The sequence below is a fragment of the Bradyrhizobium sp. 17 genome (assembly GCF_023073515.1).
Lineage (GTDB): Bacteria > Pseudomonadota > Alphaproteobacteria > Rhizobiales > Xanthobacteraceae > Bradyrhizobium > Bradyrhizobium canariense_D.
On record NZ_JADPJQ010000119.1, the window covers coordinates 240,724 to 330,380 of the forward strand.

General features: G+C 64.1%; 84 protein-coding genes and 2 pseudogenes (1 of these 86 running past the window's edge). 37 read left to right on the forward strand and 49 right to left on the reverse strand.

Annotated elements, in window-relative coordinates; all coding sequences use genetic code 11:
- Together IVB13_RS28695 and IVB13_RS28700 are read left to right on the forward strand one after the other, a co-directional pair.
- Positions 1 to 346, forward strand: partial view of an NAD(P)H-quinone oxidoreductase gene (locus IVB13_RS28695; protein WP_018454625.1) — the final stretch only. It extends 653 nt beyond the left edge of the window; only the last 346 of its 999 coding nucleotides appear in the window; its start codon lies off the left edge, out of view; the stop codon is at positions 344 to 346.
- Positions 347 to 500: 154 nt separating this feature from the next.
- Positions 501 to 3,377, forward strand: coding sequence for an EAL domain-containing protein (locus IVB13_RS28700; RefSeq protein WP_026232774.1), 2,877 nt, complete (start codon positions 501 to 503; stop codon positions 3,375 to 3,377).
- 13 nt (positions 3,378 to 3,390) lie between these two features.
- On the opposite strand, the gene IVB13_RS28705 is transcribed toward IVB13_RS28700, so the two are convergent.
- The gene (locus IVB13_RS28705; protein ID WP_018454627.1) at positions 3,391 to 3,660 is read right to left on the reverse strand and encodes a hypothetical protein; all 270 of its coding nucleotides are present in this window, start codon (positions 3,658 to 3,660) and stop codon (positions 3,391 to 3,393) included.
- Between the two features lie 144 nt (positions 3,661 to 3,804).
- Here IVB13_RS28705 and IVB13_RS28710 point away from each other — a divergent pair, with 144 nt between their 5' ends.
- Positions 3,805 to 5,301 carry a diguanylate cyclase gene (locus IVB13_RS28710; RefSeq protein ID WP_247294148.1) on the forward strand — a complete coding sequence of 499 codons (1,497 nt, stop codon included), beginning with the start codon at positions 3,805 to 3,807 and terminating at the stop codon, positions 5,299 to 5,301.
- Positions 5,302 to 5,407: 106 nt separating this feature from the next.
- Here the strand turns inward: IVB13_RS28710 and IVB13_RS28715 are convergent, their stop codons facing one another.
- Positions 5,408 to 6,283, reverse strand: a complete 876-nt coding sequence (locus IVB13_RS28715) for a UTP--glucose-1-phosphate uridylyltransferase (RefSeq protein ID WP_026232775.1) — start codon at positions 6,281 to 6,283, stop codon at positions 5,408 to 5,410.
- 203 nt (positions 6,284 to 6,486) lie between these two features.
- Here IVB13_RS28715 and IVB13_RS28720 point away from each other — a divergent pair, with 203 nt between their 5' ends.
- Together IVB13_RS28720 and IVB13_RS28725 are read left to right on the forward strand one after the other, a co-directional pair.
- Positions 6,487 to 7,884, forward strand: coding sequence for a lytic murein transglycosylase (locus IVB13_RS28720; RefSeq protein ID WP_198293349.1), 1,398 nt, complete (start codon positions 6,487 to 6,489; stop codon positions 7,882 to 7,884).
- Between the two features lie 215 nt (positions 7,885 to 8,099).
- On the forward strand, positions 8,100 to 9,788 hold the full coding sequence (locus IVB13_RS28725; protein WP_018454631.1) for an SGNH family hydrolase: 1,689 nt from the start codon (positions 8,100 to 8,102) through the stop codon (positions 9,786 to 9,788).
- Positions 9,789 to 9,962: 174 nt separating this feature from the next.
- Here IVB13_RS28725 and IVB13_RS28730 read toward each other — a convergent pair whose 3' ends face one another.
- Both IVB13_RS28730 and IVB13_RS28735 read right to left on the reverse strand, forming a co-directional pair.
- A complete protein-coding gene (locus IVB13_RS28730; protein WP_018454632.1) occupies positions 9,963 to 10,331 on the reverse strand; it encodes a CsbD family protein in 369 nt (122 codons plus the stop codon).
- A 73-nt stretch (positions 10,332 to 10,404) separates the two neighbouring features.
- Positions 10,405 to 11,142, reverse strand: a complete 738-nt coding sequence (locus tag IVB13_RS28735; RefSeq protein WP_018454633.1) for an SDR family oxidoreductase — start codon at positions 11,140 to 11,142, stop codon at positions 10,405 to 10,407.
- Between the two features lie 99 nt (positions 11,143 to 11,241).
- On the opposite strand from IVB13_RS28735, the gene IVB13_RS28740 reads away from it, so the two are divergent.
- Complete coding sequence (locus IVB13_RS28740; protein ID WP_018454634.1) at positions 11,242 to 12,021, forward strand: SDR family NAD(P)-dependent oxidoreductase; 780 nt, start codon at positions 11,242 to 11,244, stop codon at positions 12,019 to 12,021.
- A 201-nt stretch (positions 12,022 to 12,222) separates the two neighbouring features.
- On the forward strand, positions 12,223 to 13,110 hold the full coding sequence (locus IVB13_RS28745; protein ID WP_018454635.1) for a TauD/TfdA family dioxygenase: 888 nt from the start codon (positions 12,223 to 12,225) through the stop codon (positions 13,108 to 13,110).
- A gap of 157 nt (positions 13,111 to 13,267) precedes the next feature.
- Here the strand turns inward: IVB13_RS28745 and IVB13_RS28750 are convergent, their stop codons facing one another.
- Positions 13,268 to 13,912 (reverse strand): YqgE/AlgH family protein, encoded by a 645-nt coding sequence (locus IVB13_RS28750; RefSeq protein ID WP_018454636.1) that lies wholly within the window; start codon positions 13,910 to 13,912, stop codon positions 13,268 to 13,270.
- 142 nt (positions 13,913 to 14,054) lie between these two features.
- Here IVB13_RS28750 and IVB13_RS28755 point away from each other — a divergent pair, with 142 nt between their 5' ends.
- The 3 genes from IVB13_RS28755 (at position 14,055) to IVB13_RS28765 (ending at position 17,411) form a co-directional block, all read left to right on the forward strand.
- Positions 14,055 to 14,894: a protein-disulfide reductase DsbD domain-containing protein gene (locus IVB13_RS28755; protein ID WP_018454637.1), complete on the forward strand. Its 840-nt coding sequence runs from the start codon at positions 14,055 to 14,057 to the stop codon at positions 14,892 to 14,894.
- Between the two features lie 138 nt (positions 14,895 to 15,032).
- The gene (locus IVB13_RS28760) at positions 15,033 to 16,391 is read left to right on the forward strand and encodes a flippase (RefSeq protein ID WP_018454638.1); all 1,359 of its coding nucleotides are present in this window, start codon (positions 15,033 to 15,035) and stop codon (positions 16,389 to 16,391) included.
- 195 nt (positions 16,392 to 16,586) lie between these two features.
- Positions 16,587 to 17,411, forward strand: a complete 825-nt coding sequence (locus tag IVB13_RS28765; protein WP_247491006.1) for a sulfite exporter TauE/SafE family protein — start codon at positions 16,587 to 16,589, stop codon at positions 17,409 to 17,411.
- A 47-nt stretch (positions 17,412 to 17,458) separates the two neighbouring features.
- Here the strand turns inward: IVB13_RS28765 and IVB13_RS28770 are convergent, their stop codons facing one another.
- The 12 genes from IVB13_RS28770 to cysG form a co-directional block, all read right to left on the reverse strand.
- Positions 17,459 to 18,247 (reverse strand): 3-hydroxybutyrate dehydrogenase, encoded by a 789-nt coding sequence (locus tag IVB13_RS28770; protein WP_018454640.1) that lies wholly within the window; start codon positions 18,245 to 18,247, stop codon positions 17,459 to 17,461.
- A 1-nt stretch (position 18,248) separates the two neighbouring features.
- Positions 18,249 to 19,424 (reverse strand): patatin-like phospholipase family protein, encoded by a 1,176-nt coding sequence (locus IVB13_RS28775; protein ID WP_018454641.1) that lies wholly within the window; start codon positions 19,422 to 19,424, stop codon positions 18,249 to 18,251.
- Positions 19,425 to 19,502: 78 nt separating this feature from the next.
- Entirely contained in the window at positions 19,503 to 20,006 is a 504-nt protein-coding gene (locus IVB13_RS28780; RefSeq protein ID WP_026232777.1) for a CAP domain-containing protein, read from the reverse strand.
- Between the two features lie 90 nt (positions 20,007 to 20,096).
- On the reverse strand, positions 20,097 to 21,134 hold the full coding sequence (locus IVB13_RS28785; RefSeq protein WP_026232778.1) for a sulfate ABC transporter ATP-binding protein: 1,038 nt from the start codon (positions 21,132 to 21,134) through the stop codon (positions 20,097 to 20,099).
- The gene (gene cysW, locus IVB13_RS28790; RefSeq protein ID WP_247491008.1) at positions 21,124 to 22,035 is read right to left on the reverse strand and encodes a sulfate ABC transporter permease subunit CysW; all 912 of its coding nucleotides are present in this window, start codon (positions 22,033 to 22,035) and stop codon (positions 21,124 to 21,126) included. The genes IVB13_RS28785 and cysW overlap by 11 nt, the downstream gene beginning before the upstream one ends.
- Before the next feature lie 10 nt (positions 22,036 to 22,045).
- Positions 22,046 to 22,882 (reverse strand): sulfate ABC transporter permease subunit CysT, encoded by an 837-nt coding sequence (gene cysT / locus IVB13_RS28795; protein WP_083926373.1) that lies wholly within the window; start codon positions 22,880 to 22,882, stop codon positions 22,046 to 22,048.
- A gap of 36 nt (positions 22,883 to 22,918) precedes the next feature.
- Positions 22,919 to 23,932 (reverse strand): sulfate ABC transporter substrate-binding protein, encoded by a 1,014-nt coding sequence (locus tag IVB13_RS28800; RefSeq protein WP_018454646.1) that lies wholly within the window; start codon positions 23,930 to 23,932, stop codon positions 22,919 to 22,921.
- A gap of 108 nt (positions 23,933 to 24,040) precedes the next feature.
- Positions 24,041 to 24,772: a phosphoadenylyl-sulfate reductase gene (locus IVB13_RS28805; protein WP_018454647.1), complete on the reverse strand. Its 732-nt coding sequence runs from the start codon at positions 24,770 to 24,772 to the stop codon at positions 24,041 to 24,043.
- Complete coding sequence (locus tag IVB13_RS28810; RefSeq protein WP_018454648.1) at positions 24,769 to 25,284, reverse strand: DUF934 domain-containing protein; 516 nt, start codon at positions 25,282 to 25,284, stop codon at positions 24,769 to 24,771. Before IVB13_RS28810 ends, IVB13_RS28805 begins: the two co-directional genes overlap by 4 nt.
- Positions 25,271 to 26,926, reverse strand: coding sequence for a nitrite/sulfite reductase (locus tag IVB13_RS28815; RefSeq protein WP_018454649.1), 1,656 nt, complete (start codon positions 26,924 to 26,926; stop codon positions 25,271 to 25,273). The genes IVB13_RS28810 and IVB13_RS28815 overlap by 14 nt, the downstream gene beginning before the upstream one ends.
- An 11-nt stretch (positions 26,927 to 26,937) precedes the next feature.
- Complete coding sequence (locus tag IVB13_RS28820; RefSeq protein WP_007599842.1) at positions 26,938 to 27,255, reverse strand: DUF2849 domain-containing protein; 318 nt, start codon at positions 27,253 to 27,255, stop codon at positions 26,938 to 26,940.
- Entirely contained in the window at positions 27,252 to 28,676 is a 1,425-nt protein-coding gene (gene cysG, locus IVB13_RS28825) for a siroheme synthase CysG (RefSeq protein WP_018454650.1), read from the reverse strand. The genes IVB13_RS28820 and cysG overlap by 4 nt, the downstream gene beginning before the upstream one ends.
- Before the next feature lie 245 nt (positions 28,677 to 28,921).
- On the opposite strand from cysG, the gene cysD reads away from it, so the two are divergent.
- From cysD to IVB13_RS28840, 3 genes are all read left to right on the forward strand, one after another.
- The gene (cysD, locus tag IVB13_RS28830; RefSeq protein ID WP_026232781.1) at positions 28,922 to 29,716 is read left to right on the forward strand and encodes a sulfate adenylyltransferase subunit CysD; all 795 of its coding nucleotides are present in this window, start codon (positions 28,922 to 28,924) and stop codon (positions 29,714 to 29,716) included.
- Between the two features lie 19 nt (positions 29,717 to 29,735).
- Positions 29,736 to 31,652 (forward strand): adenylyl-sulfate kinase, encoded by a 1,917-nt coding sequence (gene cysC / locus IVB13_RS28835; RefSeq protein WP_018454652.1) that lies wholly within the window; start codon positions 29,736 to 29,738, stop codon positions 31,650 to 31,652.
- A gap of 294 nt (positions 31,653 to 31,946) precedes the next feature.
- Positions 31,947 to 34,112 (forward strand): malate synthase G, encoded by a 2,166-nt coding sequence (locus tag IVB13_RS28840; RefSeq protein WP_247491009.1) that lies wholly within the window; start codon positions 31,947 to 31,949, stop codon positions 34,110 to 34,112.
- 98 nt (positions 34,113 to 34,210) lie between these two features.
- On the opposite strand, the gene IVB13_RS28845 is transcribed toward IVB13_RS28840, so the two are convergent.
- On the reverse strand, positions 34,211 to 34,366 hold the full coding sequence (locus IVB13_RS28845) for a Thivi_2564 family membrane protein (protein WP_007599832.1): 156 nt from the start codon (positions 34,364 to 34,366) through the stop codon (positions 34,211 to 34,213).
- A 273-nt stretch (positions 34,367 to 34,639) separates the two neighbouring features.
- On the opposite strand from IVB13_RS28845, the pseudogene IVB13_RS40320 reads away from it, so the two are divergent.
- Positions 34,640 to 36,731: pseudogene (locus IVB13_RS40320) on the forward strand (methyl-accepting chemotaxis protein).
- Positions 36,732 to 36,779: 48 nt separating this feature from the next.
- Here IVB13_RS40320 and IVB13_RS28865 read toward each other — a convergent pair.
- Positions 36,780 to 37,433, reverse strand: coding sequence for a DUF2865 domain-containing protein (locus IVB13_RS28865; protein WP_018454654.1), 654 nt, complete (start codon positions 37,431 to 37,433; stop codon positions 36,780 to 36,782).
- A gap of 17 nt (positions 37,434 to 37,450) precedes the next feature.
- Positions 37,451 to 38,269: a L,D-transpeptidase gene (locus tag IVB13_RS28870; RefSeq protein ID WP_204513289.1), complete on the reverse strand. Its 819-nt coding sequence runs from the start codon at positions 38,267 to 38,269 to the stop codon at positions 37,451 to 37,453.
- A gap of 210 nt (positions 38,270 to 38,479) precedes the next feature.
- On the opposite strand from IVB13_RS28870, the gene IVB13_RS28875 reads away from it, so the two are divergent.
- From IVB13_RS28875 to IVB13_RS28895, 5 genes are all read left to right on the forward strand, one after another.
- Positions 38,480 to 39,592, forward strand: coding sequence for an AI-2E family transporter (locus IVB13_RS28875; protein ID WP_026232782.1), 1,113 nt, complete (start codon positions 38,480 to 38,482; stop codon positions 39,590 to 39,592).
- Between the two features lie 78 nt (positions 39,593 to 39,670).
- Complete coding sequence (locus IVB13_RS28880) at positions 39,671 to 40,042, forward strand: DUF883 family protein (protein ID WP_026232783.1); 372 nt, start codon at positions 39,671 to 39,673, stop codon at positions 40,040 to 40,042.
- Positions 40,043 to 40,118: 76 nt separating this feature from the next.
- Positions 40,119 to 40,574 carry a hypothetical protein gene (locus tag IVB13_RS28885; RefSeq protein ID WP_247491013.1) on the forward strand — a complete coding sequence of 152 codons (456 nt, stop codon included), beginning with the start codon at positions 40,119 to 40,121 and terminating at the stop codon, positions 40,572 to 40,574.
- Between the two features lie 176 nt (positions 40,575 to 40,750).
- Positions 40,751 to 41,893, forward strand: a complete 1,143-nt coding sequence (locus tag IVB13_RS28890; RefSeq protein WP_018454659.1) for an OpgC domain-containing protein — start codon at positions 40,751 to 40,753, stop codon at positions 41,891 to 41,893.
- A 67-nt stretch (positions 41,894 to 41,960) separates the two neighbouring features.
- A complete protein-coding gene (locus IVB13_RS28895; protein WP_026232784.1) occupies positions 41,961 to 42,590 on the forward strand; it encodes a TetR/AcrR family transcriptional regulator in 630 nt (209 codons plus the stop codon).
- 7 nt (positions 42,591 to 42,597) lie between these two features.
- Here IVB13_RS28895 and IVB13_RS28900 read toward each other — a convergent pair whose 3' ends face one another.
- From IVB13_RS28900 to urtA, 15 genes are all read right to left on the reverse strand, one after another.
- Positions 42,598 to 44,256 carry an HWE histidine kinase domain-containing protein gene (locus IVB13_RS28900; protein ID WP_018454661.1) on the reverse strand — a complete coding sequence of 553 codons (1,659 nt, stop codon included), beginning with the start codon at positions 44,254 to 44,256 and terminating at the stop codon, positions 42,598 to 42,600.
- A 296-nt stretch (positions 44,257 to 44,552) separates the two neighbouring features.
- Positions 44,553 to 45,176 carry an urease accessory protein UreG gene (gene ureG / locus IVB13_RS28905; protein ID WP_026232785.1) on the reverse strand — a complete coding sequence of 208 codons (624 nt, stop codon included), beginning with the start codon at positions 45,174 to 45,176 and terminating at the stop codon, positions 44,553 to 44,555.
- 158 nt (positions 45,177 to 45,334) lie between these two features.
- Complete coding sequence (locus IVB13_RS28910; protein ID WP_018454663.1) at positions 45,335 to 46,063, reverse strand: urease accessory protein UreF; 729 nt, start codon at positions 46,061 to 46,063, stop codon at positions 45,335 to 45,337.
- Positions 46,044 to 46,661, reverse strand: coding sequence for an urease accessory protein UreE (locus IVB13_RS28915; RefSeq protein ID WP_018454664.1), 618 nt, complete (start codon positions 46,659 to 46,661; stop codon positions 46,044 to 46,046). Before IVB13_RS28915 ends, IVB13_RS28910 begins: the two co-directional genes overlap by 20 nt.
- Before the next feature lie 14 nt (positions 46,662 to 46,675).
- Positions 46,676 to 46,975: a putative quinol monooxygenase gene (locus tag IVB13_RS28920; protein WP_007599815.1), complete on the reverse strand. Its 300-nt coding sequence runs from the start codon at positions 46,973 to 46,975 to the stop codon at positions 46,676 to 46,678.
- A 142-nt stretch (positions 46,976 to 47,117) separates the two neighbouring features.
- A complete protein-coding gene (gene ureC / locus IVB13_RS28925) occupies positions 47,118 to 48,833 on the reverse strand; it encodes an urease subunit alpha (RefSeq protein ID WP_018454665.1) in 1,716 nt (571 codons plus the stop codon).
- Between the two features lie 37 nt (positions 48,834 to 48,870).
- Complete coding sequence (locus IVB13_RS28930) at positions 48,871 to 49,410, reverse strand: HD domain-containing protein (protein WP_026232787.1); 540 nt, start codon at positions 49,408 to 49,410, stop codon at positions 48,871 to 48,873.
- A 57-nt stretch (positions 49,411 to 49,467) separates the two neighbouring features.
- On the reverse strand, positions 49,468 to 49,773 hold the full coding sequence (locus IVB13_RS28935; protein WP_007599812.1) for an urease subunit beta: 306 nt from the start codon (positions 49,771 to 49,773) through the stop codon (positions 49,468 to 49,470).
- A gap of 9 nt (positions 49,774 to 49,782) precedes the next feature.
- A complete protein-coding gene (locus IVB13_RS28940; RefSeq protein WP_018454667.1) occupies positions 49,783 to 50,085 on the reverse strand; it encodes an urease subunit gamma in 303 nt (100 codons plus the stop codon).
- A 24-nt stretch (positions 50,086 to 50,109) separates the two neighbouring features.
- The gene (locus tag IVB13_RS28945) at positions 50,110 to 50,940 is read right to left on the reverse strand and encodes an urease accessory protein UreD (RefSeq protein ID WP_018454668.1); all 831 of its coding nucleotides are present in this window, start codon (positions 50,938 to 50,940) and stop codon (positions 50,110 to 50,112) included.
- 30 nt (positions 50,941 to 50,970) lie between these two features.
- Positions 50,971 to 51,666, reverse strand: coding sequence for an urea ABC transporter ATP-binding subunit UrtE (gene urtE / locus IVB13_RS28950; protein ID WP_247491015.1), 696 nt, complete (start codon positions 51,664 to 51,666; stop codon positions 50,971 to 50,973).
- A 3-nt stretch (positions 51,667 to 51,669) separates the two neighbouring features.
- Positions 51,670 to 52,431: an urea ABC transporter ATP-binding protein UrtD gene (urtD, locus tag IVB13_RS28955; protein ID WP_018454669.1), complete on the reverse strand. Its 762-nt coding sequence runs from the start codon at positions 52,429 to 52,431 to the stop codon at positions 51,670 to 51,672.
- Positions 52,428 to 53,606, reverse strand: a complete 1,179-nt coding sequence (gene urtC / locus IVB13_RS28960; RefSeq protein ID WP_026232788.1) for an urea ABC transporter permease subunit UrtC — start codon at positions 53,604 to 53,606, stop codon at positions 52,428 to 52,430. The genes urtD and urtC overlap by 4 nt, the downstream gene beginning before the upstream one ends.
- Entirely contained in the window at positions 53,603 to 55,210 is a 1,608-nt protein-coding gene (gene urtB / locus IVB13_RS28965) for an urea ABC transporter permease subunit UrtB (RefSeq protein ID WP_018454671.1), read from the reverse strand. Before urtB ends, urtC begins: the two co-directional genes overlap by 4 nt.
- An 84-nt stretch (positions 55,211 to 55,294) precedes the next feature.
- A complete protein-coding gene (urtA, locus tag IVB13_RS28970; protein WP_026232789.1) occupies positions 55,295 to 56,617 on the reverse strand; it encodes an urea ABC transporter substrate-binding protein in 1,323 nt (440 codons plus the stop codon).
- 479 nt (positions 56,618 to 57,096) lie between these two features.
- Between urtA and IVB13_RS28975 the strand changes: the two genes are divergently transcribed.
- From IVB13_RS28975 to IVB13_RS28985, 3 genes are all read left to right on the forward strand, one after another.
- The gene (locus tag IVB13_RS28975; RefSeq protein ID WP_051112971.1) at positions 57,097 to 58,638 is read left to right on the forward strand and encodes a DEAD/DEAH box helicase; all 1,542 of its coding nucleotides are present in this window, start codon (positions 57,097 to 57,099) and stop codon (positions 58,636 to 58,638) included.
- Between the two features lie 23 nt (positions 58,639 to 58,661).
- Complete coding sequence (gene infA / locus IVB13_RS28980; RefSeq protein ID WP_007599789.1) at positions 58,662 to 58,949, forward strand: translation initiation factor IF-1; 288 nt, start codon at positions 58,662 to 58,664, stop codon at positions 58,947 to 58,949.
- Positions 58,950 to 59,218: 269 nt separating this feature from the next.
- Positions 59,219 to 59,431 (forward strand): cold-shock protein, encoded by a 213-nt coding sequence (locus IVB13_RS28985; RefSeq protein ID WP_007599788.1) that lies wholly within the window; start codon positions 59,219 to 59,221, stop codon positions 59,429 to 59,431.
- 101 nt (positions 59,432 to 59,532) lie between these two features.
- Here IVB13_RS28985 and IVB13_RS28990 read toward each other — a convergent pair whose 3' ends face one another.
- The 4 genes from IVB13_RS28990 to IVB13_RS29005 form a co-directional block, all read right to left on the reverse strand.
- Positions 59,533 to 60,153 (reverse strand): TadE/TadG family type IV pilus assembly protein, encoded by a 621-nt coding sequence (locus IVB13_RS28990; protein WP_039799130.1) that lies wholly within the window; start codon positions 60,151 to 60,153, stop codon positions 59,533 to 59,535.
- A 23-nt stretch (positions 60,154 to 60,176) separates the two neighbouring features.
- Positions 60,177 to 60,749 carry a TadE/TadG family type IV pilus assembly protein gene (locus IVB13_RS28995; protein ID WP_026232791.1) on the reverse strand — a complete coding sequence of 191 codons (573 nt, stop codon included), beginning with the start codon at positions 60,747 to 60,749 and terminating at the stop codon, positions 60,177 to 60,179.
- A 270-nt stretch (positions 60,750 to 61,019) separates the two neighbouring features.
- Positions 61,020 to 61,514: a pilus assembly protein N-terminal domain-containing protein gene (locus IVB13_RS29000; RefSeq protein ID WP_018454676.1), complete on the reverse strand. Its 495-nt coding sequence runs from the start codon at positions 61,512 to 61,514 to the stop codon at positions 61,020 to 61,022.
- Between the two features lie 152 nt (positions 61,515 to 61,666).
- On the reverse strand, positions 61,667 to 62,494 hold the full coding sequence (locus tag IVB13_RS29005) for a sterol desaturase family protein (RefSeq protein WP_018454677.1): 828 nt from the start codon (positions 62,492 to 62,494) through the stop codon (positions 61,667 to 61,669).
- Positions 62,495 to 62,755: 261 nt separating this feature from the next.
- On the opposite strand from IVB13_RS29005, the gene IVB13_RS29010 reads away from it, so the two are divergent.
- The 10 genes from IVB13_RS29010 to IVB13_RS29055 all read left to right on the forward strand — a co-directional run bounded on the left by IVB13_RS29010 (position 62,756) and on the right by IVB13_RS29055 (position 71,676).
- Positions 62,756 to 62,920, forward strand: coding sequence for a Flp family type IVb pilin (locus IVB13_RS29010; protein ID WP_007599783.1), 165 nt, complete (start codon positions 62,756 to 62,758; stop codon positions 62,918 to 62,920).
- Positions 62,921 to 62,993: 73 nt separating this feature from the next.
- The gene (locus IVB13_RS29015; RefSeq protein ID WP_162496356.1) at positions 62,994 to 63,134 is read left to right on the forward strand and encodes a hypothetical protein; all 141 of its coding nucleotides are present in this window, start codon (positions 62,994 to 62,996) and stop codon (positions 63,132 to 63,134) included.
- Positions 63,135 to 63,256: 122 nt separating this feature from the next.
- The gene (locus IVB13_RS29020) at positions 63,257 to 63,781 is read left to right on the forward strand and encodes a prepilin peptidase (RefSeq protein ID WP_018454679.1); all 525 of its coding nucleotides are present in this window, start codon (positions 63,257 to 63,259) and stop codon (positions 63,779 to 63,781) included.
- A 127-nt stretch (positions 63,782 to 63,908) separates the two neighbouring features.
- Complete coding sequence (cpaB, locus tag IVB13_RS29025; RefSeq protein WP_018454680.1) at positions 63,909 to 64,706, forward strand: Flp pilus assembly protein CpaB; 798 nt, start codon at positions 63,909 to 63,911, stop codon at positions 64,704 to 64,706.
- A gap of 11 nt (positions 64,707 to 64,717) precedes the next feature.
- Positions 64,718 to 66,193: a type II and III secretion system protein family protein gene (locus tag IVB13_RS29030; RefSeq protein ID WP_026232792.1), complete on the forward strand. Its 1,476-nt coding sequence runs from the start codon at positions 64,718 to 64,720 to the stop codon at positions 66,191 to 66,193.
- A gap of 17 nt (positions 66,194 to 66,210) precedes the next feature.
- Complete coding sequence (locus IVB13_RS29035; RefSeq protein ID WP_018454682.1) at positions 66,211 to 66,948, forward strand: CpaD family pilus assembly protein; 738 nt, start codon at positions 66,211 to 66,213, stop codon at positions 66,946 to 66,948.
- Positions 66,945 to 68,213: an AAA family ATPase gene (locus IVB13_RS29040; RefSeq protein WP_018454683.1), complete on the forward strand. Its 1,269-nt coding sequence runs from the start codon at positions 66,945 to 66,947 to the stop codon at positions 68,211 to 68,213. The genes IVB13_RS29035 and IVB13_RS29040 overlap by 4 nt, the downstream gene beginning before the upstream one ends.
- Positions 68,214 to 68,234: 21 nt before the next feature.
- A complete protein-coding gene (locus IVB13_RS29045) occupies positions 68,235 to 69,698 on the forward strand; it encodes a CpaF family protein (RefSeq protein WP_026232793.1) in 1,464 nt (487 codons plus the stop codon).
- A 16-nt stretch (positions 69,699 to 69,714) separates the two neighbouring features.
- Positions 69,715 to 70,692: a type II secretion system F family protein gene (locus IVB13_RS29050; protein ID WP_026232794.1), complete on the forward strand. Its 978-nt coding sequence runs from the start codon at positions 69,715 to 69,717 to the stop codon at positions 70,690 to 70,692.
- A gap of 9 nt (positions 70,693 to 70,701) precedes the next feature.
- Positions 70,702 to 71,676, forward strand: coding sequence for a type II secretion system F family protein (locus tag IVB13_RS29055; protein ID WP_018454686.1), 975 nt, complete (start codon positions 70,702 to 70,704; stop codon positions 71,674 to 71,676).
- Positions 71,677 to 71,750: 74 nt separating this feature from the next.
- On the opposite strand, the gene IVB13_RS29060 is transcribed toward IVB13_RS29055, so the two are convergent.
- The 3 genes from IVB13_RS29060 to IVB13_RS29070 all read right to left on the reverse strand — a co-directional run bounded on the left by IVB13_RS29060 (position 71,751) and on the right by IVB13_RS29070 (position 74,666).
- A complete protein-coding gene (locus tag IVB13_RS29060) occupies positions 71,751 to 72,578 on the reverse strand; it encodes a tetratricopeptide repeat protein (protein WP_026232795.1) in 828 nt (275 codons plus the stop codon).
- Between the two features lie 94 nt (positions 72,579 to 72,672).
- Positions 72,673 to 74,181 carry a metallophosphoesterase gene (locus IVB13_RS29065; RefSeq protein ID WP_085361622.1) on the reverse strand — a complete coding sequence of 503 codons (1,509 nt, stop codon included), beginning with the start codon at positions 74,179 to 74,181 and terminating at the stop codon, positions 72,673 to 72,675.
- Positions 74,182 to 74,462: 281 nt separating this feature from the next.
- Entirely contained in the window at positions 74,463 to 74,666 is a 204-nt protein-coding gene (locus IVB13_RS29070) for a hypothetical protein (RefSeq protein ID WP_018454690.1), read from the reverse strand.
- Between the two features lie 202 nt (positions 74,667 to 74,868).
- On the opposite strand from IVB13_RS29070, the gene IVB13_RS29075 reads away from it, so the two are divergent.
- Positions 74,869 to 76,242 carry a leucyl aminopeptidase family protein gene (locus tag IVB13_RS29075; protein ID WP_085361623.1) on the forward strand — a complete coding sequence of 458 codons (1,374 nt, stop codon included), beginning with the start codon at positions 74,869 to 74,871 and terminating at the stop codon, positions 76,240 to 76,242.
- Positions 76,235 to 77,125: an NlpC/P60 family protein gene (locus IVB13_RS29080; RefSeq protein WP_018454692.1), complete on the forward strand. Its 891-nt coding sequence runs from the start codon at positions 76,235 to 76,237 to the stop codon at positions 77,123 to 77,125. The genes IVB13_RS29075 and IVB13_RS29080 overlap by 8 nt, the downstream gene beginning before the upstream one ends.
- A gap of 6 nt (positions 77,126 to 77,131) precedes the next feature.
- On the opposite strand, the gene IVB13_RS29085 is transcribed toward IVB13_RS29080, so the two are convergent.
- The 6 genes from IVB13_RS29085 to IVB13_RS29110 form a co-directional block, all read right to left on the reverse strand.
- On the reverse strand, positions 77,132 to 78,769 hold the full coding sequence (locus IVB13_RS29085; RefSeq protein ID WP_018454693.1) for an ABC transporter ATP-binding protein: 1,638 nt from the start codon (positions 78,767 to 78,769) through the stop codon (positions 77,132 to 77,134).
- Between the two features lie 4 nt (positions 78,770 to 78,773).
- Complete coding sequence (locus IVB13_RS29090; RefSeq protein WP_018454694.1) at positions 78,774 to 79,955, reverse strand: ABC transporter permease; 1,182 nt, start codon at positions 79,953 to 79,955, stop codon at positions 78,774 to 78,776.
- Complete coding sequence (locus IVB13_RS29095; RefSeq protein WP_018454695.1) at positions 79,955 to 81,064, reverse strand: microcin C ABC transporter permease YejB; 1,110 nt, start codon at positions 81,062 to 81,064, stop codon at positions 79,955 to 79,957. The genes IVB13_RS29090 and IVB13_RS29095 overlap by 1 nt, the downstream gene beginning before the upstream one ends.
- Entirely contained in the window at positions 81,061 to 82,941 is a 1,881-nt protein-coding gene (locus IVB13_RS29100) for an extracellular solute-binding protein (protein ID WP_018454696.1), read from the reverse strand. The genes IVB13_RS29095 and IVB13_RS29100 overlap by 4 nt, the downstream gene beginning before the upstream one ends.
- Before the next feature lie 14 nt (positions 82,942 to 82,955).
- The gene (locus IVB13_RS29105; RefSeq protein WP_026232797.1) at positions 82,956 to 84,857 is read right to left on the reverse strand and encodes an extracellular solute-binding protein; all 1,902 of its coding nucleotides are present in this window, start codon (positions 84,855 to 84,857) and stop codon (positions 82,956 to 82,958) included.
- Between the two features lie 209 nt (positions 84,858 to 85,066).
- Complete coding sequence (locus IVB13_RS29110; protein ID WP_018454698.1) at positions 85,067 to 85,621, reverse strand: cytochrome c family protein; 555 nt, start codon at positions 85,619 to 85,621, stop codon at positions 85,067 to 85,069.
- Positions 85,622 to 85,840: 219 nt separating this feature from the next.
- Between IVB13_RS29110 and IVB13_RS29115 the strand changes: the two genes are divergently transcribed.
- Both IVB13_RS29115 and IVB13_RS29120 read left to right on the forward strand, forming a co-directional pair.
- Positions 85,841 to 86,581 (forward strand): 3-deoxy-manno-octulosonate cytidylyltransferase, encoded by a 741-nt coding sequence (locus IVB13_RS29115; RefSeq protein ID WP_018454699.1) that lies wholly within the window; start codon positions 85,841 to 85,843, stop codon positions 86,579 to 86,581.
- Between the two features lie 21 nt (positions 86,582 to 86,602).
- Complete coding sequence (locus IVB13_RS29120) at positions 86,603 to 87,448, forward strand: prephenate dehydratase (RefSeq protein WP_018454700.1); 846 nt, start codon at positions 86,603 to 86,605, stop codon at positions 87,446 to 87,448.
- A 45-nt stretch (positions 87,449 to 87,493) separates the two neighbouring features.
- Here the strand turns inward: IVB13_RS29120 and IVB13_RS29125 are convergent, their stop codons facing one another.
- A complete protein-coding gene (locus IVB13_RS29125) occupies positions 87,494 to 88,507 on the reverse strand; it encodes an LLM class flavin-dependent oxidoreductase (protein ID WP_018454701.1) in 1,014 nt (337 codons plus the stop codon).
- Between the two features lie 462 nt (positions 88,508 to 88,969).
- Here IVB13_RS29125 and IVB13_RS29130 point away from each other — a divergent pair.
- Positions 88,970 to 89,657: pseudogene (locus tag IVB13_RS29130) on the forward strand (methylenetetrahydrofolate reductase); the annotation flags it as partial.

The following is an 89,657-nucleotide window of genomic DNA, read 5'->3' on the forward strand; positions in this document are numbered from 1 at the left end:
GATCCTCGACATGGTCGCCGGCGACTATGTCGATCGCAACTATGACGCCGCAGCGCTCGACGGCCGCATCGTGCAGATCGCGACCCTCAACGGGCCCAAGGTCACCGTCAACATCGCCAAGGTGATGGTGAAGCGCCTGACCCATACCGGCTCGACGCTGCGCCCCCGTAGTAATGCGGACAAGGCGGCGATGGTGGCCGCGATCGAGGCGAAAGTGATGCCGCTTTTGCGCGAAGGCCGCGTCAAGCCGCTGATGGACAGCACTTTCCCGCTGGAAAAGGCATCCGACGCGCACCGGCGGATGGAAACCTCGGCACATATTGGCAAAATTGTGTTGGAGGTCTAGGCCAACGGCCCACAGGGCAAGCCGGAAACCCTTTGATTTTCCTTGCTTTCGTGGCATCTATCGCGACGCACCGAACCACCTTGTTCCGTTCGGAAAACGCCGTGCACCGAAGAGCCTGCACCGAAGAGTTTGCGTCGAACGCGGAGAACTGACCTTGCGTCTGATCAGGTGCCTCGCGCCCATAGCGCTGGGCCTCATGATTCTCGTCTGCGCGTTCCCGGCGCGCGCGCTGGACGCTGTCAGCGTCCGCGGTGACGCGCCCGCGATCGACCTCACCGGCGTGCTCGAGCATCAGCGCAGCGACGCCGACCGCATCCAGGTCTCGACCGCGCCCGGCACCGACGGCATCGTCCGCCGCATCGAGGTGCGCGCCCGCGAAGGCGGCCAGAACTGGGTGGTGTTCGCGCTCGCCAACAACACCGACGACCAGCTCGACCGCCTGATCGTCGCTCCGCATTACCGTATCGTCTCCTCGGGGCTGCTGTGGCCCGACCTCGGGCTGTCGCGCATCGCGACCATCACGCCCTCGACCGGCGACCGGCCGGAGCGGCAGGAGAGCCCGACCGCCGACGTCTTCCGCGTCACCCTCGATCCCGGCGCGGTCGTCACCTTCGTCGCGGAGCTGCGCACCGACAAGCTGCCGCAGCTCTATCTGTGGGAGCCGGAATCCTACAAGGACAAGGTCAACTCGTTCACGCTGTACCAGGGCATCGTGATCGGCATCTCCGGCTTGCTGGCGCTGGTGCTGACAATCCTGTTCGTGGTCAAGGGCAGCATCATGTTCCCGGCCGCCGCGGCGCTGGCTTGGGCGGTGTTGGTCTATATCGGCGTCGATTTCGGCTTCTGGGGCAAGGTGCTCGACATGTCGAACAACGCCGAGCGCATCTGGCGCGCGGCGGGTGAGGCGATCCTGGCGGCGACGCTGCTGGTGTTCCTGTTCGCCTATCTCAATCTCAGTCGATGGCACGTGCGCTATTCCCACATCACCGTGGGCTGGCTCGCGTTCCTGGGATCACTGGTGGCGCTGGCCCTGTTCGACCCTGCGGTGGCCTCCGGCATCGCGCGCATATCGCTGGTGCTGATTGCCTTCGCCGGCTTCGCGCTGATCGTCTATCTCTCCACCCACGGCTTCGACCGCGCTGTGCTGCTGATCCCGACCTGGTTCCTGCTGGTGGTCTGGGTGGTCGCGGCCGGCATGACGGTCGCAGGCTCCGTCACCAACGACATCGTCGGCCCTGCGCTGCTCGGCGGCCTCGTGCTGATCGTGATGCTGATCGGCTTCACGGTGATGCAGCATGCGTTCGCCGGCGGCGGCGCCACCACCGGCGTCGTCTCCGACATCGAGCGCCGCGCGCTGGCGCTGGCCGGTTCCGGCGATTTGATCTGGGACTGGGACGTGTCCGCCGACAAGGTCTTTACCAGCCCTGAGACCGAGGCCCTGCTCGGCCTCAAGCGCGGCACGCTGGAAGGCCCGGCCGCCTCCTGGCTCGAAGTGCTGCACCCGCTCGACCAGGACCGTTTCCGCGCCGCGCTCGACAGCGTGCTCGACCAGCGCCGCGGCCGCTTGGTGCAGGATTTCCGCCTGCGCACGCCGGACGGTCACTTCATGTGGTTCGCGCTGAAGGCGCGCCCGGTGGTCGGCTCCGACGGCGAGGTCTCGCGCGTGGTCGGCACCCTCACCGACGTCACCGAGCTGCGCAACGCCGAGGAGCGCCTGCTGCACGATTCGGTGCATGACAATCTCACCGGCCTGCCCAACCGCAAGCTGTTCATGGACCGGCTCGGCGCCGTCGCGCATTTCGCCAAGACCATGCCGACGCTGCGGCCGACGCTGATGGTGATCGACCTCGACCGCTTCAAGCAGGTCAACGATTCCGTCGGCATCGCGGTCGGCGATTCCATCCTGCTGACGCTGGCCCGCCGCCTCACCCGCATCCTGAAGCCGCAGGATACGCTGGCGCGGCTCGCGGGCGACCAGTTCGGCTTGATCCTGCTCTCGGAGCAGGACCCCGCCCGCATCACCGCCTTCGCCGAGACCATCCGCAAGACCATCCGCGCGCCGATCGCCTTCAACGAACGCGAAATCTTTCTCACGGCCTCGATCGGCCTCGCCTTGTCCGATCCGCAAGTTCAGCTCACGGACGAGATCATCAAGGACGCCGAGCTCGCGATGTATCACTCCAAGCGCATCGGCGGCGACCGCATCGACGTCTACAAGTCCGCGATGCGCGCGCGAAAAACCGACCGGCTGACGCTGGAGAGCGAACTGCGCCGCGCCATCGAGCGGCAGGAGCTCACGATCCTGTACCAGCCGATCGTGCGGCTTGAAGACCGTTCGGTCGCCGGCTTCGAGGCGCTGGTGCGCTGGGATCATCCCAAGCTCGGACGCATGGCGCCCTCGGAATTCATCACCATCGCGGAAGAGACCGGCCTGATCATCGACCTCGGCATGTTCGTGCTCGACCAGACCGCCAAGCAGCTCTCGATCTGGCAGCGCGCGATGCGCTCGCGCGAGCCGATCTTCGCATCGGTCAACGTCTCCTCGCGCCAATTGCTGCGCCACGATCTGATCCACGACATCCGCACCGTGCTGTCGCGCTCCTCGGTCGCGCGCGGCACGCTGAAGCTGGAGCTGACGGAATCGCTGGTGATGGAGAATCCGGAGCACGCGGCGCAGATGCTGACGCGCATCCGCGAACTCGGCACCGGGCTGTCGCTCGACGATTTCGGCACCGGCCATTCGTCGCTGGCCTATCTGCAGCGCTTCCCGTTCGACACCATCAAGATCGACCAGTCCTTCGTGCGCACCACCAACCGCGGCACCCGCCCGGTGATCCTGAAGTCCATCATCGCGCTCGCGCACGACCTCGGCATGGACGTGGTCGCCGAAGGTGCCGAGACCGATTCCGACGCGGTCGAGCTCTACCAGATGGGCTGCGAATACGCGCAAGGGTTTGCCTTTGGCGAACCCATGGATGCCGACGCCGCAATGCGCCTGCTCACGGAAGTGCGCCTGGAAGCGGCGAGCTGACTTTCCCTTCGCCTCACCCAGGCCTGCGCCGGTCACTCTTCAGCTTGGTGAACCGCACGCTCGCACCGTCCGGCATCCGCATCGCCTTGAAACCCGCGGCGAGGCAGGCTTCGCGTTGCGGCATCTGGATATCCGGGCTGCGCAGGCTGTCCCACCATGAGGCACGATTCGCCGCGCGCGGCAGGGCCGCGCCGATAATCTCTTCGATCTGTTCATAGGTCAGCACGAATTCCGCCTGCTTCTGCCGCATCAGATAATCGCGCAACGCGTCGTAGTCGTTCACCGCTGTCCTCTTCGCTGGTCGAAGCTCCGCTTTGCCCAAAAACGTGAGCCGCGGAAACCAATTTTTAACTCATTCCGGCAGCGCCGTCCCGGCTTAAACACTACTCAAGCTTTCGGGCGCATTCACTGGTGTCGGGAGCAAACGATGTTGTCTCGATGGCGCGACGTCACGGCCCGCCGGCCATGGCGGCTTTCGGCGAAGCTGCTGATCATCTCGTCCGTGGTGACGGTGATCGGCTTTTCCGCCATTTGCGTCAACGTCATGCTGGACATGCGCCGCGGCGAGGAGGCGCTCGCCCGCCAGACGCTGGAAAACCTGGCGACGACCATCGAGTCCGACGTCAGCCGCAACATCGAGATCTACGATCTGGCCCTTAAGGCGGTCGCCAGCAACATGCTGCTGCCGGAAATCGCCACGGTCTCGAAGCCGATCCGTCACCTCATCCTGTTCGACCATTCGACCACGGCGAGGCATTTCGGCGCGATCCAGGTGTTCGACGCCGACGGCCGGTTGACCATTGACGCCTCGACGCTCGATCCCGTTGTCGTGAACCGGGGCGACGAGGATTACTTCAAGGCCCATCGGGACAATCCGCAAGCCGGGCTCTTCATCAGCCGTCCCATGCTGTTCCGCGGCGCTTATTCGATCGTGCTGAGCCGGCGCATCAGCGATACCGACGGCGGCTTTCTCGGCGTCGTCGCCGGATCGATCCGCTTCAGCTATTTCCACGAATTGTTCGAGCGGCTGAGCCTCGATCCCGACGATACCATCACCGTGCTCAGGCGCGACCGTACCGTCATGATGCGGCGGCCGTTTGATCTCGACGTGATCGGCACGAATCTGGCCGACCGGCCGGTCTGGAAGGCCGAAAATCTGAAGGTCGGCAGCGCATTCGCCGGACAGGGGCCGATCGACGGCACGCCGCGGCTCTATGTCCGCAGCGGTGGGACCAGCCCGCTATTCGTGGTGGCAGGTAAGCCACTGAACACCGTGTTCGAGCTCTGGCAGAGGGAAGCCTACCGCATCGGCGCCGTGGTCGTGGCGCTCAGCCTGTTCATGCTGGCATCGACGCTGGTGCTCGCGCGCGAGATCGGCCGGCGCGCCGAGGCCGAGCGCAAGCTCGAGGAGATGGCGACGACCGACGCGCTCACCGGCCTGAAGAACCGCCGCAAGTTCGACCAGGTGATCGACGTCGAATGGCGCCGCGCGATGCGGCAGCAGACGCCGATCGCGCTCTTGATGATCGATGCCGATCACTTCAAGGCCTACAACGACACGTTCGGCCACCAGGCCGGCGACCAGGTGCTGGTCGGCATCGCCATCTGCATTTCCGATTCGGTGAGCCGCGCCGGCGACTGCGCCGCGCGCTATGGCGGTGAGGAATTCGCCGTGCTGCTGCCGGGCACCTCGGTCACGGACGCCCTCCTGGTGGCCGAGACGATCCGCGCCAAGGTGCAGGGATGGTCCGACGACCACACGAGCTCGACGGTGTCCTGCGGCATCGCGAGCCTCGTTCCCACCACCGGCATGGACTGGCCGATCCTGGTCGCCGCCGCCGACAAGGCGCTCTACGCCGCAAAAGCCGGCGGCCGCAACCAGTCGGTGGTCGCAAGCTTGCCGAAGCTGTCGCTGGTGGCGTGAGGGTTTCGTTCCGTCATTGCGAGCGAAGCGAAGCAATCCAGACTGTCTCCGCGAAGACAGCCTGGATTGCTTCGTCGCTTCGCTCCTCGCAATGACGAGCGGAGCGCTACTGCCCCAAATACTTCTTCATTTCCGCAATGAGCCCGTCACGCAGCTCCGGCCGCTTCAGGCCGTAGGCGATGTTGGCGCGGAGGAAGCCGGGCTTGGAGCCGCAATCATGGCGCTCGCCCTCGAACTCGACGCCGTAGAAGCTTTGCGATCTGGCGAGGCCGATCATGGCATCGGTGAGCTGGATCTCTCCGCCGGCGCCGCGCTCCTGGGTCTCCAGGATCTTGAAGATCTCCGGCTGCAGGATGTAGCGGCCGGTGATCGAGAGGTTGGAGGGCGCGGTGCCCTTGGCCGGCTTCTCGACCATGCCGTCGACCTCGAACATCTTGCCGGTGCGTTTGCCGACGCCGCAGATGCCGTATTGATGGGTCAGATGGTCGGGCACCGCCTCGACCGCGATGACATTGGATTTTTCGCCGAGCTTGCTGGCGGTGTCGATCATCTGCTTCAGGCAGCCGGGCGAATTGAGCACGAGCTCGTCCGGCAGCACGACCGCGAACGGCTCGTTGCCGACGATGTCGCGTGCGCACCAGACCGCGTGACCGAGGCCGAGCGGCGCCTGCTGGCGGGTGAAGCTGACGGCGCCGGCCTCCGGCTGGTTCTGCGCCAGAACGTCCTGCTCGGTCTTCTTGCCGCGCGCGGCCAGCGTCGCATCGAGCTCGAACATCCGGTCGAAATGATCTTCGATGACACTTTTGTTGCGGCCGGTGACAAAGATGAAGTGCTCGATGCCGGCTTCCCGGGCCTCGTCATAGACGTACTGGATCAGCGGCTTGTCGACGATCGTCAGCATTTCCTTCGGCATCGCCTTGGTGGCGGGCAGGACGCGGGTGCCGAGGCCGGCAACGGGAAATACGGCTTTGCGGATTTTCATGGGATTGATCGAATACCTGAGGAACACGTGAAGGGAGCAATGGCATCTTGCTAGCTTGTTTGCAGCCGCCAACAAAGGCGGATGTGGGGCCTCATCCTCACAGAGTTAAGAAAAAGGCCACCATCAAAATTTCACCTTTGTTAAGCTGTTGGCAACCGTAACCAGGCCTCCTGATGGCGGATTTTGGCCGGACAGGTGTGGACATGATGCAATCAATGGCAGGGCTGGCAAAACGGGGCGGGTCCGTGACCGGTGCGACGATGATTGCGACCGCCCTGCTGTTCCCACTTCCCGCCAGCGCGCAGGCTCAGAACGGTTTGTCCAATCTGTTCGGCGGTATTTTCTCCGGCCCGAACCAGGCGCCTTCGCCAGCAGCGCCCGGGCCCAGCGGCGCTCAAACGGGAGTTCAACCTTGGACCGGCGAGGATGGCGCCTCCGGGCATCCGCTGATGACAGCCGCCGCGATCCGAGAGGCCGCGGGTAACTTCAACAATTGCGTCGCAGGCATGTGGCCCGATGCCGCACGGCGCAACATCACGCAGGAAAATTTCCAGCGCTTCACTGAAGGCCTCGCGCCCGATCTGCGCATCATGGACCTGATGGATTCGCAGCCCGAGTTCACCAAGTCGATTTGGGATTATCTCGACATCCTCGTGAACGACAACCGCCTCGCCAAGGGCCGCGAGGTCCTGGCCAAATACAAGGCGCAGTTCGAGGCCACCGAAAAAGCCACCGGCGTCGATCGTTATGTCATCGCCTCGATCTGGGGCATCGAGTCCAACTACTCGACGCAGATGGGCGACCGCAGCGTGCTGCAATCGACCGCGACGCTCGCCTGCATCGGCCGCCGCCAGGCTTACTTCAAGGACGAATTCCTCTCCGCGCTGGAGATCCTCAACCGCGGCGATCTCAGGCCCGAACAATTGCGCGGCTCCTGGGCCGGCGCCTTCGGCCCGACCCAGTTCATGCCGACCGCGTTCAAGCGCTTTGCCGTGGACGGCGACGGCGACGGCCGGCGTGACGTCGTCGACAATCCCTCCGACCTGATTGCGTCGACCGCCAACAATCTGAAGAAGGACGGCTGGCAGGCCGGCCAGACCTGGGGCTACGAGGTCGTGGTGCCCCAAGGCTTCAACTACATGCTGGCCGACCGCGCCAAGGCGATGACGGTAGCGCAGTGGGAGAAGCTCGGCCTCAAGCGCCCGACCAACCAGCCCTTCCCGCATCCAGCCGAGAAGGCCTATCTGCTGGCGCCGGCCGGTGCCCAAGGGCCCGGCTTCCTGATGCTGCAGAACTTCCGGGTCATCATGAAGTACAACCCGGCCGAGGCCTATGCGCTGGCGATTGGCCATTTCGCCGATCGCCTCCGCGGCGGCCAGCCGTTCGTTCAGCCCTGGCCGCGGCAGGAACGGGAGCTGTCCCGGACCGAGCGGCTGGAACTCCAGCAGCTGCTGGCCCAGCGCGGCTTCTACAGGGGCACCCCCGACGGCCAGTTCGGCGGCCAGACCCGGGAAGCCCTGCGCAACTTCCAGGCCTCGATCGGGGTCCCCGCGGATGGATTTGCCTCCTCCGACGCGCTGAATCGGCTGCGGGGGCAGTAAAATCGCGCCGAAAGTAACCCTGAACAGGGATTTTGGCCGGCAGTCTTGACCGGGGCGGCGGTTCGCCGTGTATGGGCCAATAATTCTGGGCCGAGAATCTGGGCCCAGAATCTCAAGGATCTGAAGAGAATCTGAAAGAGAATCTGCCCGTTTGGCGCCCGATTCCGTTATTATATCGAGCCTGTCCTGATCCCTATTGCACGTGCCGAGATCGCATGTCGAAGAAGTCCCTGTTCAAGGTGCTGACCGAGACCGGCCCGCTGATCGCGCTGGGGACGGCGCTTGCGATTCTGGTGTCGGTCGCGGGACCCGCCTCGGCGCAGTTCTTCAACTTCCCCGGCTTCGGCGGCCCGCCGCAGCGCTCGGCTCCGCCGCCGCCGCGCAACGGCGGAGGCGGAGGCGGCGGATGGTTCGGCGGCGACTTCTTCGCGCCGTTCCAGCAGCAACAGCCGCAAGCGCCGCGCCAGGATTTTTCGCGCGCACCGGCGCCGGCCAAGCGCGACACCATTCCCGACAGGAACGTGCTGGTGATCGGCGACGCCATGGCTGACTGGCTCGCCTACGGCCTGGAGGACGCCTACACCGAGCAGCCCGACATGGGCGTGATCCGCAAGCACAAGACCACGTCGGGCCTAATCAAGTACCAGCCCAAGGGCGAGCCCTCGGACTGGACCGCTGCTGCGAAAGGCATTCTCGAGACCGAGAAGCCCGACGTGATCGTGGTGATGCTCGGCCTCAACGACCGCATCGCGATCCGCGAGGCGGCAGCACCCGATAAATCGGACAAGGCGACGGACAAGGACAAGAAGAACGACAAGGGCGCGCGCGGCAAACCACCGGCCAAGCCTGGCGATGCCAAGCCCGGCGACACCGCCGCGAAGCCGGATGACAAGCCGGCCGATGCCGACCTGCCGCAGGATGATGCCGACAACGCTGACGCACCGGCGGTCGCCGCGCCCGAGAAGACCGCGCGCAACCCGAACGGCCTCTACGAATTCCGCGACGAGCGCTGGGTCGAGCTCTACGGCAAGAAGATCGAGGAGCTCGCCAACGTCCTCAAGTCCAAGGGCGTGCCGGTGCTCTGGGTCGGCCTGCCCGCCATCCGTGGCCCCAAGGGCACCGCGGACATGCTGTTCCTGGATTCGCTCTATCGCGAAGGCGCGGCCAAGGCCGGCATCACCTATGTCGACGTCTGGGACGGCTTTGTCGACGAAGCCGGCCGCTTCTTGCAGAAGGGCCCGGACTTCGAAGGCCAGATCCGTCAGCTCCGCAGCGGTGACGGCGTCTATTTCACGAAACCCGGCGCGCGCAAGCTCGCCCACTATGTCGAGCGCGAGATCACCCGCCTGCTCGCCGGGCGCTCCGGCCCGATCGCGCTGCCGAGCGAACCGGCGACCCCCGACACCAGTGCCGAACCCGGCAAGCCCGCGCCGCGGCCGCTGGCCGGTCCGATCGTGCCGCTGGTTGCGGCCTCGATCTCGACCGATCAATTGCTGGGTGGGCCGGGCTCACGTCCTGCCGCCGTCGATGCGCTCGCTGCGAAGACGATGGTGAAGGGCGAGCCACTGGCTGCGCCCGCCGGCCGCGCCGACGATTATGCCTGGCCGCGCCGCGAAGTCGGCCGCGAGCAGGCCAAGGGCGATACGCCGGTCGCCACGACGACACCCGATGGCGGTACGCCGGGTGCGGCCGCGGCGATCGCCCCGCCAAAGCTTGCGCCGAAGAAGCCACCGGCGCCGCAGCAACCGGCACAGGCAGCGCCATCGATGCGCGATTTCTTCGGCTTTGGCTCGCCGCCGCCCCCGCCGCGTCAATTGGCGCCGGCGCCGCGCAATCCGAATCCCAACCCTGCGATCCCGCGTCCGCCTGGCAACGTCGGGCGATCGGCGGAAGTGTTCCGATAATTTTCTAAGCTGAGCTCTCGTGTCCCGGACGCGCTGCAGCGGGAAACGCTGCTGCGCAGAGCCGGGACCCAGCTCGTCCGACAGTCACAAAAAGAATGGGCCCCGGCTCGGCAACGCGGCGTACGCGCCGCGCTGCGTCCGGGGCCCTGATGCTTATCGCGCGTTGGCTTTAGCCTAGTAGCGCCAGCGCGGCGGCGGGCGGCGCGAAGGCCGCGCCATCAGCAGTGCCAGTGCAAAGCCGATGCCGCCGGCGACCAGCAGCGCGCCCATCGGGTTGTCCTGCACCTTCTGGGCAATCGCCTGCGAGCCGTCACGCAAGGTTTCGGCCGGCTTGTCGTAGGCGTCCTTGGCATAGCTTGCCGCGGTGTCCGTGGCGTCACGTACGGCATCCTTGGCCTGGCCGTAAAGATTCTGCACACTGCCGGCGGCTTCGCGTGCCTTGCCGGACGCCTGTGTCTGCGTATCGCTAGCCAAATCTCCGATAGCGCCTTCCGCGCGTCCGGCGAATTCCTTGGCCGATCCGACAATCCGATCCTTATCCATGATGCTCCTCCTCGGGGGTCAGCCCAAGTAACCGATCAGGAGCGGCGCAGTTCCATCTGACTTGAAATTGGACTCAGAGAATCAGCCCGCCGTCGACGACCAATGTCTGGCCGATGATGTAGGACGACAGCGGCGATGCCAGGAACAGCGCCGCGCCCGCCATGTCAGCCGGGGTGCCCAATCGCCGCAGCGGAATGCGTGAAAGTGCACCTTCGAGCCGCTTGGGATTGTCGGTCGTCACCTTCGTCATCTTGGTGTCGACCAGACCGGGCGCGATGCCGTTGACGCGGATGTCATCTTCGGCCCAGGCCTCGCCCAGCGTCCGCGTTAGTCCGACCGCGCCGGTCTTCGACGCGTTGTAAGCGGGATTGCCCATTGTGGAATGATAGGCCGCGGTCGAGGACACCATAATCAGCGATCCCCGCGCGTCCCGCAACATGGGATGGAAGCGCGTGGCGCAGGCCATCAGGCTCATCAAATTGACCTCGACGACCTTGCGAAAGCCCGCCATCTCGAACTCGCCGCGGCGATAGAGCACCGCGCCCTGTGCGAGCACCAGGATATCGAGCCGATCGAACGACGGCTTGAACGCTTCGACCGCTCCGGCATTGCCGACGTCGAGCTGCGCATAGGAAAGACCGGTGAGATCCGAGCCTTCAGCTTGCGAATATTCCTTCGCGTGAGCACGCGTGCCGCAGACCGCAACCTGCGCGCCCCTGACGCGAAAGGCTTGCGCAATGCCGTTGCCGATGCCGCTGGATCCGCCGACAACCAGCACCTGCTTGCCTGAGAAATCGAGCTCGTTCGTCATCGCTGGCCTCCCTCATTGTCTTGCTTGTTTGACCTGTCTGCGGATCGATGACAGCCTTGTCAATCACAACAAGAACAAGCAGGGCTCAGAGGAAACAGCATGGCCGATTTCAAACAACTCAGCCGGTCCGTGAAGGGCCTGACCGTTCTCGTTACCGGCGCGGCCAGCGGCATGGGACGCGCGACGGCGCGCGTGTTTGCCACTGAGGGCGCGAACGTTGCCGTCACCGATTATGACGAGCAGGGCGCGCTGGCCGTCGCGAAGGAGATCGTGGCAAGCGGCGGCGCCGCGAAAGCCTGGAAGCTCGACGTTGCCGACGGCGATAAGATCAAGCGCGTGGTCGGCGACGTCGCTGCACATTTCGGTGGACTCGACATCATCGTCAACAATGCCGGCATCTCCGTGCGCGTCGCGATCGACGACGACGCCTATGAGGAAGCCTGGGCCAAGGGCCTCGCGGTGATGCTGACGGCGCATCCGCGCATCATCCGCGCCGCGCTGCCTCACTTGCGCAAGTCGAAGAGCCCGCGCATCGTCAACATCGCCTCGACCGAGGCGCTCGGCGCCACCGCATTGCACGGCCCCTATTCGGCGGCGAAGGGCGGCGTCGCCAGCCTCACCCGCTCGCTCGCGGTGGAGCTTGGCCGCGAGGGCATCACCGTCAACTGCATTTGCCCGGGGCCGATCCGCACCGCCATCACCGACCGGATCTCGGAAGAGCACAAGACCATCTACGCCAAGCGCCGCACGGCACTCGGCCGCTACGGTGATCCGGAAGAGGTCGCGCACATGACGCTGAGCCTGTGCCTGCCGGCAGCGTCCTTCCTCACCGGCGCGGTCATCCCTGTCGACGGCGGCCTGATGGCGCGCAACGCGTAAGCGGCACCAAAGGTGCGTAGCCTGGATGGAGCGCAGCGCAATCCGGGGTTCTCACATCGCAGGAAGACTCCCCGGATTACGCTTCGCTCCATCCGGGCTACGGGCAGCTATGCGCGCCCAGCGTTGACATCGCTTGTTACGGGAGTAACTTTTTCCTCGACAGAGCGGGACCAACCGCTCGCGGTTCGCGGGAGAAACGTCATGACGATCGCCATCCGGCAGCTTCACAAACATTTTGTCGGCGAGGTCTCGGGCCTCGACCTGCGGCAACCTCTCACCGAGGCCGAGGCGCGCGAGATCGAAGCCGCCATGGACAAATATGCAGTGCTGGTGTTCCACGACCAGGACATCACCGACGAACAGCAGATGGCCTTTGCGCTAAACTTCGGCCAGCGCGAGGACGCGCGCGGCGGCACGGTCACGAAGGAGAAGGACTACCGGCTCCAATCGGGCCTGAACGACGTTTCCAATCTCGGCAAGGACGGCAAGCCGCTGGCAAAGGACAGCCGCGCGCACCTGTTCAACCTCGGCAATTGCTTGTGGCATTCCGACAGCTCGTTCCGCCCTATCCCGGCAAAATTCTCGCTGCTGTCGGCCCGCGTGCTCAACCCGAAGGGCGGCAATACCGAATTCGCCGACATGCGGGCGGCCTATGACGCGCTCGACGACGAGACCAAGGCGGAGATCGAGGATCTCGTCTGCGAGCACTCGCTGATGTATTCGCGGGGATCGCTGGGCTTCACAGAATACACCGACGAGGAGAAGGAGATGTTCAAGCCGGTGATGCAACGTCTCGTGCGCACCCACCCGGTCCATCGCCGCAAGTCGCTCTATCTCTCATCGCATGCCGGCAAGATTGTCGGCATGAGCGTCCCCGAGGGAAGGCTGCTGCTGCGCGATCTCAACGAGCACGCCACACAAAGCGAGTTCGTCTACGTCCACAAATGGAAGCTGCATGACCTCGTGATGTGGGACAACCGCCAGACCATGCACCGCGTCCGCCGCTACGACCAGTCGCAGCCCCGTGACATGCGCCGCGCGACGGTGGCGGGCACGGAGCCAACGGTGCAGCAGCAGGCGGCGGAGTAGTTCTCCAGTCGTCCTGGACCAGCGAGCGAAGCAGCGCCGATCCAGGACCCATTACCACCGATGTCCAGTTCGGCGAAGGCTGGTGGTTGCCAGCCTGCTTCAACAATTGCAGCCTGGGGTAATGGGTCCTGACCTTCGCCAGGACGACACTGAGGCGCTACGCGTGCCCCGCCTCGTTCGAGAGCATGCCAGGATCGATGCCGATCTTACGCAGCGCGCGTCCGTATTTTTCGTCGACGTCGTCGCCGAAGATCAAATCCGAATCCGCGTCGCAATGCAGCCAGCCATTGCTCTGGATCTCGGTCTCGAGCTGGCCCGGCGCCCAGCCGGCATAGCCGAGCGCCAGGATGGCGTGCTTGGGGCCGGAGCCGTTGGCGATCGCGCGCAGGATGTCGACGGTCGCGGTGAGGCAGACGCCGTCGTCGATCCGGAGCGTCGCATTCTCGATGTAGAAATCGCTGGAATGCAGCACGAAGCCGCGGCCGGTATCGACCGGACCGCCGCGCAGCACCTTCATGCTTTCGGCATTCTCCGGCAGCTTGATGTGCTCGCCCTTGTTGATGATGCCGAGCTGCTGCAACAGCTCGGGGAAGTCGATGCTGCCGGCCGGATGGTTGACGATGATGCCCATCGCGCCTTCGGCGGAGTGGGCGCAGAGATAGATCACCGAGCGCTCGAAGCGCTCGTCGCCCATCACGGGCATGGCGATCAACAGCTGGCCGTCGAGGTAGCCCGCCGAACTCGGGAGCGCGGGGGCTGGCTTGCGGGTGCTTTCGCCCGTCCTCTTGCCTGTGGGAGCCATCGGTGAAGCACTCCGGTTTCAATTCCTATCCTGATGTCGGGCCGGGCCGCTGTCAAATCAAGGCTTTCAGGGACTTGATTCAAGTGCATCCATCACAAGCAATTCAATGGTTTGCCGCCGGGCGACCCTGTAAAGACGTACCATGCTGACAAGAGTTCCCCGGCGTGCGGCGATTGGCGTCGCGACAACCCTGCTCGCGTCCTCGCTGGCGCTTGCGGCCCATGCCGACGACGCATCGCCGTGGCAGCGCGACGGACATTCCGCGGTGCGGTTGCTGGCAGGATCGCGCAGCGGCGCCGTCCTGCTCGGCGGTATCGCCTTCCAGATCCAGCCCGGCTGGAAAACCTATTGGCGCATGCCGGGCGATTCCGGCGTTCCGCCGCGCTTCGATTTCTCGAAGTCCGACAATGTCGAAGCGGTGACGGTGATGTGGCCGGCCCCGCAGAAATTCGACGACGGCGCGGGCGGCCATTCGATCGGCTATCACGACCAGATCGTGCTGCCCCTGCGCATCATCGCCAAGGCGGCCGACAAGCCGGTGACGTTGCGCGCCGAGATCAATTATGCGGTGTGCGAAAAGCTTTGCATTCCCGTCGAGGCCCGCGCCGAGCTTGGCTTCAACAGCGTCGCCTCGACCGAGGACGCCAATTTGCGTGCAGCGCTCGACACCGTGCCCAAACCTGCCGCCATCGGCGATCCCAATCCGCTCACCATCCGCGACGTGAAGCGTGATGGGCCCAAGAATGTGGTGGTCGACGTGGTCGTTCCGGATGCGCGCACCGTCAGTCTGTTCGTGGAAGGTCCGACGCCCGATTGGGCGCTGCCCATCCCGGCGCCGGTCGAGCCCAGCCCACCGGGCGTGAAGCGATTTTCTTTCGAACTCGACGGCCTGCCGCCGGGCGCCCAGCCCGGCGGCGCAGCGCTGAAGTTCACGCTGGTCGGACCGGAGAAGTCGTACGAGTTCAATACCAATCTGGAGTGAGTGGTCGTCCTGGCGTTCGCCCGGACGACATCTTTGATCCAACCGAATCTTAACGAATGGTTGCTAATCCCCAGGGCTACTGCGGCAAGTCTGCCGCAGCATTCGTGTGCGCCTCGGGGATCCTTCGAATTGGCCGTGATGGATGCAGAACCCGCAACGACCGGACCTGCCGGCCTCATCGCGCGGCTGCGCGACAAATTGACGGGCGGGTCGAGCGAAGCGTCGCTGACGCGGCGGCTGGCAGGCACCATCTTCCTCATCCGCGTGATCAGCGCCGGCCTTGCATATTTCTCGCAGGTCCTGCTCGCGCGCTGGATGGGGACGTCGGACTACGGCGTCTATGTCTATGTCTGGACCTGGGTGCTGCTGCTCGGCAGCATGATGGACTTTGGCATCTCGGCCTCCGCGCAAAAGATCATTCCGGAATACCGCAGCCGTGGCGAGCATGCGCTGCTGCGCGGCTTTCTCTCGGGCAGCCGCTGGCTGACCTTTTGCGCCTCCACGCTGGTCTCGCTCGGCCTCGCGGGCATCGTCAAATTGCTCTCGCCCTGGATCGATCCCGCCGAAGTGCTGCCGCTCTACATCGGCTGCATGACGCTGCCCGCTTTCGTCGTCGCCAACACCCAGGACGGCATCGCCCGTTCGCATGACTGGATGCAACTCGGCCTGATGCCGCAATTCATCATCCGCCAGACACTAATCATCGGCATCACGGCTTGCGCCTTCCTGCTCGGCTATCATCTCGGCGCGGTTGCCGCGATGATCGCGAGCGCAGGCGCGGTGTGGATCGCGATGACCGGGCAGATGGTGGTGCTGAACCGCAAGCTCGCCGATCACATCGAGGCGGGCCCCAAGGCCTACGACGTCGGCGGCTGGCTCGCCGTGTCGCTGCCGATCCTGCTGGTCGAAAGCTTCTATTTGCTGCTGTCCTATACCGACGTGCTGGTGCTTCAGCAATTCCGCCCCTCCGACGAGGTCGGCGTCTATTTCGCCGTGGTGAAGACGCTGGCGCTGGTCTCCTTCATCCACTACGCGATGTCGGCGACGACCGCGCATCGCTTCGCCGAATACAACGCGGCTGGCGACAAGGCGCGGCTGTCGGCTTACGTGGCGCATGCCATCAACTGGACGTTCTGGCCGTCGCTGGCGGCGACCATCGTGCTGCTCGCGCTCGGCAAGCCCCTGCTCTGGCTGTTCGGGCCGCAATTCGTGATCGGCTACGACATCATGTTCGTCGCCGCGATTGGCCTCGTGGTCCGTGCCGCGATCGGCCCGGTCGAACGGCTGCTCAACATGCTCGGCCAGCAGAAGATCTGCGCGCTGGCCTATGCGCTGGCCTTTGCGATGAACCTGGTGCTCTGCATCGCGTTGGTGCCGCGCTTCGGCGGCCATGGCGCGGCGGCCGCGACCTCGATCTCGCTCAGTTTCGAGACGGTGCTGCTGTTCTGGATCGTGCGACAGCGGCTCGGCCTGCACGTGCTGGCGTTTGGGAAATAGACTTCCGACTGCCTTCGCGTGCTGCTCTCGGGGAACGGCTGCTTCGAAGCATGCCCGGGAACAACGCGAAACACCTATTTATTGCCAAGGGCACAGCACGATTTTTCTTATTTGGCCCAAGCGGTTGCACCGCAGGGAAAGTTTATTCTACGTCGTATTGCCCAACTGACGAGATAAACCTAAGATTCCCTGGACATGATCGATCCACTCTACGTCGCCTCTGGTTTCGGCGTCGGCCTGCTGGTCGGGATGACCGGCGTCGGCGGCGGTTCGCTGATGACGCCGCTGCTGATCCTCCTGTTCGGGATTCATCCATCGACCGCGGTCGGCACCGACCTGCTCTATGCTGCCGCCACCAAGACCGGCGGCAGCGTGGTGCATGGCTGGTCGCGCAGCGTGCACTGGCCGGCGGTGCTGCGGCTCGCCTGCGGCAGCCTTCCGGCGAGCGCGCTGACGCTGCTGGTGCTCTGGAAGCTCGACCTCAAGAGCGATTCCGAGCGCAATCTCGTCAACCTCGTGCTCTGCTTCGCGCTGCTGCTGACAGCGACCTCGCTGATCTTCCGCAGATCGATCATGGAGCGCTATCGCCGGCGCCTGGAGCAGGTCGATGACCGCGCCACGGCGATCGCGACGGTCGTCACCGGGATCGTGCTCGGTGGGCTGGTCTCGATTTCATCGGTCGGCGCCGGCGCGGTCGGCGTCACCGTTCTGCTGCTGCTCTATCCGCGCCTGCCGGTGGCGACCATCGTCGGGTCCGACATCGCCCATGCGGTCCCGCTGACGCTGATCGCCGGAATGGGGCACTGGGCGCTTGGCGACGTGGATTGGGCGCTGATGGGCGTGCTGCTGTTGGGCTCGCTGCCCGGCATCGTCGTCGGCAGCTTTAGCGCGACGCGCGTGCCCGAGACGGTGCTGCGCCTCACACTCGCCAGCGTGCTGTTCGTGGTCGCCGGCAAGATCATGTTCGCGGAGCTGCACCTGTCCTCGGCATTCGAGACGGCGCTGGCCTGGACGCACTGAACGAAAATGGCGGAGCTCGGCTTCCGCCATTCGCCAGCGATCGCGGTCTACTCCGCGGTCCAGCCGCCGTCGATCGACAGATTCGTGCCGGTGATCTGCGCGGCATCGTCGCCGCACAGGAACAGCGCGAGGGCTGCGACCTGCTCGGAGGTGACGAACTCCTTGGTCGGCTGCGCGTCGAGCAGCACGTCGTTGATGACCTGGTCGCGCGTGAGGTTACGGGCCTTCATGGTGTCGGGGATCTGCTTCTCCACCAGCGGCGTCCAGACATAGCCGGGGCTGATGCAGTTGCAGGTGATCTTGCTGGTCGCGACCTCGAGCGCCACGGTCTTGGTCAGGCCGGCGATGCCGTGCTTGGCCGAGACATAGGCCGACTTGAAGGGCGAGGCGACCAGCGAATGCGCGGAAGCGGTATTGATGATGCGGCCCCAGCCCTTCTTCTTCATGCCCGGGACGGCGGCGCGAATGGCATGGAACGCCGAGGACAGGTTGATCGCGATGATCTGATCCCATTTCTCCGGCGGGAATTCCTCGATCGGCGAGACGAACTGGATGCCCGCATTGTTGACGAGAATATCGACCGAACCAAAGCTCTTCTCGCCGAGCGCGACCATCCCGGCGATCTCGGCCGGCTTGGTCATGTCGGCCGGCGAATAGACCGCCTTCACGCCGAAATCGGACTCGATCTTGGCGCGCTCCTTCTCGATGTCCTCCGGCGAGCCGAACCCGTTGATGACGACATTGGCGCCGGCGGCGGCGAAGGCGCGCGCATAGGCAAGTCCGATGCCGCTGGTCGACCCGGTCACGACGGCGTTCTTGCCTGACAGACTACCCATATTATTCGCTCCTTCTTGGCGGGGGCGCAGTGACGTCCCCCGTGAGATCGTAGGTCACCATGGTCTCGCCGGATTGCGGCCGCTCGAGCCAATCCTTGTGGCGCATCGACAGATGCACGTCACGCACGCCGGCTTCCCAATGCTCGACCATGGCGACATGCGAGAAATCGTAATCCTTGGACGAGGATTCGTAGTTCTTGCTGCGGTAGATCAGGTGCACCACAGTCACGGTGCTTTCGCGCGATACCTTGGCAAGGAATTCCACGGAAGGGTCGTTCTTGAGATAATCGGGCAATTTGGAAATCAGGTCGCGCACGGCCCTGCGGGCGTTGTGCACCTGCTTGTTCTTGTCGGTGTTCATCCGCGTGCGGCTCGAGAAGCGGATGTCCTTCTCGCGCTCGGTCGCCTCGAGTAGCGAGGTCGGCAGATCGCCGCGGGCGCTGAACAGGTCGATCTGGAAGATCAGGAGATCGCGGTCGGTCTCGGCGTCCAGCACGTAGTCGAGCGGCGTGTTGGAGGCAATGCCGCCGTCCCAATAATGCTCGCCGTCGATCACGATGGACGGAAAGCCGGGCGGCAGCGCGCCGGAGGCCATGATGTGCTCGGGTCCGATTTTCTTGCCGAGCTTCCTGAACTCGAAATTGTCGAAATATTTGAAGTTGCCGGAGGTAACGCCGACTGCACCGACCGACAGCCGCGTCTTCAGATCGTTGATGCGGTCGAAATCGACCAGACGCTCCAACGTCTTCTTCAGGGGTGCAGTATCGTAATAGCTCTCGGCCTGGGGGCTGCCGGGCGGCCAGAGCGGCGCGGGCGGCATGCGCGGAACGAAGAAGCCGGGCACGCCGAAGGTCGCGATCAATGCGGCGCTGGTCGAATTGAACAGTTCGCGGCTGTGCTCGCTTTTGCCGATCGGCTTCCACGGCACCGGCGCGGAGACCATCTCCCAGAATTCCTTGAGCCGCTTGACGCGCGTCTGCCCTTCGTTACCGGCGATGATCGCGGCGTTGACCGCGCCGATCGAGATGCCGGCGACCCAGTCCGGCTCGAAGCCGGCATGGCAGAGCGACTGATAGGCGCCGGCCTGATAGGAGCCGAGCGCGCCGCCGCCCTGGAGGACCAGGACACGTTGCGCGTTCGCGGGGATAGTTGCGACTTCCGGGCTATGATCGGTCATGCGGGAACAGTAGCAGATGGCGAGCGACCGTGGCGACAGTCTGCCGCGGCGTCAATGCATCCCGTGATCAAGTCTGGCTTATCGGGAGTCCGTCGAGGCCAGGATCATGGTCCAGAACACCTTGTATTTGGTGCCGGGAGCATAGCCCGCCGCAATGCCCAATTTTGTGACACCGCTCTTGAGCATGTTCGCGCGGTGCGGGGGCGAGTCGCGCCAGCCGGAAAACGCTTCCGCCAGCGTATGATAGCCGGCCGAGACGTTCTCGACCGCAACGGTCGCCGGATAGCCGCCGGCGCTGAGGCGCTTGGCCAGCGGCGCGCGGACGTCATGGTCCATCTTGTTGGCGGCAGCCATGGCCTGGGACTGAGATTCGGCGAGCCGCATCAGTTCGGGGTCGATCACGAGGGTGCCGAGCCCGTTGTTCTGGCGGTATTGCGAGATCATGATCGCTGCGGCCTGCGCGTCGAGCTTTGCGCCCGGGACAGCCATATCGGCATACATCGAGGGCTGCTGGACCGATGCTTCGTTGCCGGCGCAGCCGGCGAGCAGCAAAAGGATTGATATCGCGGCCGCGACGCGCATGAACAGGAGCCCCCAAATCAGGCGCCGTTGTTGCATACCAACCGTGGCTGAAAGGTGAATATTGAGGAAAAATTGACCGGTTGACCCCGCTCAGGCGCCCCCAAATATCCGGTAGCGGCGGGGCTCCAGGCCGATCGTGTCGCCGGCGCGCAGTTCCCTGTCCCGCGGAGCGTCGATCTCGATGGTCTCTCCGCCTGATAATGCCACCTCGGCCCGCTGCACGGGACCGAAATTCCGGACGTGCTGCACGGCGCCCTCGAAGGCACCGCTGCCGGGCGGGCCAACGAGCATGTCGTGCCGCCGCACGAACAGTCTTGACGCGCCAGGCGCAAGCCCATCTGCCGCGAGCTGAAGCGGCCGGTCGCCAAGCCTGATGACGCCGTCGGCGATCAGGACCGGAAGCTCGATGGATTCGCCGATGAAGCTGTGGACGAAGGCGGTCGCCGGGCTCTCATAGACGTCATCGGGCGAGCCGATCTGCTCGATCTTGCCCTTGTCCATCACCACGACGCGGTTGGCGACTTCGAGCGCCTCCTCCTGGTCATGGGTGACGAAGATCGAGGTGACGTTGATCTCGTGGTGCAGCGAGCGCAGCCATTTACGCAGCTCCTTGCGCACCTTGGCATCAAGCGCACCGAAGGGTTCGTCGAGCAGCAGGATACGTGGCTCGATCGCGAGCGCGCGGGCCAGCGCGATGCGCTGGCGCTGGCCGCCGGAGAGCTGGCTCGGGTAGCGGTCGGCGAGCCAATCGAGCTGCACGAGATCGAGTAGCTCCTTGACGCGCGCACGGATGGTCGCTTCGTCCTTGCGGATCGCGCGCGGCTGCACGCGGAGGCCAAAGGCGACGTTCTCGAACACCGTCATGTGGCGGAACAGCGCGTAGTGCTGGAATACGAATCCGACGTGCCGCTCGCGCGCGCCCTGCGCCAGCGCGTCCTCGCCGTTGAAAGATACCTCCCCGGAATCGGGCCAGTCCAGCCCCGCGATGATCCGCAGCAGCGTGGTCTTGCCGGAGCCAGACGGACCGAGCAGCGCGAGCAGCTCGCCGTCATTGACCTTGAGGTCGACGCCGTCGAGAGCTTTGAAGCTGCCGAACTTCTTGACGAGATTCCTGACTTCAATGCTCACTTGCGTCATGTCCTTCGTCGAGATGATTTTCGAGAACGGTTTTCGCGACCAGCGTGATCAGCGCCAGCATCGCGAGCAGCGAGGCGATCGCGAACGCCGCGACGAACTGATATTCATTGTAGAGAATCTCGACCAGGAGCGGCATCGTGTTGGTCTCGCCGCGGATATGGCCGGAAACGACGGAGACCGCGCCAAACTCGCCCATCGCGCGCGCGTTGCAGAGCAGGACGCCGTACAGCACGCCCCATTTGATATTGGGCAGCGTGACGCGGAAGAAGGTCTGCAGGCCCGAGGCGCCGAGCGAGATCGCGGCCTCCTCCTCCTGCGTGCCCTGCTCCTGCATCAGCGGGATCAACGCCCGCGCCACGAAGGGGAAGGTCACGAAGGTGGTCGCAAGCGCGATGCCCGACACCGCGAACAGGATCTGGATGTCGTGATCGCGCAGCCAGCCGCCGAAATAGCCCTGCGCGCCGAACAGCAGCACGAAGACGAGGCCCGAAATCACCGGGCTGACCGAGAACGGCAAATCGATCAGCGCGATCAGGAAGGTCTTGCCCGAGAATTCGAATTTTGCAATCGCCCAAGCCGCGACCAGGCCGAAGACGAGATTGAGGCCGACGGAAATTGCAGCAACCAACAGCGTCAACTTGATCGCGGACAGCGCCTCCGGGTCGGTCAGCGCGGCGAAATAAGCGCCAATTCCCTTCGAGAAGGCCTGCGCGAACACCACGACCAGCGGCAACACGACGAAGACTGATAGAAAGGTCATCGCCAGCGCGATGATGACGATGCGGACCGCGCGCGGTTCGGTGCGAAGGTTGTTCCGCGCGGCGGCTGCGTACGCGCGTGCCTTGGCGTCGGAGGCCGGGAGTGGGACGGAATCTGCGATCTGCATCGTCATGGCCCCGTCCTCACCGCACCGGAATCCGGCTCTGCGCCCAGCGCTGGAGCCGGTTGACCGCGAAGATAATGACGAAGGACACGACCAGCATGACAACCGCGATGGCGGTCGCATCGGCATAGCGGAATTCGGAGAGCCGGATCACGATCAGCAGCGGCGCGATCTCGGAGACGTTGGGCAGATTGCCGGCGATGAAGATCACCGAGCCGTATTCGCCGACCGCACGCGCGAAGGCGAGCGCGAGTCCGGTGAGCAGCGCCGGACCGAGCGAGGGCAGGATCACGCGAATGATGGTCTGCCAGCGGCTCGCGCCAAGGCTGCCCGCGGCCTCCTCGATCTCTGGGTCGAGATCCTGGAGCACCGGCTGCACCGTGCGCACCACGAACGGGATACCGATGAAGATCATGGCGACGAAGATGCCGACCGGCGTGAACGCCACCTTGATGCCGGCCGCCGCAAGCGGCGCGCCGAGCCAGCCCTTCTCGGCGAACAACGCGGTCAGCGCGACGCCGGCAACCGCCGTAGGTAGCGCGAACGGCACGTCGACGATGGCATCGAACAGCCGCCGACCGGGGAAGCGGTAGCGCACCAGCGCCCAGACGATGATGCTGCCCATCACCAGATTGACGCAGGCGGCTGCGAAGGCGAGTCCGAAGGACACGCGCAACGCATTCAGGGTGCGGCGGCTGGAGAGGATGTTCCAAAACTGCTCGGGACTCAGCTCGACCGATTTCAGGAACAGGCCGGCGAGCGGAATCAGGATGATGATCGACAGCCAGGATAGCGTCAGCCCCATGGTGAGACCGAAGCCCGGCAATGTCCGGCGTCGTGCTGCGATTGCGCTCACCAGGCCCCCTGTTTAAGCCCCGCCGACAGCGCCCGATCAGTTCTTGTAGATCTGATCGAAGACGCCGCCGTCGGCAAAATGTTCCCTCTGCGCCTTGGTCCAGCCGCCGAAAAGTTCGTCGATCGTGAACAGCTCGACCTTCGCGAAGGAGTTTTCATGTTTTTTGGCGATCTCGGGATCGCGCGGACGATAGAAGTTGCGCGCCGCGATTTCCTGACCTTCCTTGGTGTACCAATATTGCAGGTAGGCATCGGCGACACTACGGGTGCCTTTTTTATCGGCAACCTTATCGACGATCGTCACCGGCGGTTCCGCCAAGATCGAGAGCGGCGGCGCCACGATCTCGAATTTCTCCGGACCGAATTCCTTGAGCGCCAGGTACGCCTCGTTTTCCCAGGCGAGCAGCACGTCGCCGACGCCGCGCTCGACGAAGGTCACGGTCGCGCCGCGCGCACCGGTGTCGAGCACCGGCACCTGCTGATAGAGCTTTCCGATGAAATCCTTGGCCTTGTCCGCCGAGCCGTATTTCTTCTGCGCAAAGCCCCAGGCGGCCAGATAATTCCAGCGCGCGCCGCCTGACGTCTTCGGGTTCGGCGTGATCACGGCGACGCCGAGCTTGAGCAGATCGTCCCAGTCCTTGATGGCCTTGGGATTGCCCTTGCGGACCAGGAACACAATGGTCGAGGTATAGGGCGACGAGTTTTGCGGCAACCGTTTCTGCCAGTCGGCCGTCGTGAGGCCTTTGCCCGCGATGGCGTCGATGTCGTAGGCGAGCGCAAGCGTCACCACGTCGGCCTGCAATCCGTCGATCACGGCGCGCGCCTGCGAACCGCTGCCCCCATGCGACTGCTTGATCTCGACGCTCTTGCCGGTTTCCTTCTGATAGGCACTCGCGAACGCCTTGTTGAACTCGACATAGAGCTCGCGCGTCGGATCGTACGAGACGTTCAGCAGAGTGATGTCAGCGGCAAGAGCCGCGCTTGCCAACAAGCCTGTCACGAGCAGTCCTGCCGCGAGCGGAACGATACGACGCATCATGTCCATCTCCATTCACATCAATGACGTCGGCGTCATCGATGGCAGGCATAACTCGGGGCGAAACGCGCTTAAGTCAACGGAACCGGATTTTCTTGTTCGTAGCCGGGCAGCGTAACTTTGCTACGAAGTCTTCATCGTGTGGATGCCGCATTCCGTCTTGGCCCGGCCACGCCAGCGACCGGCACGCTCATCCTCGCCTTCGGCCGTTCTGCTCGTGCAAGGCATACACCCAACCGATAGAAATCCCGACGCGACCAGGGGATGACGCGGCAATTTGGCGCGGGCGAAAATCGCCTCGAGTTCCTCCCGCGAGACATTGGCGAAGGGATTGAACTTCAACCGCGTACCGTCGTCCTCGACCACCGGGATGTCGGCGCGCGAGTTGCCCTGGAAGCGCTTGCGGCCGTTGAGCCATGCATCGAACGGTTTCAGCGCCCGCGCCAGCGGCTCGACCTTGCGGATACGGCAGCAAGCGTCGGGATCGGAAAACCAGAGGTCGCGGTCGGGATCTCCGCGCGACAGCGTCTCCTCGGCAGGCTTGATCGAGCGGACGTCCTTCAGGCCCAGCGTCGCGATCAGCGTATCACGATAGGCCAGCGTCTCCTCGAACAGCCAGCCGGTGTCGAGGAAGATCACCGGGATCGCCGGATCGACATCCGCCATCACCTTGAGCAGCGTCGCCGATTCCGTACCGAAGGACGACACCAGCGCAAGCTTGTCGCGCCCGACCGTCTTCAGCGCAGCGGCGATGATTTCGGCGGGCGAGGCATCGCGCAAGGCGCGATCGAGGTCCTCCGCCGAGGGCAGCGCCGAGGCGGAGATTGCCGAAATTGGAGACGCGATTGCGTTCACGTGCCGACACCCTCGGAATGACGCAGCTGCATGCGCCGGTGCAGCGCCGTGATGCGGCCATCGCCGGTGGGCTGGTAGAAGACCGAATAGCGCTTCGCGGTCTGCATGAACGCTTCCGCGTCGGCCTGCTTCTTGACGTCGAAGGAATCGAAGCCAGCGCGCAGCATGAACACGAACTGGTCCCGCAGGATCTGGCCCGTCGCACGCAACTCGCCGCGGTAATTGTAACGCTCGCGCAGCAGCCGCGCCTGGCTGTAGGCGCGTCCGTCGCGGAAGGTTGGGAACACCAGCGCGACGACGGCAATCTTGCCGAGATAGGGCACCAGCTCGGCGATGTCGCGATTGTTCGGCCAGATCACACCGACCTTGCCGGTCCGCTTGAGCAACGCATCCGCCTCGCCAACGAAACGCTCGGCCGGCACCAGAATGTCGCCGCCCTCGGGCAGCGGCGTGTCGACGGCGAGCTTGACGAAGCTGTCGTCGGCGATCTTTCCGCCGTTAACGAGTGGCATAAACGCGCTCCTTGAAGGGTTCGACGCCGAGGCGTTTTACCGTGTCCATGAACAGCTCTTCGGGCCGCTCGCGCAGCGCCAGATAGGCTTCCACGATGTCCTCGACGACGTCGGCGACCTCGTCGAACTTGACGCCGGGGCCGATCAGATTGCCGAGTGCGGCACTCTCGTCGGCGCGCCCGCCGATGGTGATCTGGTAGACCTCCTCGCCGTTCTTCTCGACGCCGAGAATGCCGATATGACCGACATGGTGATGGCCGCAGGCGTTGATGCAGCCGGAGATGTTGATGTGCAACCGGCCGATCAGATTGGCCAGCTCATGATTGGCGAAGCGCCGCGTCAGTTCCTGCGCGATCGGGATCGAGCGCGCATTGGCCAGCGAGCAATAGTCGAGACCCGGGCAGGCGATGATGTCAGTGATCAGATTGACGTTCGGCGTCGCCAGCCCGAGCTTGTCGAGCGCCTTCCACAGCGCCGGCAAGTCACGCTTGGCGACATGCGGCAGAGCGAGGTTCTGCTCGTGGCCGACGCGGATCTCACCGAAGGAGTATTCGTCGGCGAGATCGGCGAGCGCATCCATCTGCTCGGCGGTGGCATCGCCCGGAGGCGCGCCGATCGGCTTCAGCGAGATCGTGACGATGGAATAGCCCTGGGCCTTGTGCGGGGCCACCGAGTTCTTGCGCCATGCCTCGAAATCGGGATCGGCCGCGGCCTGGCGCAGCTCGTCCGGCATGTGCGGCAGCTTCTCGTAGGCAGGATAGGTGAAGCGCGAGCGGATGTCCTCGACCACCTCGTCGTCGATCTGGAGCGAGGAGTTGCGGATGTGCTGCCACTCCTCCTCGACCTCGCGCGAGAACTTCTCGATGCCGAGCTCGTGCACCAGGATCTTGATGCGCGCCTTGTAGATGTTGTCGCGGCGGCCGTACTGGTTGTAGACGCGCAGAATCGCCTCGATGTAGCTGAGAATGTCGCGGCCGTGGACGAAATGCTTGATGGTCTTGCCGATGAACGGCGTGCGTCCGAGCCCGCCACCGACCAGCACCTCAAAGCCGGTCTCGCCCTTCTCGTTCTTGATCAGCTTCAGCCCGATGTCGTGGATCTTGATCGCGGCCCGGTCGTGGTCCGACGCGGTGATCGCGATCTTGAACTTGCGCGGCAGGAACGAGAATTCCGGATGCAACGTGGTGTGCTGGCGGATCAGCTCCGACCAGATGCGGGGATCCTCGATCTCGCCGGGCGCGACGCCGGCCCACTGATCCGAGGTGACGTTGCGCATGTTGTTGCCGGAGGTCTGCATCGCATGGATGCCGACCTCGGCGAGATCGGCCAGCGCATCCGGCAATTCGGCGAGCTTGATCCAGTTGAACTGGATGTTCTGCCGCGTCGTGAAATGGCCGTAGCCACGGTCGTATTTGCGCGCGACGTGGGCGAGCGCCCGCAGCTGGTTCGACGCCAGCGTCCCGTAGGGGATCGCGACGCGGAACATATAGGCGTGCAGTTGCAGATAGACGCCGTTCTGCAGCCGCAGGATCTTGAACTCGTCCTCGGTGAGCTCGCCGGAGAGGCGGCGCTTCACCTGGTCGCGGAATTCCGAGACGCGCTCGTTGACGAGCGTGCGGTCGATTTCATCGTAAGCATACATAAGAAAGCGCCTTAAACCTGAACCGGCTGTCCGATGGTCACGCCGGTGCGGCGGATCTGTTCGCGCAGATTTCCGGGTTCGACCTTGCCGTCTGCACCGACCTGTACCGGCGCGATATAGGGGCCGATCGCGCCGACGTCATCGGCAACGGATTCCGCAAGCAACGCCTTCGCCTCGTCGGAGTTGCGCACGATCGCGGCTTCCGACAGGTCCGCGGACCAGCTCTTGGCGGCGGTGCGGTAAACCACGATGCCGTCCCAGGTGCGGTTGGCGGTCACGACCGAGGGGCCGGCGATCTTGATCTTCTTCTGTTCAAGCGGGGAGGTCATTCGGCTGCATCCAATAGGTCAGAGATGATTTGCTTTGGGGTTTGGCGGCGAAGCGAGCCGGCATGCCGGACCACATCGCCGATGATGAGAATGGCGGGACCGCCGTTGGTCCGGCGGACCAGTTCGGGCAGATCGCGCAGCGTGCCGATCTCGCCTTGCGCATCGGGACGCGTGACGCGGGCGAATACGCCGACCGGCGTCTCCGGCGAACGGCCGGCGGCCAAGAGGCCGGCGCGTATGGCCGGCGCAGCCGTCATGCCCATGTAGACCACGACGGTCATCCTGGCGTCGGTCAGCGTCGACCAGTCCACGACTTCTGCGTCGCGCGCCTTGTGCGCGGTGAGGAAGGTGATGCGCGTTGCTTCGTGACGATAGGTGAGCGGCACCTCGAAATCGGCGGCGCCGCCGAGACCTGCGGTGATGCCGGGAACGATCGAATAGGCAAGGCCGGCGGCACGAAGTGCTTCGACTTCTTCGCCGCCGCGGCCGAACACGAAGGGATCGCCGCCCTTCAGCCGCACCACACGCTGGCCGGATTGCGCGGCCTCGATCATGCGCTTGTTGATGGCGTCCTGCCCGATGCCGGGCTTGCCGACGCGGCGGCCGACCGGCACGCGCGTGGTGTCACGGCGGATGCGGTCGAGAATTTCAGGCGAGACCAGCTCGTCATGGAAGACGATGTCGGCATCCTGGAGCGCGCGCAACGCCTTGATGGTGAGCAAATCCGGATCGCCAGGCCCGGCGCCGACCAGCGCGACGGATCCTTCCGGCTTGTCGGCCCGCGCGAACGCGGATGGATCTGAAATCGCCTTGAGCGCTGCGTCCGCCTCGCCTTTGCGGCCGGCCAATACGGCGGCACCGATCGGGCCGTCGATGACGCGCTCCCAGAAGCGGCGGCGCAGCGGAAACTCGGCAATACGTTCGTTGATGGATTTGCGGAAGCCGCCGATGAACTCGGCGAGCTCGCCGATGCGCGCCGGCAGCAGCGCCTCGATCTTCTCGCGCACGCGCCGCGCCACCACCGGCGACGTGCCGCCAGTGCCGACGGCGACCACGACATCGCCGCGATCGACGATCGCCGGAAAGATGAAGCTCGAATGCTCGAGATCGTCCATGACATTGACCGGCAGGCCGAGCGCCTTGGCGCGGACCGACATCGCCACGCCGACATCGCCGGCGCCGGCGCAAACCACCGCGATGATTCCCGAGAGATCGGCGGTCAGCGGATCGGTGGCCGAGATGTCGATACGCGCCGCGTCCTCGGAGCTCAGACCCAGGTCGTGATTGCCATCGATCGCATGCACGCGAATGCGCGCACCGGCAGCGGTCAGCACGCGCAGCTTGGCGCGCAAAAGCTCACCCGCACCGATGAGGACCACCGGACCGGCCTTGAGATCGAGGAACACGGGCAAGAACCGCATACGATACTCGCTTACCCCACATGCGGGGTTGACTGGAATTATTTTCTATATATGTGTCGTTTCAGGCGCGCAAAGAGAAAATTTTTTCTTCTCTCTTGCACCGCAACTATAGAATTTTCGCCTCCAAACGCAAAGTGGCAGAGATGCATCTTCTCAAGGACAATTCCACTGCTGGCGGGCTGAGCAGCCCCGCTCTCGCCGAGCGCGTGCCCGCGCAAGAATTTTCTTCTGACCTTGCCCCGAGCATGGACCATCTCGACCAGCTCGAGGCCCAGAGCATCTACATCTTCCGCGAAGCCTTCGGCCGCCTCAAGAAGATCGCCCTGCTGTGGTCGCTCGGCAAGGACTCCAATGTCATGATCTGGCTGGCGCGCAAGGCATTCTTCGGCCGTCTGCCGTTCCCGGCCCTCCATGTCGACACCGGCAAGAAGTTTCCGGAGATGTATCGCTTCCGCGATCACTACGGCAAGGAATGGGATCTCGATCTGCGCGTCGAGCCCTGCCCGCCGATTGATGCCGTCGACCCAACGCTGCCGCCCGCCGCCCGTTCCGCCGCGCGCAAGACCGAGGGCCTCAAGATGGCGCTCGCCAAATACGGTTTCGACGGTCTGATCGCCGGCATTCGCCGCGATGAGGAGGCGACGCGCGCCAAGGAGCGCGTGTTCTCGCCGCGCGGCTTGGAGGGTAATTGGGACGTGCGCGACCAGCCGCCGGAGTTCTGGGATCATTTCAATGCGTCGCCGCCGCAGGGCGCGCATTTGCGCATCCATCCGATCCTGCATTGGACCGAGTCCGATATCTGGGCCTACACCAAGCGCGAGAACATCCCGATCATCCCGCTGTATCTGTCGCAAAACGGCAAACGCTATCGCTCGCTGGGCGATCAGGACATCACCAATCCGGTCGCCTCAAACGCGTCGACTATCGACGAGATCCTGATCGAACTCGAGCAGACCAAGGTGCCGGAACGTTCCGGCCGCGCGCTCGACCACGAGACCGAGGACGCTTTCGAGCGCCTGCGCGTCGCCGGCTATCTCTGATCAAGGACGCGAGCGTCGTATGAACATGATCGTCACCCCCGCATCGCCCGCCACCCCGAACGGCACCACGCGTCCGCAGGTCCGCATCGTCATCGTCGGCCATGTCGACCACGGCAAGTCGACGCTGGTCGGCCGCCTGCTGCACGAGACCGGCAGCCTGCCCGACGGCAAGCTCGACATGCTCAAGGCCGTCAGCGCGCGGCGCGGCATGCCGTTCGAATGGTCGTTTCTGCTCGACGCGCTCCAGACCGAGCGCGACCAGGGCATCACCATCGACACCACGCAGATCCGCTTCCGCACCAATTCGCGCGACATCGTACTGATCGACGCGCCCGGCCACGCCGAATTCCTGCGCAACATGATCACCGGCGCCTCGCAGGCGGACGGCGCGGTGCTGATCATCGACGCGCTCGAAGGCGTGCGCGACCAGACGAGGCGGCACGGCTATCTCCTGCATCTGCTCGGCGTGAAGCAGGTCGCGGTCGTCGTCAACAAGATGGACCGCGTCGACTTCTCCGCAGCGCGCTTCAAGGAGATCAGCGACGAGATCTCGGCGCATCTGCAAGGCCTCGGTGTGAAGCCCACGGCCGTGATCCCGATTTCCGCCCGCGAGGGCGACGGCGTCGCTGAGCGCACCGACCGCATCGGCTGGTACAAGGGTCCGACCGTGGTCGAAGCGCTTGACCGGCTCGAGCCGGCCCGGCCGCTGGAAGCGCTGGCGCTGCGGCTGCCGGTGCAGGCGATCTACAAATTCGACGATCGCCGCATCGTGGCGGGCCGGATCGAATCCGGCAGCCTGGTTGCCGGCGACGAAATCGTGATCATGCCCGCCGGCAAGATCGCCAGAATCAAGACGGTCGAGAGCTGGCCGGTGACGCCGGTCGCAGGCCGCCAGGGTGCGGGCCGCTCGGTCGGCATCACGCTCGACCGCGAGCTGTTCCTCGAGCGCGGCGACATCATCGCGCATGCCAACAGCGCGCCGCGCGAGACACGACGGCTGCGCGCGCGGATCTTCTGGCTGCACGACAAGCCGCTGGCCAAGGGCGACCAGCTCCTGGTTCGCTGCGGACCGAAGGAAAGCCGTGCCACCGTCGTCGCCATCGAGAAGGCGGTCGATCCCGGTGAGCTGTCGAGCGTCGAGAACAAGGCAATCGGCCGCAACCATGTCGGCGAGATCGACATATCCCTTTCGAATCCGATTGCCACCGATCCCTACACGGAAAATCCGCGCACCGGCCGTCTCGTGATCGAGGTGTCCGGGCGCATCGCCGGCGGCGGTCTCGTGCTGTCGGTCGATGCCGGCCAGCGCGCCTTGCCCGTCGACATCGTGCCGGTGGAATCCGCGCTGCGGCCCGACGAACGCTCCGCGCGCTATCGTCACAACGGCGCCGTGGTCTGGCTCACCGGCCTCCCCGCCTCCGGCAAGTCGACTCTAGCCAAGGCGCTGGAGCGGCGGTTGTTCAGCAATGGCGGCTCACCGATCCTGCTCGACGGCGACACGCTGCGTGCCGGGCTCAACAGCGATCTCGGCTTCTCGGCCGCCGATCGCAGCGAGAACATCCGCCGCCTCGCCGAAGTCGCGACGCATCTCGCCCGTAACGGCCACATCGCCATTGTCGCCGCCGTCTCGCCCGCCCGCGAGGACCGCGCCACCGCGCGCCGCATCGCCGACACGTCGTTCCGCGAGATCTACGTCGCGACGCCGGCGGAAATTTGCGAGGAGCGCGACCCCAAGGGCCACTACAAGAAGGCCCGCGCCGGCACGCTCGCGTCGTTCACCGGTATCGGCACCGACTACGAGCGGCCCGAGGCCGCCGAGCTCGTGATCGACACCTCGACGCGGACGGTCGCCGAGGCGGCGGACGAGATCGAACAGATGCTCAAGACGACCGGCGTGCTGTTCGACGAACTCGTGGACCTCGCCGCGAATATTTGAAGCCGGGCTGCTGCTCCGCTGTCGTCGCCCGGCTTGACCGGGCGACCCAGCATTCCACCGACAGCAGTGATTCAGGCGAGAGGCCGCGGCGTACTGGATTTCCCCGCCTTCGCGGGGAATGACACCGTGCGTGGGCCGCCCACCTCGCCTTGACATTTTGACAACTTTTGGGGGCCTTCTCACGGCCCCGATTTTGGGGCTAATAAGACCCCGAAAGCCGCTCCTTGGAGCGCATTTTGCTGCTGTCGGGTCAAAAGCAGCCAAAAACAGCCATTTCCAACAAGAAAGCCCATCATGAAACGCGTCGACGCCCACGGACTGAAGATCGCTCCCGTCCTGTTCGATTTCATCGCCAAGGAAGCGGCCCCGAAGACGGGGATCGCGCCGGATGCGTTCTGGGCCGGGCTCGCCGCCATCATCAAGGAGCTGGGGCCGAAGAACCGCGCGCTGCTGGCGGTGCGCGACACGTTGCAGGCCAAGATCGACGACTGGCACCGGGCCAACAAGGGCAAGGCGTTCGACCTCAACGCCTATACCGCCTTCCTGAAGGAGATCGGCTATCTCCTCCCGGAGCCGGCGACGCAGAAGGTCGAGACCGCCAATGTGGACGAGGAGATCGGCAAGATCTGCGGCCCGCAGCTCGTCGTGCCGCTGACCAACGCACGCTATGCGCTGAACGCGGCGAATGCGCGCTGGGGCTCGCTCTATGACGCCTTCTACGGCACCGACGCGATCCCGCACGATCCATCCGAGAGCGGCAAGGGCTACAACAAGGCGCGCGGCGACAAGGTGATCGCCAAGGCAAAAGCGTTCCTCGATGCCGCCGTGCCGCTGGCGACCGGCAGTCACACCGACGTCACCGCCTATAGCGTGGTCGCGGGCCAGCTCGCGGTGAAGCTGAAGAGCGGCAACGCCACCGCCCTGAAGAACGCCGCGCAATTCGCAGGCTTCCAGGGCGACGCAGCCGCACCGAGCGCGGTACTGCTCGTCAACAACGGCCTGCACGTCGAGGTAAAAATCGACCGCACCAGCGCGATCGGCAAGGACGATCCGGGCGGCGTCGCGGACATGGTCATGGAGTCCGCCGTCTCCACGATTCTCGACATGGAAGACTCGGTCGCTGCCGTCGATGCCGAGGACAAGGTGCTGGTCTATCGCAACACGCTCGGCCTGATGAACGGCACGCTGTCGGCCGATTTCGAGAAGGGCGGCAAGACGCTGACGCGCTCGCTCAATGCCGACCGCAGCTACAAGATGCCTGACGGCAAAGGCGAAGTGAAATTGCACGGCCGCAGCCTGCTGCTGATGCGCAATTGCGGTCACCACATGTTCACCGACGCGGTGCTGGCCGACAAGGGCGAGGAGATTCCGGAAGGCTTGCTCGACGCCGCCGTCTCCGGGCTTCTTGCTGTCCATGATCTGAAAGGCAACTCCAAGGTCAAGAACAGCCGCACCGGCTCGGCCTATATCGTCAAGCCGAAGATGCACGGCCCCGACGAGGTGTCGCTGACCTGCGAGATCTTCGACCGCGTCGAGAAGATGCTGTCGCTGCCCGAGAACACGCTCAAGGTCGGCATCATGGACGAGGAGCGGCGCACCACCGTCAACCTCAAGGCCTGCATCCAGCGCGCCTCCAAGCGCATCATGTTCATCAACACCGGCTTCCTCGACCGCACCGGCGACGAGATCCACACCTCGATGGAGGCGGGTCCGATGATCCGCAAGAACGAGATGAAGGCGCAGCCCTGGATCAAGTCCTATGAGGACTGGAACGTCGATATGGGCCTGACCTGTGGCCTGCCCGGCCATGCCCAGATCGGCAAGGGCATGTGGGCCGCGCCGGACAAGATGGCGGACATGCTGGCGCAGAAGCTCGCCCATCCGCAGGCCGGTGCTATCACCGCCTGGGTGCCCTCGCCGACCGCCGCGACGCTGCACGCGCTGCACTACCACCAGGTCAACGTCACCGCGCGCCAGCAGGAGCTCGCCAAGGGCGGCCCACGGGCAAAGCTCGAAGACATCCTCACCATCCCCGTGTCGAAGTCGAACTGGGCGCCCGACGACGTCAAGCAGGAGATCGACAACAACTGCCAGGGCATTCTGGGCTATGTCGTGCGCTGGATCGACCAGGGCGTCGGCTGCTCGAAGGTGCCTGACATCCACGACGTCGGCCTGATGGAAGACCGTGCCACCTTGCGCATCTCCAGCCAGCACCTCGCCAACTGGCTGCACCAGGGCGTGATCACCGAGGCGCAGGTGATGGAATCGCTCAAGCGCATGGCGGTGGTCGTCGACAAGCAGAATGCGGGCGATCCCATCTACAAGCCGATGGCGCCCGCCTTCGACGGCACAGCCTTCAAGGCGGCCAGCGACCTCATCTTCAAGGGACGCGAGCAGCCGAACGGCTACACCGAATACATCCTCACCGCCCGCCGCCGCGAGGCCAAAGCCCTTGGCTGACAACGCCCTGGCTGACAAGGCGGCCTGCCGACCCGACTAGAACACCAAAAGCCCCGGCTCGCGCCGGGGCTTTTTCGTTGCGCTAGCTAAGCGCCCGGCTAAAACACTGCCAGATATTTCAGCAGCGAGACGATGCCGATGATGATGACGACGACGCGCGCGATCTGCTTGGCGCGGCCGTCCATCGGCAGCATGTTGATGAGGTAAAGTACGAGAATGACGACGAGAAAGGTGACGAGTACGCCGACCAGCATCGCTAGGACCCCCCTTTAGGCAAAATTGCTGACAGTCTCCTAACGCGCAGCTCGTGGCTTGGTTCCATCGACGCAACCCTTTGCAACTTCTAGTAAATACGTACTTCTACGATCAGCCGGCCTGCTGAAAACTTTACCCTTTTCCTTTCAGATGCGGAAACCGTTTGGGCCCTGAGCCGCAAACGGCATGCGATTGCCTTGTCTGACGGGCCCCTTTTTCTGCTGTTGCCGGGGCGCCTTTACGAACTTTGTATTGGGAATTGGGGGACTTCGATGCTGAATCGTCTGACCGTATCCGCGCTGCTGAAGGCGGTGATCGCGATCACGTCGATCTGCGTGGTGATCGCGCTCTCGCTCACCGCCTACGAGTCCTGGGATCGCCTGAAGACCGCCAACCGCATCTCGCAGATCGCCGACACGTCCGCCGATCTGTTCAAGGCGATGCACAATCTGCGCACCGACCGCTCGACCACGGTCCGCCTCCTGAATGCGACCGAGCCGATGGACGGCGAGATCGAGAAATATCTGCGCGCGCTGCGCGATGCCCAAATGCCCGCCATGGCGCGCGCGATCGAGCTGCTGCCGGCCATGGACTTTCCGCAATCAGGCACGCTGGTACCGGAGCTTGCGCGCCTCTACAAGCTGCTGATCGAGGAGCAGAAGCAGTTCTGGGAGGATGTAGCCAAGCCGAAGGACCAACGCCGCGCCGGTCTGCCCAAGGAATATATGGAGACAACGCAGGGCCTGCTCGACACGCTCGACAAGCTCTCGAACACGTTGGCCGCCACGGTCAATCACCTGGACGCCGCGATCGACCAGCTGCTGTCGATCAAGCAGAACGCCTGGCTGCTCCGCAACACCGCAGGCGAAGCATCGCTGATCGTCTCGACCGGGCTGGCCGCCGGCAAGATCACGACGGAGGGCCGCTACGCCTATACCCAACATGTCGGCGGCACGAGCGCGATGTGGAAGGCGCTGGAGCTGTCGACGTCCGGCATGCAGTTGCCGTCGGGGCTCGCCTCCGCGATGGCCTCCGCCAAGACCTCGTATTTCGAGCCGCAATATCTGGCCTTGCGCGACCGTCTCACGGACGCGCTGGTCAAGGGTGAGAAGCCCGAGATGACGGCGAACCAATGGAGCCCGCTCACGGTCGCCCGTATGGCGAGCGCCGTCACAGTGGCAGAAGGTGCGCTCGATGCTGCCAAGATCCACACGCAGGAGCAGCGCGGCGCCGCACAGCGCGCACTGATCGTGCAGCTTACGCTGCTGGCGCTCGCCGTGGGGCTTGCCGTCGGCGCGATCATGCTGGTCAGCCGCCGCGTCATCACTCCGCTCAACACCATCCGGGACGCCATGCTGAAGGTCGCCGGCGGCGACCTTGCCGTCGATAGCGGCTATCTCGACCGCAACGACGAGATCGGCGCGCTTGCCGGCGCGCTGGAGACCTTCAAGCAGCAGGCCAACGACAAGCTCACGATCGAGGCGCAGGAGCGCGAACGCAATGCGGGCGCCTCCGCGCGCCAGCGCGCGGTCGAGACCTATGTCGGCGAGTTCGAGGGCGCGGTGCGCAAAACGCTCGGCGAATTGAGCGAAGCCTCTGGCGAGATGCGCAAGACCTCGGGCGATCTCTCCGCGGTGTCGCGGCAGACCAACGACCGCGTGCAGATCGCCGGCAAGGCCTCCAATGACGCCTCCATGAGCGTCGACAGCGTCGCCGCCGCCGCCGAAGAGCTGAGCGCCTCGATCAACGACATCAGTCAGCAGGCCGCGCATGCCGCGGGCATCGCCAGCCGCGCCGTGACCCAGGCGCGCGAGACCGACGGCACGTGCAGGGACTTCAAAAGTCGGCCGGCCGCATCGGCGAGGTCGTCGGCCTGATCAACACCATTGCGCAGCAGACCAATTTGCTCGCGCTTAACGCCACGATCGAGGCGGCCCGCGCCGGCGAGGCCGGTCGCGGCTTTGCCGTGGTCGCCTCCGAGGTGAAGTCGCTGGCGAGCCAGACGGCGAAGGCGACCGAGAGATCTCCGAGCAGATCGCCGACATCCAGAAGGTCGCGGCCGACGCCATCAGCGCCATCCAGACCATCGGCGGCATCATCGGCGAAGTGAACGAGGTCGCGACCGCAATCGCCGCCGCCGTGCAGGAGCAGGGAGCGGCTACCCAAGAGATCACCCGCAGCACCCAGTTTGCGGCGCAGGGCACCAAGAACGTCTCGGACAACATCACCGGCGTCAAATCCGATGCAGACGCTGCTGCCGCTGCCGCCGACAACGTGAAACACGCCTCCGAGATGCTGGAGAGCCAGAGCCGCCAGCTCGGCCATGACGTCAGCGACTTCCTCGGCAAGATCCGGGCGGCATAGCCCACACTCTTGGTGTCGTCCTGGCGAATGCCAGGACGACGTTGAGGCCTATTCCTTCGCCACCACCGGCACCTGGCGGAATCTTGCGCGAACCGAGTCGGGCAGCGGCGAGAAATTCATCGCGACGCCGCGGCGGTCGTTGGCATTGCGGCTGGCGACCACCAGGCCGTCCGCGCCCGCGACGATGTCGCCCTTGCGCAAGGTGGGATCGTCGTCGACCTTGACCTGAGCGAGCCCGACCGGATCCTTGCCGTTGCAGGTACAGCCTGCGACAATCTCATTGCGATAGCGGAACGCGTTAGGCAGGTCGGAATAGGATTTCCCCTTATCCGTCGTCGCGTCGTCGATGTTGCCGCCATAGACCAGCGAGGTCTCCGAGGCCGGGCAGAAGCTCTTGCAGGATTGCGCCTTGCTCTCGGAATCGTTTCCCTGCGCCGGGAAATAACGTCCGTCGCAGCCGCGCACGCAATAGGCCGTGCCGCCACCGTAGGAGGCCCGCTGGCGCGGCGGGTCGTAGCGCGGCGTGTCATCGGTCTGGAAAGGCATGCGAATCTCGGGCGCCGGCCGTCCGCGGAAGCCGCCGAACAGCGCCGAGAAAAAGTCCTCCGCATGGGCGGATGGCGTCAGCGCGAGGCCGAAGGAGGCAATGGCGACGAACGCCGCCGCGCCCCCGGCGAGTTTGCCGATCGAACGTCTCTTCATGTGACCTCACTCGACCCTTAGTTCACGGCCGAATTCGAAATGTTCAGCGCCTGCCGGCCTGAGGGCAGCGCGGTCACGGCTGGGCGCTTGCGCACGGAATCACTGCCTTTCGCCATCAGCGGCGCGTTCTTCGGTAGCACGACCACCTTGGCGCCGACATTGACACGGCCGAACAGGTCGGTGACATCCTCATTGGTCATGCGGATGCAACCGGACGAAACGAACTTCCCGATCGTGGTGGGATCGTTGGTGCCATGGATGCGGTATTCGCTCGACCCGAGATACATCGCACGCGCGCCGAGCGGATTGCCGGGGCCACCAGCGACGAAGCGGGGCAGATAGGGTTGGCGCGCGATCATCTCAGCCGGCGGATGCCAGTCCGGCCACTCCGCCTTGCGGCTGACGCTCTGCACGCCCGACCAGGTGAAGCCCTCGCGGCCGACGCCGACGCCATAACGGATCGCGCGGCCCTGGCCGAGCACATAGTAAAGGTAAGTATTGTTGGTATCGATGACGATGGTGCCGGCCGGCTCGCTGCGGTCGAAGCTGACAATCTGCCTGCGCAGGCGATCTGGCAGCGCGGCATCCTCGTCGGGCGCTTGCGCGTTCTGACTTGCATAGCCTTGGTTCGCATAGCCCTGGTTCGCATAGCTTGGGCTCGCATAACCCTGCGAATAGCCCTGGTCCTGCGGGTAAGCCTGATCTTGCGGATAGGTGTAGCCCAGCGTCTGTGCGCTTGCGGCGCCGAACGGCACTGCCAGCAAAGCGGTTGCAAAGGCAAAAGCGGTGATGCGGCGCTGCGATAAGCGGCGTCGGACTGCAGAGAACTTCGTCATGTGCTGCCCCGTGTGGATGCCTGCATCAGGGTGATGCGCTGGTTTGTTCAACGCGGTCCAACCGCTACAAGTTCCGCGGCGGGATGCAGCAGCGACGTCAGAGTCAAGCGAGCGCTTCTTCGCGAAGCCGCGATGGAACCCGCAGGGCGCGAGGACGTTCTCCCCTGGTCATGGGCGCGAGGACTGAAGTCTCCGTGCCGGAGAGGTATTGTGCGCGTCCTTCCCAGTGAACGTATGACTCCCGGCAATGGCGAAGGCACTCCGCTTCCCGAGAGCCACGGCGAACTCCCGCCGGTGATCCGCCGCACCGAACTCGTCGCCTTCTCGCTCGCCGGACTGCTCCTCATCGCAATCGTCGCGGTGCTCTATGTCGGAAAGGCGTTCTTTTTGCCTGTCGTGATGGCGTTCGTCACCGGCACGATGCTCTCGCCGGCAGCGACCTTTCTGGAGTACCGGAAAGTGCCGCGCGGGCTTGCCGCCGTCTTGATCGTGTTCGCGGTGACCGCCGTGGTCGGCTTCATCGTCGCGCTGATCGCCTCGCCGGCGATGGAATGGAGCTCGCGCCTGCCCGAACTCGGCGCGCAGTTGAAAGACAAGGTCCACGTGTTCGACCGGCCGCTGGCGCTGTGGCGAGAGCTGCAGACGATGCTCGGCGGCTCGGAGGGATTGCCAAGCTTCCAGATGCCGAAATTCGAGTGGGTGCAGCCAACGATTGAATTCCTGTCACCGACCTTTACCGAATTCCTGCTGTTCTTCGTCACCCTGATCCTGTTCATCGCCAGCTGGCGCGACCTGCGACGGGCAATGATCATGACCTTCAGCGATCACGACGCACGGCTGCGCACGCTTCGCATCCTCAACGAGATCGAGGTCCATCTCGGCAACTACCTTTTGACTGTGACCCTGATCAACGTCGGCGTCGGCGTCGCCGCCGGAATCGTCTGCGCCCTCACCGGAATGCCCAATCCGGCTGGCCTCGGCGCGCTGGCGGCCACCCTCAATTTCATTCCGATCATCGGACCGGTGGCCATGTTCGCCATTCTGGTCGTGGTGGGGCTGGTCACCTTCCCGACCGTCAGCGGCGGCCTGATGGCGGCGCTCGCCTTTGGCGGCATCACCTTCCTGGAGGGACATTTCGTCACGCCGACCATCATCGGCCGGCGGCTGGCGCTCAATGCGCTCGCGGTGCTGCTGGCGCTGGCGTTCTGGACCTGGCTGTGGGGCCCGATGGGCGCGTTCCTGTCGTCGCCGCTGCTGATCGTCGCCCTGATCCTGAAGGAGCATCTGTTGCCTGAGGATTCGCCGCAGCTCCCGCAGGACTGACCGGTTTCCGTGAACGGAACTTACACCACGACGAAACGTTTCCCGGCTGTCTCAACCGTCAACAGCCCGGAGCCCCTGATGTCCACCACCAATGCCGAAGCCGGGATGAGAGACTGGACCGACAAAGCCACCAGAGAACGCCTCGAGAAGGATGTAGCAGCCGTGAAAAGCGATATCGCCGCCCTCACTGATCAGATCACCGACGCGCTCAATACTTTTGCCAACTCCTCCAGCAAGCAAGCCCGCCGCGGCTATAGCCAAGCGCGCGAAAACGTGGATTCCGCGATCGACGACATGTCGGAACGCGGCAGCGCGATGATGGGCGCGGCACAGGAGGCCTACGGCTCGATCGAGGAGACGCTGGAGGACGCGATCACGCAGCGGCCGCTCGCGACCGTCGGGCTTGCGCTCGGCATCGGCTTCCTGATCGGCGCGGTCTGGCGTCGCTGAGATCGCGAACGGGTATCGAGACGGTGGCGCAGCGGCGGCGCCGGTGCCGGCTTGTGGGGATCTGAGGAGCAAGACCATGTTTCAGCGCATCATCGACGGGATCAGCGCATCCACCGGCACCACTGTGCGGCTGACCTCGCTGGCAGCAGGCGCGGCGTTCGCACTCTTCATCACCACGTGCTTCCTGTGCGCGGCGGCATTCATTTCGGTGCTCAACAAATATGGTCCGGTGCAGGCCTGCCTCGCCGGTGCGGGCATTTTCTTTCTGCTGACCCTCACCGCGGCGGTGAGCTATTGGGTCTACAAACGGCAGCTGCGCAAGCAAGCTCATATCGCGGCCGAGCGCGCCACGAAATCGGCGGCCTCGAGCATGCTCGCGGACCCCATGCTGCTCGGCACCGGTCTCCAGATCGTTCGCGCCATCGGGATCAAGCGGCTGTTGCCGATCCTGGCGATCGGCGGCGTCGCCCTCGGACTCATGGCGAGCCGCGCCGGCGTACCCGACGAGGCCTCGGCTGAGCCTGCCGAGTAGCAGCTACCGGGTTAGAAAATTTCGTCACGGGTCCCGCGAACGCGCCTATCCAATCGGCACCGGCGGCCCCGCGCCAATTTCGCGCCGTTTGCCTGCGCCATCACGCAAACGCTACTCGGATAGGCAGGCGGTTGCCGCTAAAAGCAGCGCCCCTGATTCCAAAAGCCATTTTTTCGATGAAACCGTCCGTCCAGGCGAACCTCGCCGCATTTCAACACGACCCCCGGCTCTATTTGACGCTCGGTATCGCCAACTGGTCGGTTTTCGTCGACCACATCCCGAACAACGTCGTCAATTTGCTGACGCTGCGCAATTTCGGCTTCAGCGGCGCCGCAGACTTGTTCGTGTTCGTGGCCGGCTATGGCATGGCCATCATTCACGGCAAGATCGCCCTGGAGCGCGGCTACGTCGTCGCGGCGACGCGCATCTTCCAGCGCATGTGGCGGCTCTACGCCGCCTATGTCGTCCTGTTCGTGATCTACATCGACGCCATCGCCTATGTCGCCTCGCAATCGATGGCGCCCGAGATCATCAACGAATACAACATCTCGGGCATCATCGAGCATCCGCTGCGGATCCTGATACGCGGACTGGTGCTTCAGGAAGAGCCGCTGAACCTCGATCTTCTTCAGCTGATGATCCCGCTGATGGCCCTCCTTCCACTCGCGCTGTGGGGGCTGTTGCGGCGTCCGAACCTGACGCTGGCGGCGTCGGTCGCGCTGTACGTTGCGGCGCGCTGGTTCGGCTGGAATTTCCGGGTTTATCCGGACCAGGAGTGGACCTTCAACCCGTTCTGCTGGCAGATGCTGATGGTGCTGGGCGGCTGGTTTGCCGTGACCGGCACGTCGGGCCGCGCGCTGCATGGCCTGTCCTGGCTGCGCGTGCTCGCAGGCGCCTATCTCGTATTCGCGATGGCAATCACGCTGATGCGACACTCGCCGACGCTAGCGGCCTATTTGCCGGATATCGCGCTCAACACCATCACGCCGACCGACAAGGAAGACCTCGCCCCCTATCGCGTGGTCCACTTCCTCGCGCTCGCTTTCCTCGCGACATATTTCGTCCCGGCCGATCATCCCGGCCTGCGACTGAAGCCGCTTCAGGCGGTGATCAGATGCGGCGAGGAATGGCTCGCGGTGTTCTGCGTCGGCGTGTTCCTGTCGTTTGCCGGCCATCTCATCCTGATCACCGGCGCCAATTTGGTGGTGATGCAGATTGCCGTGAGCCTGGCCGGCTTCGCGGCGATGGCCGCGGTCGCATATTACATCGCCTGGTCGAAGCGGCAGGACCTGCCCGCGGCCTTGCGGCAACAGGCCTAACCCGGCACCTTCCGATTCCCCTAGGCCGGCCATTACGGCTGGGCTATGCGGAGCGGCAGCGGATTGCATGGGGAGGCCGGGCGTGGTGATGGCGAATGGCGGGGATGAGGGAGCCGACGGCGCGCCCCGGCGCGGCCGGCCAAGGTCGATCGAGACCACCAACGCCATTCTCCAAAGCGCCTATGCGCTGATGGCCACTACCGGCCTTGCCGCCACCACCATTGACGCGATCGCGCGCCACTCCAGCGTCTCCAAGATGACGATCTACAAATGGTGGCCGTCGCGCGAAGCCTTGCTGATCGACGCCTTTCTTCACCATGCCGCGCAGATGCTGCCGCTGCCGCATGCAAGCTCGGGCAGCCCCGCCGCGCGCGCACGCCGCCATGCCGCCGCCTATGCCGAAGCCCTCCAGGGCGAGTTCGGCAAGGTCCAGCTCGCCGTCATCTCCGAATGCATCTCCAAGACCGGCTCGGCGGAGCTGTTCTACGCCCGCTACCTGCAATTCCGCCGCGACGCGCTGATCGAGATGATCGCCGCGGGCCAGAACGACGGCAGCATTCTGGCGGAAGCACCGCCCCAGGATCTCTACGACGCGATCTATGGCAGCCTGTTCTACCGCTACGTCTTCGGCATCGCGCCGATCACGCCGGCCTACGCGCGGACCCTGGTTGACCTCGTGCTGCGGCCGAAGAGCTAGCCTCGAATTACCGCGCAGGCCGGATCGGTGCTGACAGCTTGTCGGTGCGGTCGCGCTCGGTCATGTCCTCGACCGTCTCCATCGGCGCGGTCAGCTCGTAGACATAGGAGACATCGGTGAAATAGCGCTTGGCGGTGCCGCCGAGCGCCTCGGGCGCGACGCGGTCGAGCAGGATCAGGCCGAAGTCGGAATCGGGGCGGCGCGTCGCTTCGCTGGTGTTGAACTCCTCCCAGCGGAAATAGAAGACCTCGCCGGACCCCTCGTTCGTCACCGTCCAATTGGCAGTGATGTGCGGATGCTTGCCGACAAGCGACAGGCCCTCGTCGGAGTGCGAGGCGAGCTCGAAGAACAGCAGCGACAGACTCTGCGCCGCGCGCGCGCTGACTGCGATATCAGGACCGGTGACGGCAATGCGGTCGGCATGCGGGATGGCGCGCGCCTCGAACAGGCCCTTCAGCTTGACACCCTGCCACTGGCTCTCGCTGAGCAGCGAGACGACGTTGGACATGGCGTGGATGCGGCCGATCAGGAGCTCGCGCGCGACATCGATGTCGGAGCCATGGCGCAGCGTGCGGGTCACGATCGACTGGATCACCGCCAGGATGTTTTTGACCCGATGGTTGAGCTCGTCGATGACAGCCGTCAGCCGGCGCTCGAAGCCGATTCTGACCTGGATTTCCCGGCTGAGCCGCAAATTGTTGTAGGCGACATAGCCGAACAGGCCGCACACCATCGCGGTGATCGCAAGGCCGATCGCCGCCACGATGATCGCAGTCTGCTCGGCGCGGCGCGCCGAATTGGTCTTGGCGTAATAGCCGAGCTGCCAGTCGCGACCACCGAAGCTCACCGTGCGCGTCGCCGACGGCGCCGGCCCATCGGCCGCTGTCGGGCGGGCCGAGACCACGCCTTGATCGTTGGCGACCAACTCGCCACCCTCCCGGCGCGGATCCTTCAGCGCAACCGCGAACAACGACATGTCGTCGTTGGTCAGCATCAGGGAAGAGAGCTCATAGGAAAATGTGATGAAGCCCGCCGGCTCCGTCGCGCCCTCCGGGATGACGGGAGCCGCCACAATGATGCCGATCGACCCGTCGCCACGCAGGAGGGCAACCGGTTCTGAGGCAACCGACCTCTTCTCCACTCTGGCGCGCGCCAGCATGGCGCCGCGCACCTGATCCTGGTCGTAACTGCGGCCGGGCAGCCCCTTGGTCTCGTTGCTGCGCGGCTCGAGATCCATCAGCACATCGATCGGCTGGGTGACACCTGCCGGATCGATCGGCTTGTCCTCATAGCTGCGGATTCGCGGATTGGGGAAGCCGGCGCTCGCGATCGCGGCTTGTGCTGCGGCAAGCTCGTTCGGCTTCAGGCGGGCGACCCAGCCCGCCACCACGAAATCGGTCTTGAAGGCGTAGATGGCCGAGCGCAGCGGCTCGAGCATGTTGGGCTTGAGCACCGACGGCGCCCGGAACAGGCCGGAGGCAACCCGCGCGAGCAGTTCGCGCTCGGTGAGCCGGTCCTGGACCAGGCTCGCATGGACATCGATCGCGCGCGCCAGCGCGATCCGGTCCAGCGCCAGCTCCTGGTCGTGGACGCGATAAGCCGCAAGCCCGGAGAGCAAGGCCCCGAGAAGAGCAATGAAGCCGATGATGAAACCCAGCCGGACCACGCGACTACTCAGGCGAAAGCAGGAGGTCGGCAATAAATACGGAGCATATGGACGCCGCTCGAACGGGCACGTGCCGAAACAGGGTGAACCCCAATCGCCGAGATAATGAAGGAGGAGGCATCGGTACGCAACTTGGTCGCCTGAGAAGCTTAAATCGGCCCGCCGATGGTCCGGCCGAGTTGGATTTGCTCCGGGCACCGGAGGTAATCAATTGCCGTGACCGAAATTTGTTCCGCGGACACGGCTCTGCCCACGGTGTTAACGGGGGAAACGCCTGCGTTAGGTCGTCGCGCCGGTCAGCCGGCCCGTTTCAAGCCGCCTTTGGCCTCAATGAAGCCGATGATGCGGTCCAGCCCCTGGCTCTTTTTCAGGTTGGTCATGACGAACGGCCGCTCGCCGCGCATCCGCCTGGCGTCCGTCTCCATCTTTTCCAGGGAGGCGCCGACATGGGGCGCCAAGTCGATCTTGTTGATGACAAGGAGGTCGGACCGGGTGATGCCGGGGCCGCCCTTGGACGGGATCTTGTCGCCGGCCGCCACGTCGATGACGTAAATGGTGAGATCGGCGAGCTCCGGGGAAAAAGTGGCAGCGAGGTTATCACCGCCGGATTCGATCAGCACGAGATCGAGTCCGGGAAACTTGGCGCGCATATCCGCCACCGCGGCGAGATTCATCGAGGCGTCCTCGCGGATCGCGGTGTGCGGGCAGCCGCCGGTCTCGACCCCGGCAATGCGATCCGGCGTCAGCGAGCCCGAGCGTACCAGGAATTCCGCATCCCATTTGGTGTAGATGTCGTTGGTGATCGCGGCGATGTCGTAGCGCTCGCGCATGGTCTTGCAGAGCAGGTCCATCAGCGCAGTCTTGCCCGATCCGACCGGACCGCCGATGCCGACACGCAAGGGGCCGTGAGATGTAGCCATTGCTTTTTTTCCTATCGTCGTCCTGGCGAAAGCCAGGACCCGTTACCACTGAATCCGATTGTCACGGCACGCTGCAGCCACATCTGTGCATAACCACGCGCACCCGTGGTTATGGGTCCTGGCTTTCGCCAGGACGACAGTGAAAGCGACGAACCCGCTCAAGATCTGAACAGCCGCGTATATTGCGTCTCGTGCCGCACGCTGGCGAGGTCGGCGCGGAACGTCGCGCCGCCGACATCGTCCAATGTCGCATTCAGCGCACGATTCGCCGTCGCGGCAACCGCGGCTTCCAGCCTCACCAGCACGCGCTGGCTGTCGGTCTGGCCGAGCGGAATGAGCCGGCTGGCCGCGGAAATCCAGTTCGAGACCAGCGCATGCAGGAAGGCGTGCAGCGTCGGCGCCAGCGGCACGCCGTGCATCGCAGCGACCACGCCAACGGCAACGGGATAGACCAGTGGCGTACGGCATGCCGCAACCATCGCATCCAGCCCGTCTGCATCCCACGCGGCGCGGGCGATGTCGATGAAGGCACGGCCCTGCGATGTCGTCTCCAGCTGCCGCTCGCGCGACGGCACGAAGGCCGCGGCGAGCTCGGCGATATCGCCCAAGGTGTCGCCCTCGCCCGCTTCAGTGGCGCGATAGGCGTGGACCAGAAACGTCGCATCGCAGAAGCCAGAGCCATCGCGAAGCATCGCATCGAGCCAGTCCGCCAGCGACGCGGTGTCGTTGATGTCACCGGCTTCGACCGCCCATTCGATGCCGCTGGAGTAGGAAAAGCCCCCGACGGGAAACGCCGGCGACAGCCAGGTCATCAACCGGTACAGCGCCGCCGCCTCGCACTCCGCGAGGTCGCGGGCCGCGACCGGCTCATTTGTGGTCATGAGCATGCTTGTGGCCGTGGTGATGGTCCGGGTGATCGCAATGCTCGTCGTGGTGGTGATGGTGATCGTGACCGTCGCCATGTGCGGCATGATCATGATGGTGATCATGACCGTGATGATCATCGTGGCCGTGATCGTGATGCGCGTGGTCGTCGTGTCCATGCGCATGTCCGGCATCCGCATAGGCGCCGCCTTCGGGATCGAACGGCGCCTCGATCTCGATCACGCGCGCGCCGAGGCCCTTCACCATGGCTTCGATGACGTGGTCGCGGCGGATGCGCAGGCTCTTGGCCATGATCTGCGTCGGCAGATGGCGATTGCCGAGATGCCAGCCGACACGAATAAGGTGGTGCGGATCGTGGCCGCGGATCTCGAGCAGCGGCTCGGGCGCAGCGACCACCTCGACCAGCCGGCCGTCCTCCAACACCAGCGCATCGCCGCCGCGCAGCGCGACGGCATTCTCCAGGTCGAGCAGGAACTCGAGTCCCCGCGTCCCCGTCATTGCCATGCGGCGGCGGTGCCGATCGTCGAAATCGAGCACGACCGTATCCGCCGGCGCTTCCGCGAAGCGGTGTTGTCCCCTGACCTGCGTCGCCCGGATCATCCGCGTTTACCCCGTTACCGTGTCTCGACCTTCTCGGGCGTGATCACTTCGATCTTCGGCGGCGCCGTAAAACACTTCACCGCGACGCGGCCGAACGTCTTCATGTGCTCCATGGCGCGATGCGGCACCAGCGCCTCGGCATTCTCCCACTGCTCGACGAACACCATCTTGGCGGGATCGGTGACGCTCTCATGCAGATCATAGGCGATATTGCCGGGCTCTTTCCGCGTCTCCTTGATGCAGGCGGTGGCGGCTGCAATGAATTCGGCGCGCGTTTCAGGCTTGATGGTCAAGGTGGCGACGACGTAGATCACGAGAAATCCTCCCGGCTTTTCTTCTGGGCTTCAGATACCGGGCGGGACCTTAGACCAGGCGGGATCGAACGCAAAACCCGGAAAAGCCGCTCCCGGATATGCGACCAGGACATGGTCCTGGGACATGCGTTGAGGCGCTATTTCAGTACATGAAATATCGCTGCGCCATCGGCAGCACCTCGGCGGGGGCGCAGGTCAAAAGCTCGCCGTCGGCGCGGACCTCATAGGTCTCAGGATCGACCTCGATATTGGGCGTGGCGTCGTTGTGGATCATGCTTTTCTTCGAGATTTTTCCGCGGGTGTTCTGGACCGCATAGAGCTTCTTGTCGATGCCGAGCTTACGCGCGAGGCCGCCGGTGATGGCGGCCTTCGAGGTGAACACCACCGAGGACGCGGTGCGCGCCTTGCCGAAGGCGCCGAACATCGGCTGATAATGCACCGGCTGCGGGGTCGGGATCGAGGCGTTGGGATCGCCCATGGGAGCGGCGACGATCATGCCGCCCTTGACGACGCAATCCGGCTTGACGCCGAAGAAGGCCGGCGACCACAGCACGAGATCGGCGAGCTTGCCCTTCTCCACCGAGCCGATCAGCTTCGAAACGCCATGGGCGATCGCGGGATTGATCGTGTATTTGGCGATGTAGCGCTTGACGCGGAAATTGTCGTTGTCCTTGCCCTTGTCCTGCGGCAGCGAACCGCGCTGCTTCTTCATCTTGTCGGCGGTCTGCCAGGTCCGGATGATGACCTCGCCGAGGCGGCCCATGGCCTGGGAGTCCGAGGAGATCATCGAGAGCGCGCCGAGATCATGCAGGATGTCCTCGGCCGCGATGGTCTCCTTGCGAATGCGGCTTTCGGCGAACGCCAGGTCTTCCGCGATCGAGGGATCGAGGTGGTGGCACACCATCAGCATGTCCAGATGCTCGTCGATGGTGTTGCGCGTGAAGGGCCGCGTCGGGTTGGTCGAGGACGGCAGCACGTTCTTCAGCCCTGCGACCTTGATGATATCGGGGGCGTGACCGCCGCCGGCGCCCTCGGTGTGGAAGGCGTGGATGGTGCGGCCTTTGAACGCCTTGATCGTATCCTCGACGAAGCCGGATTCGTTGAGCGTGTCGGTGTGGATCATCACCTGGATGTCGTAGTCGTCGGCGACCGACAGGCAATTGTCGATCGCGGCAGGCGTGGTGCCCCAGTCTTCGTGCAGCTTCAGCGCACAGGCGCCGGCCTTGATCATCTCGACCAGCGCGGCGGGCCGCGAGGCGTTGCCCTTGCCGGAGACGCCGAGATTGACCGGGAATGCGTCGAACGATTGGATCATCCGCCCCATGTGCCACGGCCCCGGCGTGCAGGTGGTGGCGAACGTGCCGTGCGAGGGGCCGGTGCCGCCCCCTAGCATCGAGGTGACGCCCGACATCAGCGCGTGCTCGATCTGCTGCGGACAGATGAAATGGATGTGGCTGTCGAAGCCGCCCGCGGTGAGGATCTTGCCTTCACCCGCGATCACGTCCGTGCCGGGGCCGATGATGATGGTGACACCGGGCTGGATGTCGGGATTGCCGGCCTTGCCGATGCCGGCGATCATGCCGTCCTTGATCGCGACGTCGGCCTTCACGATGCCCCAGTGATCGACGATCAGCGCATTGGTGATGACTGTGTCGGCCGCGCCCTGCCTGTTGGTGACCTGCGACTGGCCCATGCCGTCGCGGATCACCTTGCCGCCGCCGAACTTCACTTCCTCGCCGTAGCTGGTGAAGTCCTTCTCGACCTCGATGATGAGATCCGTGTCGGCCAGCCGCACCTTGTCGCCGGTGGTCGGGCCGAACATGTCGGCATAGACGGAACGCTTTATTTTGACGGACATCACAAGCCCCGTTTGCGTTTGAATTCTGGATCGGTGCTCACAGAGAGGTTCTCGCTGTGAGCACCATGTCGTCGAAGGTCGTATCGAGCCAAGAGTTACCGCCGCGGCAACCAGCGACAACCTGTTCGGCCCAGTCGGTATAATCGACGAGATCGTCACGTTCCTCGGCCGTCGGATCCGAATGTACGCGCGCGCCGATATTGCTGATCTTGTCGGCGATCTTGATCAGCCTGGCGCCAGCCGATTTTTTCGGTGCGTCGAGCACCTGACGCCGCCGCCGCTCCGGCTTCGACAGGCTCATATCGTCGGTGCACTCGTCGACAAGCGACGCGACACGGTCGGAGAATTTTTGCGCGAGCTCCTCGCGCGTGGTGTCGGTGTCCTCGATCGCATCATGCAGCCAGCCGGCTGCAACCAGTTCGGCGTCGGCGCCGTCGGTCGCGGTCGCAAGCAGGTTCGCGACCTCGGCGAGGTGGTTGATGTAAGGCTCATGACCGCGGCCCTTGCGCGCCATGCCGTTGTGACGGCGCGCGGCGAGTTCGGCGGCTTCGGAGACGAGGCGGACAGGTGACAGCATGGCAAAGTCCTCCGTTTTCGCCTCAACCATGCCGCGCCACGCTCGTTCCTGTGGAATTCACAGCTTCCCCATCACGTCGCCGCGGAAGCCGTAGATGGTCTTCTTGCCGGCCACCGCGACGAGTTGGACGTCGCGGGTCTGGCCGGGCTCGAAGCGGACCGCGGTGCCGGCGGCGATGTCGAGGCGCATGCCGCGGGCCTTCTTGCGGTCGAACTTCAGGGCCGGGTTGGTCTCGAAGAAATGGTAGTGCGAGCCGACCTGGATCGGGCGGTCGCCGGTGTTGGCGACCGTCAGCGTCACCGTCTTGCGGCCGGCGTTGAGCTCGATCTCGCCGTCCTGGATGAAGAGTTCGCCGGGGATCATGCTTCGCTCCTACCTGATCGGCTCGTGCACAGTGACGAGCTTGGTCCCGTCCGGAAACGTCGCCTCGACCTGGATGTCGTGGATCATCTCGGGAATGCCCGGCATCACCTGGTCGCGGGTGAGAACCTGCGCACCCGATTGCATCAACTCGGCGACGGTGCGGCCATCCCGCGCGCCTTCGAGGATGAAATCGGAGATGAGCGCGATCGCCTCCGGATGGTTGAGCTTGACGCCGCGATCCAGCCGGCGGCGGGCCACGATCGCCGCCATCGAGATCAGAAGCTTGTCCTTTTCGCGAGGAGACAGGTTCATACGAAATCTCTTCCGTTCACTTCGTCAATTCAACCAGAGCCGCGGCAGCGCCGCGCCGGTGCGCGCCAGCACGGTCATCATGTCTGCGCGCAGACGCGCCGCATCTTGGGCACAGAACCGCGCCATTGCAAAGCCATTCCAGGCGGATATCCCGACCTCGCTGGCGAAGGATTCCGAGGCCTCGCGGATGCGCTCGATCAGGGCCTCGTCGCCGGGCACGATCAGCGCCGTGCCAATCGCAGCGCCGCCCCTGGCCACCGCCGATCGCGCAAGCTTTGCGCCAATATTGCCGTCGAGCCTGACGGTCTCGGCGAACACTAGCTTGCCGCCGCGACGCAGCCGCCAGCGATCGACGAACTCACCCTGCTCCATCCGTTCGCCCATCGCGGTACGGCCGAACACCACGATCTCGCACAGCAGGAGCGAGGCAGTCGCATCGAGGTCTATGTCGAAGCGACGACGCACGCGCGCGCGGTCGAACAGGATCGTCTCCTGCGGCAGCCAGCCGAGATGTGCGCCTGCGGCAACGTTCAGTGCGATATTGAGCTCCGCCGCCTGACCGGGCGCGCGATAGACCTTTTCCGCGGCCGCCGTCGTCAGCGTCAGCTTCGAACCATCTGCGGCAGCGATCTCGATGTCGAAGCGATCGCCGCCGGCGACACCACCGGCCGTGTTGACGAACACGCCGGAGAGCCCCTCGTCCTCCGGCGAAGGGAAGCGCACGCGCAGGGAGCCGGACTCATGCAATATCCCGCGACGTGTCACACCGTCGCGCGCGTGGACGTCGAAGCGCACCGCGCCGCGGGCACGGTTGGCGTCGAACACCGAAGATGCCGTTAGAACGTCGCTGCGCATCCGCCCCCCAGCCGGTCGCGGCAGAATGGCCTACAGCGCCATCTGGCGGCTGATTTCGCTCGCGTCGAGATTGGAGCGGTCGCAGGTGAACTTCACCGCGCCGCGATCCATCACCGCAAAACTGTCGCCGAGTTCGCAGCCAAAGTCGAGATATTGTTCGACCAGCACGATGGCGATGTTGCCGAGATTGCGCAGGTACGAGATGGCACGGCCGATGTCCTTGATGATCGAGGGCTGGATGCCCTCGGTCGGCTCGTCGAGCAGCAGCAGCTTCGGCCGCATCACCAGCGCGCGCCCGATCGCGAGCTGTTGCTGCTGGCCGCCGGAGAGATCGCCGCCACGCCGTCCGAGCATGGATTGCAGCACCGGAAACAGGGAGTACACGTCGTCCGGAATGTGCTTGTCCTCGCGCCTGAGCGGCCCGAAGCCGGTCTTGAGATTCTCCTCGACCGTCAGAAGCGGAAATATCTCGCGCCCCTGCGGCACGAAGCCGATACCCTTGCGCGCGCGCTCATAGGGTTTCAGGCCCGTGATATCGTTGCCGTCGAGCACGATGGCGCCCGAGGAGATCGGGTACTGCCCGACCATGGCACGCAGGAGCGAGGTCTTGCCGACGCCGTTGCGCCCGAGCACGCAGGTGACCTTGCCGGGCTCGGCCGCAATCGACACGCCGCGTAGTGCCTGCGCCGCGCCGTAGAACAGGTTGATGTCCTTGACCTCAAGCATCGCTCAGCGCCCCAGATAAACTTCGATGACCCGCTCGTTGGACGAGACCTGGTCGATGGTGCCTTCCGCGAGCACGGTACCCTCGTGCAAGCAAGTGACCTTGACGCCGAGCTCGCGCACGAATGTCATGTCGTGCTCGACCACCATCACGGTGTGGGTCTTGTTGATTTCCTTGAGCAGCTCGGCGGTGAGATGCGTCTCGACGTCGGTCATGCCGGCGACGGGCTCGTCGACGAGCAGTAGTTTCGGATCCTGGGCGAGCAGCATGCCGATCTCGAGCCACTGCTTCTGGCCGTGGCTGAGGCTGCCGGCGAGACGGTTGCGGGCATCGGTGAGGCGGATCGTCTCCAGCACCTTGTCGATCTGCTCGGCCTCCGCCCGGCTGCCGCGCCAGAACAGCGTACCCTTGACGCTGTGGTCGACATTGAGCGCGAGCAGCAAATTGTCCTGCACGGTCTGGCTCTCGAACACGGTCGGCTTCTGGAATTTACGGCCGATGCCGAGCTCGGCGATGCGGGTCTCGTCCAGTCGCGTCAGATCGGTGACTCCGTCGAACAGCACGGTGCCTTCGTCGGGCTTGGTCTTTCCGGTGATGATGTCCATCATCGTGGTCTTGCCGGCGCCGTTCGGGCCGATGATGGCGCGCATCTCGCCGGGCTCGAGCGTCAACGAGAGGTTGTTGATGGCGTGGAAGCCGTCGAACGAGACGTGCACACCGTCGAGATACAGCATTGCGGAGGTCGCGCGGGTGTCCATGACGTTCATTGCGCCTCCTCCGCCATTTTGGGTTGGGTGACGCCGTCTTCGGCCGCGGCGCTCGCAATGGTCGCGGCGTCGCGCCTTTCCTTCGACGAGTCCCACCAGGCGTTGAAAGTGCCGACGATGCCCTTAGGCAGCAGCAACGTTACCAGGATGAACATGGCACCCAGCATGAACAGCCAGTAGGGCGCGAGCATGCCGGAGGTGAAGAACGTCTTTGCGTAGTTGACGACGACGGCGCCGAGCGCGGCGCCGACCAGCGTACCGCGGCCGCCGACCGCGACCCAGATCACGGCCTCGATCGAATTGCCCGGCGCGAATTCGCTCGGGTTGATGATGCCGACCTGCGGCACATAGAGCGCGCCGGCGACGCCGGCCATGCAGGCCGACACTGTGAACACGAACAGCTTGTAGGATTCGACCCGGTAGCCGAGGAAGCGCGTGCGCGATTCCGCATCGCGCACGGCGATCAGCACCTTGCCGAGCTTGGACGAGACGATGGCGCGGCAGATCAGAAAGCCGGCGATCAGCGCCAGGCAGCTCAGCGCGAACAGCGCAGCACGCGTGCCCTCGGCCTGCACGTTGAAGCCCAAGATGTCCTTGAAGTCGGTCATGCCGTTGTTGCCGCCGAAGCCGAAATCGTTGCGGAAAAAGGCGAGCAGCAGTGCATAGGTCATCGCCTGGGTGATGATTGACAGATACACGCCAGTGACGCGCGAGCGGAAGGCGAGCCAGCCGAAGGAAAAGGCGAGCAGGCCCGGCACGATCAGCACCATCAGCGCGGCAAACCAGAACATGTCAAAGCCGTACCAGTACCAGGGCAGCTTCGAATAGTTCAGGAACACCATGAAGTCCGGCAGAATCGGATTGCCGTAGACGCCGCGGCTGCCGATCTGCCGCATCAGGTACATGCCCATCGCGTAGCCGCCGAGCGCGAAGAAGGCACCGTGACCGAGCGAGAGGATGCCGCAATAGCCCCAGATCAGGTCGATCGAGAGCGCCAGGATCGCGTAGCAGACATATTTGCCCCAGAGCGCGACGAGATAGGTCGGCACTTGCAGGAACGAACCTGCGGGCAGCAGCAGGTTGGAGAGCGGGATGAGGATGCCGCAGGCCACGACGATGGCAAGGAAGATGGTCGCGCCGCGGTCCAGCGATCGCGTCAGCATGTGAGGGGTCATGCTTCCACCGCGCGGCCCTTGAGCGCGAACAGGCCGCGCGGCCGTTTTTGAATGAACAGGATGATGAGAACGAGGATGGCGATCTTGCCGAGCACGGCGCCGGCGACCGGCTCCAGGAATTTGTTGGCGATGCCGAGCGTGAAGGCGCCGACCAGCGTGCCCCAGAGATTGCCGACGCCACCGAACACCACGACCATGAAGCTGTCGATGATGTAGCTCTGGCCGAGATTGGGGCTGACATTGTCGATCTGCGACAGCGCCACGCCGGCGATGCCCGCAATGCCCGAGCCGAGACCAAAAGTCAGCGCGTCGACCCGCGAAGTGGCGATGCCCATCGAAGCCGCCATGCGCCGGTTCTGTGTCACCGCGCGCATCTCGAGCCCGAGTGCCGTGTAGCGCAGCATCGCGAGCAGAATGACGAACACCGCGAGCGTGAAGACAAGGATCCAGAGCCGGTTATAGGTGACCGTGATCTGGCCGATCTCAAACGCGCCGCTCATCCAGGAGGGGTTGCCGACCTCGCGGTTGGTCGGGCCGAACATGGTGCGCACGGCCTGCTGCAGCACCAGCGACAGGCCCCAGGTCGCCAGCAGCGTCTCCAGCGGACGGCCATAGAGAAAGCGGATGATGCTGCGCTCGATCACGACGCCGAGCGCGCCGGCCACCAGGAAGGCGAGCGGCACGGCGATCAGCAGCGAATAGTCGAACAGGACGGGATAGCGGGTACGGATCACCTCCTGCACCACGAAGGTGGTGTAGGCCCCGATCATCACCATCTCGCCATGGGCCATGTTGATGACGCCCATCACGCCGAACGTGATGGCAAGCCCGATCGCAGCAAGCAGCAGCACCGAACCGAGCGAGAGGCCGTACCAGGCATTCTGCACCATCGACCAGACCGCGAGCGAACTCTGGATCGAGCCGATTGCGCTCGCGGCAGCCTTGGTCACCGAGGCCGGCTGGTCGCCCATGCCGGTCAGCAGCGCCATCGCCTCCTGGTCGCCGCGCGCCTTGATGGTGGCAACGGCTTCGAGCTTCTCGAGCTCGGTGGCATCCGGCTTGAACAACAGGATCGCCGCGCGGGCGTCGCCCAGCGCAGCCTTGACGGATCGGTTGGTTTCCTTGGCGAGCGCGCCATCGACCGCTTCGAGCGACGTCTCCTCATGCGACTTGAAGACGGATTGCGCGGCCTGGAGCCGCGCTCCGATGTCGGGTGACTGCAGCGTCAGGCTGCCGATCGCCGCATCGACGCTGCGGCGAAGGCGGTTGTTGAGGCGGACCGCGCTCGCACTGTCGGGCACGCTGGCCACGGCCTGACCGGTCGTGGCATCGATCGACTTGCCGTCGGTGCCGCTGACGTAAACCTTCTTGCTATCAGGGTCGGCCATGAGCCGGCCGTCCTGGAGCGCGCTGATGATCGGAAAGGCCAGCGTATTGCCGCTGCTTGCGACCACGCCGATCGCCTCCTCCGTGTCGGAATAATCGTCGTTGGCGAATTTGGCGACCGCATCCTCGAACGGGCCGGCCAAGGCCGGCAGTGCGAACGCGATCAGGAAGAACGAGAGCAGGAGCGAACAGAGGCGGGCGGACAAATTGGCTGGCACTGTGAAAGACCCCGGCAGAAAAGGGTGGAGAAGGCGGCGGGATCGCCGCCTTCTCCGATCGTGCAATGGAGCGTCAGATCCGGATCAGGAGCCCGAACCGAGGCACTTGTTGGTTTTGGTGTTGAAGTTACCGCACTTCTTGCCGACCCAGTCGCCGACCAGGTCCTTGGAGCCGTCGAGCTCCTTCGACCAGGCGTCGCCCGCGACAAGACCCGGGGTCTTCCACACCACGTCGAACTGGCCGTTGGCTTTGATTTCGCCAATGAACACCGGCTTGGTGATGTGATGGTTCGGAAGCATCTTGGAGGTGCCGCCGGTCAGGTTCTTGGCTTCGATGCCGGGGAGCGCATCGATCACCTTGTCCGGATCGGTCGACTTCACCTTCTCGACCGCCTTGATCCACATGTCGAAGCCGATCACGTGCGCTTCCATCGGATCGTTGGTCACGCGCTTCGGATTCTTGGTGTAGGTCTGCCACGCCTTGATGAACTTCTCGTTCTCCGGCGACTTGATCGACTGGAAATAGTTCCAGGCGGCGAGATGGCCGAGCAGCGGCTTGGTGTCGATGCCGGCGAGTTCTTCCTCACCCACCGAGAACGCGACGACCGGGATGTCCTTCGCCTTGATGCCCTGGTTGCCGAGCTCCTTGTAGAAAGGAACGTTGGCGTCGCCGTTGATGGTCGAGACCACAGCGGTCTTCTTGCCGGCCGAGCCGAACTTCTTGATGTCGGCCACGATCGTCTGCCAGTCGGAATGACCGAACGGCGTGTAGTTGATCATGATGTCTTCCTGGGCGACACCCTTGGACTTCAGATAGGCTTCCAGGATCTTGTTGGTGGTGCGCGGATAGACGTAGTCGGTGCCCGCGAGCACCCAGCGCTTCACCTTCTCGTCCTTCATCAGATAGTCGACGGCGGGGATTGCCTGCTGGTTCGGCGCGGCGCCGGTGTAGAACACGTTGCGCTCGCTCTCCTCGCCCTCGTACTGCACGGGGTAGAACAGGATGCTGTTCAGCTCCTTGAACACCGGGAGCACCGACTTGCGCGACACCGAGGTCCAGCAGCCGAACACGACCGAGACCTTGTCCTTGGTGATCAGCTCGCGCGCCTTCTCGGCGAACAGCGGCCAGTTCGAAGCGGGATCGACGACCACGGCTTCGAGCTTCTTGCCGTTGACGCCGCCCTTCTTGTTCTGCTCGTCGATCAGGAAGAGGATGGTGTCCTTCAGCGTGGTTTCGCTGATGGCCATGGTGCCGGAGAGGGAGTGAAGCACGCCGACCTTGATGGTGTCGTCCGCGGCTTTCGCACCAGAAATGGAAGCCAGACCAAGCATCAGTCCGGCGGTCGCGGCGAGAACGCCACGGCGGCTAAATGGCGCCGCTATATCGTGAGTGGATTTGCTATGCATGAGTGTCTCATCTCCCTGACGCAGACGTGAAAAACGCTGCGAAACGGCCCCAACGGCCGCCTGCGATTAACGGATTCGCAAGAACTGTGCCATGGATTAGACACCCTTCAACCGATTGTTTTTGCTGGTGAAATTGACAGAAAACGAAGTATCGCACAGGCCGCGCCGCCTAAACATTGAGCAACTCTAATGTATGCGAATGCGGCAGGCAGGTTATTTTCTGAGCAAATTTGTCACTCTGGCTAAATTTCCGGCATAACTATTTCTGCACCGCGATCGCCGTTTCTGTGGGGCGTGCCTTGAAAGCGCCGCCTCAATGTTCCATATGAGGTCGAGGTCTCTTGCGAATCAGGAGACCGTTGCGAGCCGCGTGTTCTTAAGCCCTTACGGGCGTCTGGCTTGCCCCATCCCATCAAGCCATCCGACACCCCAAACACGCAGGTGTCCCACTCGACACCCTTTTGCGCGCGCCGCGCCGAATGCGCCGGGCGCCCGCTTTTGACATGGAAAGAACCCATCTTTTGACTTCGTTTCAGGATTTCGGCCTCGCCGAGCCCATCGCCCGTGCTCTCACCGAAGAGAACTACGTCACCCCCACCCCCATCCAAGCCCAGACAATTCCGACCGCGCTGACCGGCCGCGACGTCGTCGGCATCGCCCAAACCGGAACCGGCAAGACCGCGTCCTTCGCGCTGCCGATCCTGCACCGCCTGCTCGAGAATCGCATCAAGCCGCAGCCGAAGACGACCCGCGTCCTGGTGCTGTCGCCGACCCGCGAACTGTCCGGCCAGATCCTCGACAGTTTCAACGCCTATGGCCGTCACATCCGCCTGTCCTCGACGCTCGCCATCGGCGGCGTGCCGATGGGCCGTCAGGTCCGCTCGCTGATGCAGGGCGTCGAGGTGCTGGTCGCCACCCCCGGTCGTTTGCTCGACCTCGTGCAGAGCAACGGACTGAAGCTTGGCAGCGTCGAATTCCTCGTGCTCGACGAGGCGGACCGCATGCTCGACATGGGCTTCATCAACGACATCCGCAAAATCGTCGCCAAGCTGCCGATCAAGCGGCAGACGCTGTTCTTCTCGGCCACCATGCCGAAGGACATCGCCGAGCTGGCCGACGCCATGCTGCGCGACCCCGCCCGCGTCGCGGTGACCCCGGTCTCCTCGACCGTGGAGCGCATCCAGCAGCGCATCATCCAGGTCGACTTCTCCGCCAAGCCGGCGTTCCTCGCCCAGCTGTTGAAGCAGGAGCAGGTCAACCGCGCGCTGGTTTTCACCCGCACCAAACACGGCGCGGACAAGGTGGTGAAGACGCTCGAGAAGGCCGGCATCCCCGCCAGCGCCATCCACGGCAACAAGTCGCAGAACCACCGCGAACGGACACTCGCTCTGTTCCGCACCGGCGAGATCCGTACCCTGGTCGCCACCGATATCGCCGCCCGCGGCATCGATGTCGACGGCATCACCCACGTCATCAATTTCGATCTGCCCAACGTGCCGGAGACCTATGTGCACCGCATCGGGCGCACCGCGCGCGCGGGTGCCGAGGGCACCGCGATCTCGCTGGTCGCAGGCGGCGAGGAACTCGCCTATCTCCGCGACATCGAGCGGCTGATCAAAGTGGCGCTGCCGCGTGAGGATCGCCGCACCGACGCCGGCCGCCGCGATGCGGGCCCTCCCCCGCAGCAGCAACGACAGGGTCGGCCGGGCCGCCCGGGCCAGCGTCCGCAAGGCGCAAGGCATGGTGAGGGACGCCACGCTGACGGTCGCCGTGCCGACGAAAGGCATGCGGACGGGCGCCACCACAGTGCCGCCAAGCAGGGCGACGGAAGGCCCGGCAGTGGCCCGAAGGCAGCTCCTCGCAGCCGCTCCGGAGGCAAGGCGCATTCTTCGCCAAACGCCCGTCCGGAACAGCGTTCCGCGCATAGCGCCGGGGCGTCTGATGGGATACAAGGCGTTGCCTTTTTGCGCCGCGAGAGTCGGCCGAACGGCCAACCGAACCGCAAACCCCATTCGCACTAGCCGTCCACGACCTGGAGAAATTCATGGCTAAGGAAGAGCTGATCCAGTTCGAAGGACTGGTCACCGAAATCCTCCCCGACGCGCGCTACCGCGTGCAGCTCGACGCCGGACACGAGATCGTCGCCTACACCGCCGGCAAGATGAAGAAGAACCGCATCAAGACTCTGGCGGGCGACCGCGTGACGGTAGAGATGTCGCCCTATGACCTCGAAAAGGGCCGGCTGATTTTCCGCCACAAGGACGAACGTCCGAGCGGGATGGGCGGACCTCCGCGTCCCGGACAGCGCGGCGGCCAGTTCCGCCGCCGCTAGCGGGGGCCCAGCGCGCGAGCGCGGACCTGTAATTCCGACGTGTATGCTGATCCGCCGTGACCATCACGGCGGATCAAAAAATCGTGCACGTCAGCATTGTTTTGGGTGTCTGTTTCCAATAAAATGACTTAATCGATTTTCGGCCGGACGACATTAGCATCCACCGGTACAGCCGGTTCAGACACGCTGACGACCCTTCCAAAAATTCGATCTAACCTGTCCGCGCAAGCGGGCTCTGACATTGTGTTATCTGAGAAGGGACTACCCCCATGAGCATGGGAACCGTGAAGTGGTTTAACGCGACCAAAGGCTTCGGCTTCATCCAGCCCGACGATGGCGGCCAGGACGTGTTCGTTCACATCAGCGCTGTGGAGCGTGCAGGCCTCGGCACGCTGCGCGAAGGTCAGAAGATCTCCTACGAGATCGTCGCCGACCGCCGTTCCGGCAAGTCGGCAGCCGACAACCTCCGCTCCGCCGGCTGAGCCTACCGCTTACGGGCCCCGATCGGCTCGAGCGAACCAATCAATGAAAAGGCCGGGCGCGATGCCCGGCCTTTTTTTATTCCAGGATCTGCTCTCGTATTTCAGCACGGCGACTTTACACCCGTGTAAGGAACGCAGGTGACCTGGCGCGGCCGCGTGTAGGAGACATCGCTCAGCGTGATGCCCGTCTTCAGGACGAATTTGACAGAAGGCGTGTAGACGTAACTCGCCTGACTGAAGATAAGGTAGGTCGACGCGATCAAGAGCGATGGCGGAATCATCGAGGTGACCGTGGTGCCAGCTACCAGAGTCGGGGGCGGAGCCGTCAGCGTGGCCTGCGTCGCACCGTTGGCAATGGTGGCGGACTTGCTCCATTGAATCTTGGCGACCTTGCTTGAGTCGATATAGATCTGAAGGACCGTGCCGTTCACGAGCGTAGCGTCGTACGGCATGATCATCGATATGCTTGCCGTGAACGTGTCCTGCATGTCGCCATCGTCGACCGATGTCGACTGCGACGTCAAATCGGACAGAGTCCGTGCAATCATTGTGACTTTGCGATTGATCGCCACGGCCGATGAAAATTCGACGGTCCCGAAGAACATCACCAGCATCAGCGGCACGATGACCGCGAACTCGGTCGCCGCGATCGCACGCGTGTCGGCGACGAAGTCGCGCACGGAGTTACGGGCATTCCTCCAGATATTCGCAATCGCCTGCATCTGTCCGCTCGGATCCATCTGTCTCAGAAGGGTTCATTCTTGAAGGCCGCGGTCGCAATCAGCAGCCGCTTGTTGTTGCAGCCCATGTTGAAGCCAAGGCCAGTGACGAAGAGCGGCCACTGATAGAACAGCCGCACCACGACGACCTGGTTGGCGGCCCCGGCACTGTACTGCACGCCGGTTGGATTGAAGCTGCAGGAATCACCATAATTGGTGAGGCTCAGCGCTCCGAACGAGTTTGTACTCACGACGTCGACGTAGAGCTTGGTGCAATCAAACAGCGCCGGGATCTGGCTGCAGACGTAAGCCTTGAACGTCGTTTGCGAGCAGGGTGTGCTGACGCCGGAGACCGCGCAGGCCGTGAGCGTGCCGGATTGCGCCTGCCCGGTCAGCAACACGCGCGCAGAATTTTGCGAGGCACTCTCGAGCACCTGGCTCGCCAGGAACATCAGCGCCGACTCGATGATGGCGAACAGCAACGCAAAGAACATCGGCGCAACGAGCGCGAACTCGACGGCTGCGGAGCCGCGGCGGCTGCCACGAAACCGGCGCAACGTGGCGAGGAGCCTGAATCTCGTAGGTGCAGGCGAAGGCATCAAATTCCCCAGCAGCAGCAATCATCTGCCATGTTCAATAGCGGAAACTGATTGTTTAAGTGTTTCAGGCGATCCGCACCCGGCGGCCCGGGCCGTTAAGAGCGCGTTAACCGCGAACGACCCGGACCAGGGAGACGAGGACACGGAAAGAGAAACTCGCGCGCGTGCGGCGGGCGGGGACGATCCTTGCCCCCAAATCCGCCAATCAAACTTGCTGGTTGGTCTTACTTGGTTCGTCTTACTTGGTTCGTCTTGCTCAGTTCGCCTTAGTCAGTTCGTCTTGGCGCCCGCACCGGCACTGCCGCTCGCCGAGCTGCTCAACGAACCGGCCTGGCTCATCGTGCTGTTGAAGTAGGTGTCGCTGTCGCCGAGCGTCACGCGGCGCTGGCAAAGCGGCGCGCAGCTGTAGGACTCGCGTTCGATCCCGCGATAGACGGTAACGAGCCGGTCGCTCGGACCTTCGACCTGGACCTGGCGGTCGACCAGGATCTCGCCGCCGCGGTCGAGCGCGATGAAATTGGTGGCGCCATAGCCCTTTCCGGTGACGACGATCATGCCGCCGGGCTGGAGCGTGACGTCGGCGATCAGGGGATTGCCGACCACGATGGTTGCCACCTTGCCAGGCAGCCGCACCAGCTTGGCCTGGTCGACATTGACGGCGATGGTATCGGCGGACTCGGCAATGACGGCAGCCGGCGATGCCAGCACCGCTGTCGCAACCAGAAGACAGACGCGCGCATGACGGCGCAGCAGTTGTTTACGCATACTCTTACCCCCGGGACGTCACAAACCGGCAGAAGCGATCAGATAACAGCCGAGCCGGTGCCCGACCCGGCTAACCTGCCCTCAATTCGTGAACGTTCCGCAAACTCTCGGACTATTGTTTGAACGGACTGGCGTTCGCGGCTCTCGAGAACCTAGCGGCGGAACGGATAGGCAAGCTGCCCTCCGATTTCCTTCGGCATGGTGGCTTCATCCTTGCCGTAATCCTGCGGCAGTTGCCCCTCGGGCATGCGGAAAGTGCCGAACAGCAAGTCCCAGATCGGGAACGTGCCGGCAAAATTGGTGTCGCCGCCCTCTGCTAGCGCGGTGTGGTGCCAACGGTGGAACACCGGCGTCGCCAACACATATTTGAACGGCCCGAAGGTCCAGTTCAGGTTGGCGTGCACGAAGGCCGAATGGAAGGTCGTGAACGGGGCGAGCCAGACCATGGCGTTCGGCGAAATGCCGGCCATCAGCAGCACGACGTCGACCGCGATGGTACCGAGCACGAGATTGACGGGATGGAAGCGTGCCGCAGAAATCCAGCTGATCTCCTCCGAGGAGTGGTGGATCGCGTGGTACTTCCAGAACCCACCGCCGTGGAACAACCGGTGCAGCCAGTACAGCATGAAATCGGACAGCACCAGGAACAGCATGGCCTGGACCCAGAGCGGCAATAGCGCCAGCGAGCCGTGGCCATTGTCGTAGAAGGCGATGAGCCCGTCGGCATCATGGATGTTGAAGACGAAGCTCGCACCGACGATCAGAAGGCCGATCCGCATGACACGTGCGAACACCGGAACGATAAACCAGTAGCAGATGTCCGTGACGATCTCCCGCTTGCGCCACCACGGCACGCCGGGATTGCAGGCCCAGACATGCTCGAGCACGGTGAAGACCACCGCGAGCGCGAAGGTCGCGGGGATCACCTTCGCGATGGTCTCGCCAAGCATCAGGGCGATTTCCATGGGCAGGCTCGACATTGTCGCCTCTCTTGCGAATTGCTGGTCCCGCCTACGCGTACTCCCCCAAATTTAAGGGAGGGTGAAGCCGGTGCTGCGCTTGCTGCACATCCGGAACCGGAACGAATTGCAGCTGGCTGCCTTAAGGCGAAATTCACTCTGGCCAGCGGCAAGCGCGTTTGCCCGATCGAATTAACTCTCCCGAAAGAGCTCGGATCTCATGGTCGTTGCGTCAAGCACACCGCCGAACGAGGCGATCCCACCCCAGATGGAGTTTTGTTCATGAAGAACCTGATTGCGCGTTTCGCGAAAGATGAATCCGGCGCCACCGCCATCGAATACGGTCTGATTGCCGCCGGCATCGCGCTGGCCATCATCACCGTCGTCAACAATCTCGGCACCACGCTGAACGCCAAGTTCACCTCGATCAGCAGCTCGCTGAAGTAGGCGATCGATCAACGACTGCAAAAGCCCCGGATTTCCGGGGCCTTTGTTTTTAAGACGGCGAGTTCCAGTGGCGTTGAGCAAGTACAGAACCGATGCCGTGGTCGCGGCGAACGCGGCCGAGGCGGCGCAGACCGGCTCGCCGGCTTACTGGGTCTGCCTGGCCCTGCTGCTTGCGACCGTCGCGCTCGCCGCACGCATCGCCTCCCTCTGGTGAGCACGCCTTCGGCTGGTTCTACCCCTCAAGACCGCCGCCGCCGTTTTCGGTTTGTTTAGCACTGCCGGCTAGAATCCGGCGACGCCAGCTCCGCGGCACACCCAGGCCTCAAGACGCAGCCCATGATCCTCGACCTTGCGCGCCTTCTGCTCTTCCCGGCCCTGATGGCGTTTGCCGCCGCAAGCGATCTCTTCACGATGACGATCTCCAACCGCGTATCGCTGGCGCTGGTCGCCGGCTTTTTCGCGCTCGCTCTCGCCGGTGGCATGGCACCTTACGAGATGCTGGGCCATGTCGGCGCCGGCGCGCTCGTCCTAGTCGTGGCCTTCACCTGTTTTGCGATGGGCTGGGTCGGTGGCGGCGATGCCAAGGTGGCGGCCTCCGTCGCGCTTTGGTTCGGGTTCGCACAGCTGATGAACTTCCTGCTCTACGCCTCGCTGTTCGGCGGGGCGCTGACGCTGCTCCTGCTCCAGTTCCGGCAGTGGCCGCTGCCTTACGGGCTCGCTGGCCAGACCTGGCTCGCGCGGCTGCACGCCAAGGACAGCGGCATTCCCTACGGCATCGCGCTCGCACTGAGCGCGCTGATGGTCTACCCGGAGACCGAATGGGTGAAGGCGATCGACCTCGCTCACCTCGCATTGCGCTGAACGCATCGGGTAAACCCGGCGTTAAGGCGATTTAGATACGCCTCATTAACCATGCTTTGACGAATAGCTGGTCAACTGCCGATTACGGCGGCGTCAGCGTCGCGGCGTTTGTTGGAAAGTGAAGCGTATGAATAGGGCACGCATTGTCGTCCTGACGGTCGCCATCTGCGCCGGCGGTGTCGCCGCGTATCTGGCGAGCGGCTCGGACAATTCTGCACCGCCTCCTGCTCCGGTCGCGCAGCTTCCCACCGTCGACGTCCTGGTCGCGAAAAACGACATCGGCCTCGGCCAGACCGTCAAGCCGGAAGACGTGCAATGGCAGACCTGGCCGTCCGCGACCGCCAGCGCCACCTTCATCCGCCGCAACGAGCGCCCCGAGGGGGTAACCCAGGTCACCGGCTCGATCGCACGATCTCCCTTCATCCAGGGCGAGCCGATCCGGGACCAGAAGCTGGTCAAGGCCGAAGGCTCCGGCTTCATGGCGGCAATCCTGCCCACCGGCATGCGGGCGATCTCGACCGAGATCTCGCCGGAAACCGGCGCAGGCGGCTTCATCCTGCCCAACGACCGCGTCGACGTGCTTTTGACGCGCCGTCTCAAGAACCCGGACCAGAGCAGCGGCGCTCCCGATGTCGTCACGTCCGAGATCATCCTGGCCAATATCCGCGTCCTGGCCATCGACCAGGCTCCCAAGGAGAAGGACGGCCAGAACGCGGTGGTCGGCAAGACCGTCACTCTCGAACTCAATCCTGCGCAGACTGCGACGCTCTCCTCCGCACGCCAGAGCGGCACGCTGTCGCTGGCGCTGCGCAGCATCGTCGATGTCAAGCTGAGCGAGATCACGCTCGATGACTCCGCACAGAAGCGCGAGGGCATTTCGATCATTCGGTACGGTATCCCAAGCTCGACGGCGAAGGCACGATGAGGACTGTCGACATGAAATGCAGGGCGAATTTGGCGACGATGCGAACCCCGGTGGTCCGCGCCCTGTCGTTTTCGGCCGCCGTCGCGCTCGCGCTCAACCCGGTGCTCACCCCTGTGGTCGCCGCCGACTATCGCCCTGTGGCGCAGGCTGCGGCCGACGGTCAGATGAACGCGCGATTCCTCTCGCTCGGCATCGGCAAGTCGATCGTGATCGACCTTCCGCGCGACATCAAGGACGTGCTTGTCGCCGATCCGAAGATCGCCAACGCGGTCGTCCGCTCGGCGCAGCGTGCCTACATCATTGGCGCCTCGATCGGGCAGACCAACATCGTGTTCTTCGATTCCGCCGGCCAGCAGATCGCGGCCTATGACATCGCGGTCAAGCGCGACCTCAACGGCGTGCGGGCCGCGCTGAAGCAGGTCCTGCCGAACTCAGACATCCAGATCGACGGGCTAGGCGACGGCATCATCTTGACCGGCTCGGCCGCGAATCCGGCCGAAGCCCAGCAGGCCAACGACCTCGCCGTGCGCCTCGCCGGCGGCCCCGAGAAGGTCGTGAACTCGATCGTGGTCCGCGGCCGCGATCAGGTCATGCTCAAGGTGACGGTCGCGGAAGTGCAGCGCAGCATCGTCAAGCAGCTCGGAATCGACCTCACCGCCAACCTCAGCTACGGCACCTCGGTCGTCAGCTTCAGCAACTCCAATCCGTTCACGGCTCTTGGCCACAACCTCGTCGACGGCAATAACCTGACCACGAAGTTCGGCGCGGCCCCGTCGGTGCAGGCCACGCTGCGTGCGATGGAGACCGCGGGCGTGATCCGGACGCTGGCCGAACCGAACCTGACCGCGATCTCCGGTGAATCGGCAACGTTCATTGCCGGCGGTGAATTTCCGGTGCCTGCGGGCTATGCGTGCGACCCCACCACGCACGTCTGTACCACCCAGATCAGCTTCAAGAAGTTCGGCATCTCGCTCAACTTCACCCCCGTCGTTCTCACGGAGGGCAAGATCAGCCTGCGGGTAATGACCGAGGTGTCCGAGCTCTCGAACGAAAACGCGATCACGCTGTCCCAGGCCGTGACCTCGACCTCGGTCAACTCGCTCACGGTGCCCTCGATCAAGACCCGCCGCGCAGAAACCTCGCTGGAAATTCCCTCAGGCGGCGCGATGGCGATGGCTGGCCTGATCCAGCAGCAGACCAAGCAAGCGGTCAGCGGACTGCCAGGTCTGATGCAGCTCCCGGTCCTCGGCACGCTGTTCCGTAGCCGCGACTTCGTCAACAACGCGACCGAGCTGGTCGTGATCGTGACGCCCTACATCGTTCGCGCAGTTGCGCAAAAGGACCTGTCGCGGCCGGATGATGGCTTCTCCGCACCGGCTGATCCGCAGGCCGAACTGCTCGGCAACATCAACCGCATCTACGGCGTGCCCGGCCGGACCGAACCGGCCAAGAACTACCGCGGCACCTACGGCTTCATCACCGACTGAGGCGGAACGGGGACTTCATGAAGATCACTAGACCACCCCAGATTCGCAGGCGCGCCATCCACCTCGGCGGCGCGCTCGTCGGCATGGCGCTCGCCCTAGGCGGCTGCCAGCATGACGAAGCGGTCACGGCCTCCATTCCCGACGACTACAAGCAGCGTCATCCGATCGCGATCGAGGAGCAGAATCGTTCCATCGTCGTCTTCGTCGGCCATGCCCGCGGCGGCTTGACCGCCGCCCAGCGCGCCGACGTGATGGGCGTCGCGTCGGCCTGGATGCACGAAGGCACCGGCGCGATCCGGATCGACGTACCGTCCGGCACGCCCAACGCGCGTCCGGTCGCGGACACCATGCGCGAAATCCAGGCAATGCTGTCGGCGGCGGGCGTTCCGCCGCGCGGCATCAACGCCCGCTCTTACACGCCGGACGACAAGCGATTCCTGCCGCCGATCCGCCTCACCTATTCCAAGATCGCCGCAGTCGCGGGTCCCTGCGGCCTGTGGCCGGAAGATATCGGCCCTTCGATGAAGAACAAGAGCTGGTTCGAGAACAAGGACTACTACAATTACGGCTGCGCCTATCAGCGCAACCTCGCAGCGATGGTCGACAATCCGTCGGATCTCGAGCAGCCGCGGCCCGAAACGCCGTCCTACACGCCGCGGCGGACCGCCGCGTTCGAGAAGTATCGCAAGGGAATGCCGACGGCGGTCGCCTATCCTGAGGCCGACAAGGCCAAACTCAGCGACACCGGCAGATGATCAGCTACGCTCGCCAGCCCCAAGAAGATCAGTCCGAGGCATCGCTCCCACCGGTCGAGGAGCATATTGCGCCGGCGCCCCGCGTTTCCGTCCAGGCTTTCTGCGAGACCGTGGAAACGGCGGCCGCCGTGCAGTCAGCCGGCGAAGATCGCCGTCTCGGCAAGGCCCATCTGAAGATCCAGATGGGCGGAATGGCGGCTGCGGTGGAAGCCTACCGCTCGGCCCCCACGCCGAACGTGATCGTGCTCGAAAGCGACGGCCGCAACGACCTCCTGGGCGGGCTCGACCATCTCGCGACCGTCTGCGATGCCGGCACCCGCGTGGTCGTGATCGGCCGCATCAACGACGTCACGCTCTACCGCGAGCTGGTCCGCCGCGGCGTCAGCGACTACGTGCTCGCGCCGGTCGGCGCGATCGACGTCGTGCGCTCGATCTGCAACCTGTTCTCGGCGCCGGAAGCCAAGGCCGTCGGCCGCATTATCGCCGTGGTCGGGGCCAAGGGCGGCGTCGGCGCATCAACCATCTCCCACAATGTCGCCTGGGCGATCGCCCGCGATCTCGCGATGGACGCGGTCGTCGCCGACCTCGACCTCGCCTTCGGCACGGCCGGACTCGACTACAACCAGGATCCACCGCAGGGCATTGCCGACGCCGTATTCTCACCCGATCGCGTCGACACCGCCTTCGTCGACCGCCTTCTGTCGAAATGCACCGACCACCTCAGTCTGCTGGCGGCGCCGGCGACGCTCGACCGGGTCTACGATTTCGGCGCCGACGCCTTCGATTCCGTGTTCGACACGTTGCGCTCCACGATGCCCTGCATCGTCCTCGACGTTCCGCACCAATGGTCGGGCTGGACGAAACGCGCCCTGATCGGAGCGGACGACATCCTGATCGTGGCGGCGCCCGACCTCGCCAATTTGCGCAACACCAAGAACCTGTTCGATCTCCTGAAGGCCGCGCGCCCCAACGACCGGCCGCCGCTCTACTGCCTGAACCAGGTCGGCGTGCCGAAACGGCCCGAAATCGCCGCGGCGGAGTTCGCCAAGGCGATCGAGAGCCAGCCGGTCGTCTCGATTCCGTTCGAGCCGCAGATCTTCGGCTCGGCGGCCAATAACGGCCAGATGATCGCGGAGATCTCGGCCAACCATAAGTCGATCGAGATGTTCCTTCAGATCGCCCAGCGCCTGACCGGCCGCAGCGAAACGAAGAAGCAAAAGTCGTCCCTGCTTTCACCCCTGATTGACAAGTTGCGGGGAAAATAGGTCGCCGCATGGAGTTTTTAAGTGTTCGGTAAGCGTAGCGGAACAGACGCCGACGCCCGGGCCCCGAAGCCCGGTGCCGTGTCGCCAGAGCCTGCCCAGGCTTCGGCGCCCGCCATGTCGCGCGTGCCGCCGCCGCCGGCAATCTCCTCGCCGCCGCTCGCCCCGGCGAAGCCTGCGCCGACCATGGAAGCCCGCCGCTCGGACAATTATTACGAGGTCAAGGCGACCATCTTCGGCGCGCTGATCGAGGCCATCGACCTCGCCCAGCTTGCCAAGCTCGATTCGGAGTCCGCGCGCGAGGAAATCCGGGACATCGTCAACGAGATCATCGCGATCAAGAACATCGTGATGTCGATCGCCGAGCAGGAAGAGCTGCTCGACGACATCTGCAACGACGTCCTCGGCTACGGTCCGCTGGAGCCGCTGTTGTCGCGCGACGACATCGCCGACATTATGGTCAACGGCGCCGACACCGTCTACATCGAGGTCGCCGGCAAGATCCAACGCACCGGTATCCGCTTCCGCGACAATCAGCAGCTCCTCAACATCTGCCAGCGTATCGTCAGCCAGGTCGGCCGGCGCGTCGACGAATCCTCGCCGATCTGCGACGCCCGCCTGGCCGACGGCTCCCGCGTCAACGCCATCGTGCCCCCGCTGTCAATCGACGGCCCCACGCTCACGATCCGCAAGTTCAAGAAGGACAAGCTGACGCTCGATCAGCTCGTCAAGTTCGGCGCAATCTCGCCGGAAGGCGCGGAAATCCTCCAGATCATCGGCCGCGTCCGCTGCAACGTGCTGATCTCCGGCGGTACCGGCTCGGGCAAGACCACGTTGCTCAACTGCCTGACCAACTACATCGAGCACGACGAGCGCGTCATCACCTGCGAGGACGCCGCCGAACTCCAGCTCCAGCAGCCGCACGTGGTGCGACTGGAAACCCGCCCGCCCAACATCGAGGGCGAGGGCCAGGTCACCATGCGCGAGCTGGTGCGCAACTGCCTGCGTATGCGTCCCGAGCGCATCATCGTCGGCGAAGTCCGCGGACCCGAGGCGTTCGACCTGCTCCAGGCCATGAACACCGGCCATGACGGCTCGATGGGCACGCTGCACGCCAACAATCCGCGCGAGGCGCTATCGCGCTGCGAATCCATGATCACGATGGGCGGCTTCTCCCTGCCTTCACGCACCATCCGCGAGATGATCTGCGCCTCGATCGACGTCATCGTCCAGGCCGCGCGCCTGCGCGACGGTTCACGCCGCATCACCCACATCACCGAAGTGATGGGCATGGAAGGCGACACCATCATCACCCAGGACGTGTTCCTCTACGACATGGTCGGCGAGGACGCCAACGGCAAGATCATCGGCCGGCACCGGTCGACCGGAATCGGCCGCCCGAAATTCTGGGAACGCGCCCGCTATTACGGCGAAGAGAAGCGCCTTGCCGCGGCGCTCGACGCGGCGGAAGTGGCGCCCACGACGTGAGCAGGTCAACGCAGCCATGAACATGCAAGTCCTTGCCCTCGCCTTCCTTGCCACCGCCACCGTCGGCGGCCTCGCCTGGGTCTTCCTTTATCCAATGCTGTCCGGGGAACGGAAGGCCGAGAGCCGCCGCGCCTCGATCTCGCGGGCCGAGGCGCCCACGGCCCGCGCCGCCGAGAAGACGCAGCGCTCGCGCCGCGAGCAGGTCGAAACCTCGCTCAAGGATCTCGAGGCGCGGCGCCAGCAGGAGAAGAGCGTACCGCTCAGTGTCCGCCTGTCGCAGGCCGGCCTCGATTGGGCGCCGCAGAAATTCTGGATCGTGTCCGCCGTCGTGGCGGGCGTGCTGTTCGCAGTCGCCTTGTTCATCGGCGGCGGCCTGCTCGGTGCCGCCGGCTTCGCGTTTGCCGGCGGCCTCGGTCTGCCCCGCTGGGCGCTCGGCTTCCTGAAGAAGCGCCGTGAAAACAAGTTCCTGGCCGCCTTGCCCGATGCCGTCGACGTCATCGTCCGCGGCATCAAGGCGGGCCTGCCGCTGTTCGAATCGATCAAGGTGGTCGCCGCCGACGCGCCAGAGCCGCTGCGCTCCGAGTTTCTGTCCATCATCGAGACGCAGGCGATCGGCATGCCGCTCGGCGAGGCCTGCACGCGGCTCTACGATCGCATGCCGCTGCCCGAGGCCAATTTCTTCGGCATCGTCATCTCCATCCAGCAGAAATCGGGCGGCAACCTCTCCGAAGCGCTCGGCAACCTTTCCAAGGTGCTGCGCGACCGCAAGAAGATGAAAGAGAAGATCCAGGCGATGTCGATGGAAGCCAAGGCCTCGGCCGGCATCATCGGCTCGCTGCCGCCGATCGTGATGTTCCTCGTCTACCTCACAACGCCAGGATACATCTCGATGCTTTGGACTCATCCCACCGGCCAGCTCATGCTGGTCGGCTGTGTTGTCTGGATGTCGATCGGCATCATGGTGATGAAGAAGATGATCAATTTCGACTTCTGATGGTGTCTTATGGTAGAGTTCCTCGTTGCGAAACTTCACGACGTCCACTTCATGACGATGCTGCTGGCGGCCATTGCCGCCAGCGCCACCGTCTATACGCTGGTGATGCCGCTGTTCGCCGGCGAGGGCCTTTCCAAGCGCATGAAGGCGGTGGCGAACGAACGTGAGCGCATCCGGCAGCGCGAGCGCGAGCGCCTCCACAAGAGTGAAAAAGTCTCGCTGCGCCAGACGCCGAAGCAGCTCGTCTCGAAGGTCGTCGATGACTTCAACCTGACCAAATGGCTCGCGCAGGAAGCTGCGCGGGACAAGCTCATCATGGCCGGCTATCGAGGCCAGGCGCCCTACATCACCTTCCTGTTTGCCCGCCTGGTTGCCCCGATCGTGCTGTTCGTCGGTTCGGTCGTCTACGTGTTCCTGATCGCGCATATGCAGCAGTCCATGCCGATCAAGATCGGCATCTGCGTCGGTGCGGCCTATCTCGGACTCCAGGCGCCGATGCTGTTCCTCAGGAACGCGATCTCCAAGCGCCAACTCTCGATCAAGCGCGCCTTTCCCGATGCGCTCGACCTGCTCCTGATCTGCATCGAATCCGGCATGTCGGTCGAGATGGCGTTCCGGAAGGTCGCGGTCGAAATCGTGGGCCAGTCGATCGCGCTATCGGAGGAGTTCACCCTGACCACGGCCGAGCTGTCGTATTTGCAGGATCGCAAGGTCGCCTACGAGAACCTCGCGCGGCGCACCGGGCTCGAGGGCGTCAAGTCGGTATGTCTCGCGCTCCAGCAGGCGGAGCGTTACGGCACCCCGCTCGGCCAATCCTTGCGGGTGATGGCGCAGGAAAACCGCGACATGCGCATGAACGAAGCCGAGAAAAAGGCCGCGGCACTGCCGCCGAAGCTGACGGTACCGATGATCCTGTTCTTCCTGCCGGTGCTGTTCGTCGTCATCCTTGGACCGACTGGCATCAAGGTCACCGAGATGCAATGACCTTAGACGTGGACCGCGTACGGTCCGAGGATGCCTTCAAGATTGGAAGATCAAGATCGGAAGATCACGTCTGATCAGTCGGGCAGGCCGAGCGAGGCGACCGGCGTCCGCTTCGGCGCACCACGCCGGACGTCGCTGCGGGTCAACATTTCCTTGAGATAGGCGACATTGGCCGTAGCCTGGTCCGGCGGCAGGTCCGCCTTCACAATAGTCTCGGCTTCGGCGAAGCGGCCCTGGAGACCGACGACAAGACCGAGATTCTGCCGCACCCGCGCGCTTGCGTGCGGCGAGGCATAGGCTTGGCGCAGCGCGTCTTCGGCCTTCGGCAGATCTCTCGACAACATGTAGGACAGGCCGAGATTGGAGAGCACGCCGGGATCGCCAGGCGCGATCTTGAGCGCACTCGCATAGTAGGAGCGCGCTTCCTCGTGACGCCCCATCTGATCGAGCGCGGTACCCTGCACCGAGAGCAGGCGCCAATCCGGGTTATCGGGCGAATGCGCCTTCGACAGCACGTCGAAGGCTTGCTGGAAATTGCCGTTGTCGGAGAGCGCGCGGCCGTATTGGGCCATCAGCGCCTTGTTGCCGGGATTGGCGATGGTCGCCTGCTCGAGCACGGCGGCAGCCTGGGCGCGCTGGCCGTTGGCGCGCAGGGCCTGGCCGTAGGCGAGCGCCGCGTCGGCGTCCTTGGGATTGGCACGATAGCGCTCGCCATAGACTTCAGCAGCGCGCGCGGGATCGGTGGGAGCGGCTTCCGCCCGCGGCCCGACCGAGCCCGTGACGTCGGAGAGTTTCGACATCGCCGTGCAGCCGCCGAGACCCATGGCCACCGCTGCGACCAGCGAGGTGGACGCAAGAAGCCGGGCAAGACTTAACCGTTCACGACTGAACCGTTGACGCATGACGCTTTGACTCTCGAGCCGATTGATCGAGCCGAACGCGCCAGCAATAGACTGTTAACCCTAACGGCCGGTTAATGCTCCCGGCCCGGGCCCGTCACTGCGGCGCCTGCGGCGGCACCTCGCCGCCGAGACCCGCATCGAGGCCGAGCGCCTTCGCCTGCTCGTTCAGGTCCCGCAGCAATTGCAGTCGTTGCCGCGTCTCGATCGCGACATCGATGCCCGGACGCACGACCCTCGGCAATTCGCGTCGAAGATCGTCACGATTGACCAGACGCCTCGCGCGGAGCTCGTCGAGCTGAACGTCGTCGATGCCGAGCACATTTGCAGATTGCTCGATCAGTCGGCGCAGTAGTGACGTCACCGCGGCCTCGACATCATGCTTGCGTGCGGATCTCGAGAACTTGCTTTCCAGATCGGCCCAGACATGAGAGGTCACGAGATAGACGTGGAGCAAATTGGCCCAATCCACCTCGTCGTCGGCATAGAAGGCGCGGCGCAGCAGGAGCCGGCGCGCGAATGCTGCGACCTGATTCCGTTTCAGCGTGGTGCATGCGTCGATCTCGATGCCCGATTGGACGGCCGGATCTCGGGAAAAATCCCGTCCGGCCGGCAGTCTGACGACGCCGTGCGGCAGGTTGGAATCGAGCGGCCTGAAGACACCATCCTTGCGCGGACGTGAGTAGCGGGCGATCGCGAAGCGATACTCTGTGCGGCCGCCATGGGACATCGGGTCGGACATCGGGCCGAAATGGATGACGTTGAAGCCGGCATCGTCACCGGCCTGCCCGGTCGATGACGGACAGGACAGGACGTAGATCGTGCGCCAGAATGCTTCAGCGCTCTCGCTCGACGTGGCGCGCGGATCGGGAATCGAATAACGCGTCAGCCCTTCGACATGCCGGTGTCCGTGCAGGACCAGATCGACATTGAGCGATGTCGCCGCTTCGAGGAAGGTCGCGGGCGCGGCGAGATACATCAGCGGCTCGTCGGGCACGCCGAGAAACCGCTTTCCTTCTCCGGTCGCCTGCGGCAGTGGATGATGGTGCAGCGCCAGCACGCGCACGAGGTTTTCCACCGGCTCGGCATAATCGGCGCGGCCGCCCGACCCGAGGCTGCCCGCGAGCTTGACGCTCAGCCGCGCGGAATCCGAAACCATGGCGCTATAGGCGCTCTGGTCGACGTTGCCGCTAACGAGCGTCGTGAGGCTCGCGCGGTTGGAATCCAGCAGCACCAGATCGAGGCCGGCCTGACGGTAGTAGACGCTCTTCGAGGTCCGCGGCAAATGCAGGTAATCATAAACATCGTGGCGACCTGCACGCTGGCTCGGTCGCTTGACGTCGTGATTGCCGGCAATTGCCTGGATGTCGGTGAACAGCCCGGTCTGCCGGAAGGACGCAATGACGGCGATCGCTTCGTCGAGCGCAGGCGGCGCCGGGTCGTCCACGATATCGCCGGTGATCAGCAGGATGCGATCGGGAACATCCGCGAAGTCCGCCATCCTCTCGCGAATTGCGGCATTGAGCGTCTCGATGGTCGCAAGCAGTCGACCAGACCCGTCCAGATGCAGGTCGGAAATCTGTACGATGACGAACGATCTATCCATTTTGCGTCGCTTATTTGCGAATGCCGCGCCGCGCAAACGATGAGAGAAATGCCTTCGACGATCAGGTTCAGTCCGGTATCAATCAGCCCGGGCCATGATGAGCCGGGTAAGAATTGACCCCATCCCCTGTTGTTGCACTCCGTGCAGAACCGTACGACACAATCTAAAATATTGGGCAATAATGCCACAACCGCAGCGCTAGTAAAGCCCTGCGGCCGCTCGCGTGGATCGTGTCCTCGGCATGAGACGGGGCTCGCCCGATGATGGTTTCGCTCACCCGATCAATATTCGATAGCGAGCCTCTTGCGAATTTCATCAATGCGCTTGTCCAATGCATCGAACCGCGCGTGAACGGAGCGGTCGTGGAGATAGAAGACGTAACCGCCGGCAAGGAACGCGAATATCCAATGATGATGCTCGACATAGCCAAAAATCGCCTCGACCGCCTGCCCGATGAAGGTGACCACGCTCCACACAAATTCCATTGCATTTCCTCCCGGCCGGCTTTGTCGTCGGCCGCCGGAGATCTGCACACCTGACGGCCGTTGCCGGAACCTAGCATGGCCCCTTTGCTGCGAGTAGCGGACCGCCGAACGGTGGCAGCAAAGCTGATTGCGGCGGCGGCAAAACTCTGCGAAATCTCGTCCGTTCGTATGACCCGCTCGATCTGACGATCCGGACCCGCCAATGCCTTCTGTCTTCGAGACGTCGCCTACCGCCATCCCGATCACCTTCGTCACCAAGTCGAGCTGGGATCAGGTCGCCGAGGGGCTACCGGCGGCGCAACGCCAGTTCGCCACCGCGAGCGCCTTCACCGCAAAGCCGGGCGGCTATCTCGCGCTGCCCGCGCCCGATGGCGCGATCGCGCAAGTGCTGTTCGGGCTCGAGGACGAGGGTGCAAAATCGCGCGACCTGTTCCGACCGGGCGCCCTGCCCGGCCTCCTGCCGCCGGGCATCTATCGCTTCGCCAATGCACCGCAGGATGCACGGCTCGCCGCACTCGCCTTCGCGCTCGGCAGCTACCGCTTCGCCCGGTACCGCAAGGCCGATCGCCCCGAGGTCAGCCTCGTTCCCCCCGACGGCGTCGACGCGACCGACATCAATCGCATGGCGGACGCCGCAATGCTGGCGCGCGACCTCATCAACACGCCGGCCAACGACATGGGGCCGGAGGAGCTGGCCGCAGCCGCGCAGGATCTCGCCGCCGAATTCGGCGCAAGCTTTGCCTGCACCATCGGTGACGACTTAAAGACGAATTTTCCACTGATCCACGCCGTCGGCATGGCATCTAGCCGCGCGCCGCGGCTGATCGACATTGGCTGGGGCGACCCGGCTCATCCCAAGGTGACGCTGGTCGGCAAGGGCGTCTGCTTTGACACCGGCGGGCTCGACTTGAAGCCTCCGAGCGGCATGCTGATCATGAAGAAGGACATGGGCGGCGCCGCCAACGTGCTGGCGCTGGCGCGCATGGTGATGGATGCGAAGCTGAAGGTGCGACTGCGCGTGCTGATTCCGGCCGTGGAGAACGCGGTCGCGGGCAATGCCTTCCGCCCGCTCGACATCTTCACCTCGCGCAAGGGCATCACGGTCGAGATCGGCAATACGGACGCAGAGGGGCGGCTGGTGCTCGCCGACGCGCTGGCGCTTGCGGACGAGGAAAAGCCGGACCTGCTGATCGATCTCGGCACGTTGACGGGAGCGGCACGCGTCGCGCTGGGGCCGGATTTACCGCCCTTTTACACCAATGATGAGACGCTTGCCGCTGACGTCGCACGATGCGCGGCGAGGGAGAACGATCCGTTGTGGCGCATGCCACTGTGGCCGCCTTACGATGCGTGGCTGGATTCCAAGACCGCCACTATCACCAACGCACCATCAGGCGGCTTTGCCGGCTCGATCATTTGCGCGCTGTTCCTGCAACGCTTCGTCGAGCATGCCAGGAGCTGGCTGCATGTCGACATCTACGGCTGGACGCCGTCGGCGAAGCCCGCACGCCCCGAGGGCGGCGAGTGCCAGGCCGCGCGCGCGATCTACACATTGCTGAGCGAGCGCTATGCGTGATCCAGAACACGATCTAAGCCACGATCCAAGTCACGATCCAAGATACGATCCAAGGCTGACACCGTCGCGCGGCGACATCGCCGCGAAATACCTCGAAAGCAAGGTGCAGGCGGATCGTTTCGTCACGGGCGAGGAATTCGAGATCATCGCGGCGATCGCGCCCGTGCGCGAGCAGCCGTCGTCGAACGCGATGCTAATGACACAAGCGTTGCGCGGCGAGGGCGTCACGGTTTACGACCGCAACGGCGAAGGCTGGGCATGGGGTCAACTTTCAGGTGACGGCTATGTCGGCTGGCTGCCGGACGCAGCGCTCATGAAGCCCGCGGCCGCGCCGACCCATATGGTCAGTGCTTTACGAACCTTTGCCTTCCCCGGTCCCTCGATCAAGCTGCGGCCAGCAGACACGCTGGTGATGGGATCGAAGATCGCGGTTGCACGCGAGGACGGCAGCTTCGCCGTGACACGCGACGGACACTATCTGCCGAAGGCCCATCTCGCCCCGCTTGGTCATTGCGAGCCGGATTTCGTCGCAGTCGCCGAGCGTTTCGTCGGCACGCCCTATCTCTGGGGTGGCAAGAGCAGCCTTGGCGTCGATTGCTCCGGCCTGGTCCAGATGTCGCTGACATCGGCGGGCATCGGCTGCCCGCGCGACAGCGACATGCAGCAGGCCGGCCTCGGCCGCGCGCTGGAGCCCCATGAGCAAAGCAGCTTGCTGCGCGGCGATCTCATTTTCTGGAAAGGTCATGTCGCCATCGTCCGCGATGGCAGCACCATGGTTCACGCCAATGCGCATCACATGGCAACGGTGATCGAGCCGATCGAGCCGGCAATCGCAAGGATCAAGCAAGCCGGCAGCGAGGTCGCCGCGATCAAGCGGCTCTGACGGAGGCTACGTCGCCGCGGACCCGTTCTCCGCCGTCTCCAGCCGGAACGCCGCCGCAAACAGCGCGCGCGTGTAATCCGTCTTCGGGTTCTTGAAGAGCTCGGCGGCCTGACCTTCCTCGACCACCTTGCCGCCACGCATCACGATCAGATGGCTGGCGAGCGAGGCGACGACGCGCAGATCGTGCGAGATGAACATGTAAGTGAGATCGCGCCGGCGCTGCAATTCACGCAGCAGATCGACCATCTGCGCCTGAATCAGCATGTCGAGCGCACTGGTCGGCTCGTCCAGGACGACGAAATCCGGCTCCAGCACCACCGCCCGCGCGATGCTGATGCGCTGGCGCTGGCCGCCGGAGAATTCATGCGGATAACGGTGGCGAGTATCCGGTTTCAGTCCGACGTCCTCGAGCGCCTTGACGACGCGCTCCTCCCGCTCGCCTCGCGAGAGCTGCGGCTGATGCACGGTGAGGCCTTCGGCGACGATGTCGGCGACCGACATGCGCGGGCTGAGCGAGCCGAACGGATCCTGGAACACGATCTGCATGTCGCGCCGGAACGGCCGCATCTCCTTGAAGCGCAGGCCCTGGATATCTTTTCCCAGGAACACAATGCGTCCGTTCGAGGAGATCAGCCGCAGCAATGCGAGCCCCAGCGTGGTCTTGCCCGAGCCGGACTCGCCGACAACGCCGAGCGTCTCGCCCTTGCGCACGGCGATGCTGACGCCGTCGACCGCCTTGATGTGGCCGACCGTCTTACGCATCAGCCCCCGCTTGATCGGGAACCAGACCTTTAGGTCGTCGGCGGACATCACCACCGGGGCATCCGGCTGCGGCGGCGCCGGATCTGGCTTCGGCTCCGCGGCGAGCAGGTCGCGCGTATAGGGATGCTTCGGGGTCTTGAAGACGTGCTCGACCGGCCCCTGCTCGACGATCTCGCCCCCCTTCATGACGCAGACCTGGTCGGCGATGCGGCGCACGATGCCGAGATCGTGGGTGATGAAGAGCAGGCTCATGCCGAGCCGGCCGCGGATCTCTGCGAGCAGCGTCAGGATCTGCGCCTGCACGGTAACGTCGAGCGCCGTGGTCGGCTCGTCCGCGATCAGGAGGTCCGGCTCGTTGGCGAGCGCCATCGCGATCATCACGCGCTGGCGCTGGCCGCCGGAGAGCTGGTGCGGATAGCTCTTCAGCCGCGTTTCAGGCTCGGGAATGCCGACCTGCGTGAGCAATTCCAGCGTCCGCCTGCGCGCCTCGGCATTGCTGGTCGGATTGTGCAGCTGAATGATCTCGCCGATCTGCGCCTCGATCGTATGCAGCGGGTTGAGCGAGGTCATCGGCTCCTGGAAGATGATCGAGATGTCGCTGCCGCGAATCTCCCGCATCTCCTGCTCCGACCGGTCGATCAGTTCCTGGCCCTTGAAGTGGATGCTGCCCGAGGGATGCGAGGCATTTGGATAGGGCAAGAGCTTGAGAATCGAGAGCGCGCTGACCGACTTGCCGGAGCCGGACTCGCCGACCAGCGCCAGGCACTCGCCGCGCTTGATCTGGAACGAGACCTTGTCGACCGCGAGCGTGGTGGCGCCCCCCTGGTGGAAGGCCACCGAGAGGTCGCGCACGCTGAGCAAAGGCTGGTTGATCGCGTCCATTGGCTTACCTGAACGTCTTGCGCGGATCGAATGCGTCGCGCACGGCCTCGCCGATGAAGATCAAAAGCGACAGCATGATCGCGACCGAGAAGAAGCCGGAAAAACCGAGCCACGGCGCCTGCACGTTGGACTTGCCCTGCGACAGCAACTCGCCGAGCGACGGCGAGCCGGGCGGCAGTCCGAACCCCAGGAAATCGAGCGCCGTCAGCGTCATCACCGAACTCGACACGATGAACGGCAGGAACGTCATGGTCGCGACCATCGCGTTCGGCAACAGATGCCGGAACATGATGACCTTGTTCGACACGCCGAGCGCCCGCGCCGCCTGGATATACTCGAAATTGCGCCCGCGCAGGAATTCCGCGCGCACGAGTCCGACCAGCGACACCCAGGAAAATAACAACAGGATGCCGAGAAGCACGAAGAAGCCGGGCACCAGCACCGACGACAAGATCAGCAGCAGATAGAGCGAAGGGATCGCAGTCCATATCTCGATGAAACGCTGGAACAACAGGTCGATCCAGCCGCCGAAATAGCCCTGCACCGCGCCGGCCGCGATGCCGACGATGGAGGAGACGATGGTCAGGCAGAGGCCGAACAGCACTGAGATGCGGAAGCCGTAGATCAGCCGCGCCACCACGTCGCGGCCCTGATCGTCGGTGCCGAGCCAGTTGTATTCGAGATCGCGGCAGCTCTTGAGGCCTTTCTTCTCGACGACGGGCTTGCACTGCGCTTCCGTCAACATCCAGGTCGGCCGCGACGGCGCCGGCGTCGGCAGATCGAGATTGTGGGTGTCGTAGGAATAGCGGATCAGCGGCCAGACGATGCTGCCGCCCTTGTCCCTGATCAGCTTCTGCAAATAGGGATCGCGATAGTCGGCCGCGGTTTCGAAGTCGCCGCCGAAAGTGGTTTCCGAATAGGTGACGACGGACGGCCAATAAAGGTGGCCGTCATATTTGATCAGGAACGGCCGATCATTGGCGATCAGCTCGGCGAACAGCGACACCACAAATAGGATCAGGAAGATCCAGAACGACCAATAGCCGCGCCGGTTCGCCTTGAAATTCTGCCAGCGGCGCCTGTTGAGCGGCGACGGCACGAACGGTTTGCGAGTGATCGGCACGGCACTGCCGAGCGGCGACTTCGCAGTGGTTTCGATCGGCGTGGTGGGGGCGGCCAGCGTCATCAGACCTCCCGCGCCTCGAAATCGATTCGTGGATCGATCCACATATAGGTCAGGTCAGAGATCAGGTTGATCACGAGGCCGACGAGCGAAAAGATGAAGAGCGTGCCGAACACCACGGGGTAGTCGCGATTGAGAACGCTCTCGAAACTGAGCAGTCCCAGTCCGTCCAGCGAGAAGATGGTCTCGATCAGAAGCGAGCCCGAGAAGAAGGCGTGAATGAAGGTCGAGGGAAAGCCGGCGATGACGATCAGCATCGCGTTGCGGAAAACGTGACCGTAAAGCACCCGATTCTCGCTGCAGCCCTTCGCGCGCGCGGTCATCACGTATTGCTTGCGGATCTCGTCCAGAAACGAGTTCTTGGTCAGGAACGTCATGGTGGTGAACGCACCGAGCCCCATGGCGATCAGCGGCAGCGTCAAATGCCAGAAGTAATCGATGATCTTCCAATACCACGGAAACTGCGACCAGCCGTCTGACGTCAGTCCGCGCAGCGGGAACCAGTTGAAGAACGAACCGCCGGCAAACAGGATGATCAGGAGGATCGCGAATAGAAAGCCGGGAATCGCGTAGCCAAGTACGAGCACGCTCGACGTCCAGGTGTCGAAGCGCGTCCCGTCCCTGACCGCCTTGCGGATGCCGAGCGGAATCGAGATCAGGTAGGTCAGCAGCGTCAGCCAGATGCCGAGCGAGATCGAGACCGGCAACTTCTCCTTGACGAGCTGCAGGACGCTGACGTCGCGAAAATAGCTCTTGCCGAAATCGAAGCGGGCGAAATTCCAGACCATCAGCGCGAAGCGCTCCGGCGCCGGCTTGTCGAAGCCGAACTGCACTTCCAGCTTCTTGATGAAATCGGGATCGAGGCCTTGCGCGCCGCGATACTTCGAGTTGATGGCGTCGCCGCCGGCTCCCAACTGCCCCGGGGCGCGCTGCGCAAAGTCGCCGCCGCCCGAAATGCGCGAGGTCCCGCCGGTGTCCGCGCCCGAGAGCTGCGCGATCACGCGCTCGACCGGGCCGCCCGGCGCGAACTGCACGACGATGAAGGAGACGAAGAGGATCCCGAGCAAGGTCGGGATCATCAGCAGGATGCGGCGGGCGATGTAGGCGCTCATGGCTGCTTCGCCTGCTCGAGCCTGGCGGCCTTGCCGCCATCGTACCACCAGATGTCGGGAGCGCCGACGCCGTTGGCATAACGCGGCGGCTTCTGCGGATGACCGAATTGGTCCCAATAAGCAAGCCGGTGCGTCTTGTTGAACCAGTGCGGCACCCAATAACGGCCGGCGCGGAACAGGCGATCGAAGGCGCGGCAGGCGACGGTCAATTCCTCGCGGCTGTCGGCCGCCATGATCTTCTCGATCATGGCATCGATGGCCGGATTGGCGACGCCCGCAAGATTGTACGAGCCCTTCGTTGCCGCGACCTGCGACGAGAAGAACGAGCGCATGGCGTCGCCCGGCGTTGCCGACATGCTGAAGCGCTGGGTCGTCATATCGAAGTCGAAATCTTCCTGGCGTACCTTGTATTGCACGGCGTCGACGAGGCGCACGCTCGCTTCGATGCCAAGCGTCGCGAGATTCTTGATGTAGGGCCCATGGTGCGGCTGGAACGAAGGCTCGTCCAACAGAAATTCGATCCTGAAGATCTCGCCGTTCGGCAGCATCCTCTTGCCGTCCTTGATCGGCAGGCCGGCCTCGCTCAGCAATCGCTGCGCCCTGCGCAACAGGCTGCGATCCTGCCCGGAGCCGTCGGAGACGGGCGGCGTGAACGGTGCGGCGAACACCTCGTCCGGAACCTGGCCGCGAAACGGCTCCAGCAGCTTCAGCTCTTCCGGCGGCGGAGGCCCATCGCTCGCCATGAGGTCCGAGTTCTGAAATGGCGATACCGTGCGGGCATAAGCACCGTACATGATGGTCTTGTTGGTCCACTCGAAGTCGAAGGCGTCGATCAGTGCCTCACGCACGCGAGGATCCCTGAATTTTTCGCGCCGCGTGTTGATGAACCATCCTTGCGCGCCGGACGGCGTGTCGTCGGGCACGACCTCCATCTTGACGCGACCCTCCTTGACCGCGGGGAAGTCATAGCGGGTCGCCCAGATACGAGCGGTGAACTCTTCGCGGTAGAGATAGTTCTTGCCGGTGAAACCTTCAAAAGCGACATCGCGGTCGCGGTAGAATTCGTAGCGCACGACGTCGAAATTGTAGCTGCCACGACAGGGGGGCAGGTCGGCAGCCCACCAATCCTTGACGCGTTCGTATTCGATGTAGCGGTTGACCTCGAACTTGCCGACCTTGTACGGGCCCGAGCCCAACGGGATATCGAGCGATGTTTCGTCGAAAGCGCGAGAGGCATAATATGCTTTCGAGAAGATCGGCAGACTCGCCACATAGAGCGGCACGTCACGCGCGCGTCCCTTGGCAAAGGTGACGACCAGCGTCGCATCGTCAACGGCTTCCGCGCTGACCATGTCGCGCATCTGCACGATGATCAGCGGATGCCCCTTGGCCTTCAGCGACGTCAGCGAAAACGCCGCGTCGTGAGCGGTAAGCTTGGTGCCGTCATGGAATTTCGCCTCTGGCCGCATGGTGAAGCGATAGACCAGCCTGTCTGCCGATATATTTACAGACTTGGCGGCAAGCCCGTACATCCCGTCCGGTTCGTCATTGGCTCGCACCATCAGCGGCGCAAAAGTCATGTCCATGCCCTGCGCGCCATCGCCTTTGAGGATGAAGGCATTGAGCGAGTTGAAGGTCTGGTAGGACTGGTTGTACGCGCGCACCGACGGGATAAGCGAGAAGGTGCCGCCCTTCGGCGCGTCGACATTGACGTAGTCGAAGTGATGGAAGTCGGCGGGATATTTGAGGTCGCCGAAGGCCGACATGCCGTGGGCCTCTGCAGGCATCTCGGACGCTGTCGCGCCCCGGAGCCAGGCGGCGCTGAACGCGCCACCGGCACCCAAGGCCAGCACATGCCGGCGTGAAAGCTGCGCCATGCGAGAAATGCCCTTCACGACTTCTTTGCGATCCGCGCCGCCTTGTCCGCGTCGTACCACCAAATGAACGGGAAGCCGGACTGACCGTATTTGGGTAATTCCGCCGGCCGGCCGAACCGATCCCAGCGCGCGGTGCGCACCTTCGTATAAGTCCACTGCGGTACGACGTAGTGATTCCACAGCAGCACGCGGTCGAGTGCCTTGGTTGCCGCGACGAGATCGTCGCGACCCTTGGCGTAGATCACCCGCTCGATCAGCTTGTCGACCGCCGGATTCTTGATGCCGGTGATGTTGCGTGAACCGGCGATGTCAGCCGTCTTCGAGGACCAGAATTCGCGCTGCTCGTTACCCGGCGACTGCGACTCGCCCCAGGAGTTAGTGACGATGTCGAAATCCCACTCGCGCGTCCTGTTCTCGTACTGAGTGGGATCCACCGTCCGCACGCTGACAGCAATGCCGAGCCGTTCCAGCGACGGCTTGTAGAACAGCGTGATCCGCTCGAAGCTTGGATCCGAGTTCAGCAATTCAAGGGAGAACTGGGCGCCCGTCTTGACGTCGATCAGCTTGCGCTCGCGCACCTCGTAGCCAGCTTCCTTGAACAGGCGCAGCGCCTCGCGCAGATTGTCGCGAACGGCTTCCGGACTGCCGCCGACCGGGTTGGTGTAGGCCGTGGTGAAGACTTCGGGCGGGACCTCGGCGCGGACTGTCTCGAGGATCTCGAGCTCCTTGCCCTGCGGCAACCCGGTCGCCATCAGCTCATCGATGCCGTCGAAATAACTGCTGATGCGCTTGTACTGGCCGTAGAAGATCTGCTTGTTCATCTCCTCAAAGTCGAACGCGTAATTGAGCGCGCGTCGCACGCGCGGATCCTTAAACTTGGCGCGGCGCAGGTTCGGCACGAAGGCCTGCATGACGCCCGAGCTGCGATTGGCGAACTCCTCGAGGATCACGCGTTTTTCGGTGACGGCCGGGAAATCGTAGGCTGTCGCCCAGTTCTTCGCGCTGTTCTCGGTGCGCCAATCGACCTGATCGGCCTTGAATGCCTCAATCGCCACGGTGGCGTCGCGGAAATACTCATAGCGCAGCTCGTCGAAATTATTGCGGCCCACATTGGCGGCGAGGTCGCGCCCCCAATAATCCTTGACGCGCTCCAGCGCGATCGACCGCCCGGCAACGAATTCCTTGACCCGATAGGGGCCGGAACCTAGAGGCACTTCAAGCGTGGTGGCGGAGACATCGCGCTTGCGGCCCTGCGCATCCGTGCCCTCCCACCAATGCTTCGGCAGGACCGTGAGCTGCCCGACGATCTGCGGCAGTTCGCGGTTGCCCGGCGCGTCGAACACGAATTTTACCTCGCGCTCGCCGACCTTCTCGGCTTTCGTCACATGGCTGTAATAGGCCGAGTACTGCGGGTGGTGCTTCTTGAAGGAATCGAGCGAGAAGATCACGTCATCCGCGGTTACCGGCTTGCCGTCGTGCCATTTGGCTTGCGGCCGCAAGCGGTAAGTCACGAAGGAGAAATCATCCGGATGGCTGACGGCCTCGGCCAGCGCGCCGTACTCGGTCGAGACTTCGTCAAGCGAGGCCGTCGTGAGGGATTCGTAGATGAACGCCACGGCACCGGCGACTTGCCCCTTCACACCGGAGACGACGATGTTGAAATTGTCGAATGTGCCGACGGCGATCTGGCGCGCGACGCCGCCCTTGGGCGCTTCCGGATTGACGTAGTCGAAGCGCTTGAAATCCGCCGGGTATTTGATCTGTCCGAACAGCGACAGCGCGTGCCGCCAGGTGGGCTCGTTGGCGGATTGCGCGTGTGCCACGCCGACGCCGGAAAGGCCCCCTACGGAACCAAGGGCGGGGAGCGTTGCGGCAGCAGTGCCGGTGAGCAGGAGATCGCGTCGGGTAAGGGCCAAATCAACATTCCTGTCTTGAAGGAGGCTACTCCTTTAAGTTCCCAATATAGGCGAGGTTTCGACGGAATATGTTGCTTTTTCCTCATCTTGGAGGGCCAGCTGGCCGATCGCTGCGGCCAAACGCCCCGATAACAACGCCGCGAGGCCCGGATAAGCAAACGGCCAGGCTTTTCAGCCTGGCCGCGTACTAAGATCGAAGTCGATAGGCCTTACTTCGCCGCGGTCGGCAGCGGCTTCGGGCTGTCGGAGAGACTGTTCAGGTAAGCGATCACGTCGGCACGCTCGCTATCCTTCGGGATGCCAGCAAAGCCCATCGCGGTGCCCGGGACAGCTGCCTTGGGATTGGCGATGAACTTGTTGAGCGCATCGAAGTCCCAGGTGCCGCCCTTGGCCTTCATCGCGGCCGAGAAGTTGAAGCCGCCGCGGCCCTCGCCAACATGGTCGCCGACGACGCCATAGAGGTTCGGACCGACACGGTTCGGGCCGCCCTTCTCGAAGGTGTGGCAAGCGCCGCACTTCTTGGCAGCGGCGGCGCCCTTCTCGACCGAGGCGGTCTGGAGCAGCTTTTCGATCGGCTCGGCAGCCGCGGCGGCAGCGCCGCCTTCCTTGCCGTGGCCGGCGTCTTCCTTCACGGCGATCTCGAAGCCCGGCTTCTCCGGCATCTTGGGCGAGAACAGCGCACTGGCGGTGAAGCTCGTCACCAGCAGAAGGAGACAGGTGCCGAGCACGGCACCGAGAATCTTGTTCAGTTCGAAAGAGTCCATTTCCGGCCAGGCCCCACACCGCAAGAAGGATCGAGCGGCCCAGTGCGGCCGCCAGGACGAGCCTCGGAGAATCAACGTTCCTTACTGTTTCCCCGAGTTTTGCCATTGAGATATCGGTTTGCCCGGGGTCTGGCAACCCGTATAAGCGAGCGGGCTTCACCCCCGTCCCCACCCCATTTCCCGGCGCGGAAAACGCCCCGTTTCCAGGCCCTTGAACCGATGATCGATCCCCGCATCCTGGTGCTGATTCCGGCCCGCATGGCCGCCACCCGCCTGCCCGGCAAGCCGCTAGCCGATATCGCGGGGCAGCCGATGATCGTGCACGTGATGCGCCGTGCCGAAGCGGCCGGGATAGGCCGGGTCGCGGTCGCAACCGACACCGCGGAGATCGCATCCGTCGTGACCGCCCATGGTGGCGAGGCCGTGATGACCCGCCCGGAGCATCCGTCCGGCTCCGACCGCATCCACGAGGCCATGCAGAAGCTCGATCCGGACGGCAAAGCCGAGATCGTGGTCAATCTGCAGGGCGATTTCCCGACCATCACGATCGACAACATCCGCGAGGTGTTGCCGCCGCTGCAAGACCCCGCCGTGGATATCGCAACGCTGGCGTCGCAGATCCACACCGAGGAGGAGGACCTCGCGCCGAGCGTCGTGAAGGCGATCGGAACCTCGCTCGGCGGCAGACGCATGCGCGCACTTTATTTCACCCGCGCAACCGCGCCGACCGGCGACGGACCGCGCTACCACCATATCGGTCTCTATGCCTATCGCCGTGCCGCGCTGGAGCGCTACGTCCGGCTTCCGCCGTCGCCGCTGGAATTGCAGGAGAAGCTCGAGCAGCTCCGGGCGCTCGAGGCCGGAATGCGCATCGACTTCACCATTGTCGATACCGTGCCCCGCGGGGTCGACACGCCGGCGGACCTGGAAACCGCCCGCAGCATCCTTTCCAAATCCTGAGCCGCTGTTACAAGGCCGAGCATGAGCAAGCTGAAAATCGCATTCCAGGGCGAGCCTGGGGCCAATTCGCACATCGCCATCGTCGAGGCCTATCCCGACGCCGAGCCGATGCCCTGCGCCACCTTCGAGGACGCCTTGTCGGCGATCTCGTCGGGCGAAGCCGATCTCGGCATGATTCCGATCGAGAATTCGGTCGCAGGCCGCGTCGCCGACATCCATCATTTGCTGCCGGCCTCCGGCCTCTTCATCATCGGCGAATGGTTTCTGCCGGTCCGGCATCAGCTGATGGCGGTGAAGGGGACCAGGCTCGAGGACATCAAGAGCGTCGAGAGCCACGTGCACGCGCTCGGCCAATGCCGGCGCATCATTCGCAAGCTTGGCATCAAGCCAATCGTGCACGCCGACACCGCCGGCAGCGCCCGCGACATTTCCGAGCGTAACGACAAGTCCGTCGCCGCGATCGCCTCGCGCCTCGCCGCGCAGATCTACGGCCTCGACATCCTCGCGGAGGACATCGAGGACGAGGCCCACAACACCACGCGCTTCGTGGTGCTCGCGCGCGAACCGAAATGGGCCGCACAGGGCTCCGGTCCGTTGGTCACGACTTTTGTGTTCCGGGTGCGCAATTTGCCCGCCGCGCTCTACAAGGCGCTCGGTGGCTTTGCCACCAACGGCGTCAACATGACCAAGCTCGAGAGCTATATGGTCGACGGCAATTTCTTCGCCACGCAGTTTTATGCCGACGTCGACGGCCACCCCGCGGACAAGGGCCTCGCTTTCGCGATCGAGGAGCTGAAATTCTTCTCACGCGAATTCCGCATCGTTGGCGTGTATCCGGGGCACCCGTTCCGCGCGACGATGGAATAGATTCGTGTCCCGGACGCGCGAAGCGCGAGCCGGAGCACCAGAGCCTTATCCGACCGCCTTAAGCCCGAACGCCTCCGCCAGCAGCGAATATGATTTCTTTCGTGCCTCGTGATCGTACACGGCGGTAATCACCATCAACTCGTCCGGCTTGCTCGCATCGATCAACGGCTGCAGCGTCTTCTGCACGGTTGCCCGGCTGCCGACGAACAGACGGGAACGGTTGCGCCGCATCGAGGCGCGCTCCGAGTCGGTATAGGGATAGGCCAGCGCCTCTTCGACGCTCGGCAACGGAAGATACTGGCCGCGGTCCCGGCGCAGGCGGTTGAGGTCGAAAGACGCGGCGAGCTTTTCGGCTTCGTCATCCGTGTCGGCCGCAATGACGGCGACCGCGAGGATCGCGCGCGGGCTCGCACTCCAGGCCGAGGGCTGAAAACGATTGCGATAATGCACCATCGCATCGATCGCATCGTGGGACGCAAAATGATGGGCGAATGCGAACCCCATGCCGATTTGCGCGGCGAGCTCCGACGAATAATCGCTGGAGCCGAGCAGCCAGATCGGCGGCAACGGCGTATCGTCGGGCATCGCAACGACGTTGTGATAGGGATGGCCCGAGGGGAATTCCCGGGTCTGCCACAGGATCAATTCGTGCAGCCGCTCGAGGAAATCGTCGCCTTCGCGACGGTCGAGCCGGCTGCGCAGCGCATAGGCCGTGGCGCCGTCGGTGCCAGGGGCGCGGCCGAGGCCGAGATCGATGCGGCCCGGAAACAGCGCCTCCAGCATCTTGAAGCGCTCGGCCACGACCAGCGGCGCGTGATTGGGCAGCATCACGCCACCGGAGCCGACGCGGATGTGCTTGGTCACCGCCGCGATCTGCCCGATCATCACGTCGGGCGCCGGGCTCGCGACGGAGGCGAGGTTGTGATGCTCGGCGAGCCAATAGCGGACATAGCCGAGCCCATCGACATGGCGCGCCAGGTCGATGCTGTTGCGCAGCGCCGCGGCGGGCTTTGTGCCGGTGGTGACGACGGAGAGGTCGAGGACTGAGAGCGGGATCATGGCGCGCTAACGTAGTGGAGGGCAGCGCGGCGGCAATGGGAGGGCGCGCAGATCTGACGTGCAGGCCAGGGCCCGCGCGCTCCGGACCCGCGCCGCGGCGTTGGGACAATGATCAATCTGGCAACATGACTTTCATATTGCCCACTCAATATATTGCGCCAGTTAATCCGCAAGTTCTCCCTACTTGGCTGGTATATTTATCTTTTTATACCAAACCGAGCTTCCCACTTCGATTCTAAATCACCGAATATTTTATGCCAACACCGCCAAAGTGGGCCACTTCCCATTACCGATGGGCTGTCGGATGCGGCCGCTTTGGCTTATCTTGGCCTTTCGCAATCTAGACCTGACCGCCGGCCGCCAACGACCCGGCGCGCCCTTGGAGAGTGAGTGGTGCCCATGACTGACGCGACAATGCCTGCCCACACCGGCGGGCAAGACGGGTACCTGAAGCGGCCTGCGATTTCCTTCGAGTTCTTTCCGCCCAAGACCGAAGATATGGAGCGCAATCTCTGGGACACCATCAACCGGCTGGCCCCGCTCGACCCGAAATTCGTCTCGGTGACCTATGGCGCCGGCGGCTCGACCCGTGAGCGGACCCACGCGACCATCTCGCGCATCCTGAAAGAAACCGCGCTGCTGCCGGCCGCGCATCTGACCTGCGTCGGCGCCTCCCGCGGGGAGATCGACGAGATCGTCGACCGCTATCACGAGGTCGGCGTCCGCCACATCGTCGGCCTGCGCGGCGATCCCCCGGGCGGCATTGGCACGGCCTATTCTAGCCATCCCGATGGCTACCAGAGCTCCGCCGACCTCGTCGCCGGCATCAAGAAGCGGCACGGCGATATCGAGGTGTCGGTCTCGGCGTACCCTGAGAAGCATCCCGAGGCGCGCGACTTCGACGATGACATCGACACGCTGCAGGCCAAGGTCGATGCAGGTGCGACCCGCGCGATCACGCAGGTGTTCTTCGATAACGACCTCTATTTCCGCTATCTCGACCGCGTGCGCGCGCGCGGGATCAACATCCCGATCGTGCCGGGCATCATGCCCATGCATAATTTCAAGCAGGCTCGCAATTTCGTCACCCGCGCCGGCACCTCCGTGCCGGACTGGTTCGCCGCGAAATTCGAGGGGCTCGACGAAGACG

Bases quoted from the DNA above. Each gene is read 5' to 3' on its own strand.
- IVB13_RS28890 (WP_018454659.1), top strand. From the start codon at position 40,751: ATGAAACCGTCCGTCCAGGCGAACCTCGCCGCATTTCAACACGACCCC.
- IVB13_RS28870 (WP_204513289.1), bottom strand. From the start codon at position 38,269: ATGACGAAGTTCTCTGCAGTCCGACGCCGCTTATCGCAGCGCCGCATC.
- IVB13_RS28990 (WP_039799130.1), bottom strand. From the start codon at position 60,153: ATGCAGGCGATTGCGAATATCTGGAGGAATGCCCGTAACTCCGTGCGC.
- IVB13_RS28730 (WP_018454632.1), bottom strand. From the start codon at position 10,331: ATGGATAAGGATCGGATTGTCGGATCGGCCAAGGAATTCGCCGGACGC.
- IVB13_RS28915 (WP_018454664.1), bottom strand. From the start codon at position 46,661: ATGATCCGGGCGACGCAGGTCAGGGGACAACACCGCTTCGCGGAAGCG.
- IVB13_RS28880 (WP_026232783.1), top strand. From the start codon at position 39,671: ATGTCCACCACCAATGCCGAAGCCGGGATGAGAGACTGGACCGACAAA.
- IVB13_RS28845 (WP_007599832.1), bottom strand. From the start codon at position 34,366: ATGCTGGTCGGCGTACTCGTCACCTTTCTCGTCGTCATTCTCGTACTT.
- IVB13_RS29060 (WP_026232795.1), bottom strand. From the start codon at position 72,578: ATGCGTCAACGGTTCAGTCGTGAACGGTTAAGTCTTGCCCGGCTTCTT.
- urtD (WP_018454669.1), bottom strand. From the start codon at position 52,431: ATGAACGTCATGGACACCCGCGCGACCTCCGCAATGCTGTATCTCGAC.
- cpaB (WP_018454680.1), top strand. From the start codon at position 63,909: ATGAATAGGGCACGCATTGTCGTCCTGACGGTCGCCATCTGCGCCGGC.
- urtE (WP_247491015.1), bottom strand. From the start codon at position 51,666: ATGCTTGAGGTCAAGGACATCAACCTGTTCTACGGCGCGGCGCAGGCA.
- IVB13_RS28995 (WP_026232791.1), bottom strand. From the start codon at position 60,749: ATGCCTTCGCCTGCACCTACGAGATTCAGGCTCCTCGCCACGTTGCGC.
- IVB13_RS29005 (WP_018454677.1), bottom strand. From the start codon at position 62,494: ATGTCGAGCCTGCCCATGGAAATCGCCCTGATGCTTGGCGAGACCATC.
- cysW (WP_247491008.1), bottom strand. From the start codon at position 22,035: ATGACGATGCAGATCGCAGATTCCGTCCCACTCCCGGCCTCCGACGCC.
- IVB13_RS28800 (WP_018454646.1), bottom strand. From the start codon at position 23,932: ATGGAGATGGACATGATGCGTCGTATCGTTCCGCTCGCGGCAGGACTG.
- IVB13_RS28975 (WP_051112971.1), top strand. From the start codon at position 57,097: ATGCGCCGGGCGCCCGCTTTTGACATGGAAAGAACCCATCTTTTGACT.
- IVB13_RS29000 (WP_018454676.1), bottom strand. From the start codon at position 61,514: ATGCGTAAACAACTGCTGCGCCGTCATGCGCGCGTCTGTCTTCTGGTT.
- IVB13_RS28765 (WP_247491006.1), top strand. From the start codon at position 16,587: ATGATCGATCCACTCTACGTCGCCTCTGGTTTCGGCGTCGGCCTGCTG.
- IVB13_RS29115 (WP_018454699.1), top strand. From the start codon at position 85,841: ATGATCGATCCCCGCATCCTGGTGCTGATTCCGGCCCGCATGGCCGCC.
- IVB13_RS29010 (WP_007599783.1), top strand. From the start codon at position 62,756: ATGAAGAACCTGATTGCGCGTTTCGCGAAAGATGAATCCGGCGCCACC.
- IVB13_RS28760 (WP_018454638.1), top strand. From the start codon at position 15,033: ATGGATGCAGAACCCGCAACGACCGGACCTGCCGGCCTCATCGCGCGG.
- urtC (WP_026232788.1), bottom strand. From the start codon at position 53,606: ATGACCCCTCACATGCTGACGCGATCGCTGGACCGCGGCGCGACCATC.
- infA (WP_007599789.1), top strand. From the start codon at position 58,662: ATGGCTAAGGAAGAGCTGATCCAGTTCGAAGGACTGGTCACCGAAATC.
- IVB13_RS28985 (WP_007599788.1), top strand. From the start codon at position 59,219: ATGAGCATGGGAACCGTGAAGTGGTTTAACGCGACCAAAGGCTTCGGC.
- IVB13_RS28735 (WP_018454633.1), bottom strand. From the start codon at position 11,142: ATGACGAACGAGCTCGATTTCTCAGGCAAGCAGGTGCTGGTTGTCGGC.
- IVB13_RS29070 (WP_018454690.1), bottom strand. From the start codon at position 74,666: ATGGAATTTGTGTGGAGCGTGGTCACCTTCATCGGGCAGGCGGTCGAG.
- IVB13_RS28755 (WP_018454637.1), top strand. From the start codon at position 14,055: ATGCTGACAAGAGTTCCCCGGCGTGCGGCGATTGGCGTCGCGACAACC.
- IVB13_RS29080 (WP_018454692.1), top strand. From the start codon at position 76,235: ATGCGTGATCCAGAACACGATCTAAGCCACGATCCAAGTCACGATCCA.
- IVB13_RS28945 (WP_018454668.1), bottom strand. From the start codon at position 50,940: ATGCGCAGCGACGTTCTAACGGCATCTTCGGTGTTCGACGCCAACCGT.
- IVB13_RS28885 (WP_247491013.1), top strand. From the start codon at position 40,119: ATGTTTCAGCGCATCATCGACGGGATCAGCGCATCCACCGGCACCACT.
- ureG (WP_026232785.1), bottom strand. From the start codon at position 45,176: ATGGCTACATCTCACGGCCCCTTGCGTGTCGGCATCGGCGGTCCGGTC.
- IVB13_RS29075 (WP_085361623.1), top strand. From the start codon at position 74,869: ATGCCTTCTGTCTTCGAGACGTCGCCTACCGCCATCCCGATCACCTTC.
- IVB13_RS29125 (WP_018454701.1), bottom strand. From the start codon at position 88,507: ATGATCCCGCTCTCAGTCCTCGACCTCTCCGTCGTCACCACCGGCACA.
- IVB13_RS29095 (WP_018454695.1), bottom strand. From the start codon at position 81,064: ATGAGCGCCTACATCGCCCGCCGCATCCTGCTGATGATCCCGACCTTG.
- cysC (WP_018454652.1), top strand. From the start codon at position 29,736: ATGAACATGATCGTCACCCCCGCATCGCCCGCCACCCCGAACGGCACC.
- IVB13_RS29065 (WP_085361622.1), bottom strand. From the start codon at position 74,181: ATGGATAGATCGTTCGTCATCGTACAGATTTCCGACCTGCATCTGGAC.
- IVB13_RS29120 (WP_018454700.1), top strand. From the start codon at position 86,603: ATGAGCAAGCTGAAAATCGCATTCCAGGGCGAGCCTGGGGCCAATTCG.
- IVB13_RS28710 (WP_247294148.1), top strand. From the start codon at position 3,805: ATGTTGTCTCGATGGCGCGACGTCACGGCCCGCCGGCCATGGCGGCTT.
- ureC (WP_018454665.1), bottom strand. From the start codon at position 48,833: ATGTCCGTCAAAATAAAGCGTTCCGTCTATGCCGACATGTTCGGCCCG.
- IVB13_RS28715 (WP_026232775.1), bottom strand. From the start codon at position 6,283: ATGAAAATCCGCAAAGCCGTATTTCCCGTTGCCGGCCTCGGCACCCGC.
- IVB13_RS29055 (WP_018454686.1), top strand. From the start codon at position 70,702: ATGGTAGAGTTCCTCGTTGCGAAACTTCACGACGTCCACTTCATGACG.
- IVB13_RS28940 (WP_018454667.1), bottom strand. From the start codon at position 50,085: ATGAACCTGTCTCCTCGCGAAAAGGACAAGCTTCTGATCTCGATGGCG.
- IVB13_RS28720 (WP_198293349.1), top strand. From the start codon at position 6,487: ATGATGCAATCAATGGCAGGGCTGGCAAAACGGGGCGGGTCCGTGACC.
- IVB13_RS28895 (WP_026232784.1), top strand. From the start codon at position 41,961: ATGGGGAGGCCGGGCGTGGTGATGGCGAATGGCGGGGATGAGGGAGCC.
- IVB13_RS28810 (WP_018454648.1), bottom strand. From the start codon at position 25,284: ATGCCACTCGTTAACGGCGGAAAGATCGCCGACGACAGCTTCGTCAAG.
- IVB13_RS28770 (WP_018454640.1), bottom strand. From the start codon at position 18,247: ATGGGTAGTCTGTCAGGCAAGAACGCCGTCGTGACCGGGTCGACCAGC.
- IVB13_RS28910 (WP_018454663.1), bottom strand. From the start codon at position 46,063: ATGCTCATGACCACAAATGAGCCGGTCGCGGCCCGCGACCTCGCGGAG.
- IVB13_RS28750 (WP_018454636.1), bottom strand. From the start codon at position 13,912: ATGGCTCCCACAGGCAAGAGGACGGGCGAAAGCACCCGCAAGCCAGCC.
- IVB13_RS29110 (WP_018454698.1), bottom strand. From the start codon at position 85,621: ATGGACTCTTTCGAACTGAACAAGATTCTCGGTGCCGTGCTCGGCACC.
- urtA (WP_026232789.1), bottom strand. From the start codon at position 56,617: ATGCATAGCAAATCCACTCACGATATAGCGGCGCCATTTAGCCGCCGT.
- IVB13_RS28820 (WP_007599842.1), bottom strand. From the start codon at position 27,255: ATGACCTCCCCGCTTGAACAGAAGAAGATCAAGATCGCCGGCCCCTCG.
- IVB13_RS29050 (WP_026232794.1), top strand. From the start codon at position 69,715: ATGAACATGCAAGTCCTTGCCCTCGCCTTCCTTGCCACCGCCACCGTC.
- IVB13_RS28745 (WP_018454635.1), top strand. From the start codon at position 12,223: ATGACGATCGCCATCCGGCAGCTTCACAAACATTTTGTCGGCGAGGTC.
- IVB13_RS28815 (WP_018454649.1), bottom strand. From the start codon at position 26,926: ATGTATGCTTACGATGAAATCGACCGCACGCTCGTCAACGAGCGCGTC.
- IVB13_RS28740 (WP_018454634.1), top strand. From the start codon at position 11,242: ATGGCCGATTTCAAACAACTCAGCCGGTCCGTGAAGGGCCTGACCGTT.
- IVB13_RS28840 (WP_247491009.1), top strand. From the start codon at position 31,947: ATGAAACGCGTCGACGCCCACGGACTGAAGATCGCTCCCGTCCTGTTC.
- IVB13_RS29085 (WP_018454693.1), bottom strand. From the start codon at position 78,769: ATGGACGCGATCAACCAGCCTTTGCTCAGCGTGCGCGACCTCTCGGTG.
- cysD (WP_026232781.1), top strand. From the start codon at position 28,922: ATGGACCATCTCGACCAGCTCGAGGCCCAGAGCATCTACATCTTCCGC.
- IVB13_RS29090 (WP_018454694.1), bottom strand. From the start codon at position 79,955: ATGACGCTGGCCGCCCCCACCACGCCGATCGAAACCACTGCGAAGTCG.
- IVB13_RS28930 (WP_026232787.1), bottom strand. From the start codon at position 49,410: ATGCTGTCACCTGTCCGCCTCGTCTCCGAAGCCGCCGAACTCGCCGCG.
- IVB13_RS29040 (WP_018454683.1), top strand. From the start codon at position 66,945: ATGATCAGCTACGCTCGCCAGCCCCAAGAAGATCAGTCCGAGGCATCG.
- IVB13_RS29020 (WP_018454679.1), top strand. From the start codon at position 63,257: ATGATCCTCGACCTTGCGCGCCTTCTGCTCTTCCCGGCCCTGATGGCG.
- cysG (WP_018454650.1), bottom strand. From the start codon at position 28,676: ATGCGGTTCTTGCCCGTGTTCCTCGATCTCAAGGCCGGTCCGGTGGTC.
- IVB13_RS28935 (WP_007599812.1), bottom strand. From the start codon at position 49,773: ATGATCCCCGGCGAACTCTTCATCCAGGACGGCGAGATCGAGCTCAAC.
- IVB13_RS28780 (WP_026232777.1), bottom strand. From the start codon at position 20,006: ATGCGCGTCGCGGCCGCGATATCAATCCTTTTGCTGCTCGCCGGCTGC.
- IVB13_RS29035 (WP_018454682.1), top strand. From the start codon at position 66,211: ATGAAGATCACTAGACCACCCCAGATTCGCAGGCGCGCCATCCACCTC.
- IVB13_RS28865 (WP_018454654.1), bottom strand. From the start codon at position 37,433: ATGAAGAGACGTTCGATCGGCAAACTCGCCGGGGGCGCGGCGGCGTTC.
- IVB13_RS29100 (WP_018454696.1), bottom strand. From the start codon at position 82,941: ATGGCGCAGCTTTCACGCCGGCATGTGCTGGCCTTGGGTGCCGGTGGC.
- IVB13_RS29030 (WP_026232792.1), top strand. From the start codon at position 64,718: ATGAAATGCAGGGCGAATTTGGCGACGATGCGAACCCCGGTGGTCCGC.
- IVB13_RS28775 (WP_018454641.1), bottom strand. From the start codon at position 19,424: ATGACCGATCATAGCCCGGAAGTCGCAACTATCCCCGCGAACGCGCAA.
- IVB13_RS28725 (WP_018454631.1), top strand. From the start codon at position 8,100: ATGTCGAAGAAGTCCCTGTTCAAGGTGCTGACCGAGACCGGCCCGCTG.